We start from the raw sequence: 110,164 nt of genomic DNA, 5'->3' as shown, positions 1-110,164 counted from the left end.
GCCCTGCACGAACTTCGCCGCACGGGCCGCGACGGGGTGATCGGCGATGGCGGCGTCCTGAAAACTTGCCTGCGATTGGCTGGCCGGGGTTGCGCCCTTCATGATCTCGGCAATCTTGTCGGGGTCGCTGGTCGCATAGGCTGGCGATGAAAACGACAGCGCGCCGCCTGTGCCGCGGTAAACCCTGCCGCCGTCTTGCGTGGTGGCGACAACCTCCGGACCCTCCGGCGCCATCTGATCAGCCGCCGCGCGCATGGCCATGGCCGCAAGCCGCTTGGCCGCGCTCACATCGCCAGCGTTGTGCGCATTGCGCAGCGCGCGCATGATCTCTTCATAGGTCGCCATCTGTCAGGCTCCTTTCTGCTCGATGATGATTGCCGCGCCGGTGACCCAGCGCCGGGTACCGCGCGGCCTGCCGGGGTCTTGCGACGCGAAAGTGAGGAAGCGAGAGGCCGAGAAACCGATGCGTCGAGGGCTTCCGCCCGGCCAAAAATGCGTACGCCCGCCGCCGAATGGGCGGGTGCAACGCATAGGGGTATAAGGGGAGTGTGTCGCACCGGGGGTTGCACCCCGTTGCACGGGGGGGTGCACCGGGGGTTGAACGGGGGGTTGCACCCCCCAAAATTGGCGTTGCACCGGGGGTTGCACCCTACTCATCCGACCACCTCTTCGATGTGTTTTCGGGCCTTCGCGCCGCCGCCGTGCTCGGCAACTCGGATGCTTCCCTTCGCGAAAAGCCGCTCCATGGCCTCGCGCAGTCCGCGCGATGTGCAGCCCTCGACTCCATCCATCTTGGCGAAGAGAGACGGCGCAAAGGTGGGGCCGGGGTTGTGCGAAACATGCCGACCCTGTGCCGACGTTTCCCGCAGCAGCTTGAGAAAGACCCGCTCGGCCTTCGCTTTCGCAGCCATTCGGTCGAGAGAGCCCTCGGCCTTGGCATCGGTGACGAAGCGTCCGTCCTGCCAACGCATCGCGACAGAGAGGCCGGTTGCGCCGTAGTTGGCTTTCATCACTTCAAGGGTGCGGGCATTCGGATCCGGTTCTTCGCCATCACGTCTCACGCGCTGCAGATAGAGCCGGGAGCGAACCGAGTTGTTCCAGGCGGTCGAGCCGGAGGAGCCGCTGCCCGATGCCATCCCAGAAAGCGACGGATGAGCGAGCAAGACGATGGCCGTCTCGTATTCGATCGCCAGCCGCCTCAACATGCCGATGAACTGCCGCGCCTGAGCCCGGTTGATTTCGTCGCCGCCGAAAAGGTCGGCAAGGGTATCGAGCACGAGCAACGCGGGCCGGTCTGCGTCGAGAAAGCTTGCAAGCGCACCATAGAGGGCGGTTTCGCGAAGCTTGCGCGTCGTCGGGTCCAGATCCGCGAGCAGGGCATCACACCCGGCGAGAGACCGGAGCGACAATTGGTCGAGGTCGCAAAGTTCGAAGCTTTCCGTCTCGGCGATATTGGCGAGGCGGCGATGCAGCACCGCGCGCTCATCTTCGGCGGTGAGGAACAGCGCGCGGCCTCGCGGCACGGACAAGCCGAGCCATGGAGCGCCCAGCGCCGTTGCGATTGCCAGTTGAAGGGCGACAAGGCTCTTGCCCACGCCGCCATCGCCGTTGAGGATGGTGACGGTGTTTCCGGGCACGAACCCTTCGACGTGCCAGAGTTCTTCAGGCACAGGTTGCCCGTGCAACTCAGCGGCGCAGAAGAAGCCGCCATCGACCGGCGCCTCGGCATAGGGAATACCCTGTTGTGCCGTGATTACCTTCAAGCGGCCGTCCTCCCCTGCAACACATCGTTCCAATCGAGGCCGCGCGGCGCGGGCAACAAGGTCACCTGCCAGCCGCGGGCATAGGCGGCACCGGCAAGGGCGCGCCCAGCGCTGTCGCCTGCGTCGTCGCCATCCATCGCCACGATCAGGCGGCCGGGGCGCTCGGGCAGGCGCAACGCCTTCATGCCGGGGGCAGAGAGAGCGGCCCAGACCGTCGCAGGCTCGCCCAGAAGGCCGCTGGCGAGGCTCAGGCCGGTTTCGATGCCTTCGCACACCACAAGCGGCCCCGGCCCCATAGAGAGCGCCACCGCGCCGCCTGCGCAGGGGCCAAGCATCATCTTGGCGTTGCCGGGGATCCGCGCCCCGGTCTTCTCGAAGAAGGTGCGATGCACGGCCCCGGTGGAGACCTCGGCCACCATTGCCGACAACCACCGGCCGCTCGGCCCGTGATGCACATCTGAGGCCCAGCGCAGCGAGAGCGGCAACGGGCAGGTGATGCCACGGCCGCGGAGGTATGCCTCGCCCTTGGTGCCGGTGATCGGCCGCGCGCGGCCCCAAAGGGCGCGGGCCTTGTCGAGCTGCGCGCGTTCATAGTCGGCCCGCTTTGCATCCGCGTCGCGCTGGGCGGCCGGGTCGAGGGCGAGACGATCCGGGGGCAGGCCCGCGGCCTTGACGATTTCGCGGAAGTCGCAGCCGCCCTTGTGGCAGAAGGCCAGAAGCTTGCCGCCTTCGGAGCGCAGCGAGAGCGCGCGCTGATCCGGGCGGCGTTCGGGCTGACACACGGGGCAAGGCGCGTTGCCTTGGTGCCCGTGCCAGTCGCCCCCGAGGGCCAGGGTGATATCGCGCGCATCGATCATTCGCAGCCCTCCCCATAGGCAAGGCTTGCAAGGATGTCCGCGACCGGACCGGAGAGGCCGCACAGGCGGCGCAGGCGAGCGAGGCGCAGCGCGATCATGCGACGGCCTCCGGTTTGCGGAAGGGCAGCACGCGCGCCGAATGAAGCAGGTAGGGCGCTCCCGCCGAATAGGCGCGGGCGTAATCAATCGCTTCACGGCGGGTCGACAGCTCGGCCACGCAGTCGCCGCAGTCGGTCACCCAGAAAGTGCGCACGCCGTGGGCTTCCAGTTCCTCGATGGCGATCATGCGTCACCGCCTTTCCCGCGCGTGATGGCTTTCTGCAGCGCGGCCAGGATCTCGGGCAAAACGTCGAGGCGCAGAGCGAGGCCATGCTTGCCGGGGCGCATCTCGTCGCCGCTCAAATACCAGACGCGCAGGTTGCAAAGGCGGTGGCCCATGTACTCATCGATCGAAATCCGAATTTCCTCGCGGGAGTTCTTCCGGATCGTGGCAATCTCGGTCATGCCGCCACCTCTTGCGCGTCGAGGCGGGTCACTTGGCTGCGCAGGAAGTAAATCCCGAAGTCACCAGCGCCGTTGACCTTCTCGCCCGGGAAAAAGACGGTCTCCACTTCGAGCCCGCACTCATGCTTCAGGATGCAGACGATATCCGAGACCCGCACCAGCGAGGCGCAGAACACCGGCCCGCGCATCAACAGTTCGAGGATCTGACGGCGCCGCTTGTGCAGGATCACCGTCGAGGTTTCGCCGTTCTTGCGGGTGATCTGGTAGCGCGCGGCGCGGCGGTCTTTCGGCAAGTCCTCAACGCGGAAAATGCGCTGGGCGTTGCGCGGCGGGGTTTGGGAGCTTCTGCTCATGCTCGATCCTTTTTCTTGAAGGACCGGGGCCAAATGGCTATCTTGTCAGTGTCGCCAACAAGAATTCGCCCTCGCCCGGTCTGTGACTGAGCGGGGGTTTCTTATGCGGCGTCTCGCTTCGCGGCGGCAGTCGCAACCACGGCTTCGATTTCAGAGCGACGCCAGCGCGAGGTGCGACCGATGCGAATGGGTTGAGGGACGATGCCCTCGGCCACCCGGCGCCAGAAGGTTGCTTTCGAGCAGCCGAGGATGAATGCGCCATCGGTGTCTCGGATAAGGGGGTCTGTGCTCACCATTTCTCACCTCGCTCTTGTGACGGGATGCGCCGCCGTTCGATGAGGTGAGAATGAGTTAGGCGCCAAATTTTCGCATACGGGCAAATTCCAAGAATGGTCCGTACAAGCTTTCCTGGCTCTTTATACCGAGCGCAACCAGTTGAAGATCCTTCATAAAACGTTCCAAGGAGTCAGCCCTAAGCCTGAATTCCTCGTGCTTTGGGTGGGTACACCAATCTCGCAATCTGGTGAAGGGAACGCTGACGCCGTGCTTTGCCGCCACAAGTGAGACGGCATCACACGCGCTCATCGCCTTGGGGCCATCGTATCGTGTCAGGCTAAGGTCGAAAGCTTGATGAATGAAGATAGCCAACCCCCGCAAAAGCGCCCTCATGGCAAAGTCTTCCGATGCCTTCGGCCCGGTGCGCTGAGCGGCCTTGAAGGTGCCATGAATCAACTGGAAAGCAGCCCCCCGCAAAGTTCTCGGAACGGGACACCCCTCATAGACATTCGAACCGCAGATTTCCGCAATAATGCTTGCGGCGAAAGGCTCGCGCCCTGACATCCCGACCAGTTGATTACCAACGGCATCCTCAACGTCATAAGCCAATCCGCCGCTCGGCAATAAATGCGTCCGAATTCCGGGGCTCAATTCCACGATCCAACGCTCAAAGGTCTGGTTGCCGAGTTCAACCAAGCTCATCCCGGTGGTAGCGCAAAGCTCGCTGATGATCTCGTCAACAACCTCGGCGCCCTTGTCAAACCGTTCTTCAAGATCCTCGCTGATCATGCTGGCCGCTCCCATATAAAGGCCTCCGATCCGTCAAGATGCCGCCACTTCGCGCTCGAAGCTCAACACGTTGTCATCAAGCGCACCATCTCCCGTCACAACCTGCGCCCAGCGCGTCAGGATCTTCTTACGCTCCATCAAGAATTGAGCCCGGTTATAGACCCGCGCCACGGCGCTGGGCGCCGATCCAACCGCAGCATGGTTGAGGATGCGATCAACGATTGACTCGGGCGCGCCACGCTCCGCCATTTCAGTGGCGAAGGCGGTTCGAAAGTCGTGAAAGGTCCAGTGTGCGAAGTCTTTTGGCAACTCTCGATCGAGCGCCTTCTTGATGCTCACGAAACCTGATACCGGCGTTCTTCCTGTCGAAGAGAAAACGAAGTTACACGTCGACAGCCCCTGGCGAAGGCGCAACTCGTCGAGTGCTGCGGGCGCCAAATGGGTGATGTGCCCGTTGCCATTCTTCGTCCGCTTGCCTTCGAGGATCAGGCATGACGAGCCGAGATACACCTCGTCCCATTGAAGCCTCGCGATTTCATTGCGACGCTGCGCCGTGAGCATCAGCAGTCGGATCAACGGCCCGGTCAGGTTCGATAGCGAATAGGTAGCCTTCCAAATTTGGCGCAGCTCCTCCACGGAAAGCACGCGCTCTCGGGGCACCTCTTTGAACGCCTTCTCCAAGCCCAACCCGATATGCGACGCGGTGTAGCTTCGCGTGAAGCAGAACTTGGCAAACTTCGACAGATAGGCCTTGAGGCGGTTGGCATGCACTTTCGCCCCCGAGACCGCCTTCGCGTCTATCAAGGCCTGAAGATCCTTCCTCTCAAGCGTCGCAATGTCTTGGTCCATGTGAGCCATCAGCGCGAGATCCAGAGAGCGCCGAACAGACGCGCCGGTACGCAGATTGCTCAGGTGCATGGCGTCAAAGTTCTCTAGCGCCTGGCGCACCTTCATTGCGTTCAGAGCTGCCCGCTCCTTTTCCTCGGCGATCCGCACCGCGTCCCCGATACGGTCGACGCCCTTCATCGCTTCAATTTCGATTTCGAGGGCCATGGCGCGCGCTTCCTTGATCGAAAGCTCTGGATAGGTCCCGAAGGTGTGCTTTCGCTTGGCCCCGCCTTTGATGCGCTTTTCGAACATCCAGACGCGGCGCCCGTTCGAAGAGACGCGCAGCCGGAGGCCCGGCCGCACCGTGTCGGAAATCTCGATCCTGCCCTCGGCGGGCACGGCAACCGAGCGCACCAGAGCGTCAGTGATCTGCTTCTTCATACCAAACCTGCCTTCCCGTCACCCAAGCGATCAGAACGAGAACGAACCGCGCCGGGGGACAACTGGGGGACAAAACAAGCGCGACGGGGTGATGCGCGTTGAGACGAATATAGATTTGGCGATACGACGAGTCAACTATTTGTTTTTTATGCGAAAATCTATTTCGCAAACTGCCTTGAGACGGTCTGAAACGGGGAGAGACGTGATAAGTTCGGGGCGAGAAAGGAGACAGTCGTTGACTTTTAATCAGCGGGTCGCAGGTTCGAATCCTGCACGGCTCACCATCACTCTCCTTGCAGATCGTGAAAAGAAACAACCCCTTCGGGGGCTGGACTTTTTGCGCCCCCGGACCATCTGGGCCGCAGGAGGCCTAATGATGGACAAGAAATATCGCAAGACCCCCGAAGCGCTGTCCCGGCTGACGCCAGAGCAATTCCGCGTCACGCAGGAAAGCGGCACCGAGCGTGCCTTTACCGGGGAATTCTGGAACACCACCGCGCCCGGGCTTTATGTCGATGTGGTGTCGGGCGAGCCGCTGTTTTCCTCGCGCGACAAGTTCGAGAGTGGTTGCGGCTGGCCCTCGTTCACCCGACCGGTCGAAGACGCGCATGTGACCGAGCATCGCGATGTCAGTCATGGCATGATCCGGACCGAGGTGCGCTCAAGCCACGGTGACAGCCATCTCGGCCATGTCTTCCCCGACGGCCCGCGGGATCGCGGCGGGCTGCGCTATTGCATCAACTCGGCCAGCTTGCGGTTCATCCCGAAAGATCGCATGGAAGCCGAGGGTTACGGCGACTGGTTGGCCCAGCTTGAGGAGTGAGACGATGGAAAAGGCGATTCTGGCGGGTGGCTGCTTCTGGGGCATGCAGGATCTGATCCGCAAGCTGCCCGGCGTGATCTCGACCCGCGTCGGCTATTCGGGCGGCGATGTCGCGCAGGCCACCTACCGCAATCACGGCACCCATGCCGAAGCGATCGAGATCACCTTCGACCCGGCGCAAATCAGCTTCCGGCGGCTGCTCGAATTCTTCTTCCAGATCCACGATCCGACGACGCTGAACCGACAGGGCAATGACATCGGCCTGTCCTATCGCTCGGCGATCTTCTTCACCGACGCCGAGCAGGAACGCATCGCGCAGGACACGATCGCGGATGTCGATGCCTCGGGGCTTTGGCCGGGCAAGGTGGTGACCGAAATCGCCCCGGCCGGGCCGTTCTGGCAGGCCGAGCCGGAGCATCAGGATTATCTGGAGCGGATCCCGAACGGCTATACCTGCCACCGGATCCGCCCGAACTGGGTGCTGCCGAAGCGTCAGGAATAACTGCGCACCAAGGCACCGGACAGCAGAACCCAGCCGTTCGCCACCACGAAGAAGGCCAGCTTGAACGGCAGGGCCACGACGGCGGGCGGCACCATCATCATCCCCATCGACATCAGGATCGCCGAGACGACGAGGTCGATGATCAGGAACGGCAGGAAGACCAGAAAGCCGATCTCGAAGGCGCGGGTGATTTCCGACAGCATGAAGGACGGCACGAGGATCGACAGCGGCGCCTCGCGGGCGGTGCCGGTGTAGTTCGCGCCTTCGCGAATCGCGGCCAGCTGGGTGAAGGTCTCGGGATCGGTGCGGCCCGCCATGAAGATGCGGAACGGCTCGACGCCCTTTTCGAAGGCGGTGAGGATGTCGATCTTCTGCGCGATCAGCGGCTCGATCCCGGCGTGATAGCTGGCCATGAAGGTCGGCTCCATCACGAACCAGGTCAGGAACAGCGCCAGGCTGATGATCAGCATGTTCGGCGGCGACTGTTGCAGCCCCATCGCCTGACGCAGGATCGAGAGCACGGTGACGATGAAGGGAAAACACGTCACCATGATCGCCAGCCCCGGCGCGAGGCTCAGAAGCGTGATGCCCGCAATCAGGATCAGCGACGAATTCGTCAGGCTGCCGTTCCCGCCCATGTCGAGCGTGATCTCCTGCGCGCCCGCCGGCGCCGCAAGGATCATTAACGTTAATGCAAGGACGAGAACGCGCATGTCAGAGCCCGTTCTGCAAATCGACGACCTCGGTCAGGCGCACGGCCAGCTGGCCGTTCGAATCGCCTTCCATCTCGGTCAGCTCGCCGCGGGCGATGAGCTTGTCACCGACGTAAAGCTCGACCGGATCCTCGACCCGACGATCGAGCGGCAGGATCGAATCGCGCTTCATCCGCAACAGGTCGCGCACCAGCGGCCGCGCCTTGCCCACCGAAATGGTGATCTCGATCGGCACTTGCGAGAACGGGTTGCTGGACTGGGGGGTGTCATCCATGAGCGGCCTCCTGCTGGCTGGCGCTGAAATAGGTGTCGATCGCTTCCGCAATCAGGTGGATCACCCCGTCGAGGTCGATCCGGGTCTCGGATTCGGCGAACTTGAGATAGACCTGCCCCTCGCCAAGGGTCTGATCACCCACGAAAACAAGTGGCAGACTGGAGCGGTTGCCCAGAACCTCCTCGATCACCGGCAGGCTGAGCGGGCTCGCCAGAATGGTGATCGGCACCGTGGTCGCCGATTCGGCCAGCGGCTGCAGCTGCTCGGCCACCATCTGCGCAAGCGTGTGCCGGGCCATCGCCGGAAGCAGCTTTGCCGCGATGTCGACCAAGAGCGGCCGCAGCCCCATCAGGATCTCCTGCCGCGCCTCGTGATAGGTGAAGGACAGCTCCTGCAGGTTCTGCCCCAGATCCGAGCGCAGCTTCGTTCCCTCGGCCTCCTGCGCCGCCACCGCATCGTCCCAACCCGCGGTGTAGCCCTTTTCGAAAGCCGCCAGCCGCTCTTCTTCGAAGGCGCTCGGATCGATCTCGATCTGCGGCGGAGGCGGCGGGGCCGGTTCGGCCTCGAAGGATTCCAGCCTGATCTTGGTCCGGTTCATGCCCGTTCCTCCGCCTCATCCATCCAGCTGCGCAGGATCTCGACCGATTCGGCCTGACGTTCCTCGATAAGCTTCTTCAGACGCGCCACCGGATCGAGAGGCTGCTCCGAGCCACCGCCAGCGCCCCCGCCCATGCCCATGTCGCCGAAGTTGCCGGTGCCCATCGTCATCGGCATGTCGCCAAGGTCGAAGTCGGAGACCACGTTCATCGCCCCGATCGGCATGTCGCCATCGGCGATCTCGCCCGTCAGCGCGCGGCCCGTGCCCTCGTCGGACCCGATCATGCCGCCCGGCAGATTCATCGCCCGCTCCGCTTCCGCCGCCGCGGCGCGCTGCGCCAGGATCGGACGCATCACGAAGAGGCCAAGGATCAGCGCCACCACGGCCAGAACGCCGATCTTGATCAGCTGCATCGTATCGAGCGGCGCCGAGGCGAAGAGGCTGCTGGTGGCTTCGGTGCCGTTCTGAGCGAGCGGTTCGAAGGCCATCGAGCGGATCGTGATGACGTCGCCGCGCTTTTCGTCGAACCCCACGGCCGAGGCGACCAGTTCCTTCAGCGAGGCAAGTTCCTCGTCGGTGCGCGGAGTGATCGCCGTCACGCCATTGGCATCCTTGCCCTCGACCCCATCGACGAGCACGGCCACGGTCAGCCGCCGAATGTCGCCGGGATTGCGCACGACCTCGCGCGTTGTTTCCGACACTTCGAAATTGGTCTGCTCGCGTGTTTCCGAAGACTGGCTTTGCGATTTCCCGCCATTCGCGGCATCGCCCTGCGGCAGGTTCGACGCGACCGTCACCGGACCGGGCTTGGCATCGTCGGATTTCGCCGATTTTTCCTGCGTTTCGGTCGAGATCGCCACCCGGCTGTCCGGCTCGATCCGCTTCTCGGTGATCGCCTCGCGCTCGGTCACGGTCTGAACCGAAACCTCGACGACGGCATTGCCGTAACCGACCCGCGCCTCGAGCAGCCGCTCGACATTCTGGCGCAGTTCTTCGGCGCGATCGTTCGCGGCCGGATTGAAGGCATCATCCCCCGTCGAGATCAGCCCCGCGACGGAATCGATGATCGAGACATCATCCGGGGTCATCCCCTGAACCGCCGAAGACACAAGGAATTTCAGTGCTTTGGCATGTGTCGGGGAAAGCCCGCCCGAAGCCGTCACCACCGTGACCGAGGCGGTCGGATGGCTTTCCTTGCGGAAGGACTGGCCGGTCGGCGCCGCGATATGCACGCGGGCAGAGCGAATCATCGGGTTGGAGACGATGGTCCGCGCCAGCTCGCCTTCCTTCGCGCGCCAATAGGCGGCATCGAACATCTGCGAAGTCGTTCCGAACCCCGAAAGACCATCGAGCAGTTCATATCCCGCCCCCCCGGTCGCCGGCAGACCCTCGCCCGCCAGAGCCATGCGCAGCTCGTCGCGCCGCCCGGCCTCGACATAGATCGAATCGCCACGCACCTCATAAGGAACGTTGCGGGCTTCGAGCGCGGTCACCACTTCGCCCGCGCGCTGCCCTTCAAGCCCGGCATAAAGAAGCGCCATATCGGAGCGAGACGCGAAGCTCGATAGTGCCAAAATGGCCGCAAACATGAAAATCGTTGCACCGGCCACAAGCACGCGTCGCGTCGTGTCCAACCCCTGCCATAAGGCGATCAATTGCTGCAAGACGCACCTCCTTCGAGCGGACTTCTGCCCCGTCGTCCTGTGCATCTTTCTCCGATCGCCCTTAACAATCGGTTAGTGGGTGCAAGGGTATAGCTGGTTCCATCGAAGAAATCGGGGACCGCCATGGCAGAGCCTGCAACCGAAGGCGAAGAAGCGCCAAAGAAGAAATCCAAGCTGCCGATTCTCATCGGGCTGGTGCTGATGCTCCTGCTCGGAGGGGGCGCATTTTATGCGATGTACTCTGGCTTGATCTTCGGATCGTCGGAGCCCGCAGCCGAGGGTGAGGCGGCGGCCACTGCGGAAGGCGGTGGCGAGCACGGCGAAGGCGGTGAAGGCGGGGCGGGCTTGCCCGGCGTCGCTTTCGTGGCCCTCGATCCGATGGTGATCTCGCTCAACGACGCCAAGGCGCGGCACCTGCGCTTTTCCGCCCAGCTTGAGGTCGCACCGGCCCATCAGGCCGAGGTCGAAGCCCTGAAACCGCGGGTGATGGACGTGCTGAACGGCTTCCTGCGCGCGGTGGAAATGAAGGATCTGGAAGACCCCTCCGCCCTGCTGCGCCTGCGTGCGCAGATGCTGCGCCGGGTCCAGATCGTGGTTGGAGAGGGCAAGGTGAACGACCTTCTCATCGTCGAATTCGTGATGAACTAGGGAGAGCAAGATGCAGCTGATCGCAGATATTCTGATGGGGCTCGGCGCCTTCGGCGCAAGCATCTACTGCATGGTGCTCGCGCGAAGACTGAAGCGTTTCAACCAGCTTGAAAGCGGGATGGGGGGCGCGATTGCCGTTCTCTCCGCGCAGGTTGACGACATGACGAAGGCGCTGAACCGGGCCCAGGCCACGGCCAGCGCTTCGGCAGAGCAATTGCGCAGCCTGACGGAACGCGCCGAACAGGGAGCCCAACGGCTGGAGCTGATCCTCGCCGCGATGCAGGAAGCGCAAGGACGCGCCTCGGAGCCCGCGCCGATCCACGAACCGGAGCCGGAACCGCAGCGCCATCGCGTTCTGCGTCGTCGCGTCCGTCCCGCCTCGCTGGAGGCGGCGGAATGAAGACGCCGAAGCCTCCGGCTCAGGCCGTGAAAAAGCCCCGTCGCCGCTTCGGGCGCGGCTCGCTGATGTTGATCGCGGCGCTGTTCGCCGCCTCGGCGCTGGTGCGATTCGGCGCGGGAATTGCCGAGGCCGTTGCAGCAACCTCCAGCGCGGAAACCGCCTCTGCGGACAGCAAATCCGATTGCGTAACCGAACCCGGCCTGATGAACATGCTGTCGGAAGTTCAGGACCGCGAGAAAAAACTGGCCGAACGCGAAAAGGTCGTCTCGGACCGGTCACAGGCCCTTACCCTTGCCGAAAAGCGAATCGAGCAGCGTCTGGCCTCACTGGTCGAAGCCGAGAAGAACCTTTCACAAACTGTTGAAATCGCCGACAAGGGCGCGGACGAAGACGTCACCCGGCTGGTGACGGTCTACGAAAACATGAAGCCCAAGGAAGCGGCGCCGCTTTTTTCGACGATGGCGCCTGATTTCGCGGCCGGATTCCTGTCGCGGATGCGTCCCGAATCCTCTGCGGCGATCATGGCCGTGCTCGACCCGAAGGTCGCCTACACGATCAGTGTCATCATGGCTGGCCGCAATGCTGGCGCCCCCCAAAACTGATCCGAAGAGCATTTGTTAAGCGACCTCTGGCAGTATCGCCAGAAAATGGATGGAGAACACCCATGCTGGGGATTGTAGGTATCATCATCATCTTCGTCATGGTGTTCGGGGGCTTTGTCGCCGGCGGGGGCAACCTTACGCCAGTGATCGAAGCTACGCCCTTCGAGATGATCGTCATCGGCGGCGCCGCGGTGGGGTCCTTCGTGCTGGCGAACGACATGGGCGCCATCAAGCACACGGTCAAGGACATGGGTCTCGTGTTCAAGGGCGTAAAATGGAAACCCGCGGACTATCGCGATCTGCTGTGTCTGCTGTTCGAGCTGATCCGTCTCGCGCGACAAAACCCGGTGGCGATCGAAGAGCATATCGAAGCCCCTGAAAACTCATCGATTTTCGGCAAGTACCCGAAGATCATGAAGGACCATGCCGCGGTGGAGATGATCTGCGATACGATGCGATCGGCGTCGATGAACTATGACGATCCGCATCAGGTCGAAGAGGTGCTCGAAAAGCAGCTGGAGGCGAACTACCACCACGCGATCCATTCGAGCCATGCGATCCAGTCCGTCGCCGACGCGATGCCGGCCCTCGGGATCGTCGCCGCCGTGCTTGGCGTGATCAAGACCATGGGCTCGATCGACCAGCCGCCAGAGATTTTGGGAGAAATGATCGGGAGCGCGCTCGTTGGGACCTTCCTCGGCGTGTTCATCGCGTATGGGTTCGTCGCCCCCTTCGCCACCCGCATCAAAAGCGTGGTCGACGAGGATGCACATTTCTACAAGCTGATCCGCGAAGTTCTGGTGGCAAACCTGCACAATCACGCCACCAACATCTGCATCGAGGTCGGACGTCAGAATACGCCGCATCACATCCGTCCCAGTTTCTCGGAACTCGAAGAGGCGCTCAAGGCGGTGAAGTCGGAGGCGGCATGACCCGGTTGATCTTTGCGTTCGGGCTTTTCTTGCTCGCCGCGCTTCCGGTCGCGGCACAGCAGATCGAGGTCCGTTCGGGCGAGCACGACAATTTCTCCCGTCTGGTGTTCATGCTGCCTCCCGGCACCGCCTGGACGACCGAGCGCGTCGACGGGGGATATCGTCTGACCACCCCCGGCCGAGAGAGCCGCTTCGATCTTTCGAAGGTGTTTGACCTGATTCCGAAGACTCGCGTTCTTGCGGTCACGCCCGATGTCGATGCGCGCTCGGTTTTCATCGAAACGCCGCCATCGGTCCATCTGGAATCTTTCCCGCTGCCGATTGGTGCGGCGGTCGTCGACCTCGTCGACGGCGCCGAGCCCGAGAAACCGACCCCGGTCGCGCCGGTGACCCAAAGCTTTCGCCCCGCGCCCAACCGCGGCTATCTGGATCTTTACTGGTCGAAGCCTGAAACAACGCCCGCGCCGGAGCCGGAACCGCCCACGACGGCGGCAGCGGCTGCGAGTGAAAAGCCCGTGCAAGTCGCGTCGCCCCTCAGCTTGCCCGACGCCCGCGTTCAGGCCGCAGAGCGCGACCTGGTCGATGAACTCGGGCGTGCCGCTTCGCAAGGTCTGATCACGATGGAGCTGCCCAAACATGCTCCCGAAAAGCCCGCGGCTGTGCAACCGGACAAACCCGCGGAGACCAGTTCGGCCGAGGCTGCGCCGGAAGACGGCTCGTCCCTACCGCTGCAATCGGAAACGGTCATCGATCGCGATACGGCCGCGACATTTGCCCGGCATCAACTCTCCGACTCGGGTCACAGCTGCCCGCCCGATGAGGAATTCGACGTGCTCTCCTGGCAGACCGACAAGCCGGTCGTCGAGCAACTGACAGAGGCACGCAAGGACCTTGTCGGCGAATTTGATCGGCCCCGCCCGGAAGCCGTGATCCATCTGGCCCAAGTCTATATCGCGCACGGCTTCGGCCTCGAAGCAAAGGACGCCTTGCGTTCCTTCGACATCGCGCCGGAGGAAGCGGGCTTCCTGCCGATGATGGCGGAAATTGTCGATGGATTGCCGAGCCACGCCTCGGACAATGACCTGATCGGCCTGACCGCTTGCGACGGCAAGGTGGCGCTCTGGTCTGTTCTGGCAAGCCCCGAAACCCCGCGGAAGGAAGATGTGAATTTCGGCGCCGTGCTGCGCGCCTATTCTGCGCTTCCACCGAACATTCGCGCGCTCGTCGGGCCTTCGCTCAGTGCGAAGCTGATCGAGATGGGGGCACCCGATGTTGCGAGCACGGTTCGCTCGATGCTGGCCCGCGCCCCGAAGGCAGATCAGCAAGCGCTCGAGGAAATCGATGCTCAGATCGAACTCGATGCCGGTCGCAAGGACGAGGCGACCCGCCTGCTCGACGGGCTTGCACAATCGGATACGCCCGAAGCGGCAGAAGCTCTGGTCAAGTCGATCGAGGTCAAACTGTCCCAGGGCCTGGCCATCCCGGCTGCCGATGTCGACAATGCCGGCGCACTCGGGCTGCAGATGCGCGGGTCGGAAAGCGGCGCGCGACTGATCCGGGCGGAAGTGCTGGGCATGGGCTCGACGGGGCGCTTCGACGAGGCATTCCGCGCCCTGGCGAACTGGGATGCACCGCAATTCGACGATATCAAGCGAAAAACGTTGAACGATCTCGCCGCCCTTCTGGGCAAGGTGCCCACGGATGACATCTTCATCGAAAACGTCTTCCGGCATCGCGAACAGCTTGACGCCAATGTCCTTGACGAAGCGGTGCAGATCACGCTTGCGGATCGGCTTTCGAACACGGGTTTCGCGCAGTCGGCACGCGATATCCTGACACCGGAAACCCGGCGCAGTCCGGAGGGCAGGCTGGCCCTGGCACGGGCGGCTCTGGTCGGAAGAGATGCAGCGGCGGCCTATTCCTATCTGACCGACCTTCCCGGCGAAGAAGCCTCGCAACTGCGCGGCGAAGCGATGAGCATGATCGGGAATCACCGCACGGCCGAGGGGGAGTTTGCGCAGGCGGGCCAATCGCAGGCGCAGATCGAAGAGGCTTGGCGCGCCGGGAACTGGAACTTCGTCGCCAAGGAAGGCTCGGAGACCCAGAAGCGATTCGTAGAGCTGTTCGCGCCGGAGACCAAACCTCCCACGGATCCGCGCGATGTCGTCCCGCTTGGCCCCCTGGCGGAGGCGCAACAGCTGATCACGCAAAGCCAGTCGGAACGCGAGGCTTTTGCGAAATTGATGCAGGAATTGAAGACCCCCTGATCCGGGGAGGCAAGCGTGTCACGGATACGAATTGCCGCGCCTGACGTTCGGGGTGGTTCCCGACCTTTCGGCCGACGTCGCTCTGGGGTAGCACTTTGCGCGACCGATCGCCGATCAAAGGAAGCGCCACGATGGCCATGACCCCAGAGCAGATCCGCACCGCGCGCGCCAAGAAACCGCGGGTCTATGCCCGCGATTTCGCCGAAGACCTGGGCATTTCCGAAGCCGCGCTTTGCGCCGCTTTCGTCGGGGGGACGGCAACGCGGATCGCCGCCGATCCCGACAGGATCATGCCCGCTCTTGCGGCGCTTGGTCAGGTGATGGCCCTGACCCGCAACGACAGCTGCGTGCTGGAAAAGGTCGGTTGCTATGCCCGGTATCAGCCCGGAGACGCGCCTCGGATCATCAATCCACCGATCGAACTGCAGATGTTCCCGCCGCACTGGCAACATGCCTTTGCCTTTGACGAGGCCACGCCGAAGGGGCCGAAGCGCTCGATCCAGATCTTCGACGCGGCAGGCGAGGCGGTGCACAAGATCCACCTGCGCGACGAAACGAATGCCGAGGCCTGGGCGCCGCTGATCACGTCTCTGCGGATCGAGGATCAAAGCCAAGGCTTCGAACCTGCCCCGGCGGATCATTCGGTCGATGGTTGGGGGGATCTGAGCCGTCTTGCGGATCTGCGTCTGGGCAAAACCCCGGCGCACCGTCTGACCAAGGGATCGGTCGAGCGGTTGATGTATCAGGCGGCGGAACGCGCCGTTCCGGTGCAGTTCGCGGTCGGCAACCCCGGCTGCATCGAGCGGCATTCGGGTCTGATCGTGCGGGTGCTGGAGGCGGGCCCCTGGATCAACGTCCTTGATCCCGGGTTGGAACTGCACCTGCGCATGGATCACATGACCGAAGTCTGGGCCCATCCCGACGGGTCCGTCGACGCGTTCGGCGCTCAAGGGCAGTTGATCGTGCGGATGTCGGGGGCTGAAGGCTGGGCCGATCTGCTTGCGGCAGAGGGCGACCTGCAGCCCTGAGGCTCAGGGCATCAATTCCCGGATCACCGCATTGAGCACCGCGCGCCCCTGCGCGGTGGCGTGGACACGTCCCTCGCCACGCGCGATCATGCCCATGCTTTCCAGATCGGCCAAAGCCTGCGCAGGCAGCGCCTGACCGGAGAGCCGTTCATACCGAAGTGGGTCGATCCCCTCGGCCAACCGCAGACCAAACAGCAGGAATTCGGTCGCCTGCTCCTGCCGGTCCAGCGCCTCGCGCGGGAACTCGCCCGAACCTTGCCGTTCGACCCGGTCCAGCCAATCGGCGGGGGATTTCGGCGCCTCGGTCGCGTGACGGAGACCGCCAAGGGTCAGCCGCCCATGCGCGCCGGGGCCGATCCCGGCATAATCGCCATAGCGCCAGTAAACAAGGTTGTGCCGACACTCGGCGCCGGGCCGCGCGTGGTTCGACACCTCATAGGCGGGCAGCCCCGCCGCATCGCAGATTTCCTGCGTTTTCAGATACATGTCAGCGGCCAGATCATCCTCGGGCAGATCCCGCAGCTTGCCCGCCGCAAAGAGCCGCCCGAAGGCGGTGCCGTCTTCGATCGTGAGTTGGTAAAGTGAGAAGTGATCGACCGCCATCGCGAGCGCCCCGCGCAATTCGCGCGCCCAATCGTCCAGGCTTTGTCCTTGCCGCGCATAGATCAGATCGAAGCTGACGCGGGGAAAATGCGCGCGGGCGATGTCAAAGGCCGCCCGCCCCTCGGCCACGCTATGCATCCGGCCAAGACGACGAAGGCTCTCGTCATCCATCGCCTGCATGCCCATCGAAAGCCGGGTCACGCCGGCTTGCGCAAAAGCCCGAAACTTGCCCGCATCGATGCTGGTCGGATTAGCCTCGAGCGTGATTTCCAGATCATTCGCCATGGGCCAGGTGGCGCGCAGCCGCTCGATCACCGCCGCCACGGTTTCGGGCGCCATCAAGGACGGCGTGCCGCCGCCGAAGAACACCGTGTTCAGCACGCGACCGGGCGTTTCCGCGCCAATCCGGTCGATCTCTGACAGATAGGCGCGCAACCAGCGATCATGGTCGATGGTCGCCGCAACATGGCTATTGAAGTCGCAATAGGGGCATTTGGCGGCACAAAAGGGCCAATGGAGGTAAAGGCCAAAGCCCCCGTGCCGCCAGTCGTCGCTCATCCCTTGAATGCCGTGACTTCGATCTCGATCTTCATCGCCGGATTGACCAGCCCGGCCACGATCATCGTCGCCGCCGGACGGATCTCGCCGAAGCTGGCCGAGAGCGCCGGGATGATCTGTTCCATATAGGCAGCATCGGTGATGATGTAATTCGCCCGCACGACGTTTTCGAGCGAGAAGCCCGCGCCTTCCAGCACCGATTTGATCGTGGCGAGCGTGTTTTGCGCCTGCTCCAGCACCGAGTCGGGGAAGGTCTTCGTCACCGGATCAACGCCGGTCGTGCCCGCGACAAAGCACCAGTCGCCCTGCACGACGGCGCGGGAATAGCCAAGCTTCGGTTCATAGGGCGAGCCGCCCGAGATGTTTTGCCGAGTCATTTTGCCTCCATGACCTTGACGAATTTGCGGAACGCATCCGCGCGGTGGGAAATCTCGTTCTTTTGCGCGGGGTCCATTTCCGCGAAAGTCACCTCGAACCCCTCGGGCTGGAACATCGGGTCATAGCCGTGCCCCTGCGCGCCGCGCATCGGCCAGACGAGTTGCCCCTCGGCCTTGCCCTCGAAGACTTCGTCATGGCCATCGGGCCAGGCCAGAACCAGGGTCGAGCGGAACCGGGCCTTGCGCGGGAAGGGGGCGTTCTTCGCCTCGCATTCCGCCCAGGTCCGGGTCATCGCCAGCCCGAAATCGCGGCCATTCGGCGTTTCCGCCCAATCCGCGGTGTAGACGCCCGGGGCGCCGTCCAGAGCATCGACCTCGATCCCGCTGTCATCGGACAGCGCGGGCAATCCGGTCGCCTTGGCCGCCGCATGCGCCTTGATCCGGGCATTGCCGACAAAGGTGGTTTCCGTCTCGGCCGGTTCGGGCAGGTTCATCTCGCCCGCGCCGACGACCTCGACCCCGTAAGGGGCCAGAAGATCGCGCAACTCCGCCAGCTTCCCCTTGTTGTGGGTCGCCACCAGCAAACGCTTTTCGGTGAAAGCCCTCATGCAAGCGCCGCCTTTTGCGCCGCCACCAGTTGCGCCACCCCGGCTTCGGCCAGATCCATCAGCTGCCCCATCTGCTCGCGCGAGAAGGTCGAGCCCTCGGCGGTCATCTGCACTTCGACCAGACGGCCGCGGCCGGTCAGGATGAAGTTGCCATCCACCCCGGCCTCGCTGTCCTCGGCATAATCCAGATCGGCCACCGGCTGACCCGCATAGATGCCGCAAGAAATCGCCGCGACGTGGTCGATGATCGGGTCGGACACGATCAGCCCGGATTTTAGAAGCTTGTTCACCGCGATGCGCAGCGCCACCCAGCCGCCGGTGATCGAGGCGCAGCGGGTGCCGCCATCGGCCTGCAACACGTCGCAGTCGACGACGATCTGCCGCTCGCCCAGCGCCGAGCGGTCGATCCCCGCCCGCAGCGCCCGGCCGATCAGGCGCTGGATTTCCTGCGTGCGGCCCGATTGCTTGCCCGCCGCCGCTTCGCGCTTGTTGCGCGAATTCGTCGCGCGCGGCAGCATCCCGTATTCCGCCGTCACCCAGCCAAGGCCCGAGCCCTTGAGGAACGAGGGCGCCTTGTCCTCGATCGTCGCGGTGCACAGAACATGGGTGTCCCCCATCTTGATCAGCACCGAGCCTTCGGCATGTTTCGTCACGCCAGTTTCGATGGAAATGGAACGGATATCGGCAAGATTGCGGCCAGAGGGGCGCATGGGCTGTCCTTTCGCTGGATTTGACCCCATTTGAAACGGCAGAAGACCCGATGCAACCCCGAAGGCACGATTGACGGAAAAGCTTTCCCCGCAATAATGCGAAGCGTGGCCATGACAAACCAGAACCAGTTGATCTCCGACCTGAACGACCGCTCCCGCGAGGTGTTTCGCCGGGTGGTCGAGGGCTATCTTGAAACCGGCGATCCGGTCGGCTCGCGCTCGCTGACGCGGCTCATGAGCGAGAAGCTTTCGGCGGCGACGATCCGCAACGTGATGCAGGATCTGGAATATCTGGGCTTGCTCGGCAGCCCGCATGTCTCGGCGGGCCGGGTGCCGACGCAACTGGGGCTGCGGATGTTCGTCGATGGCTTCATGGAGGTGAGCGAGGTTCAGGCCACCGACCGTGCCGCGCTTGAGGCCACGGTGGGCGCGGCCGAGCCTGATGTCGGCTCGCTGCTCGATCGGGTCGGCTCGGCGCTGTCGGGCCTGACGCATGGGGCAAGCCTGGTTCTGGCGCCCAAGACCGAGTCGCCGATCCGCCATATCGAATTCGTCTCGCTCGCGCCCGACCGGGCGCTGGTGGTGCTGGTGATGGCCGATGGTCAGGTGGAAAACCGCGTCTTCACCCCGCCCGTGGGGCAGACGCCCTCCTCGATGCGCGAGGCGGCGAATTTTCTCAACGCACTCGCCGAGGGCAAGACACTCTCGGATCTGCGCCGGGAAATCGCCGTGGAAATCTCGGCGCGGCGGCAGGAACTGGATGCCTTGGCGGCCGAGATGGTCGAAAGCGGGCTCGCGCAATGGGCCGATCAGGGCGAGCCGTGGGAGCGGCTGATCGTGCGCGGCCGGTCGAATCTGCTGGAGCCCGAGGGGGATCTGGACCGGATCCGGACGCTTTTTGACGATCTGGAACGCAAACGCGACATCGCCGAGTTCCTCGATCTGACCGAGGAAGGCGAAGGCGTGCGCATTTTTATCGGGTCCGAGAACAAACTCTTCTCACTTTCGGGTTCCTCTTTGGTCGTCTCTCCCTATATGAACGCGGATCGAAAGATCATCGGCGCGGTGGGGGTCATCGGCCCCACCCGGCTCAACTACGGGCGGATCGTGCCGATCGTGGATTATACGGCGCAACTGGTCGGGCGGATGCTGACCGGCCGGGGCAAAGGGTGAAACGGATGACCGAGAAGAAGGACGAAATGGCAGAGGATCAGGCGCAGCTTGACGAGGCCCTTGCGGCAGCTCTGGGCGACGAGCACGATGAGCTGGAAATGCTGCGTGCCGAACGCGACGAGCTGCGTGACCGCTTCATGCGGGCCTTGGCCGATGCCGAGAATTCGCGCAAGCGCGCGGATCGTGACCGGCGCGAGGCGGAACAATACGGCGGCTCGAAACTGTCGCGCGACATGCTGCCGGTGTTCGATGCTTTGAAGCGCGCACTCGATGCGGCGGGCGACGAGGTCCGCGCGGCGGCCCCGGCGCTGATCGAAGGGGTGGAGCTGACGCAACGCGAGCTGCTCAATGTCTTCGCGCGGCACGGGATCGTGGCGATCCAGCCGAAGGTGGGCGAGAAGTTCGACCCGCTGCTGCATGAAGCGATGTTCGAAGCGCCGCTGCCGGGCACGGTTTCGGGCGACATCATTCAGGTGATGGACGACGGGTTCCTTTTGCACGACCGTCTGCTGCGACCGGCGAAAGTCGGCGTCAGCTCGATGCCGAAAGCGTAAGACAGGCCGGGGGCTTTGCCCCCGGACCCCCAGCGTATTTGCGCCAAGAAGAAATCAATCCTTCAGCAGAGCCCGCAGGGCGTAAAGCGCGTCCATCGCTTCGCGCGGGGTCATCTCGTCGGGGTGGAGAGCGCGCAGATGCGCTTCGACCGCTGAAGACGCGGGTTGCCCCTTGGGCGCGGGCGGCGGCGGGGCCGCCATCGCGAAAAGCGGCAGATCGTCGATGATCGCCTGTTTCTTGCCGCCTTCGCGTTCGCCCTTTTCCAGCGCATCCAGCACCACACGGGCGCGGGCGACGACGCTTTCGGGCAGGCCCGCCAGTTTCGCCACCTGCACGCCATAGGAGCGGTCGGCCGCGCCCTTTTTCACCTCGTGCAGGAAGATCACCTCGCCGTGCCATTCCTTGACCGAGACGGTGGCGTTTTCGACGCCCGCGAGCTTCGCCGACAGCGCCGTCATTTCATGGTAATGGGTGGCGAAGAGCGCGCGGCAGCGGTTCACCCCGTGCAGGTGCTCCATCACCGCCCAGGCGATCGAGAGCCCGTCATAGGTCGCCGTGCCGCGGCCGATTTCGTCAAGGATCACCAGCGCCCGGTCGTCGGCCTGATTGAGGATGGCGGCGGTTTCGACCATCTCGACCATGAAGGTGGAGCGGCCCCGCGCCAGATCATCGGCGGCGCCGACCCGGCTGAAGAGCTGGCTGACAAGGCCGATATGGGCGCGCCGCGCGGGGACGAAACTGCCCGCCTGCGCCAGAAGCGCGATCAGGGCGTTCTGCCGCAGGAAGGTCGATTTGCCCGCCATGTTCGGGCCGGTGAGCAGCCAGATCGCGGGCGTCTGCCCGGAGGTCAGGCCGCAATCGTTGGCGATGAAAGGCTCGCCCTGCCGTTTCAGCGCGGCTTCCACCACCGGATGACGGCCGCCCTCGATCTCGAAGGCATGGCTTTGATCGACGGTGGGTTCGACCCAATCCTCGGCGGCGGCCAGATCGGCAAAGGCTGCGGCAAGGTCGATTTCGGAAAGCGCCCGGGCGGTTTCGGAAATCGGTCCGGCAGCGGCCAGAATCGCGCCTTTCAGGCTGTCATAGAGCCGCTTTTCGATCTCAAGCGCGTGGTTGCCCGCGTTCAGAATCCGGGTCTCCAGCTCGCTCAATTCCAGTGTGGTGAAGCGGACCTGATTGGCCGTCATCTGCCGATGGATGAAGCGGGCCGAGAGCGGTGGGGCGAGCATCTTCTCGGCATGGGTCGAGGTCGTTTCGATGAAATAGCCCAGCACGTTGTTGTGCTTGATCTTCAGCGACGAAATCCCGGTTTCGCTGATGTAATCGGCCTGCATCCGGGCGATGACGCCGCGGCCCTCGTCGCGCAACTGCCGGGTCTCGTCCAGTTCCGGCTCGTAGCCCGTCGCGATGAAGCCGCCATCACGGGCCAGAAGCGGCGGTTCGGCGACCAAGGCGGCCTCGAGCAGCGCCACAAGGTCATCGTGACCCAGAAGCCGCTGCCCGGCCTCGGCCAGAAGCGAAGGGGCCTCGGTCGCGGCCAGTCGCTCCGCGATGCGGCCCGCCTGTTCCAAACCGTTTCGGATCGCGGCCAGATCGCGGGGGCCGCCGCGGTCGAGCGCAAGGCGGCTGAGGGCGCGGTCGATGTCGGGGCAGCGGCGCAAATCGGCGCGCAGGTCTTCGGAAAATCGACCCTGTTCCAGCAGGAATCGCACCGCATCATGGCGGGCGTGGATCAGCGCAAGGTCGCGCGAGGGCGCCGAAATCCGGCGCTCCAGAAGCCGCGCCCCCCCCGCCGTCACCGTGCGGTCGATGGTGGCCAGAAGCGAGCCTTCGCGTCCGCCCGACAAAGCCTGCGTCAGTTCCAGATTGCGCCGTGTGGCGGCGTCGATCTGCACAAGGCTGCCCGCCTCTTCCCGAAGCGGACGGGCGAGAAGCGGCAGTTTTCCCCGTTGCGTCAGGTCGAGATAATCGACCAAAGCGCCCATCGCGGACACTTCGGCACGCGAAAACGCCCCGAAGGCATCGAGCGAGCCCACGGCGAACAGATCGCAAAGCCGCTTTTCCGCCCCCTGACTGTCGAAACTTGACCGCGCCAAAGGCGTCAGTGAGGCCCGCAGATCAGAGACTATTCCAGCACAATCGGCCTCTTTCGTCTCGCTCACCAGCACTTCGCGGGGGGCAAGTCGGGCCAGTTCCGGACCCAGACGGGGAAGCGGACAGGGCATCACCCGGAACTCGCCCGTGGAAATATCGGCCCAGGCCAAAGCCCCCTCGTCACGCACCTCGGCCCAGGCGGCGAGATAGTTGTGCCGACGCGCTTCGAGCAGGCTTTCCTCGGTCAGCGTGCCCGGGGTGACAAGCCGCACCACATCGCGCTTCACCACCGATTTCGAGCCGCGCTTCTTCGCCTCGGCCGGATCTTCGAGCTGCTCGGCGATCGCCACCCGGAAGCCCTTGCGGATCAGGGTCAGCAGATAGCCCTCGGCGGCATGGATCGGCACACCGCACATCGGGATGTCCTCGCCCAGATGCAGGCCGCGTTTGGTCAGCGCGATATCCAGCGCCGCGGCGGCCGCCACCGCATCGTCGAAGAACATCTCGTAGAAGTCGCCCATCCGGTAGAACAGAAGCGCCCCCGGGTTTGCTTCCTTGATCGCCAGATATTGCGCCATCATCGGCGTCACGGTTTCGCTGCTCATCGCACCCCCCAAGTCGCGCCAACTTATTAAACGCCGCACCCCCGTGCAAACCGATTGAGGCAGGGCCGCAAGGGGGATAAGGAAAAAGCGCCCATTGGAGGAGTTTGGCCCATGTCCACCAAGAACCGCGTCACGCCCGAAGAGGCGCTGGCCTATCACCTCGACCCCGTGCCGGGGAAATTCGAGGTCGTCGCCACGAAGCCGATGACCACGCAGAGGGATCTGAGCCTGGCCTATTCCCCGGGTGTCGCGGTTCCCGTCGAGGCGATCGCCGAACGACCCGAGACCGCCTATGACTACACCAACAAGGGTAACATGGTGGCGGTGATTTCGAACGGCACGGCGATCCTTGGTCTGGGCAACCTTGGCGCGCTGGCCTCGAAGCCGGTGATGGAAGGCAAGGCGGTTCTGTTCAAGCGGTTCGCCGATGTGAACGCCATCGACATCGAACTGGCCACCGAAGACCCGGAAGAGATCATCAAGGCGGTAAGCCTGATGGGCCCGACCTTCGGCGGCATCAACCTTGAGGACATCAAGGCCCCCGAGTGCTTCATCATCGAGCAGCGGCTGAAAGAGATGATGGACATTCCGGTGTTCCATGACGACCAGCACGGCACGGCGGTGATCTGCGCGGCGGGGCTGCTGAATGCGCTCGAAATCTCGGGCAAGAAGATCGAGGACTGCAAGATCGTGCTGAACGGCGCGGGCGCGGCCGGGATCGCCTGCCTCGAGCTGATCAAGACGATGGGCGCGCAGCATGACAATTGCATCATGTGCGACACCAAGGGCGTGATCTATCAGGGCCGCACCGAGGGCATGAACCAGTGGAAATCGGCGCATGCGGCGAAGACCGAGGCCCGGACGCTCGAAGATGCGATGAAGGGGGCCGACGTGTTCCTGGGCGTCTCGGCCAAGGGCGCGGTGACGCCCGAGATGGTCGCCTCGATGGCCGACAATCCGGTGATCTTCGCGATGGCGAACCCGGACCCGGAAATCACCCCGGAAGAAGCGCATTCGGTCCGCCCCGATGCGATCGTCGCCACCGGGCGCTCGGACTATCCGAACCAGGTCAACAACGTGCTGGGCTTCCCTTATCTCTTCCGCGGCGCGCTCGACATTCATGCCCGCGCGATCAATGACGAGATGAAGATCGCCTGTGCCAAGGCGCTGGCGGCACTGGCGCGGGAAGACGTGCCCGACGAGGTCGCGATGGCCTATGGCCGCAAGCTGGCCTTCGGGCGCGATTACATCATTCCGACGCCCTTCGACCCGCGGCTGATCCACATCATCCCGCCTGCCGTCGCCAAGGCCGGGATGGATACCGGGGTGGCCCGCCGTCCGATCATCGACATGGAGGGCTATGCGCAAAGCCTGAAGGCGCGGATGGACCCGACGGCGGCGATCCTGCAGGGCATTCATGCCCGCGCCCGTCAGGCGCAGGCGCGGATGATCTTCGCCGAGGGCGACGATCCGCGCGTTCTGCGCGCCGCCGTTGCCTATCAACGCGGCGGCATGGGCACGGCGCTCGTGGTCGGACGCGAGTCGCATGTGAAGGAACAGCTGGAAGCCGCCGGGATCGGCGACGCTTTCCGCGAATTGCAGATCGTCAATTCGACGAATTGCAAGCACATGGATACCTACAAGGACTTCCTCTATCGCCGTCTGCAGCGGCAGGGGATGGACCGGGAAGATGCGCACAAGCTGGCCACCCGCGACCGGCATGTGTTCGCGGCGCTGATGCTGGTGCATGGGCATGGCGACGGCATGATCACCGGGGCCACCCGGAAATCGGCGCATGTGCTCGAACTGATCAACAAGGTGATCGACGCCAAGCCCTCGGACGGGGCGGTGGGGATCACCGCGCTTCTGCACAAGGGCAAGGTCGTCTTCATCGGCGATACGCTGGTGCATGAATGGCCCGACGAGAACGATCTGGCCGATATCGCGATGGCTGGCGCCCGCGTGGCCCGCGGTCTGGGCATCGATCCGCGCGTCGCTTTCGCCTCGTTCTCGACCTTCGGCTATCCGGTGTCCGAGCGCGCGATGAAGATGCACATCGCGCCGCAGGTGCTGGATGAACGCGGCGTCGACTTCGAATATGATGGCGAGATGGCCGTCGATGTCGCGCTGAACCCCGAGCAGATGAAGCACTATCCCTTCTGCCGTCTGACCGGCCCCGCGAACATCCTTGTGGTGCCCGCACGGCATTCGGCCTCGATCTCGGTGAAGCTGATGCAGGAAATGGCGGGGGCGACAGTGATCGGCCCGATCCTGACCGGCATCCAGCATTCGGTGCAGATCTGCTCGAACCGTGCGACGGTGAACGACATCCTGCATATGGCGGCCCTGTCGGCCAGCCGTCTGGGGCTGAAACGCTAAATACCCCTCCGGGCCGGGGCGTCTCGGCCCGGGTCAAGACCCCGGAGAAGACCCATGACCATCTTCAACCTCGGCTCGATCAATGCCGACCACTTCTATCGCCTGCCGCATCTGACCCTTCCGGGAGAGACGCTGGCCGCTACCTCCTACGACCGGGGGCTGGGCGGCAAGGGGGCGAACCAGTCGGTGGCGGCGGCACGGGCCGGGGCGGTCGTGCGCCATATCGGTGCGACCGGAGCCGATGGCGCCTGGATGCGGGCGGAACTGGCCGCCGATGGCGTCGATTGCGCCCATGTGGCGGAAGCCGAGGTGGCCTCGGGTCATGCGATCATCATGGTCGATGCCTCGGGCGAGAATTCGATCGTGCTCTTTCCCGGGGCGAACCGGGCGGTGCCGCTGACGGCGCTCGAGGCCGCGATGGCCACGGCCGCCGCGGGCGACTGGATGCTGATGCAGAACGAAACCTCGGCCCAGGTCGAGGCGGTCGCGTTGGCGAAGGCCCGCGGCGTCAAGGTCGCCTATTCCGCCGCGCCCTTCGAGGCCGAGGCGGTGCGCAAGGTTTTGGCCGATCTCGATCTTCTGCTTTTGAACGCGGTCGAGGCGGCGCAGCTGTGCGCGGAACTCGGCACGACGCTTGACGCCCTGCCGGTCAAGGCGGTCTGCGTGACCCATGGCGCGAAAGGCGCGGTCTGGCACGATCTGGCGGGCCAAACCGCGCAGGAGCAACCTGCCTTCAAGGTGACGCCCGTCGACACCACCGCCGCCGGAGATACCTTTGCGGGCTATCTTGTGGCCGGTCTGGCCGAGGGGATGACACCTCCGCAGGCCCTGCGTCTGGCCGCCGCCGCTTCGGCGCTGAAAGTGACGCGCGCGGGCACCGCCGCCGCGATTCCGACCCGGGCCGAGGTCGAGACCTTCCTGAAAGACCGCGCATGAGCGGCTTCGTCTTCGCCCCTCCTGCCCCGGTCAGCCTTGCCGTCGCGGGAACCGAGGCGCTGTTCCCCGTCCGCCGCATCTTCTGCGTCGGGCGCAACTACGCAGACCATGCCGCCGAAATGGGCGCCGAAGTCGACCGCGAGGCCCCGTTCTACTTCACCAAATCCGCCCATGCGGTCACCGCCTCGGGCGCCACCATCCCCTATCCGCCCGGCACCGCCGATTTCCACCACGAGGTCGAACTGGTGGTGGCACTTGGCGAGGGCGGCGGCATTTTCGGCTGCGCGGTCGGGCTCGACATGACCCGCCGTGACCTCCAGGCGGCGGCCAAGGACAAACGCCGCCCCTGGGATACCGGCAAGGATTTCGAAAACTCGGCCGTGATCGCGCCCCTCAGCCAAGACTTCGCGATTGCCGATCAGGCGATTGCGCTGAGCGTCAATGGCACCCCGCGGCAGCAGGCGAAACTGTCGGACATGGTCTGGTCGGTGCCCGAGATCCTCGCGCATCTGGGCACGCTTTACACGCTGCGAGCGGGCGACGTGATCTTCACCGGCACGCCTGCGGGCGTCGGCGCGGTGCGGCCGGGCGATGTGCTGGAAGGCCGGATCGAGGGACTGGCCCCGGTCCGGCTCACGATTCAGCCGAGGGAATAACCCGTGCCACGGACGGTGCGGACCGGGTCCGCGCCGCCATTCACCATCAGCGCCTTGCGCAGACGGCCGACATGCACATCGATGGTGCGGGTATCGACATAGATATCGCGCCCCCAGACCCGGTCGAGCAGCTGATCGCGGGTCCAGACCCGGCCGGGCTTTTCCATCAGCGTCGACAAGAGCCGGAACTCGGTCGGGCCGAGTTTCAAGGGCTGGCCGTCGCGGAAAACGCGGTGTTCGGCGGCATCGAGAATGATGTCGTCGAAGACCAGCCGCTCGCCCATCGTCGCGGGCCGGGTGCGGCGCAGCTGCGTGCGCAGACGCGCCATCAGCTCGACCACCGAATAGGGCTTCACCACATAATCATCGGCGCCGGTTTCCAGCCCCCGCACCCGGTCGCTTTCCTCGGACCGGGCCGAGAGCATGATGATCGGGATCGACCGGGTTTCGGGATTGGCCTTGACCCGGCGGCAGATCTCGATGCCCGAGACATTGGGCAGCATCCAGTCGAGCACGACCAGATCGGGCTTTTCCTCGCGCAGGAACAAAAGCGCTTCGTCGCCGTTGACCGCCATCACGACCCGAAAGCCTTCGGCTTCCAGGTTGTATTGCAGAACTTCGCGCTGCGCCGACTCGTCCTCGACCACCAAAACACAGGGCTGTTGCGCGGGGCTCATCGATCAGCTCTCCAGCGGCTTGACGGCCAGCACACTGTCGGATTTCGGCCGCGGCTCCTCGGGCATCTGGCCGGTGACGAGATAGGTCACCTGCTCGGCGATCGAGGTGCACAGATCCCCCATCCGCTCGATGTTCTTGGCGATGAAATGCAGATGCATGCAGGGCGTGATGTTGCGCGGATCTTCCATCATGTAGGTCAGGAATTCGCGGAACAGCGCGTTGTACATCTGGTCGATTTCCACGTCGCGGGCGCGCACGTCGGCAGCCAGCTTCGCATCGCGCTGGATGAAGCTGTCGATCGCATCCTTCAGCATGCCCTCGACTTCCGAGGCCATGCGCCGGATCGCCCCCGAAGAGCCGTTGATCGACGGCAGTTCGCCGATCACCTTCGAGCGCTTGGCCATGTTCTTGGCATAATCGCCGACCCGCTCCAGATGGCCGGAGATCTTGATCACCGTCAGCGCGATGCGCAGATCGCTGGCATGCGGCGCCCGCAGCGCAATCAATCGCGCGGCTTCGGTGTTGATCTGCTCTTCAAGCAGGTCCACCTGCTTGTCGCGCTGACGGACGGTTTCCGCCAGTTCCTCGTCGCGCTCTTCCAGCGCCTGTGCGGCGTCCAGAACCTGCGTCTCGACGAGTCCGCCCATCTTGACGACCATCGCCTGAACGGACTCGAGATCCCGGTCGAAGGATGAAACGATATGTTGAGCCATGATGCCCTTCCTCAACCGATGCGGCCGGTGATGTAGCTTTCCGTGCGGGGATCGCGCGGATTGGTGAAGATCTGCCCGGTCTCGCCGAACTCGACCAGATTGCCGAGGTGGAAGAAGGCGGTGCGTTGGCTGACCCGGGCAGCCTGCTGCATCGAGTGCGTGACGATGACGACCGAGAAATTCGCCCGCAACTCGTCGATCAGCTCCTCGACCTGCGCGGTGGCGATCGGGTCGAGCGCCGAGCAGGGTTCGTCCATCAGCAGAACCTCGGGCGAGGTGGCGACGGCGCGGGCGATGCACAGACGCTGCTGCTGCCCCCCCGACAGACCGGTGCCCGGCGCGTTCAGACGATCCTTGACCTCGTTCCAGAGCGCGGCCTTGCGCAGCGCGCTTTCGACAACCTCGTCCAGCTCGGCCTTGTTGCGCACCAGCCCGTGGATTTTCGGACCATAGGCGACGTTGTCATAGATCGACTTCGGGAAGGGGTTCGGCTTCTGGAACACCATGCCGACGCGGGCGCGCAGCTGCACCGGGTCCACCTTCTTGTCGTAGATATCCTCGCCATCAAGCAGGATCGCCCCCTCGACGCGGCAGATGGCGATCGTGTCGTTCATCCGGTTCAGACAGCGCAGGAAGGTCGATTTCCCGCAGCCCGACGGGCCGATGAAGGCGGTCACGGTCTTGTCGAGGATGTCGATGTCGACATCCTTGATCGCATGGGAGGCCCCGTAATGCACCTGAACCTTGCGGGCGGTGATCTTCGTATCGGTGGCTTGCACGGCTCTCTCCGTCAGTCGCATGTTGTTCATCTCTTACCACCGCCGTTCGAATTTGCGCCGCAAGATCACGGCCAGGGAGTTCATCACCAGAAGGAAGACCAGAAGCACGATGATCGCGCCGGAAGCCCGTTCGACGAAGGCCGGATCGGCGCGTTGCGTCCAGTTGTAGATCTGCACCGGAATGGCCGAGGCCGGATCAAGAACGCCCTCGGGCGGGGCCCCCGGGTAGTCTTTCACGAAGGCGACCATGCCGATCAGCAGCAGCGGCGCGGTTTCGCCCAGCGCCTGCGCCAGCCCGATGATCGCCCCGGTCAGGATGCCCGGCACCGCAAGCGGCAGGACGTGATGGAAGATCGTCTGCGTCTTCGAGGCACCAACGCCCAGCGCCGCTTCGCGGATCGAGGGCGGCACGGCATTCAACGCGGCCCGGGTCGGAATGATGATCCGCGGCAGCGTCATCAGCGTCAGCACCAGCGCGCCCACCAGCGGCGAGCTTTGCGGCATGCCGGCGAAGTTGATGAAGGCGGCAAGGCCAAGGATCCCGTAGACGATCGAGGGCACGGCGGCGAGGTTGGCCACGTTCACCTCGATCAGATCGGTGAAGCGGTTCTTCGGCGCGAATTCTTCCAGATAAATCGAGGCGGCAACCCCGATCGGCAGCGCGAGGCAGAGCACGATCACCATCATGTAGATCGAGCCGAGGATCGCGACGCCCAGACCCGCGGATTCGGGACGCAGCTCCGAGGCGTCGGGGTTGGTCAGGAAGCCCGGATTGAAGGCCAGTTTCAGCATGCCCTCGGCGCGCAGCTTGTCGGCCAGTTGCAGCTGCTCGGGCGAGATGTTGCTGTCGAGCGCAGCGCTTTCCATCGTCACCCGGCCTTTGAAGAAGCCGTCGACCCGGCCCGAGGCCAGAACGTCATAGGTGATCGTCGTGCCGACGAGGCTCGGATTGGCCAGAACCATGTCGCGCAGCCCGGCAGGAGCCTCCTTCGAGATCAGCTCGCCGATCTGTTTCGACTTCATGCCGGGGGCGAGGTTCTTTTCGATCACCACCGCTTCCAGCGCCTTGGTGATCAGCTTGCCATAGGTGACGGTTGTCGCCTTGGCCATTTCGGCGGGGTCGCGATGCCCCTTCGGATCAAGCGCCTTGGCATCAAGGGTGATCGGCAGGCTCAGCACGCTCTGCCGGAACGCGCCCAGCCCCGAGCCGAGTACCGAAGACAGCAGCACGACGAGCGCCAGCAGGCCGATCGCCACCGCGGCGATGCCATAGATGCGGAAACGCTTCTCGGCGGCGTTGCGGGCCTTGGTGCGGGCATCGGCGGTATAAAGCGACCGCGGCGCGGGGGTCTCGACCATGGTCATTCGTATTGCTCCCGGTATTTGCGCACGATCACCAGCGCGAGGACGTTCAGCACCAGCGTGAAGACAAAGAGCGTCAGGCCGAGCGCAAAGGCCACAAGGGTTTCAGGAGAGGCGAATTCGGTGTCGCCGGTCAGCTGGCTGACGATCTTCACCGTGACGGTGGTCATCGCCTCGAACGGGTTCATCGAGAGTTTCGCCGCCGCACCCGCGCCCAGCACCACGATCATCGTTTCGCCAATGGCGCGCGAGGCGGCCAGCAGGATCGCGCCGACGATGCCCGGAAGCGCGGCGGGCAGGATCACCTGTTTCACCGTCTCGGATTGCGTCGCGCCCATGGCGAACGAGCCATCGCGCAAGGATTGCGGCACGGCGTTGATGATGTCATCCGACAGCGACGAGACGAAGGGAATGATCATCACCCCCATCACGAGACCCGCCGTCATCACCGAGGACGACGAAGACCCCAGCCCCAGCGGCTGCGCAACCCAGTCGCGCAGAAGCGGGCCGACAGTGATCAGCGCGAACAGGCCGTAGACGATGGTCGGAATGCCCGCCAGCACCTCGAGCAGCGGCTTGGCGATGCCACGGACCTTTTTAGAGGCATATTCAGCGAGATAGATCGCCGCGAACAGGCCCACCGGCACCGCGACGGCCAGCGCGATTGCCGAGACGTAAAGCGTGCCCCAGACCAGCGGCCAGATCGACAGCTCGGACCCGCCGCCGAATTTCGGGTTCCAGGTCAGCGAGAAAAAGAACTCCTGCGCCGGATAAAGCTGGAAAAAATGCACGGTCTGGAAGACGAGCGACAGCACGATGCCGATCGTCGTGCCGATGGCGACGAGCGAGGCGGCGATGAGCAACCAGCGCAGGAAGGTTTCCGAGACGTTGCGGGCGCGGAACTCGGGGCGGATGCGGAAGGTCGCAAAGCCGAACCCCGCCAGGGCGACGGCAAGCGTCGCGGCGGTCATGCCGACGCGGGCAAGCCCGGTCGTGTGGCGCCAGGCTTTCGCGGCCTCGAAGACCGAGGGCTGCACATCGGCGCCCAGCGCAACGCCGACATCGGCCATGCGCGAGCGAATGTCGCTCAGATCGGCGCGCATCTCGCTCAGCGAGGCCTCGGACATGGCGCCGCGCGCGAGGATCGTGTCGAGCCCGTAGGCGATACGGCGCACGTCCGCCATCACCAGATCGCGGCTCGAGCCCTGGGGCAGATCGGCCTCCGGGATCATCGACGAGATCCGCGTCTCGATCACGATCGGCTGCACCAGCAGCCAGACCGCCATCAGCGCCAGCGCGGGCACGCCGGTGAACAGCGCCACCGTCTGACCGTAATAACCGGGAAGGGAATGCAGAAGCCGCAGGTCCTTGCCGACCATTTGCAGCGCCCGAAAGCGGCCCAGAAAAAAGCCGCCACAGGCAAGGGCGAGCACGATCAGCGCAAGAAGACCGGGGGTCATGTGTTCATCCGCAACAAGGGAAAGGAGGCGCCCTTGGGCGCCCCCCGAGATCAGCTTACTTCAGCGGCCCCATCGGGGTTTCCGCCTCGACCATCGCCTGGGTCGCGGCCAGTTCCGGGTCCGACACGAGGCCATAGGCCGCCAGCGGGCCTTCCGGGCCAGCCATTTCGTCCGAGACGAAGAAGGTGATGAATTCCTTCAGGCCCGGGATCACGCCGAGATGGGCTTTCTTGACGTAGAAGTAGAGCGGACGCGAGACCGGATAGTCGCCCGAGGCGATGGTCTCGGTCGAGGGGACGATGCCGTCGATGGTGGCGACGCGCAGCTTGTCGGTGTTGTTCTGGTAGAACGACAGGCCGAACACGCCGATGGCGTTCTTGTTCGCGTCGATGCGCGAGAGGGTCTCGGTGTAGTCGCCGTCGATGTCCACGGCCACGCCATCGGTGCGCAGCGCGCCACATTTCTTCGCGACGTCTTTTTTCTTCGCATCCTCGTCGGCGCCTTCGGCGGTCGCCATGTAGAGGTCATAGGCGCCGGTGGCCTTGCAGCCTTCTTCCAGAACCTTGGTGTCGAAGACTTCGCGGGTGCCATGCTTGGTGCCCGGGATGAAGGTCAGGATGTCCTGCGCCGGAAGTTTGCCGTTCACCTCGGCCCAGGTCTTGGCGGTGTTGTCGACAAGCGCGCCGTCTTTCACCACCTTGGCCGAGATCGCGCCGAAGATGTCGGCGGGGGTGAAGGCGAATTCCGGGCCCTTGATGTCGCTGGCGAAGACGATGCCGTCATAGCCGATGCGGACTTCCATGATTTCGTCGACGCCGTTCGCCTTGCAGGTGTCGATGTCCGACTGCTTGATGCGCGAGGACGAGTTGGCGATGTCGATGGTGTTTTCGCCGACGCCTTCGCAGAGCTTCTTGCGGCCCGCGCCCGAACCGCCACCTTCGACGACCGGGGTCTTGAAGTCGAAGTTTTCGCCGAAGGCTTCGGCGACGATCGTCGCATAGGGCAGGACGGTCGACGAGCCGGCAGCCTGGATCTGGTCACGCGCCGAAGCGGCGGTGGCCGAGGCGGCGACGAGAGCAAGCGCCGAAACGCCGAATTTCACGAAAGTCATGGATCACTCCTGAAGATCTGGAAGGGCCGTTAAGACCTTGGCAATCCCTCTAGGCTCGGGTCGTGACGCTTATGCAAAAGATATGTGACAGCTGTGTGACAAACCACAGTCATGCGCGGCGCAAGGCATCCGCGATCAGATCAGCCGCTTCCGGGCGCTCGCCGATGGCGGGCAGCAGCTGCCCGCGATAGCCCGCCTGCGCAAGGGCTTCGGGGATGTCGCGATCGACATGGCCTGCCCGCAGCGCAAAGAACGGCAGGCAGATCGCCTCGGGGTGCTGGGCCGCAATGTCGCGCAGATGCGGATCTTCTTCCAGAAAGGCCGGGGCAATGCGCCGTCCCGGCAGGCTGTGACTGATCCGCTCGGCCATTGCCATCGTCGCCATGCGCGAGCTGCGCGCGACCTGCGAACCGTGGGCACAAAGAATCAGATCGCCCGGACCGGCCTCGGTCACGGTCTTGATCACCAGCGCAGACAGGGCCGGATCGGCGCCAAAGGGCGACAGAATCGCGGCCCGACTGCCCAGATCGGCCAATCGGCGCGGCAATTGCCGCGAGGTGAACCAGCCTTCGGCCATGAAGAACGGATAGATTCGCGCCCGCGGCAGGGTCTCGAGCGCGCGGGCCAGCGCCCCCGGTTTCGCCAGCGTCGCCGAAATCACGCGCATCTCGGGCACATGCGCGGCAACCTGCGCGGCCAAAGCCGCCAGGGCGGCTTCTGCCGGGTCGGGGTTCGAGGGGAAACCGTGGGCGACGAGGATGAAATCAGACATTCTGAGAAAGCTAGTCCGAACGGCCAGCACGGCAAGTCGGCGGCAATCTGGTTAATCGAAGGTTTCCACTAAGCCTTTGGAGTTACGAAAGATTGTCTGAATTGTCCGGTTGCGGGGAATCACCCCGTCGCATAGAAATAGGTCAACGGCCAGGACGGCCAGGACCCGATTACAGTTTCACGTGTGGTGCGTAGGGGAGCACGTGGGGTGAAGGAGGGTCCTGGTAGGGGTGCCGGGACCCTCCGCTTATTTCGGGGGGCTTTTCTGTTTCCCGCGACGACAGTCGCAGCAGGATCGGCCCGAAAGCCGCAGCATGATCCGCTCAGGGATCGATGCCGCCAAGCGCGCAAACGATCTTCCACTCTTCATCCGTGACCGGCTGCACCGACAGGCGCATGCAGGTCACCAGCGCCATCTGCGACAGCCGCGGATCGGCCTTTACCGCCGCGAGCGTCACCGGCGTCTTCAGTGGCCGCACGGCGCGAATGTCGACGCAATCCCAGCGCGGATCATCGGTGGTCGAATCGGGGTGGCTGAGCGCGCAGACCTCGACGATGCCGACCACTTCCTTGCCGATGTTCGAATGGTAGAAGAACCCCTGATCACCGATCTGCATCGTTCGCATGTTGTTGCGCGCCAGATAGTTGCGCACCCCATGCCACTCTTCGCCGACCGCGCCCTTGGCCACCTGCATGTCCCAGGACCAGACGTTGGGCTCGGATTTGAAGAGCCACTTCGCCATCAGCCGATCACCTTTTTCCACTCGGTGACGCTGACGCTGTCAAAAAGCCCGGCTGCCGCATAGGGATCGCCCGCGGCCCAGGCCTGTGCGGCCTCAAGGCTGTCACATTCCACGATCACCAGCGAACCGCACATCTGTCCGGCTTCCAGAAACGGCCCGGCCATCTTCACGATGCCGGTCGACTCGATATAGGCCAGATGCGCGGCGCGGGTGTCGAGCCGGGTTTGCAGCGCCCCGGGTTTGTCCTTGCAGATCACGGCGTAAAGCATTCATTCCTCCTTCAGCGGGCGAGAGAGCAGCGCCGTAACGGCGTCGGAAACGGAAATCTCGCGCGCGCAGAGCGCGGCGATCATCGCGGCGATCGGCATGTCGATGCCGTGGCCTTGCGCCAGCCTGGTGACGGCCTTGGCGGTCGCAGCGCCCTCGACGGTCACGCCGGGATCGAAATCGGCACCACTGCCAAGCGCGATGCCATAGCGGAAGTTGCGCGATTGCAGCGAAGTGCAGGTCAGCACCAGATCGCCAAAGCCGGACAGGCCCATCAGCGTCTCGGGCCGGGCGCCCAGTTTCATCGCAAGCCGGTTCATCTCGGCAAAGCCGCGGGTCATCAGCGCGGCACGGGCGGAATCACCCAGGTTGGCGCCAATCACCACCCCGGCGGCGATGGCGATGACATTCTTCAGCGCCCCGCCCAGTTCCGCGCCAATCGTATCAGTCGTGCGGTAAAGCCGCAGCGTCGGAGTGGAGAGCCGCGCCTGCAGCCCGGGCGAATCCGTCCGGCAGGCCAGCGTCAGGGCGGTGGGCAGACCGCGGGCAATGTCGGCGGCAAAACTCGGGCCGGTCAGAACCGCGGCCCTGGCCCCGGGGCAGGCCGCCTCGATCAGTTCGACCGAGCCGCGCCCGGTCGCCAGATCGATCCCCTTCGAACAGGAGACCAGCACCTTGCCGTCGAGCAGCGCGGCGTTTTCGCTCAGGAACCTGCCCATCTTCTGCATCGGCACGCCGAGCAGAACCACCTCGCAGCCCGCGGCATCGGTGATCTCGGCGGTGACGGTCAGGCATTCGGGCAATACCGCCCCGGGCAGACGGCGGGTGTTGCGCCGGCTTTCCTGCATCTCGGCGACATGGGCGGCATCGCGCGCCCAGAGCAGCACCGGCCCGCGCTGGGCCAGCGAAATCGCCAGAGCCGTGCCGAAAGCCCCTGCCCCCAGAACCGCAATCGTCATGCCTTGGCCCCTTTCTTGCCCGATCCGAGCATCGCGGGCGCGGTTGCGTCAAGCGGCCAGCGCGGCCGGGCGATCAGATCGGCCTCGGTCGCGATGCCAAGCCGGAACCGCTCGATCCCCGCCCAGGCGATCATCGCCGCATTGTCGGTGCAAAGCCGCAGCGGCGGCGCGGTGAAGCGCACGCCCTGCGCCGCGCAAAGACGCTCAAGCGCCGTGCGGATCGCGGTATTCGCCGCCACCCCCCCGGCCACGGCCAAGGCGGGCTGTTCCGGTGCGGTGTCGAGATAAACCGCAAGCGCACGGCGGGTTTTCTCGGCCAGCACATCGGCGATCGCCTGCTGAAAGCCTGCACAAAGATCGGCACGGGTCTGCCGATAAAGCCCGCCATGCCCCGCAATCTCGGTATCGCGGGCGCGCAGAAGCGCGGTCTTCAACCCGGAAAATGACAGATCGCAGCCGGGACGATCCAGAAGCGGACGGGGAAACCGGAAGGCCTTCGGATTGCCCTTGGCGGCCTCGGCCTCGACCGAGGGGCCGCCAGGCTGCGGCAGGCCGAGAAGTTTCGCCGCCTTGTCGAAAGCCTCGCCCGGGGCATCGTCGATCGTGCCCCCCAGACGCGAAAAACTGTCCGGCCCGCGCACCAGCAAAAACTGGCAATGCCCGCCCGAGACGAGCAGCATCAGATAGGGAAAGGCCAGCCCATCGGTCAGCCGCGGCGTCAGCGCATGGCCCGCCAGATGGTTCACGCCGACAAGCGGCAACCCGGTCCCGGCCGCCAGCCCACGGGCGCACATCACCCCCGACATCACCCCGCCAATCAGCCCCGGCCCCGAGGTCACGGCGATGCCATCGAGATCAGAGAGCCGCAGCCCGGCCTCGGCCAAAGCCTCCTCGACGCAGGTATCAAGCTTTTCGGCATGCGCCCGCGCCGCGATCTCGGGAACGACGCCGCCAAAGGGCGCATGCAACGCGGTCTGCCCCGCCACGACCGAGGCCAGCACCGTGCCATCCGCACGCACCACCGCCGCGGCAGTGTCGTCGCAGCTCGATTCAAGACCTAGGAAAGTCAGGGGGCCAAGGAAAGTCAGGGGTCTGGTCATGCTCTGGTCGTTGCGCGGGGTCAGCCTTGCAGGTAACACCGGCTCAGGCATCGCACAACCCGAGGCGCCGATGAGCCCAGCTTCCCGACCGCCGCTATTATTGACCCGCCCGCGCGCGGGATCGGAGCGTTTCGCCGCGCAGTTCCGCGCCCGGATGGGGGCGGATTGGCCCGTGGTGATCGCGTCGCTTCTGGAAATCGAACCGACGGGGGCAGAGCTTCCCGCGGCAAATGCGCTCATCTTCACCTCGGAACAGGCGGTGAAACCGCTGGCCGACAGCGCTTTGGCGGGCAAACCCGCCTTCTGTGTCGGCGAACGCACGGCCGCCGTCGTGCGGCAAGCCGGGTTCCCGGTTCTGGCCACGGCCCCCGATGCCGAGCATCTGTTCGACGTGATCCTGACCGCCCCCGATCCGGGGCCGATCCTGCATGCGCGCGGCAACGAGAGCGCCTTTCCCTTGGCAGAGCGGCTCTCGGCCGCCGGGCGGCAGGTGGCCGAGGCGATCGTCTACGCGCAGCGTCCCCAGCCCCCCGCGCCCGAGATGCTCGCGCTGTTCGCCGCGCCCGGCCCGGTTCTGGTGCCGGTCTTTTCGCCCAACAGCGGCAAGTTGCTGGCCGCCGCCGCGCAAGGCGCCCGTGCCGAGTTGCGGCTGGTGGCGATTTCCGAAAAGGCGGCGCGATCTTGTACCGACCTGCCTGCGACAACGCTGCAGATTGCAGCACGCCCCGATGCCGAAGCGCTGCTGGACGCACTTGTCGCACTGACCTGAGAGCGGTTGAGGTTGAGCCGGGCCGAAGCGCTCAATAGACTGCCGCGAAATTGAAGAAATCGCGCCGCGTTGCGCGACTTGGAGGAGTGTCCATGGCGAACCCGGACGAGACGGAGCGTGACAGCACAGCAGAGATTGCTGCGCAAACCCCTGAAATGTCTGACAAAGACGCAGGCAGCCCGGGCGCGGACGTGACGGAGGCCAAGACCGAAGCCGCAGCGCCCGCCGCACCGGAACCGGCGTCGAAACCCGCAAGCGAATCAGCTCCGGCGAAACCGAAGCCGGTGCAACAACCGCCGCGGGGCGGCATGTCGGTCGTCTGGGGCGGCATCATTGCCGCAGTGATCGGCTCGGTCGGCACGCTGGTCGTGCTGCCGAAACTGCCGCCCGAACTGCGCGACAAGGTGCTGCCGGGCGCGCAAAGCGAGGTCGAAAAGACCCTTGCCGATCAGACCGCGAAGCTCGATGGCGTGATCAAGGCGATGGCCGAACTGCAGGCGGGCAATGCCGGCGTCGCGGCGCTGCAGACCGCGGTGGGCGATCTCACCAGCAAGGTGCAGACGCTGGAAGCGCAGGGCGGCACCGCCCCCGCCGCGCCGGTCGATCTGTCGGGCGTGCAGGGTCAGATCGACGCGCTGAAGGCGATGGTCGAAAAGAGCCCGGCTTTTGCGTCGCAGCAACAGCTGGAAGCGGCAACCGCTGCGGCCAAGGCGCAGATTGCCGCGGCCGAAGCCGAAACCGCGAAGATCCGCGCGGAATCGGAAGCCGCCGCGAAGAAGGCGATCGCGCAGGCCGCTGTCGCCCGTGTGGCGGCTGCCTTTGAAACCGATGCGCCGATCGACGGTGCGCTCGGTGATGTGGCCGCCGCGGGCGTCTCGGTTCCTGACGCGCTGAAGGGCGCCCTGCCCTCGATCGCCGCGATCAAGGCCGCCTTCCCCGAGGCCGCGCGCAAGGCGCTGACCACGGCGCGCAAGGCCACCGCGGGCGACACCATTCAGGACAAGCTTGGCTCGTTCCTGCTGGCACAAACCGGGGCTCGCTCGCTGACCGCGAAGGACGGCACCGGCCCGGATGCGGTGCTCTCGCGCGCGCAAACCGCGGTCGATGCGGCGCAATTCGACGCGGCACTGACCGAAATCGGCACGCTGCCCGAAGCGGCGCAGGCCGATCTGCAATCCTGGAAGGACATGGTGGCGCAGCGCGCGAGCGCGCAGGCCGCCATCGCCGACCTGACGCAATCCGTGCAATGAGGGGACGGCGATGATCTGGTCTTTCATTAAAATCTCGCTGTTCGTCGCCATCGTGGTCGGGCTCGCCTTCGGCGCCGCCTGGCTCTCGGATCTGGGCGAAACCATCCGCATCGTCGCCTTCGGGATCGAGCTGAACCTGGGCGCGCTGCAAGCGGTGATCCTGGTCGGGCTCCTCGTGATCGCGATCTGGCTGGCGCTGAAGGTGCTCGGCTTCGTCTTCGCCTTCATCCGCTTCGTGACCGGCGACGAAACCGCGATCAGCCGCTATTTCGACCGCAACCGCGAGCGCAAGGGCTACGAGGCTCTCGCCGAGGGGATGCTGGCCGTCGCCTCGGGCGAATCGAAGCTGGCGCTGTCCAAGGCCAACAAGGCCGAGCGCTACCTGCGCCGCCCCGAGCTGACCAACCTTCTGACCGCGCAGGCGGCGATGATGAACGGCGACAGCCGCAAGGCCGAAGAGGTCTATCGGAAGCTTCTGGCCGATCAGCGCACCCGCTTCGTCGGCGTGCAGGGCCTTTTGTCGCAGAAGCTGGCCGAGGGCGACACCGATACCGCGGTGAAGCTGGCGCAAAAGGCCTTTGCGCTGAACCCGAAGAACCTCGAGGTGCAGAACACGCTATTCAAGCTGCAGACCGAGGTGGGCGACTGGAAAGGCGCGCGTGACGTGCTGCTGGCGAAGATGCGTCAGGGGCAACTGCCGAAGGACGTGCACAAGCGTCGCGACGCTGTGCTGGCGCTGCAGGAGGCCAAGGCGGTTCTGGATGGCGGCACCTCGATCGAGGCGCAGGAAGCGGCCATTGCCGCGGCCAAGGCTTCGCCTGACCTCATTCCCGCGGCGGCGATGGCGGCCAAGGCGCATTACGACAAGGGCGATGCGAAATCGGCGACCCGCGTGCTGCTGAAGGCCTGGGAAGCGCAGCCGCATCCGGATCTGGCGGCGGTCTTTGCCTCGATGGTGCCGGGCGAATCAGCGACCGAGCGTCTGAAGCGCTTCGAAAAACTGCTGTCGCTGCGCCCCGATCACGAGGAAACGCGTCTGCTGCGCGCCGAGCTTTGCATCGCGGCCGAGGATTTCCCGGCGGCCCGTCGGGCATTGGGCAATCTGGTCGAAAGCAACCCGACCTCGCGCGTGCTGACGCTGATGGCGGCGATCGAGCGCGGCGAGGGCGAGGACGACGCGGTGGTCCGTGGCTGGCTGTCCAAGGCGCTGACGGCGCCGCGCGGCAAGCAATGGTGCTGCGACAAGTGCCAGAACATCCAGTCGCAGTGGGGCCCGGTTTGCGACAATTGCGGCGGCTTCGACACGCTGAGCTGGCGTGAACCGGCGCATAACAGCATGCCGTTGCCCAATGGCGCCGAGATGCTGCCGCTGATCGTGCCGAAAGGGACGAAAGCCGATGCGGGCGAAACACTTGAAGGAACAGCCCGCGCTGTGAGCGAACGCGAAAAATAGGGCTACACATCCCCGCAAGGGCGTGCTAACTGCGCGCCACAGTGCCGGTGTAGCTCAGCTGGTAGAGCACGTCATTCGTAATGATGGGGTCGGGGGTTCGAGTCCCTTCACCGGCACCACTGAACAAAAAGGCTGGCAACCACGGTTGCCAGCCTTTTTGCTTTGAAAGCCGTGGAAGCGGTTACTGCGAATCCTGCCGGGCGATATCCGAGATCAGCACGTTCAGCACCAGATCCCCCAGCACCCCCTGCGACGCCTCGGTCAAAGCGCGGCGCAGGTCGGTCATGTTGGCCGTATCGGTGAAGGAGCCTTCAAACCCGCCCGCATTGGCATGATCGAAAAGAACCTGCAGCAGCACGTCGCGCAGCTTCGGTTCGGCGGCATAGACCTTTTCGGTGCTGCCCACCGTCACCTCGAGGCTCAGCGAAAGCACCACCAGCGAGGCGACCGAGCCCTTCTTGATCACCGGAATTACGAACTGGTTGTTCAGCTTCACATATTCGATCGTCGGCGCGCCCTCTTCGCCCTCGGCGCCAGCTTCCCCCTCGCCACCGGCATGCTCTCCAGCGGCTTTCTCGGGCGCGGCATGCTCGCCCTTGGGCTTTTCCTTGCCTTCCGCCGGGGCCTTTTCGCCCTCGGCTCCGGCTTCGGCAGCCGCTTCCTCCGGCGGAGGTGGCGGCGGCCTCAGGAAGTAGCCCGCTGCCCCGCCTCCGGCGAGCCCGATCAACGCAAGCACAACGGGAAGAATGATCTTCAGCATGGAAACCTCAGAACGGAAGAAGGATGTCGGCGACCTGCTGGCCATAGCGCGGCTGCTGCACGTCGGTGATCTGACCACGGCCGCCATAGGAAATCCGCGCGCCGGCGATCTTGTCGTAAGTGATCTCGTTCTGGCGGCTGACGTCTTCGGGCCGCACGAAACCGGTCACGATCAGCTCGCGCACCTCGAAGTTCACCCGGACCTCCTGACTGCCCTGGATCCGCAGCACGCCATTCGGCAGCCGGTCGAGCACGGTGGCCGCCACGCGCAGGGTCAGCTTCTCTTTCCGCGCCACCGAGCCATCGCCCTTGTAAGACGAGGCGGAACTGGTCTCGTAGGCGCTGTCCATCGAGGCACCGCTCGGCAGTTGCGAATTCAGACGCTGCGGAATGCCGAACATCGAGGGCACCCCCATCGTGTCGGAGCTGGCCCGCGACCGGTCCGAGGTGTTCGAGATCTCGGCCTTGTCGTCGATCTCGATCACCACGGTCAGGATGTCGCCGCGCGTCGCCGCGCGACGATCACCCAGCAGCGAGCCGCGATTGCCCGACCAGAGCGAGGCCTCCTGCGCCTCGGTCTGCGGCGCGATATCGTCCGGCATCGGCGGGCTGTTCATGGCAAAGAACTCGTCGCTGCCTTCGACAGTCTTGAAGTCCGGAGCCTTGCCGACCTGCTCGAGCCGACCACAGGCGGCCAACGAAAGGGCCATGAGGACAAGAAGGATGGAGCGCATGGAACGGACTTTCAGTGAGGTTGGACATAAGCGACGCCATCGGCGCCAATCATCGCGAAAAGGGTTGCCTTGGAGGTGATGTTCATCACCCGGATCGTCTCGCCCACCGCACCGCGGTCGAGTGCGCGCCCCTCGGTCGTGATCGAAAGGCTGCCATCCTGATAGGCCAGCGGCACCATCTGGTTGCGTTCGACGACGGCAGGCGGCACCAGATCTGCGGCGCTGATCGGTTGTTGCGGATAGATCGCGATCCGGGTCTCGAGCCCGATCGCCGCCATCGGATCGGTCAGGGCACCCGGCACCTCGTCCTCGGCGAAGGCCAGATCGGATTCGGTGATCACGGTCTGCGCCCGCAGCGTGCGCGCGGCCACAACCGAACCGGCTTCGGCCAGGGCGGGAAGACCGCAAAGCAGAAGGGAAAGGGCCAACCGGATCATCAGCGCACCTGTGTCGTCGCTTGCAACATCTCGTCGACGGCGGTGATCACCTTGGCGTTCATCTCGTAGCCGCGCTGCGCCTTGATCAGTTCGGTGATCTCGCGCACCGCATCGACCGAGCTTTCCTCGAGATAGCCCTGCTTGATCACGCCCAGCCCGCTGGTGCCCGGCACCACCACGGTCGGCGCCCCGGAAGCCTCGGTTTCAAGGAACAGGTTCGAGCCGATCGCCTCGAGGCCCTTTTCGTTGGTGAAGCCCGCCAGCGTGATCTGGCCCAGCAGCTGCGGCTGCACCTGATTGTTGAAATAGGCATAGACCTCACCCGCGGCGTTGATCGAAATCGTCGTCGCGTCGGACGGCAAGGTGATGCCGGGCACCAGCGGATAGCCATCCGAGGTGACGATCTGACCATCGGCCGAGCGCTTGAACCCACCGTCGCGGGTATAGGCCGAAGCCCCCGAAGGCAGGGTCACTTCAAAGAAGCCATACCCGTCGATCGCCATGTCGAGATCGCCGCTGGTCTGGGTCAGCGAGCCCTGCGCCAGGTTGATGCTGACCGCGGTCGGGCGCACACCCAGACCGATCTGCACGCCGGCCGGCACGATGGTGCCATCGTTGGCGGTGATCGTGCCGGGACGGGTCGCCTGCTGATACATCAGATCGGCGAATTCCGCGCGCCGGGCGTTGTAGCCCGTGGTCGACATGTTGGCGAGGTTGTTCGAGATGACTTCGACCCGCATCTGCTGGGCGCTCATCCCGGTGGCGGCAATCTGCAGGGCGCGCATCGGGGATCTCCTTTACTTCAGCGTCGAGATGACGTTGCGAATGCGTTCATCCTCGCGGTCGAGGAAGTTCTGGCCCAATTCGTAGGCCCGCTGCACCTCGACCATCCGGGCGATCTCGGACACCGGATCGACGTTCGACTGCTCGACGAAGCCCTGCATGACACGGGCGTTTTCGGCAGGAACGGTACCCTCGGGCACAGCGAACCGGGTGCCCGCCTGAAGGCTGAGCGAGGTGGAATTCTGAGGATCGTAAAGACCAAGCTGTGCCAGCGGTTGCCCCTTGGCCGAAAGCGTTCCGTCTTCGGCGATGGCGATCGGCCCCTGATCAGCGGGCAGAAAGATCGGCGAGCCGCCGTTGTCCAGCACGCGGAAGCCCTCGGGGGTGACCAGCTCGCCCTCGGAGGAGCGCATGAAACTGCCCGCACGCGTCAGCTGATTGCCGTCGGGCGTTTCGATCATGAAGAAGCCCTTGCCCTGAATGGCAAAGTCGAGCGGGCTGCCGGTCGAGGCAAGCGGGCCCTCTTCGAAGTTGATCGTGCGTCCGTTGGCATAGCCCATCGAGAGCGAGGGCTCGTTGCCATCAAGCGAATCGACGTATTCGGAGAACACCACCCCTTCGCGACGGAACCCGGTGGTGGTGATATTCGCCATGTTGTTGGCGACCACCTGCATCTCGCGCATCAGGCCGGATTGGCGCGACAGGGCCGCATAGATCGTATTGTCCATGGCTCAGCTTCCGACAATGAGCGGGATGATCCCCGACTTGAAGAAATCGACGAGGGTTTCGGACATGAAGGACATCGACACCCAGAAGACGACGAGCATGGCGCCGACCTTCGGCACGAAGGTCAGCGTCATCTCCTGAACCGAGGTGAGCGCCTGAAAGAGGCCGATGGTAACCCCGGCGACGAGTGCCACGATCAGCATCGGCGCCGAGATCATCACCGCGATCCAGAGACCTTCCCGCATCGCGTCGAAGAAGACGGTGTCGGACATCTCACACCGGCATCCGGAGAATTTCCTGATAGGCCTCGACGACCTTGTTGCGCACCGTCACCGCGGTCTCGACCGCGAGTTCGGTCTGGGCGAGGGCTTGCACCAGCGTATGCGGATCGGCATTGCCGAGCATCGCGGATTTCGCCGTCTCCTCGCTGTGCTGCATCGTTTCGAGGAAGCTCGTGGCGACCTTGCCGAGTCCACCGCCCTGATCGGAAACGGTGCTGTCAGACAGGGGCGTTGCGGCTGAGCGGGCTCGTGCATAGCCTTGTGCCGCGACAGAAGTCTTGATGTCCATTCTGGACCTCCTTCGTCTTCAGGGTTTCAACGACGCAGCAGATCGAGCAGAGAGGCCGACATCTGTCGGGTCTGATCGAACATTCTGAGGTTCGCCTCGTAACTGCGCTGCGCTTCACGCGCGTCTGCGATTTCGACCACCAGATCGACATTCGAGCCGTCATAGTAGCCGTTCTTGTCGGCCAGGGGGCTGCCCGGATCATAGATGCGGGACAGGTCCTTCTGGTCGAGTTCGACGGGACCGAGTTGCACCCCGGTGGCCGCGCCGTCGTCCTGCGCCGCCACTTCCTCGAATTGAACGACCTTGCGGTGGTATCCGGGGGTGTCGGCGTTGGCGATATTCTCCGACACATGGCGCAGGCGCATCGATTGCGCCTTGAGGCCAGAGGCGGAAACGGAAAGCGTGGATGTGAAGTCGCCCATGATCAACCTTTCCCGAGACTGCTGCGCAGGACGTTGAGCGAGGACTTGTAGATCGCGAGCGCGAGATCGTGCTGACGCTTGACCTCGACCGCCTTCACCATCTCGTCCTCGATCGCGACCCCGTTGCCATCGGGCGAGGTGGAATCGGAGTCGGGATCTTCCCCGACAGAGACAGTGTAGGACCCATCCGACCCGATATGCCCGGGCCGGGTCGCCCGCATCGGCGCGACATGTTCGGTCTTGTAGGTGTCGGCGAAAGAGGAAACGTCACGGGCGCGATACCCGGGGGTATCGGCATTCGCGATATTGGTCGCAATCGCGCCTTCGCGCAGCGAGGCCTGCCGGGCCATGGACTGCGCCATCTGGAAAACTTCGAGTTTCTCGAACATCGGGGTTTCTCCTCCGAGCTATCAACCAAGGCTTAAGAGAGAATCGTTTAGAAAACGTTTCGAGAACACCGACTCGAAGACACCGACTCGAAGACACGGGGAGCCAGAATGGCGATGAACGGACTCGAACGATTGCAGGCTGAAATCGCGGACGTGGGGGCCGTGCATCCCGTCGGACGGGTCTTCGAAGTTGGAAAGGGCACGATCGAGGTCAGCGGCCTGACTTCGCGCGCGGCGCTGGGAGACCGGGCCCGTCTGCACACCCAATCCGGCGCCGTCTTCGGAGCCGAGGTGATTGCGCTGCGCCGCGGGGCGGTGACGCTTCTGGCCGATTGCGCGGTGGATGGCGTCGCGATCGGCGACAGGGTCGAGGTGCTGGGGCAAACCGGCATCGCCCCGGACGACAGCTGGATCGGTCGGATCGTTGACCCGTTCGGTCGCCCGCTCGATGGTCGGCCGCTGCTGCGTGGCGGGATCGAACGCAACATCCGCACCTCACCTCCCCCCGCCGCCTTCCGGCGTCGTCTGGGCGGCCGGGTTGAAACCGGGCTCGACGCCTTCAACACCATGCTGCCGCTCGTGCGCGGGCAGCGCATCGGCCTCTTTGCGGGCTCCGGTGTCGGCAAGTCGTCGCTCCTGGCAAAATTTGCGCGCGGGGTCGCCGCCGATGTCGTGGTGATCGCGCTGATCGGCGAACGCGGCCGGGAGCTGCGCGAGTTCGTCGAAAAGACACTGGGGCCGGAGGGCATGGCCCGTTCGGTCATCGTCGCGGCCACCTCCGACCAATCCCCGTTGGTACGTCGCCGCTGCGGCTGGTCGGCGATGACGGTCGCCGAGTATTTCCGCGATCAGGGCAAGCATGTTCTGTTTCTGGCCGACAGCGTGACGCGCTTTGCCGAAGCCCATCGCGAGGTCGCCCTGGCTGCGGGGGAACCCCCCAGCCTGCGCGGGTATCCACCCTCGACCTCGCACCAGATCATGTCACTTGCCGAACGCTCCGGCCCCGGGATGGAAGGGGCGGGCGACATCACCGCGGTCTTCTCGGTGCTGGTTGCCGGATCGGATATGGAAGAGCCGGTCGCAGACATCCTGCGCGGTACGCTCGATGGTCACGTCGTCCTGGACCGCGCGATTGCCGAACGCGGCCGGTTCCCTGCGATTGATCTGCTGCGCTCGGTCTCGCGGTCCTTGCCGGATGCGGCAACCCCGGCCGAAAACGACCTGATTGCGAAGGCGCGCAAGCTTCTGGGCGCTTACGACCGCGCGGAGATGATGATTCAAGCCGGTCTCTACGCCGCAGGAAGCGATCCCGTGATCGACGCCGCGATCAAGGTCTGGCCAGCGCTGGATGCGTTTTTGGCGCGCGATGCGGCGGATGGGACTCGGTCGAGCTTTTCGCGGCTCACGGCAGCGCTTACGCCAGCGGGTTGATCAGACGAGCTTCGACAGCAGAGAGGCGGTGGAGATTCCCGTGGAGCCTCCCTGCAGCAATTGCAGGGCGACATTGCCAGAGGTGGCGGTGGTGTTCGCCGCCATCTGCGAGCGAACGAGATAGAGCCGAATGGTCTTGTCCATCACGGCGCTGTCCGAGAAGGTCGCGAAATCCGAACTGCCCAGAACGGATTTCGCCTTCTGGGTGTAAATGACCAGCTGCTGATCGACATCCAGCGAGCCGACACTGCTGGGCAGACCGAGAGCCGTCTGCATGACGGTGCTGAGCGATTTCGACCCGATCACACTATACCATTTGGTGTTGTTGGAGCTCGACGCGGCCGCCAGATCGGCAAGTTCGCGTTGCGCCGACATCGCGAACCGGTAGGTCTCGTCGGAATCCCCCACGGCGGCTTCGAATTGCCGGGTCTCGTATTTCTGCAAGATCTCGTCAGCAAACCCGCTCAATTGCGTGCGCGGCGTATCCGAATCGCCAAAACCGAAGGCCGTCGCCAGTTTGAGATAGGTCTTGTCGGCAAGCTTGTTGGCCAGCGCCTTGGTGTCGGTCGTGCTGCCCTCAAGCACCTTGCGAACGAAGAACTTGTTGTTGATGTCCGAATCCAGCCCGAATGCGCCCAGAGCAACCTTCAGAAGACGACGATCGGCAACCAGATCTTCGGCGGTCGTGATCGTTCCGATCTTTGAGCGGAAATAGTCTTCGTCGCGCTTGACGTCAGCAGAGGCGACAAACGCCGCCTTCTGCTTTTCCATCGTACGGTTGAGCAGCTTCCAGCCCGCATAACCGCTGGCCGGTATGACCGGCGTGTAGCTCACGCGCTTCCGGCGGCGAGAAGCCGCTCCTCCCTTGGCAGAAGGGCGCGCAGCGACTTCAAGGCCTGATAATGCTGATCTTCCAGCACGGCCGCCGTGGCCTGGGTCAGATGAGACCGGCTGTCATGATCGGTCAGAACCTGGCTGAGTTGCTCGATGCCGCGCAAGAGTTGCATCCGCGCCTCGCCAGGCTCGGCATCCCCCGAGAGCACGAGTTGCGCGATATAGCAGACACGACGGACCGGGGTGTTGACTTCCTCGGGGTGGATCGCGTCGCGCAGACGCAGGATATGCGCATTCGGGGTCATGATCGCAAGGCGGGAACGACGGTCCCCATTTTCGATCACGGCGCCGTTGATCAGCACACGTTCTTTGGGGGCGAGTTTGAGAACCAGGCCGGTCATTCCGCACCACCCTCCCGACGCAGACCGCGCATGATCGCGGTGTTGATATCGATGAGGACGTCGACGGTGGCTTCGCCCTTGAGGACCTTGCCGCTGTGCGCCTGAGTGAATTGATTCAGGTAGAAGATACGCGCCCGCAGCGTATCGGGGAGTTCATTGTCGGGAAGGGCAACATCAACCGCCAGAGTCGTCCAGAGACGGCGGTTATCGTAAAGCGCACGCACAAGCGCGGGGAAATTCGACTTTTCCATACCGGCCGCCTGTTTGAGGCGATGGGTCACACGCGCGAATATTTCGTATTCGGTGCCGCGCAGGGTGCGGGTGGGCTGACCGGGGTTTGCGTAGGCCGTTTTGGCCAGAATCGTGGCGTTCACAGGAATACCTTCCAGTGGCGAGAGGGGTCAGATCGCGGCTTTGCCGCGGGCAGAGGGGGCGCCGCCAAGGCGCCCCCCGAAAGTCATCACTTGAACAGCGACAGGATCGACTGCGGTTGCTGGTTGGCGATCGACAGCGACTGGATACCCAGCTGCTGCTGGGTCTGCAGAGCTTGCAGACGGGCCGAAGCCTCTTCCATGTCAGCGTCGACCAGAGCGCCGATACCGTTCTTCAGCGCATCACCGAGGTCGCTGACGAAGCTCGCCTGGCTCTCGATCCGCGATTCGACGGCACCGAAGGCAGCGGCCGCGTCGATGGAGCCGTTGATCATCGATTCGATGTCGGCCACGGTGTTCGACGTGGTGAAGCCATCCAGACCCGCGAGCGGACCCGAACCCGCCGCGTTGATCGACACGCTCATGTTGACACCGAGCGTTGCAGTGGAGCCGACGTTGATCGTCAGATCAGCGCTGCCGGCGGTGTAGGTCGCGGTCACGCCAGTGATCCCGGCGTCCATCACCTGGCTGTAGAGGTTGGCGGTCGCAACTTCGTTCACGTCCGAGCCCGAGTCCACATCAGCCTGGCTGACCTGATAGCTGAACGACTTGTCGCCGATGGCCATGGTGACCGTTTCGCCGACTTCGAGACCAGAGAGCGCAAAACCCGCCGCGCCGCCGGCTTCGATCGCCGCCGAGCCCTTGTTGCCACCGGCCGGAGCAAAGTTGCCCGCCGTCGCGCCAGCAGCAACCGTCCCGGTCGCCAAGGCGCTCGCGGCAGTGCTCATGTCCTGGTGGGCGATGTCGATGGTGTTGGTCGTAACGGTACCGCCCGCGCGGTCGAGCGAACCGAGGATGGTTTCCGAGCCGGCCGAGCTGATCAGGTTGACGCCGTTGAACTGCGCGCCCGAGACTTTCGCCTTGATCATCTTGACCAGTTCGCCAATCTCATCGTTGAGCTTGCCAGTGTCCGCCGACGGATCCTGCGCTGCAACGATCTTTTGCTTGATCGTCTTGAGGTCGTCCGTGATCGATTCAACGGCGGTCCGAGCCACCGACACCATCGATTGACCGGTCGCAAGGCTGGTCGAAACCGACTCGAAGCCGCTCACGTCCGATTCCATCACTTTCGAGATGGCCCAGACCGCGGAATTGTCCTTGGCCGATGCGACGGTCTTGCCGGTCGAGATTTCCGACTGGGTCTTCGACAGGTTCGAGTTGATGCCCTTGAGGGTTTGCAGCGCAACCATGGCGCTGGTGTTCGTGAGAATGCTGGACATGTCAGGTCCTTCGTCTTTGGCGCTTTGCGCCGGGTTTCACTTGCCGTCGGTAAAACGGCGCCTACGGCTTTCTGACCCATGCGGCTGCATCGCTGCCCTGCCGCGCCACCCCTCTGGATGCAGGGGAACCTTGGCACGTGAAGACCTAACGAAGTGCTAAGGCCGCCCTTTCGGACGGCCCTGGATAGTTCGGATTTTCGAAGAATGGTTTACGCACGTCGTTCGATCGAGCCGCCCTCGGGGCTGATCTTGCGGGCCTTCCCGTTCTGATCATAGCTCATGTAGCTTTTCGACGCTTCGCGGATCTCGGCGAGCCGCGCTTGCACCGAACGCACGCCCTTGATCGCCGCGTCCAGAAGACGCTGGTTTTCAAGCGCCATTTCCTGCGCGCCAAGCAGCAGACGCGCGGGCGTGCCCTGCAACTCGTCAAGCAGCGCCTCCTTGCGCGTGATGAGATCCGGCAGCGCCGCGAATTCGGCATTGCGGATCACGTCCTTCTCGAGACGCAAGAGGTCGATCAGCCGGGCGATCCGGTCCTCGGTTTCATTCTGCATGCTCCGCTCCTTTCTGCAGCGACTTGAAGATGCTCTCGGCAAGACCGATGCCTCCGGCCTTGACCATCTTGTTGGCGTATTCGTCGACCAGGAACGAAGAGAACTGCTCTTCCCCCACGCCGCCGTCGAAACCGCCCTCGCTCTTTCCGAGACCGGTGTATTTCAGCATTTCCGCCAGAAAACTGGCTTCAAGGTCCTGCGCCTTGTGACGCAGGGCCGCTTCGTCTTTCGCCTTGCCATCCGACGCGGCAGAGGTGGCGGCGGCCGTGACAGCCCGAATGTCCATGGGAATCGCTCCAATTGAACCGATTTCGCTTTGTTCTCTCATAACGGGGTAAAGAAGCGGTAACCTCCTGCTGCCATTCTGAGCGGGTCACAGGCAGAAGTCGTGAGGTCATGAAAACACTCGCTCTCTCGGATCAGATCTCGTTTCTTTCCACCGTTTCTCCAGTGGAGGGAGGAGGTGCTGATGGCGCCGCTGAAACTGGTGCGGCGACCGGAAGGCATGATGCCTTCGCAACTATTCTTGCCGAATCGCCCATGTCTGCGGAGACGCGGAACGGAACCGAGCTGGATAAAGCAGCAACCAAGCTGACCGAGTTGGCAGCAGCTGACGCGGGCGCAGGCGCGCTCGACAGTGTCCTGACGGGCATTTCGGGCACGGTCGCGGCCGCGATGCAAAGCAATCTGCAACAGGCGACGCTCGGCGCGGCACAGGCGCCTGCCGCCGCTGATGGCGCGCTTTCTCCGGATCTTGCGGCCGCGGTTCACCTTCCGGGACAGGAAGCGGCCGCAGTCTCGTCCTTGCCGAAGGGAGCTGGACGCATCACGACGCGCGAGACCGCAGGGGCAGTGGCTCCGCAGGCCGCGTCGGCAACACCGGAAACGCAAAAGGGCGAGACCTCGGCGGCGAAAGCGCAGCCCCTGCCCGGCACGGAAAGCGCCGAAGCGGCGATTGTCGCGGCTGCCGTTTTCCCCTCAGGCGCGGCGCCGGTCGTGACAGATGGCTCCGCAGCCACTGAGGCCGAAACGACCGCGGCGACACTCGCCTCGGCGCGGATCGGCCGGGAGGCGCCGGTCGGGCGCGCGGGGGTCGCTGACGCCATCCCGAAGCTTCAGGAAACAGTGGGCGCGGCGTCGCAGGGCACACCCGTGGCGGCTGCCCTGGGTCTGCAGGACGGCATTCCCGAATCGCGCACCGAAGCGCCTCGCGCCTTGGAATCCACTGATCCGAAGTCGAAAGAACGAGCGGCTCCTGCCGTCGCAAGCGACGATTCGGCCGCGGAAAAGCTGCCAGCCGCCATGGCAACGGCCTTTGCGCAGACTGCACCGTCCCAAGCATCCCAGCCCGTGACGGCGAACGCCTCTTCGCAGGCGGCGCGACAGGTCTCTCAGCACGCGGAGCCGCCGCGGCAAGCTTCTACCGGACGCGCTCAGGCTTCGGCGCAGTCCGCGCAAGAGCCCGCAACGGCACGTGCCGCATCGACGTCGGCCGGCAGCGAACACAATCCGGCCGTGGCGGACGACGTGAGGGCGGAAACCGAAAAGCATTCCGCAACGGACACGTTTGCAAACGCGACGCCGACCACGGGACAAGCTGCGCCCTTTGGTTCGGCCTCTGCGGCAGGGCCCGTCCAGGCGGTCGCCTCGAGCGAAGTCGCTGCGGGGAACACGTCCGCGGCAACCCGCAATGTCGTCGATCGGCGTCCCGGGGCACGCGAAGGCACGGCGCAAACGGCCGCCGCAGGCAAAACACAAGACCAAACGCGGGCCTCGATGTCGCAGGACGTTTCGGTGCGGCTTGTCTCGCAATCGGAGCCCATGACCGCCTCTTCGTCCCGTGAAACTCTTGCCGAATCGCGGGTCATGGCAGCTCTGGCGTCGCAAGCTTCCGCCCCGCGGGCTGAAGAGGCACAATCGGCGCCCCCCCCGCAAACCGCTGACACGGCGGGCGTAGCCCTTGCGCAAGCGCGGGCCAGCAAGGTCGCGAACAGCGCCGAAGTCGCGGCGCCAAAAGCTGCGGCTGCGGAACCGAAAACCGCGACGGCAGCCGACGCGGACAGCGCGACGCCGACACAACCGAAGTCCGTTCCGGTCGCGCAAGCGGTCACGGACCAGGTTGCGTCCCCCCCGGTGACTGCATCTCAATCCACATCGACGGCAGGCCCGTCCACCGAACCGCAACCGCGCATGACACGGTTGCGCGAGTCGAAAGAGGTTGCCTCGGCCAAGGATCGCGGGGACGCGGGACCGCAAGGCGCTGGCGCGGCAGCAGATGCCAGCGTCAAGACGGCAGAGGCAACCGCCGCGCCTGCCACCGACAAGGTCGACAGCCTCTCCGGGACGTCCTCAGGCGGTGCCCTGTCTTTCGGCACCACCGGCACGGCCACAACCGCCGAGCGCAGCGCATCGTTGTTTGGTGGCGATGCGGGCGCCGCAACCGGCACACACCGGGCAGCAAGCCCGCATGCCATCGCGCATCAGATGTCGCAAGCCCTGGCCGATGCCGGGAATCGGACCGTCGAACTGACGCTGTCGCCCGAGGAACTCGGCAAGGTGCGGATGACCCTGCACAGCAGCGATGGCACCATCACCGTCGCCGTTCAGGCCGAGCGGCCGGAAACGCTGGATCTGATGCGGCGCAACATCGACAGCCTTGCCCGCGATTTCCGCGAGATGGGCTATTCGAACGTCGGCTTCGAGTTCGGCCAACAGTCCGATCAGCGCTCTTCGGCGCAACAACAGGCGGAAACGGACTCGATTCTGGCTCAAGCCGCGCCAGAGCGCGAGCCCGTTGCCCGCTTCGAGACCACCTCCATCGCCCTTCAATCCTCGCCTCGCAGCGCTTCGGGCGGGCTTGACCTGAGAATCTGAAAGAGAGCCCCATGACCAGTGTAACCTCCTCCACCTCGACCAACGGCTCGAACTCGTCGAGTTCGTCCTCATCCTCGACCGCGGCCAGCGTCAGTTCCGATTACCAGATGTTCCTGAAGCTGCTGACGACGCAGATGACCAATCAGGACCCGACCAGCCCGATGGACAGCGCCGATTACGCAGTTCAGCTGGCGACCTTTTCGCAGGTCGAACAGCAGGTGAAGACGAATAACCTGCTCACCGGCCTTGCCACGCAGATGGGCGTGATGGGGATGAGCGAATATGCCAACTGGGTGGGCATGGAAGCCCGCTCGGACTCGCCCGGCTATTTTGACGGCACCAATTCGGTGACGATTTCGCCCAATCCGGTCAAGGGCGCGACCGATACCACGGTGGTCGTCAGTGATGCCAGCGGCAACGAAGTCTCACGCTTCACCACGCCGGTCTCGAGCGATGCGATCGCGTGGAACGGCACCGATGCCGATGGCAATGCGCTTCCGGCCGGAAGTTACACGTTCGAGCTGGAAAGCTACAACAACGGCACGCTGCTTTCGACCGACCCGATCGAGACTTACAACCGGGTCGTCGAAGCACAGGGGACCAGCGACGGTGCCGTTCTGGTCTTGGCCGGGGGCAGCACCATCTCGACAGGGTCAATCTCGGCGCTGCGCGATCCCGACTGATCAGATCAGAAGACCCAGCGCCACACCGGCCGCAAGGATCAACACGGCGCTGACCGCCCCCAGAGCCTGAGCCGATTTCGGCTCGGGCTTTTCTTCGGGTTGAACCTGCCGCTCGAGCGCCTTCTGCATCAGCTCCGGCAGTTGCGGCCCGAACCGCCCCAACACCCGCGCGGTGCGGGTCAGATCGCGCAGGATGCCGCGCGGACCGACATTCTCGCGGATGTAGCTTTCGACGACGGGCTTTGCGGTTTCCCACATGTTGATCCCGGGGTTGAGCGACCGCGCGACCCCTTCAACCACCACCATCGTGCGTTGCAGCAAGATCAGCTCGGTCCGCGTCGCCATCCCGAAGCGCTCGGTCACCTCGAAAAGATAGGCCAGAAGCCGCGCCATCGAGATCTGCTTGGCGTTCATCCCGAAGATCGGCTCGCCCACCGCCCGCAGCGCCAGCGCGAATTGCACCACATCCTGCTCGGGCGGGATGTAACCGGCTTCGAAATGCACCTCGGCCACGCGACGGTAATCGCGATGGATGAAGCCCATCAGGATTTCCGCATAGACATGCCGGGTATATTGGTCGATCTGGCCCATGATGCCGAAATCGAAGGCGATGATATCGCCATTCTCGGCCACCTTCAGGTTGCCCTGGTGCATGTCGCCGTGGAAATAGCCGTCGCGCAGCGCATGGCTCAGGAACAGCTGCAACACCCGGGTGCCGATCGCGGTCACATCATGACCCGCGGCCTTCAGCGCCTCCGGGTCGCCCATCGGCAGGCCCTCGGCCCAGTCGATCACCATCACCCGGCGGCTCGACAGCGACCAGACCGGCAGCGGCACCCGGAAATGTTCGTCTTTCTCGGTATTGGCGGCAAATTGCGAGGCCGCCGCCGCTTCCAGCCGGAGGTCAAGCTCGCCCGCAACCAGATCCGCGAAATGCTTGATCACGTCCGACGGCCGCAGCCGCCGCGAGGCAGGAGACAGCCGCTCGATCATGTCCGCGGCGAAATGGAAGGCGTCGATGTCGCGCTGAAAGGCCTTTTCGATGCCGGGCCGCAGCACCTTGACCGCCACCCGCTCGCCGGTTTCGATCAGCCGCGCCGAATGCACCTGCGCGATCGAGGCCGCCGCGACGGGCTCGGAAAACTCGGAAAAGATTTCTTCGACCGGACGGCCGTATTCCTCGGCCAAGGTCGCCTTGGCCAGCGCCAGATCAAACGGCGGCAGACGGTCCTGCAACACCCGCAGCTGATTGGCCAGCTCCTCGCCCACCACGTCGGGTCGCGTCGAGAGCACCTGCCCCAGCTTGATGTAGGCCGGGCCGAGCGCGGTGATCGCCCGCGTCACCGGCGGCAGCGCGGGATCGCCCGCATAGCCCAGCCATTTGAACGGCCAGCCCATGATGCGCGCGACAAGGCGCAGCCGCGGCGGCGCCTCCATCGCTTCCAGCGCCACGCGCATGGCGCCGGTCCGCTCGAAGGTTGCCCCCGTGCGGATCAGCCGCCACAGATTGTGCGGGCCGCGCATATTACACCTTCCAGCCCGAGTGCAGCGCGGCGATGCCCATGGAAAGGTTACGATATTTGACCTGGCTGAAGCCCGCTTCGCGGATCATCGAGGCGAAAAGCTCCTGGTTCGGGAACTTGCGGATCGATTCGACCAGATATTGGTAGCTGTCGCGGTCATTCGCCACGACCTGCCCCATCACCGGGATCACGTTGAAGGAATAGGCGTCGTAGACCGCCTGCATCAGATCGTTCGGGATCTGGCTGAATTCGAGCACCATCAGCCGCCCGCCCGGTTTCAGCACGCGGTAGGCTTCTTTCAGCGCATCGGGAATGCGGGTGACGTTCCGGATCCCGAACGAGATCGTGTAGACGTCGAAGCTGTTACTTTCGAACGGCAGGTCCATCGCATCGCCGACGACCCAGTTCAGCCGCGAGGCCATGTTCTCGGCATCGGCGCGTTTCTGGCCCTCGATCAGCATCGATTCCGTCATGTCGCAGACGGTCGCGGTCGAGCCCTTGGCGCGTTTCAGGAAGCGGAAAGCGATGTCGCCGGTGCCGCCTGCCACATCGAGCAGCTTCTGCTCGGGGCGCGGCGCCAGCCAGTCCATCATCGCATTCTTCCAGATCCGATGGATGCCCATGCTCATCAGATCGTTCATGATGTCGTATTTCGAGGCCACGCGCGAAAAGACCCCATGGACCATCCCGGCCTTGGCCTCTTCGTTCACCGTCTGGAACCCGAAATGAGTCGTCTTGGTCTGATCCGTGCTCATCTGCCCTTGCCGATCTTGAACTGTCCCCCTCCTTATAGGGTCGGTTTCAGCGGTGACAATGCGACAGGAGCGAAAATGCCCGAACTGCCCGAGGTCGAGACGGTCCGACGGGGGCTTGCCCCCGCGATGGAGGGGCGGGTGATCGACCGGGCCGAGGTGAACCGCCCCGACCTGCGCTGGCCACTGCCCGAGGCCATGGCCGACCGGCTGACCGGGGCGCGGGTGGAGCGGCTGCGGCGGCGCTCGAAATACATCCTGGCCGACCTTTCGACCGGGGAAAGCCTGCTCATTCATCTGGGCATGTCGGGGCGGATGCTGGTCTCGGGCGTGATGCTGGGCGATTTTCATCTCGATCATCCGGCGGCGCAAAAGCACGACCATGTGGTGCTGCATATGGAGGGGGGCGCCCGCGTCACCTTCAACGATGCGCGGCGGTTCGGGGCGATGGATCTGGTCCGCACCGATCGCGAGGCGGCGCATTGGCTGCTGGCCGGGATCGGGCCCGAGCCTTTCGGCAATGACTTCAACGAAGCCTATCTGGTCGACGCGCTGAAGACCCGCAAAAGCCCGATCAAGACCGTGTTGCTGGATCAGCATGTCGTGGCCGGGCTTGGCAATATCTATGTGTCGGAAGTGCTCTTTCGCGCCGGCATCGATCCGCGTCGAGCGGCGAACCGGATTTCGGCGGCGCGGCTGGCGACGCTGGTGCCGCTGATCCGCGAGGTTCTGACCGAGGCGATCGAGGCGGGCGGATCGTCCTTGCGCGATCATCGGCAGGCGGATGGGGAGCTTGGATATTTCCAGCACAGCTTCCGCGTCTATGACCGCGAGGACGAGCCCTGCCCCGGCTGCGGCACGCCGATCAAGCGCATCGTGCAATCGGGCCGCTCCAGCTATTTCTGCCCCGCCTGCCAGAAGTGACGCAGCGGCAATCCCGCCGCGCCCGGTTGAGTTTCGCCCTCTGACTGTTACCTCTGGCTCATCACCAGCAAAGGGAACCCCATGTCTTATCAGACCCTGATCGTGGAAATCGAAGATGGCGTAGCGCTGATCCGCCTCAATCGGCCCGAGGCGCTGAATGCGCTGAATTCCCAACTGCTGGGCGAATTGGCCGAGGCGCTGAAGACTCTCGATGCCGATCCGGCCGTGCGCTGCTTCGTGCTGACCGGCTCGGACAAGGCCTTTGCCGCGGGCGCCGACATCAAGGAAATGGCCGACAAGAGCTTCACCGACATGTTCTTGCAGGATTTCTTCGGCACAGAGGGCGACGCGATCCTGCGCACGCGCAAACCGATCATCGCGGCGGTGGCGGGCTATGCTTTGGGCGGCGGCTGCGAACTGGCGATGATGTGCGACTTCATCCTCTGTGCGGAAAATGCGAAATTCGGCCAGCCCGAAATCAATCTGGGCGTCGTCGCGGGCATCGGCGGCACGCAAAGGCTGACCCGTTTCGTCGGCAAGTCGAAGTCGATGGAAATGCATCTGACCGGCCGCTTCATGGATGCGGCCGAGGCGGAACGGTCGGGTCTCGTCAGCCGCGTGCTGCCCTTGGCCGACCTTGTGCCCGAGGCTTTGACCACCGCGCGCAAGATCGCCGCGAAATCGGCGATCGCGACGATGGTGGCCAAGGATTGCGTCAACCGCGCCTATGAGACCACCCTGCGCGAAGGCGTGCTCTATGAACGTCGGGTGTTCCATGCGCTTTTCGCCACCGAGGATCAGAAGGAAGGCATGGCCGCCTTCACCGAGAAACGCCCGGCGAAGTTCACCGACAAATAAGGGCGAAAAGGACTTCCCTTTCTGCGGCTTTTGCCCTAACAGCCACCGTCACATGCGCGTGGAGCCCGCTCAGGCTAGAATCATCCGGTTCGCTGGGACAACCGGGCTTTGCGCTATACATATTCGCTTCAGCCCGGGAATAGGGAAACATGGCCAACACGCCCCAGTCCAAGAAACGCGCTCGTCAGAACGAGCGTCGCAACGACATCAACAAAGCTCGCCGTTCGCGCATCCGCACCTTCCTGCGCAAGGTCGAAGAAGCGATCGCCTCGGGCGACGCTGGCGTTGCCAAGGCCGCTCTTGAGGCAGCTCAGCCGGAACTGGCGCGCGGCATCACCAAAGGCGTGCTGCACAAGAACACCGTGGCCCGCAAGATGTCGCGTCTCTCGTCGCGCGTGAAGGCTCTGAACAACTGATTTTCCGATCTCGGAAGTTAATCTTCGCAAACGGCGCCCCATCTTTGGGGCGCCGTTTTATTTCTTTAATTTCAATGCCTTGATAATAGTGTTGCGGCCCTGCAAGGGGGTCGCAGATTCGATTTGGGGAAAGTGGGCGTCAAGCGCGAAGTTCGGTTGCAGAAGCCCTCGCCCGCTTGCTAGCGTCATCAGGCGATTCACGTCGTCTTGGGGGACAAGACGCATCCGAAAGGTCGAAGCGGGGCCAAGTTGCTGCCGCACCATAAGAAGCCGCAAGCTTCGACGCCGAGGATGTGATCCGTTTCAAATGGGAGCAGATGCTCCGGTTTGGCAGGTGATGCCGCCACCGGGTTCGCCGGGTGGTTCGGCATGTCTTCATTCCCGCCCTCCGCAAGGAGGGGAGTGTGTCGGTGACGAGTGTCGGTATGAAAAGCGATGGAAAAAGACATGACGAACGAACTCTGGGGGCAGGTGTGCAATGAGTTACAAAGGACGGTCGGCCGGACCAACTTCAACACCTGGATTGCACCCCTTCAGCTGATCGACCTGTCGGACGGCATCGTCTCTTTCGAAGCGCCCACGAAATTCATGTGCGACTGGGTGTCGCGCAATTACGGTGAACCGATTCTGCGCGAGCTGCGCAATTCCGGCGTTGCCGCCGAGCGCGTTGCGATCCGCGTGCCGGAAGGCCGCCCTCTCGCACCGCCGCCGGTCGAAGCCCGCCCCGTCGTGGAAAAGGCCCCCGTCGCCCCGCGTCGCCCCCTGCGCGCGATCGAGGAGCAGGAGCTTCCCGGGGCGCCGCTCGACGCCCGTTTCACCTTCGACAGCTTCGTCGTCGGCAAGCCGAACGAGCTTGCCCATGCCGCCGCGCGGCGCGTGGCCGAAGGCGGTCCGGTCAGCTTCAACCCGCTCTTCCTGTATGGTGGCGTCGGTCTCGGCAAGACGCACCTGATGCATGCGATCGCGCATGAGCTGCAAACCCAGCATGGCGAGCTGCGCGTGCTGTATCTCTCGGCCGAGCAGTTCATGTACCGCTTCGTGCAGGCGCTGCGCGATCGGCAGATCATGGATTTCAAGGAGCTGTTCCGCTCGGTCGACGTGCTGATGGTCGATGACGTGCAGTTCATCGCCGGCAAGGACAGCACGCAGGAAGAATTCTTCCATACCTTCAACGCGCTGGTCGATCAGGGCAAGCAGATCGTGATTTCCGCCGACCGCGCGCCGGGCGAGATCAAGGATCTCGAGGAACGGATCAAGAGCCGCCTGCAATGCGGGCTCGTCGTCGATCTGCATCCGACCGATTACGAACTGCGTCTGGGCATCCTGCAAACCAAGACCGAGGCCTATGCTGCCCGCAACCCGGGGGTCATCGTGGCCTCGGGCGTGCTGGAATTCCTCGCGCACCGGATCACCACCAACGTCCGCGTGCTCGAAGGCGCGCTGACGCGGCTGTTCGCCTTTGCCTCGCTCGTCGGTCGGGAAATCACCCTTGATCTGGCCCAGGAATGTCTGGCCGATATCCTGCGCGCCTCGGACCGGCGCGTGACGATCGAGGAGATCCAGCGCAAGGTGGCCGAGCATTACAACGTCCGCCTGTCGGACATGATCGGGCCGAAGCGTTTGCGCACCATCGCCCGTCCGCGGCAGGTGGCGATGTATCTCGCCAAGCATCTGACCACCCGCTCGCTGCCCGAGATCGGGCGCCGCTTTGGTGGCCGCGATCACACCACGATCATGCACGGCATCCGCAAGATCGACGAGCTGATGGCGACCGATCGGCAACTGGCCGAGGATATCGGGCTTCTGAAGCGGCTGATGGAATCCTGAACCCTTGACGCCCCGCGCAAAGCGGCGGAATGTCCGGAAAAATCTTGTTCCGGCGCGGCGGCATGTTACCTTGCCGCCCCCGGGAACCGGTGAGGAATGGATATGAAGATCAGCATCGAACGCGCCGCCCTTCTCAAGGCGGTGTCTCAGGCCCAGTCGGTTGTCGAGCGGCGCAACACCATTCCGATCCTGGCGAACGTGTTGATCGAGGCCGAAGGTTCGACCGTGTCCTTCCGCGCCACCGACCTTGATATCGAGGTGGTGGACAAGGCACCCGCCCATGTCGAGCGCGCAGGCGCGACGACGGTTTCGGCGGTGATGCTGCATGAGATCGTGCGCAAGCTGCCCGACGGGTCGCTGGTGCAGCTCTCGGATGATGCGGCGGCGGGGCGGCTGTCCGTCATGGCCGGGCGTTCGAGCTTCAACCTTGCGACGCTGCCGCGCGAGGATTTCCCGGTGATGGCCTCGTCGGAATATACTGCGAATTTCGCCGCCAAGGCGGGCGTGCTGAAGCGGCTTTTCGACAAGTCGAAATTCGCGATCTCGACCGAGGAGACGCGGTATTATCTGAACGGCGTCTACATGCATGTGGCGACGGGCGAAGATGGCCCTGCGCTGCGCTGCGTCGCGACCGACGGGCACCGGCTGGCGCGGATCGACGCCGCCCTGCCCGAAGGGGCGAACGGCATGCCGGGCGTGATCGTGCCGCGCAAGACGGTGAACGAGCTGCGCAAGCTGCTCGATGATGACGAGGCGCAGATTGCAGTCTCGGTCTCGGAAACCAAGGTGCGCTTTGCGACGCCGGAAATCACGCTCACCTCGAAGGTGATCGACGGGACGTTCCCCGATTACACCCGCGTCATTCCGATGGGGAACACCCGTCGTCTGGAAGTCGATGCGGCGGAATTCGCCAAGGCCGTGGACCGTGTGGCCACCGTGTCTTCGGAACGTTCGCGCGCGGTGAAACTGAGCCTCGACGAAGACCGGCTGGTGCTGTCGGTCAATGCCCCCGATGCGGGCGCGGCCGAGGAAGAGCTGGCAGTGGCCTACGGCGACGAGCGGCTGGAGATCGGGTTCAACGCGAAATACCTGCTCGAGATCGCCTCGCAGGTGGATCGGGAAAACGCGGTGTTCCTGTTCAATTCCTCGGGCGATCCGACGCTGATGCGCGAGGGCAATGACACCTCGGCGGTCTATGTCGTGATGCCGATGCGCGTGTGACGCGGGCGGCAAGGGCGTATTTGGACCAAGAAGAAGCAGGGCCGCGATGCTGCGGGATCTGACCTTGTTTCAGTTCCGCTCGCATCGGCGTGCGGTTCTGTCGGTCGATACAAGGCCGGTGGCGCTTTACGGGCCGAACGGGGCGGGCAAGACCTCGGTGCTGGAGGCGGTCTCGTTGCTGTCGCCCGGGCGGGGGCTGCGCCGCGCCTCGGCCGAGGAATTGATCCGGCGGCAGGAGCAGGTCGGCTGGAAAATCCGCGCGACACTTTCGGACTATGAAATCGAGACATCGGCCCTGCCCGGCTCCTCGCGCGAGGTGCTGATCGATGGCAAGGCCGCGGCGCAGGTCGCCTTGGGGCGGCTTTTGCGCGTTCTGTGGCTGGTGCCCGCGATGGACCGGCTGTGGATCGAGGCGGCCGAGGGGCGCCGGCGGTTTCTGGACCGCATGACGCTGTCGTTCTTTCCGACCCATGCGGAAGCCGTGCTTGCCTATGAAAAGGCGATGCGGGAGCGCAACCGGCTTTTGAAGGACGAGGTCCGTGATGCGGCCTGGTATGGGGCGCTGGAGGCGCGGATGGCCGAGGCCGGGGCCTTGATGACCGCGCATCGGCGCCAGGCCTTGGCGCAACTCGCCGCGGCGCAGGCCGGGGCGGCGACGGCCTTTCCGGCGGCGGATCTGGGTCTGACGGCCGAGGGGCCGGAGGATCTGGCCGCCGCACTTGCCGAGGGGCGGCGCCGCGACATGGCGGCGGGGCGGACGCTGGAAGGCCCGCATCGGGTCGATCTGACCGCCCTTTATGCGGAAAAGGCGATCCCGGCCGATCAATGTTCGACCGGCGAGCAGAAGGCGCTCTTGATTTCGCTGCTTCTGGCCAATGCGCGGGCCTTGGCGGGCGAGAACACGGTGCTTTTGCTGGATGAAGTGGCGGCGCATCTGGATGCCGGGCGGCGGGCGGCCCTTTATGATGAAATCTGCGCCCTGCCCGCCCAGGTGCTGATGACCGGCACCGGGCCCGAGCTTTTCGACAGCTTGGGAGACCGGGGGCGGTATTGGCAAGTGACCGAGGTCGCGGGAACCTCGGAATTGGTGGAAAGCCCGGCCCAAAACCGCTGAATATTGTGGCCAAGGCGTGACATTGCCTGCCCGAAACTCTATAAGTCCGCAACGATCAGCAGGATAGGCGCGGATGACCGAAACCCCGAAGAACAAAGCCGAATATGGCGCGGAGTCGATCAAGGTCCTGAAAGGCCTCGAAGCGGTGCGCAAACGCCCCGGCATGTATATCGGCGACACCGACGACGGCTCGGGCCTGCATCACATGGTCTATGAAGTCGTCGACAACGGCATCGACGAGGCCCTCGCGGGCCACGCAAACTATGTCGCGGTCAAGATCCACGCCGACAGCTCGGTGTCCGTGCGCGACAACGGCCGCGGCATCCCGGTCGACATCCACCCCGAAGAGGGCGTCTCGGCGGCCGAGGTCATCATGACCCAGCTGCACGCGGGCGGCAAATTCAACAACACCGACGAGGGCGGCAACGCCTACAAGGTCTCGGGCGGTCTGCACGGCGTCGGCGTGTCCGTGGTGAACGCGCTCTCGGACTGGCTGGAACTCAAGGTCTGGCGGAACGACAAGGTCTATTTCGCCCGCTTCGAGCGGGGCGATTGCGTGGTCCATGTCCATGAAATCGGCGATGCCCCCGGCGAAAAGGGCACCGAGGTCCGGTTCATGGCCTCGTCGAAGACCAACGATCCCGAGGGAACGTTTTCGAACCTCGATTACGTCTTCAAGACGCTCGAAACCCGGCTGCGGGAACTGGCCTTCCTGAACTCGGGCGTGCGGATCATTCTGGAAGACGAGCGCCCCGCAGAACCGCTGCGCAGCGAGCTGCATTACGACGGTGGCGTGCGCGAATTCGTCAAATACCTCGACCGGTCGAAAACCGCGGTGATGCCCGAGCCGATCTACATGGTCGGCGAGGTCCGCGGCATCGGCGTCGAAGTGGCCATGTGGTGGAATGACAGCTACCACGAGACCGTGCTGCCCTTCACCAACAACATCCCGCAGCGCGACGGCGGCACCCACCTTGCGGGCTTCCGCGGCGCGCTGACCCGCACGATCACGAAATACGCGCAAGACAGCGGCATCGCGAAAAAGGAAAAGGTCGATTTCACCGGCGATGATGCCCGCGAAGGCCTGACCTGCGTTTTGTCGGTGAAAGTGCCTGATCCGAAATTTTCCAGCCAGACCAAGGACAAGCTGGTGTCCTCGGAAGTCCGTCCGGCGGTCGAGAATCTGGTGAACGAAAAGCTGTCCGAGTGGTTCGAGGAGCACCCGAGCGAAGCCAAGGGCATCGTCGGCAAGATCATCGAAGCCGCGTTGGCGCGCGAAGCTGCCCGCAAGGCCCGCGAACTGACCCGGCGCAAGACCGCGATGGATGTGGCAAGCCTGCCCGGCAAGCTCGCCGATTGTCAGGAGAAAGACCCGGCGCTGAGTGAGGTTTTCCTCGTCGAAGGGGACTCGGCCGGTGGCTCGGCCAAGCAGGGGCGCGAGCGGAAAAATCAGGCCGTGCTGCCGCTGCGGGGCAAGATCCTGAACGTGGAACGGGCGCGGTTCGACCGGATGCTGTCCTCGGATCAGATCGGCACGCTGATCACGGCGCTGGGCACCGGGATCGGGCGCGACGAGTTCAACATCGCGAAGCTGCGCTACCACAAGATCGTCATCATGACCGATGCCGACGTCGATGGCGCGCACATCCGCACGCTGCTGTTGACCTTCTTCTTCCGGCAGATGCCGGAGCTGATCGAGCACGGCTATCTGTATATCGCGCAGCCGCCGCTCTACAAAGTCGCCCGTGGCAAGTCCGAGGTCTACCTCAAGGATCAGGCCGCGCTGGAAGATTACCTTGTTCATCAAGGGGTTGAAGGGGCGATCCTGCGGCTGGGCGACGGCACCGACATCATCGGCGCCGACCTGACCCGTCTCGTCGAGGAAGCCCGGCAGATCCGCCGCATCCTGCAAGCCTTCCCGACGCATTACCCGCAGCGCATCCTGGAACAGGCGGCGATCGCCGGGGCGCTGCTGCCCGGGCGGATCGACGCCGATGCGCAGGGCGTGGCCGACGAACTTTCGGCACGGCTCGACCTGATCGCGCTTGAATATGAACGCGGCTGGATGGGACGGCCGACGCAGGACCACGGCCTGCGGATGTCGCGCATCCTGCGGGGCGTCGAAGAGGTGCGCACGCTTGATGGCCCGGTGCTGCGCTCGGGCGAGGCACGGCGGCTGTCGCAATTCACCACGAGCCTGCAGGAAAGCTACCGCGCCCCGGCCCGGCTGGTCCGCAAGGACCGCGAGCAATTTATCTACGGGCCGCTCGATCTGCTGGCGGCGATCCTGCAGGAGGGCGAAAAAGGCCTGACGCTGCAACGCTACAAGGGTCTGGGCGAGATGAACCCGGAGCAACTGTGGGAGACCACGCTCGATCCGGCGGCGCGGACGCTGTTGCAGGTGCGCGTCGATGATGTGGCCGAGGCCGAAGACATCTTCTCGAAGTTGATGGGCGATGTGGTGGAACCGCGGCGCGAATTCATCCAGCAAAACGCGCTGAGCGTGGAAAACCTCGATTTCTGAGGCCTGTTCGGGCCGGGACGAAAGGGGAAGATCATGAGCGAGAGCGACAGGATCGACGCTGCGATCCGCACGGCCGAAGATCTGGCCAAAGGCCACCTGCCCGATCCGGCAGACCCGCGGCTTTTGCGCGATGCGCTTGGCCGCTTTGCGACCGGGGTGGCGCTGGTCACCGCCTGCGATGTCGATGATGGCAGCCCGATCGCCATCGTCGTCAATTCCTTTGCCTCGGTCTCGCTCGATCCGCCGCTGGTGCTCTGGTCGGCGGCGCGCAGCTCGATGCGGCATCGCCATTTCACCTCGGCGCCCGCCTTCGCCATTCACATTCTGGCCGAGGGGCAACGCGATCTGACCTCGCGATTCTCGCGCTCGGGACCGGGGTTCGAGGGGCTGACGCTCGCCCGCAACGGCGAGGGCGTGCCGGTGCTGCCCGAGGCATTGGCCAGATTCGACTGCGTGACCGAGGCCCTGCACGAAGGCGGCGATCACACCATCATCATCGGCCGCGTCACCCGCTTCGATCTGCAGCGCGAGGGCGGGCCTTTATGCTTCTTCGGCGGCGGCTTCGGCGGGTTCGCCCCCGGCAGCTGACCCGGAACCCCTCATGATTGCTTGCGATTTTAGCCGTTAAGTCCGCTTTAAGTGGCGACTGCTATCTCTTGTCGCGGGTGAAATAGAGGTGGTGGGAATGGGCGCACACGATGGTGTCGCACCAGTCATCATCAAGCGCAAGAAGGTTGTCGGGGGCGGCGGGCACCACGGTGGGGCGTGGAAAGTTGCCTATGCCGACTTCGTCACTGCCATGATGGCCTTCTTTCTGCTGATGTGGCTGCTGAACGCGACAACAGAAAAGCAACGCAAGGGGATCGCGGATTACTTCAACCCGACGATTCCGATCAACCGGATCTCCGGCGGCGGCGAAGGCGCCTTTGGCGGCGATTCCGTGTTTTCCGAGGATCAGGTCGCGCAGAACGGAACCGGGGCATCGGGACAGGCGCCGACCGAGGAACGGCAGGCGCGGGGCGACAGCGGCACCGTCAAGGAGCAGCAAAAGCCCGATCAGGCCGAGTTTGACCGGATGGCGAAGGAAATCGAAAAGGCGCTTTCCGCCACCTCGGGCGAATCGATGGTCAGCGAGCAGATGGCCCGCCACATCGTCACGAAGGTGACGGATGAAGGGCTGATCGTCGAATTCTTCGATCTTGAAGACGAGCCGCTCTTCACGCCCGAAACCGCCGATCCGGAGCCGATTCTGGGCGAGATTGCCGGCATGTTGAACCGCGTGTTCGGGCTCGCCAAGAATGACATCGCGATCAATGGACACACGCGCTCCTACCCGTCGATGCTGCGCGCGAATCCGGTCTGGGACCTGTCCTCGGCGCGGGCTCAGAAGATGCGCGAACTGATGGAAAAGGCCGGTTTAGATCCGGCACGGGTCGAGCGAATCTCGGGCTTTGCCGACCGCAAGCACGCCGTCGATACGCCGATGTCGGTGCGCAACAACAGGCTTGAGCTGATCTTGCTGCGCAACGGACGCTGAACCGAACGAAGAAGAAATCGGACGTATTTTAAGCGTTAGGCCGATCTTAACGGCGACTGCGGCACTGTGGGCTTCGATCGAGGACGCAGCAGCAGAAAGGCGCTCATATGTCCATTTCTTCTTCGCTCAACGCGGGTGTGGCGGGCCTTTCGGCCAACGCAACGCGCTTGGCAACGATTTCCGACAACATCGCCAACTCGGGCACATACGGCTACAAGCGGGCGACGGCGGATTTCGAAAGCATGGTCCTGACGCAGGCGCGCAGCGCAGGAACCTATTCGGCGGGCGGCGTTCGGGCGTCATCGGGACGACTGATCGACGAACGCGGGTCGCTGGTTTCGACCTCGAACGCGATGGACATTGCGATCTCCGGCCGGGGCTTCCTGCCGGTGGCAACGACGTCGTCGCTCGCGAACGGGCTTGGGAATCAGCCGCTGACCATGACCCCGACCGGCTCCTTCCACACCGACAAGGATGGGGTGCTGCGCACCGATTCCGGCCTTGTTCTGCTCGGCTGGCCGGCGCTGGCCGATGGCACGATCCCCGTCAACGCGCGCGATACGGTGACCGGCCTGGAGCCTGTGGTGATCAACGCCAACCAGACCGCGGGCGATCCGACGATGGTGATGAACTGGGGGATCAACCTGCCCGCCGACGAAACCGCCTTTGACGCGGGCGGCGAGACCCTGACCTCCACCATCGAGTATTTCGGCAACCTCGGGAATTCGAACACGCTGACGGTCAGCTTCACCCCCTTGCGTCCTGCGAATGACGGTGACCCGAATACCAACACCTGGACGATGCAGGTGATCGACTCGGGCACGACGGGCAACCCCACGGGCCTCGGCGCCGGGATCGTCGGGGAATATACGCTCGAATTCGACAACACGGGGTCGAACGGCGGGACGCTGAGCAATGTCACCACTGTGGCGGGGCCGACCTGGGACTCGACCGAAGGCACGCTCGCCTTCACCGATGCCGCGGGCTTTGCCCTGGCCGACGGGCTGCAGGATATCACCATCACCATCGGGAAGCAGGGCGATACCAACGGGCTGACCCAGCTGGCCACCGATTTCGCACCGACCTCGATCAGCAAGGACGGCTCTCCGGTCGGCAACCTGACCTCGGTCGAAATCGACGAAAACGGCTACATCAAGGCGACCTATGACACCGGCTTCATCCGCACCGTCTATCAGGTGCCGTTGGTCGATGTTGCAAACATCAACGGCCTGAATGCGCTCGACAACCAGACCTTCCAGGTCTCGTCCACGTCGGGCTCGTTCTATCTGTGGGATGCCGGCGATGGCCCGACCGGGGCGGTCAAGGGCTATGCCCGTGAAGGCTCGGCCGTCGACGTCGCGCAGGAACTGACGAACCTGATCCAGACCCAACGCGCCTATTCGTCGAACGCCAAGGTGATCCAGACCGTCGACGAAATGCTGCAGGAGACGACGAACATCAAGCGCTGAGCCTGATGGACGCCCAAGGAGGAGATGACCCATGAGCATCGCAAGTGCCTTCAACTTTGCCCTATCGGGCCTGACGGCATCATCCCGGATGGCCGAGGTCGTCTCTTCCAACATCGCCAATGCGATGACCGAGGGCTATGCCCGCCGGGAACTGTCGATCTCTTCGCAAACTCTGGGGGGAACGGGCGGCGGCGTGCGCATAGTCGGCGTCAATCGCATCGTGAACCAGGTGGTGGCGCAAGATCTGATGCTCGCCGATGCGGCCTCCGCCAATACGACGGCCAAGACCGATTTCTATAGCCGCCTCGAATCGCAGATCGGCGACCCGGAAACAGCCGGGTCGCTCTCTGCCACGATGTCGGATTTCGAAAATGCCTTGCTGACCGCTGGCAGCATGCCCGACAGTACCGCGCGTCTGGCGGCAACCGTCAGGTCCGCGTCGGCGGTCGCCAACAAGCTCAACAGCATTTCCGATGACCTTCAGGCGGCGCGCCTGACGGCAGACAAATCGATCACCAAGCAGGTCCGGACCCTGAACGAGACGCTGTCGCAACTTGAGGAAATGAACCGGACGATCACGACGCAGATTTCCATCGGCAATGATGCCGCCGGGCTGATGGATGAGCGTCAATCGCTGGTGAACCAGATTTCCGAAATCGTTCCGATCCGGGTCGTTCAGCGCGACAACAACCAGATCTCGCTTTTCACCTCCGGCGGGGCGATCTTGCTTGATGGCACCGCCGCCCATCTTGAGTTTGAAGGCGCGGGGGTGATGCAGGCGGGCTACAGTCTGGCCACGGGAGAGTTGAAGGGAATCTCGATCAATGGGGTTGCCGTCTCCACTGCAGATGATGGCCCGCTGGGCGGCGGGACGCTGGGCGCCGCTTTCGCAGTGCGCGACGAACTCGCCCCAGAAGCGCAGAGCCAGCTTGATGCCTTTGCGATGGATCTCGTGAGCAGGCTCCAGGATCCCTCGGTCGATACGACCCTGAGTTCGACCGACGCCGGCTTGTTTACCGATCGGGGAGCTGCCTTCGAATTCGCGGCAGACGGAAGCGCGCTTGATCCCGCCGCAGAAATCGGTCTGGCAGGCCGTCTGAAGCTGAACGCGATCGTCGACCCGGAACAAGGCGGCGAAGTCTGGCATCTGAGGGACGGTCTCATGGCCGGATCGCAGGGCGCGATCGGCAACGGCACCATCCTGAATGCGCTTTCGGCAGCGCTGACCAAGGAGGCGGCCCCGGCCTCGGGCGACTACGGACCGGCGTTGCGCACCTCCTCCGGTCTTGCCTCAGATCTCCTGTCTTACGCATCATCCGGTCGGCAATCTTCCGAACTCACGCAGGGATATGCCACCGCGCGTCAGGAAACGCTGAAGGAGATGTCGCTCGCTGATGGCGTCGACACGGACCACGAAATGCAGACCCTTCTCGTCGTCGAGAAGGCCTATGCCGCCAATGCGAAGGTCATTCAGACCATCGATGCGATGCTGCAGGAACTTCTGGATATCTGACATGAAATACATCTCTGTCGGCGACATGTCGCAAACCTATCTGATGCGACGTCACAATGTGCAGCTGAAGTCGACGATCTCTCGCCTTTCGGACGAGATGATCAGTGGGATCAGTCAGGATCTCGGCACCGCCGTCGGAGGCGATTTCACGGCTCTTGCCGCTATCGACCGCTCAATCGCTCGCGGCGATGCGTACAAGCAGGTTGCGACGGAAACAGATCTGATGGCTGGGACCCAGCAGGACGCGCTGGAGATGATCCAGGGTCACGCCGAGGCCATCGGGTCGACGCTCGTTTCTGCCTCCTTCACCGCATCCTACAGCATGATCGACTCCGGCGCCCAGAATGCCGCCGCACGTTTTTCCGCCGTCGTGGATGCACTGAATGTCAACGTCGCGGGTCGCTACGTCTTTTCGGGTACGACCACCGACACGAAACCCGTGGCATCGACGGATACGATCATTTCGGGACTCGAGGCTGCCATAGGCGGGCTGAACGCCGCCGAGGACATCGTCAATGCCGTCGACGACTGGTTCGACGCCGCCGTGGGCGACAACGGGTATCTCGATCAGGCCTATATCGGCAGCGCCGACAGCTTGGCCCCGGTGCGACTGTCCGAAACCGACACGACGCAACTGACCATCACCGCGGCCGACCCGACGATCCGCAACATGTTGAAAGGGTTTGCCATGGCCACGCTGGTCGCGCGTGATCTGGTGCCAAGCAACACTGAAACCCGTGCCCTGGTGATCCGCGCGGCGGGTGAGCGGATCACCGCAGGCCAGAGTGAACTTACCAACCTGAGTTCGGAATTGGGGACGGTCGAGGGCATCATCTCCGACGCGCAGACGCGGAACTCGGCGCAGCAGACCGCGCTGGGGCTCGCCCGCAAGGACCTGATCGGCGTTGATGATTACGAAAGCGCCACTGCGCTCGAAGCCGCGCAATCGCAGATGCAAACGCTTTACACGCTGACTTCACGGCTGACGAAACTCTCCCTGACGGATTATCTCTGATGAAAATCGCCGCCTTCCTGCTGATGCTTCTGCTTCCGACGATGTGTGTTGCATCACCGATCCGGATCAAGGATCTCGTCGAGTTCGATGGTGTCCGCGGCAACGATCTCGTGGGCTATGGGCTCGTCGTCGGTCTGAACGGAACCGGAGACGGGATCCGCAACGCGCCTTTCACCGAAGAAATCATGTCCAATATCTTGGAACGGCTGGGCGTTAACGTTACCGGCGAGCAATTCCGCCCGAAGAACGTCGCCGCGGTCATGGTGACGGCCTCTCTGCCGGCCTTCGCGCGAGCCGGGGCGAAGATCGATGTCACGGTTTCCGCGATCGGCGATGCGAAGAGCCTGCTTGGCGGAACGCTGATCATGACCCCCCTCAACGCGGCCGATGGCGAGATTTACGCCGTGGCACAAGGCGCCGTGATCGCGGGCGGGGTCTCGGCGCAGGGCGCCGCGGCCTCGGTCGTGCAAGGGGTTCCGACATCGGGCACGATCCCCTCCGGGGCGCATGTCGAACGCGAGATCGGCTTCAAGCTTGACAGCCTCTCGGATGTGCGACTGGCGCTTCGGACGCCCGATTTCACCACGGCCGCACGGATCGAAAAAGCCATCAACCAGGAATTCGGGGCCCGTATCGCTGCGATGGAGGATTCCGGCACCGTTTCGGTCAGCATCGCCAATGCCAACATGCGCTCGGCGGCGCATGTGCTGGAGCGGCTGGAAAACCTGACCGTCGAACCCGAGCAACGCGCCCGTGTCGTCGTTGATCAGCGCTCCGGGACGATCGTCATGGGCGAGGACGTGCGGATTTCGCGCGTCGCGGTCAGCCAGGGGAACCTGACGCTGCGGGTGCAGGAAAAACCCCTGGCCATTCAACCGAACCCGTTTGCCCGCGGCGAAAGCGTCGTCGTTCCCCGGACCGAAGCGTCGATTCAGCAAGGTGCAGGGCTGAAGATGGCCGAAGTCGGCGAAACAAGCTCGCTCTCCGATGTTGTGGCCGGGCTGAATGCCTTGGGTGTCAGCCCGCGCGACATGATCGATATCCTGAAAAGCATCAATTCCGCTGGCGCGCTTCATGCTGAATTCTTGGTGAACTGAGCAACGTACCTGGTCTTTCTTGGGACGCGCCTTCCGGGCACGTCCTTTCCCACTGCTCCGAATGTTTTCCTCACGAAATTTCGCATTTGACCTTTCAAACGTTTGATTGAATTCTGGAGGCATGGGCGAGGAACGCGACAAAACCGACTCGGGACCCAGACCTGAGAGCACCGCCGGCGCATTGATCGCCGCGGCGCTCGAAATTTTCGGGCGCAAGGGCTTTGATTCCACCTCAACCCGAGAAATCGCCGCTGTAGCAAAGACCAACATCGCGTCGATCTCTTACCATTTTGGCGGCAAGGCCGGATTGCGCATCGCCTGCGCCGAGGCTTTCGCCGCGCATATCGGGGCGTTGATCAACAGCCTGACCGCGCACGAACCCACGAGCCCGACCGAGGCGGAAGACCTGCTTCTGACCCTGATCGACCGCCTTGCCAGCCATCTGATCGGCTCGGCCGAGATGAGGCCGCTCGTCGCATTCGTGCTGCGCGAAATTTCCGACGGCGGCCCGGGCATCGACATCATTTACAAGGCAATGATCGGCCCCTCGCATCAAAGGCTGTGCCGGATCTGGGCGCTGGCGACGGGCGAAGATCCTGATGCCGAAGCCGTAAAGATATTTGTTTTCAGCATCATCGGCCAGATCGTCTATTTCCGCATCGGCACCGCCATCGTCACCCGCCGCATGGGCTGGACCGACATCGGCCCTGGAGAAGCGGCGAAGATCGTGCAGGTGCTGAAAGCCAATCTCAGAGACCTGATCGCGGCCAGACGGAGGCTCCCGAAATGACCCTGTGCGCGCTTCCCCTGATCGCCGCACTGCTCGGCAGCTGCGCCGCGCCCGCCCCGCTTGCAACCGGATATGTGGAGGGCGAGCATGTGCTGATCGCGCCGGTCTCGGCGGCGGAACTGGCCCACCTTTCTGTCACGCGCGGGCAACGTGTGCGGGCGGGGGAGCCGCTGGCCGAGCAGGACGACCGCGACGCGCGGATTGCCGTCGAACAGGCGACGGCGGCCTTGGCGCAGGCGGAAAGCCAACTGCAAAACCTGCGTGAAGGCAAACGGCCCGAGGAAATCCGGGTGATCGAAGCCTCGTTGGCTTCGGCCAAGGCGCAGGCGACCGAGTCCGAACGCACAGCGCTGCGGCTTGCGGCACTGGAAGCGCGCGGCGCGGCGACCTCTGCCCAGCGCGAGGATGCGCAAACCGCGCTGACCGTCGCACAGGCGAAGGTGGCCGAGATCGAGGCCAATCTGGCCGTCGCCCGTCTGCCTGCCCGCCAGGCCGAAATCACCGCCGCCGAGGCGGCGGCCCGAGCCGGTCATGCGGCGCTAGACCAGGCGAAATGGGTGCTGGAGAAACGCAGGCTGACCGCGCCGAGCGACGGCGTGATCTCGGATCTGCTGCGACGCCCGGGCGAGATTTCGGGGCCAACCGCGCCGGTGCTGACGATGCTTCCCGATGGTGCGGTGAAGCTGCGGCTTTACGTGCCCGAAGCGCAGGTGGCGCAGGTGCAGGCCGGAACCCGGCTCGCGGTGCATTGCGACGGCTGCGACCCGGGGCTGAGCGCCACCGTGTCCTATGTGTCCGACGGGCCGGAATTCACGCCGCCGGTGATCTATTCGCTGCAAAATCGGCAGAAGCTCGTCTTCATGGTCGAGGCCCGCCCGGAGGGCGACACCGGGCTGAAACCCGGTCAGATCGTCGATGTCAGTCTGGCCGAGGTCGGCAAATGACCTCGCCCGCCATTGCCGTGACCGAGCTGACGAAGCGGTTCGGCAGTCGAACGGTGGTGGATCGGGTCTCGATCACCGTGCAACCGGGCGAGATCGTCGGCTTTCTGGGGCCGAACGGCTCGGGCAAGACCACGACGATCCGGATGATGTGCGGCTTGCTGACCCCAGATGCAGGATCGGGCCGCGTCCTTGGCCACGACATCTTGCGCAACCAATCCGCGATCAAGCGTGAGGTCGGCTACATGACCCAGCGTTTCAGCTTTTACGAAGACCTGACCATCGCCGAAAACCTGAGCTTCGTCGCCGGGGTCTATGGCCTGCCTGCCGATGCCGTTTCCGAGACGTTGGAGGATCTCGGCCTGACCAGCCGCCGCGCGCAACTGGCCGGATCGCTCTCGGGCGGCTGGAAGCAACGCCTGGCGCTGGCCGCCTGCATCATGCACCGCCCGAAACTGCTGATGCTCGACGAACCCACCGCCGGCGTCGATCCGAAGGCCCGGCGCGAATTCTGGGACGAAATCCATGCCCGCGCCGCCACCGGCCTCACCGTACTCGTCTCGACCCATTACATGGACGAGGCCGAACGCTGCCATCGCATCAACTACATCTCTTACGGCAAGCTGATCTCGCAGGGCACGGTGGCCGAGGTGATCGCGGCGGCCGGTCTTGTCACCGTGATCCTGCGCGGCGGCCGCACCGCCGAGGCGCAAGAGCGGCTGACCGGGCAACCGGGCGTCGATCAGGTGGCGCATTGGGGATCGGATCTGCATGTGATCGGCCGCGACGGCCCAGCGCTCCGCCGCGCCGCAACCGCGGTCGCAATCGCCACCGGCGCCCGCGTGATCGAGGCCGAAACCAGCCTTGAAGACGTGTTCATCCAGCTCATGGGCGCTTCGACGGACAACATGCCATGACGAACTTCCTGTCTCTCCGCCGCCTTCTGACGATCATCCGCAAGGAAGCGGTGCAGATGCGCCGCGACCGCATCACCTTCGCGATGATGCTGGGCGTGCCCTTGATGCAGCTGTTGCTGTTCGGGTTCGCGATCAACAACGACCCGAAGGGCCTGCCCGCCGCCCTGGTCGCCCCGGCGCAGGACCGCTATTCCCGGGCGCTCGTCAGCGCGCTGGAACTGACCGGCTATTACCGCTTCACCCATCCGCAGGTCACTGCCGCCGAGGGTGAGCGGTTGATCGCCACCGGGCAGGTCAGTTTCGTCGTCACCGTGCCCTCGGATTTCGGCCGCAAGGTCATGCGCGGCGAGCACCCGCAAATCCTGATCGAGGCCGATGCCACCGATCCCGCCGTCGCCTCGGGCGCCATCGGCACACTTGGCACCGTCGCCGCGCAAGCTTTGCTGCGCGAAAGCGGCACCGAGGCCGAGGCCGAGGCCAGCGCGGCGCAAAAGCTCGATGTCGTCGTGCACCGCCGCTACAACCCCGAGGGCATCACCCAATACAACATCGTCCCCGGCCTGCTGGGCGTGATCTTGCAGATGACGATGGTGATGATGACCGCGATGGCGCTGACCCGGGAAATCGAGCGCGGAACGATGGAAAACCTGCTTTCCATGCCCGTCACACCGATCGAGGTGATGCTGGGCAAGGTGCTGCCGTTTTTCGTCGTCGGCGCGGTGCAGGTCATGGTGGTGCTGACGGCGGCCAAGACGATCTTCGGCGTGCCCTTCGTCGGCAGCCTGTGGCTGTTGATGCTCGGCGTGCTCGTTTTCGTGATGGCGCTGGTGGTGCTGGGCTATGTCTTCTCGACGCTCGCACGCACGCAGATGCAGGCGATGCAGCTGACCTTCTTCTACTTTCTGCCCTCGATCCTGCTCTCGGGCTTCATGTTCCCGTTTCGCGGCATGCCGACCTGGGCGCAATGGATCGGCGAGACCCTGCCGCTGACGCATTTCCTGCGGCTCATTCGCGGGGTGATGCTGAAGGGGGCGACTCTGGCCGATATCGCGCAGCCGCTGCTGACGCTGACGGGCTTTGCCGTCTTCTTTTCGCTTCTGGCGCTGAGCCGGTTTCGCCAGACGCTGGATTGAAAAGGGCCGCTGAAGCGGCCCTTCCAAGGTTCAGACGAACCGGTTCCAGAGATTTTCGAGCCGCTCCTGCCGCCCGGATTTCGGCTGCGGGTTGATGCCCTTTGCCCGCACAAGCGCCTCGATGCTGGCCAGATCCGAGCCGAGCATCGCTTTCGCCTCGGCCGTATCCCAGCCCGCATAGCGCGCGTTGCGATGCGCCTCGAGCCCGCCGTCTTCCAAAAGCGCGGCGGCAGCCTTCAGCGCCCGGGCGCAAACGTCCATCGCGCCGACATGGCCCAGGATCAGATCCTCGGGGTCGATCGACTGACGGCGGATCTTCGCGTCGAAGTTGGTGCCGCCGGTGGTGAACCCGCCCGCTTTCAGCACCTCGTAATAGGCCCGCGCCATTTCCGGCACCGAATCCGGGAATTGGTCGGTATCCCAGCCCGACTGGTAATCGTTGCGGTTCATGTCGATCGAGCCAAGGATGCCGAGGCTCGCGGCAAGCGCCAGTTCGTGCTCGAAGCTGTGCCCGGCCAGGATCGCGTGACCCTGTTCGATGTTCAGCTTCACCTCGTTCTCAAGACCGAAACGCTTCAGGAAACCGTAAACGGTGGCCACATCATAGTCGTATTGGTGCTTCGACGGCTCCTGCGGTTTCGGCTCGATCAGGATCGTGCCCTTGAAGCCGATCTTGTGCTTGTAGTCGACGACCATCTGCAGGAAGCGCCCGGCCTGTTCCGCCTCGCGGGTCAGGTCGGTGTTCAGAAGCGTCTCGTAGCCTTCGCGACCGCCCCACAGCACATAGTTCTGCCCGCCCAACTTGTGGGTGGCGTCCATGCAGGTCTTCACCGTCGCCGCCGACCAGGCAAACACCTCGGGGTCGGGGTTGGTGGCGGCGCCCGACATGAAACGACGGTGGCTGAACAGGTTCGCCGTGCCCCACAGCAGTTTGGTGTTCGAGCCCTGCATCTTCTCGCCGATGTAATCGACGATGGTTTCAAGGTTGCGGGTGTTCTCGGCGAAATCCTTGCCCTCGGGGCGGATGTCGGCGTCGTGGAAGCAGAAGAACGGCGCGCCCAAGATGTCGAACATCTCGAAGGCAACATCGGTTTTCAGTTTCGCCAGATCGAGCGTGTCGCCGAACCACGGACGCTCGAAGGTCTGGCCACCGAAGGGGTCGCCGCCCGGCCAAGCGAAGCTGTGCCACCAGGCGATGGCAAAGCGCAGATGCTCGGCCATCGTCTTGCCCATCACCACTTCCGTGGGGTTGTAGTGCCGGAAGGCGAATTCGTTGGTCGAATTCGGGCCTTCGTAGCGGATTTGCGGAATACCCTTGAAGAAGTCGGTCATGTCAGTCCCCGGATTGCGGCCTGCGCCGCGCGGTAGCGGGCATGGCCTTCGTCGAATGCCGATGACAGCGCCGAAACAGGCTCTATCACGGCTGAAATCACCGGTTGCGAGGCCACTTCGGCCCCTGCCCCGGTCGCGGCCATCAAGGCCAGTCGCGCGGCGCCAAAGGCCCCGCCGAAATCCCCCGCCACCGGCAGGGAAACAGGGGTGTCCAGCGCGGTTGCGATCGCCTGACACCAATAGGTCGATTTCGAACCGCCACCGACGGCGAGCAGGCTGTCGATTTTGGTTCCCGTCGCGGCCAAGGCATCGCGGCAATCGCGAATGGCAAAGGTCACGCCTTCCAGAACCGCCCGCGTCGCGGCCTCGCGGTCGGTCGCATGCTCAAGCCCGATGAAGGCGCCCCGGATCGCGGCATCGTTCAAAGGCGTGCGCTCGCCACCGAGATAGGGCAGGAATCGGGTCTTTCCGGGCGCCTGAAGCGCACCAAGACCCGCGGTCAGGTCCTTGGGCGAGGCCCCCGCGATACGCGAAAACCAGTTCAGCGCATCGGTGGCGGCAAGGATCACCCCCATCTGATGCCAGGTTCCCGGCAGCGCGTGGCAGAAGGTGTGCACGGCCGTCGCGGCATCGGGCTGATAGCCGTCATTCGCGGCGAAAAGCACGCCCGAGGTGCCAAGCGAGACAAACGCCTGCCCAGCCTTCACCACACCGACGCCGATGCCCGAGGCAGCGTTATCGCCCCCGCCCCCGGCCACGACGACACCCGCGGGCATCCCGAACCGTTCGGCCAATTCGGCTCTGATCTGGCCCGAAACCTCGGAGCCCTCGACCAGACGCGGCATCTGATCGCGCCGCATCCCCGAGGCTTTCAGCAACTCCTCGGACCAGTCGCGCTTGCCGACATCGAGCCAGCTTGTGCCAGCGGCATCGGACATTTCCGCCACATGCTCGCCGGTCAGCCAGAGCCGCAGATAGTCCTTCGGCAACAGCACCTTCGCCACGCGGGCGAAGATCTCGGGTTCATGCCGGGCGACCCAGCACAGCTTCGGCGCGGTGAAGCCCGGAAAGACGATATTGCCCGACAGCGCCCGGAAGATCGGGTTCGCATCGAGGTCCGCCGCCTCGACATGACTGCGGGTGTCGTTCCAAAGGATGCAGGGCCGCAGCACGTCATCGGAGGCATCGAGCAGTGTCGCCCCGTGCATCTGCCCCGACAGGCCGATGCCGCGCAGCTGACCAAGGCCGAAGCCCGAAAGCTCGGCCAGCACCTTTTCCGCGGCACCAATCCAGTCGGCAGGCGCCTGTTCCGACCAGCCCTCATGCGGGCGCGACACCGTCAAAGGCGCTGTCGCCTCGGCCAATACTTTCTGATCGTCGTCGATCAGGATGCCCTTGAGCCCCGAAGTGCCCAGATCAAGTCCCACATACATCAGCAGGCCACCCCCTCGGGCTTCTTGCCAAGAATGATCATGCCAAGGATGTCTTCATCGGTGACATCCTTGACGTTGACGGTGCCGACCAGTTGGCCGTTCTTCATCACCGAAGCGCGGTCGCACAGCCGCATGACGTTGTGAATGTCATGCTCGATCAGGAAGATGCCCAGCCCCTGCGCCTTCAGCTCTTCGATCAGCTCCGCCACCATCTGCGTTTCATGCGGGCCCAGCGCGGCGGTGGGTTCGTCCATGATCAGGATCTTGGCGTTGAAATAGACCGCCCGGGCGATGGCCACCGACTGCCGCTGACCGCCAGACAGCGCCTTCACCGGCTCCTTGAACTTGCGGAAGTTCGGATTGAGCCGCCCCATGATCTTGCGGGTCTCGGCCTCCATCTGCGCGTCATCGACAAAGCCGAAAGGCGTCACCAGCTCGCGGCCCAGGAACAGGTTCGAGGCCGCATCAAGGTTATCGGCCAGCGCCAGCGTCTGATAGATCGTCTCGATGTTATAGGCGCGGGCATCGCGCGGATTGCGGATCTCGGCCTTTTCGCCGTTGATGTAGATGGCGCCGCTGTCCATTTGGTAAGCGCCCGACAGGCACTTGATCAGGGTCGACTTGCCGGCCCCATTATGGCCCAGCAGACCGACGACCTCGCCCGGATAAAGGTCGATGGTCACATGATCCACCGCCTTGATGCCGCCAAAGGCGATCGAGATGTCGCGCATCTCGACCAGAGGGGTTCCGCGATGGCTCATACCTTTTCCCCCGTGCGCTTGCGGTATTGGATGTCGATCCAGACGGCCAGAACCAGCACGCCACCGACGACGATGTTCTGGAACGGTGCATCGACGCCGACCATCGCCATGCCCGATTGCAGCGACTGCATGATCACCGCGCCCAGAACCGCGCCGTAAATCGTGCCGATGCCACCGGCCAAGGCCGTGCCGCCGATCACCGCCGCGGCGATGACGCGCAACTCATCCAGCGAACCGATGTCGTTGGTGTGGTTGGCCAGACGCGCCTGCGCCACCATCGCCGAGATCGCGCAGAGCACGCCCATCAGTGTGAAGATCTTCACCGTCAGCATGCGGGTGTTGATGCCCGAGAGTTCCGCCGCATCGGGGTTGCCCCCGGCGGCAAAGATGTAACGACCAAGGCGGGTCTTGCGGGCCACCAGCGTCATCACGACGACGATGACGACCAGCATCAGCACCGAGATCGGCAGGCCGAAGTAATCGACATAGCCCTCGGGCATCACCTCGCCGCGCGACTCGAATTCGCGTTTCAGACGGCCGACCGGGATCGCATAGCTGTTCAGGATCGCCACGAAACCAAGGATCGCCGCCACCGACGTTGCCATCAGGGCCCCTTCGGCCCAGAGCGGCTTGACCGGAAATTCATGGTGGATCTTTGCCTGACGCGCGCGCCAAAGCCCGAAAACAGCCAGAACAGAGAAGACAATCGCCAGTCCCCACGAAAGGGCCGAGCCCACCGTGCCCTCGACGCCGCCAAACAGCATGAAGGTCTGATCAAGCGGACCGACCGTCTGACCATCGGTCAGATACCAGCCGACGTTGCGCCAAATGAGCAGGCCGCCCAAGGTGACGATGAAGGCCGGGATGCGCTGATAGCCCACCAGCCAGCCGTTCAGGGCGCCGATGGCCGCGCCGGTCAGCAGCCCGGCCAGCACGGTCAGCGGCATCACCAGCGGATGGCCGATGCCGAAAAGCTGCGGCAAGAGCTGCACCTGCATCACCCCCATCACCGAGGAGCAGATGGCCAGCACCGCGCCGACCGACAGGTCAATATGCCGGGTGACGATGACGAAGACCATGCCCGTCGCCATGATCGCCACGGAAACGGTCTGGATCGACAGGTTGAAGATGTTGCGCGGCGTCAGGAAGCGCCCGTCGGTGATCACGTTGAAGACAAGGCAGATCACGACGAAAGCGCCGATCATGCCCAGAAGCCGTGTGTCCAACTCGAGCGACTGCAAAAGCGTACGCTTCTGCCCGCCGTCCTGCGGGGTCGGGGTGTTCATGGGGTGTCCGATCGAAAAAGGGCGCCGCGGCGCTCTTTGGAAGGGGGGCGGCCCTTGCGGCCGCCCCGGTTCAGATCATCTCAGATCAGTTGCACGGCGCCGGACCGGCACTCACGCCCTGACACAGCGCGTCCTTGGTGATCCAGCCGGCATCGACGACGGTCGCAAGGTTGTCCTTGGTGATCGGCATCGGGGTCAGGAACTTGGCGGTCATCTTGGTCCCCGCGGGCGAGGTCCATTCCGTCGCACCATCGATCGACTTCATGTCGCCACCCTTGGCCAGAGCCACGGCGATTTCGGCGGCGTTCTTGCCAAGCTCGCGCGCGTCTTTCCAGACCGAGACGGTCTGCGTGCCCAGCGCCACACGGTTCAGCGCGGCGTGATCGCCATCCTGACCCGAAACCGGAACCACCAGACCCTGCGCCGAGAGCGCGGCCACGGCGCCACCGGCGGTGCCGTCGTTCGAGGCCACGACCGCATCGACCTTGTTGTCGTTCGCGGTCAGGATCTGTTCCATGTTGCGTTGCGCGTTCGCGGGCAGCCAGCCGTCGGTATAGGCTTCGCCGACGATCTTGATATCGCCCTTGTCGATCGCGGCTTGCAGGACCTCTTGCTGACCGCCCCGCAGGAAGTCGGCGTTCGGGTCGGTCGGGGAGCCCTTGATCATCACGTAGTTGCCCTTCGGCGCCGCAGCCAGAACGGCCCGCGCCTGCATCCGGCCCACTTCGGCGTTGTCGAAGGTCAGATAGAAGGCGCGCGGATCCTCGATCAGGCGGTCATAGGCGATGACCGGAATGCCTTCGTCGGCGGCAGCTTGAACGGCCGGGCCGATGGCCTCGGTGTCCTGCGCCAGCACGATCAGCGCGTTGACCCCCTGCGCCATCAGCGATTCGATATCGGACAGCTGCTTGGCCGAGGACGATTGCGCATCAGCCGAAACATATTTCGCACCGGCAGCTTCCAGCGCAGCCTTGATCGCGGCCTCATCGGTCTTCCAGCGCTCCTCCTGGAAGTTCGACCAGGACACGCCCACGGTCATTTCCGCAAAAGCCGTGGTGGCAAGGCCGGCCGTCAGCGCGACGGCGGCGAAAAGGGTTTTATACATGTTCTCCTCCCGAGATTTGGCCCGACGGGCCGCCCGACAGATTCGCCGGGATGGCAAGAGGATGAGTCTAATAATTTTAGTTGTCAAAATAAAAATGGGGCGCAAGAATGAAACCGACCAACAAAACGGCAAGAAAACGCTGCGTCGCGGCAATACAGGTCGCTGCATCGCGTTGACGCCGCGTCGTTTTGTTAATCCATTGAACGAAAGATGCCGCGATGAAGAAGATCTCCCAGATCGGAAAGGCCTCTCTCGGCTGCGGCCCTCTGATTCAGCCCTTGTCGGAAACCGCCCGCTCGCTGCGGCAGCAGATCTTCGAGCGCGTGCGCGCAGCCGGTCAGATCGCCCGGGTGCAGCTGGCCAAGGAGCTCTGCATCAGCCCCGCCTCGGTCACCACCATCACCTCGGAACTGATCGAGGCCGGGCTGCTTGAAGAAGTGCAGACGACCCGTGACGGCGAAGGCGGTCGCGGTCGCCCTGCCGTGGCCTTGCGGGTCAGCCCGAACACCCGCCATGTGGTGGGGATCAAGCTTTCCGATCGCGAACACACGGCAGTTCTGGTCGATTTCGCGGGCAATCTGATCGCGGGCGAGGCGATCCCGCGCAGCCCCGGCGCGATGGGGATCGACGGGATTTTGGAAGCGGCCGAGCGGCTTTTGAACCGCGTCTGCGCCAAGGGCGGCGTCGAGCGCGAGGCAATTCTGGCGCTCGGCCTTGGCGTTCCGGGCTTCGTCGATTCCGAGGCCGGGGTGGTGCATTGGTCGCCCGTCCTCTCCGATCGTCATGTCGGGCTGCAGACGGCCCTGCGCGAAAAGCTCGGCCTGACCGTCTTCATCGACAACGACGCCAATCTGGTGACGCTGGCCGAGCTGTGGTTCGGCGCCGGGCGCAAACTGTCGGATTTCGCCGTCGTCACCATCGAACACGGTCTGGGCATGGGCTTTGTGATCAACCACCGCATCTATCGCGGCTCGCGCGGCATGGGGATGGAGTTGGGCCATACCAAGGTGCAGCTTGATGGCGCGCTGTGCCGCTGCGGGCAGCGCGGTTGCCTCGAGGCTTACGTCGCCGACTATGCGCTGGTGCGCGAGGCAAGGACGGCGTTGAACCTGCCGCTTGGGGAAACCCAGCCGGTCGGCGTGATGCTGGAAAGCCTGTTCGATCATGCCAAGGCGGGCAATGCCGCCGCGCGCTCGATCTTTCGCCGGGCGGGTCGGTATCTGGCGGTGGGGCTGTCGAACATCGTCAATCTGTTCGATCCGGCGCTGATCATCCTCTCGGGCCAGCGGATGCGCTATGACTACCTTTATGCCACCGAAACCCTGGCCGAGATGCACGAGATGATGCTCGACACCGGCCGCGACGGGCCGCGGATCGAGACCCATGCCTGGGGCGATCTGCTCTGGGCGCATGGGGCGGCGGCTTTGGCGCTGCATGAACTGACCGAGCAACTCTTGGGCACAACGCGGGAGATGGCCGCGCAATGAAACGGGTTCTGCTCTGCCTGATCGCCTTTCCTGCCAACGCCTTTCCCGCCGGTGCAGAGCCGCTTTTTGTCGATGACGCCGCAGGCCTGCCGCACAGCCAGATCTATGCGGGCGGGTGGGAGCATTTCGTTGGCGGAGGGGTTGCGGTCCTTGACTGCAACGGTGACCGGCGGCCGGATCTGTTTGCCGCAGGGGGCGAAAACCCGGCGGCGCTGTTCGTGAATGCCTCGGACAAGGGTGGTGCGCTTCGGTTCGACGCGGGGGCCTTGGCCGATCTGCGCCATGTGACCGGGGCCTATCCCCTCGACATCGATTCGGACGGGCAGATGGACCTCGCGGTGCTGCGGGCCGGTCCGAATCTGCTTCTGCGCGGTCTGGGTGATTGCCGGTTCGAGGACGCGACAGCAGAATGGGGCCTGCCGACACGGGATGACTGGACCACCTCCTTCACCGCGACCTGGGAAAAGGGGCAGGCGTTCCCGACCCTCTTCTTTGGCAATTATGTCGATCGGCAGAACCCGGATGGCCCTTTCATGGCCTGCGATTATAGCGCGCTCTTCCGTCCGAAGGGCCGGGTTTATGCTGAAACAGAGACGATTTCACCCGGCTATTGCACGCTCTCCGCACTGATCTCCGACTGGCAACGCAAGGGCACACCGGAGCTGCGGCTGTCGAACGACCGGCATTATTACGTCCGCGGCGGCTATGAACAGATGTTCCGCCTGAACCCGCTGGCCGAGCGCGCGGATTGGGAGCATGTCTCGCTTTGGGGCATGGGAATCGCCAGCCGTGACATCACCGGCGACGGCTTGCCCGAGGTGATGATGACCTCGATGGGCGATCAGCTGTTGCAGATCAACAAGGGCGACCATTTCGAGGATGCGCCCTACAGTCTTGGAACCTTCGCGCAGCGGCCTTTCATCGGTGATGACGGTCGCCCCTCGACCGGATGGCACCCGGAATTCGGCGATATCGATAACGATGGGCGGGATGATCTGTTCATCTCCAAGGGCAATGTCGATCAGATGCCGGGGCTGGCCTCGCATGATCCGAACAACCTGCTGATGCAGGGGGCGGATGGCAAATTCCACGAGGCGGCGGACAAGGCCGGGATGGCAACACGGGAACGCTCGCGCGGTGCGGCCCTGGCCGATCTGAATGGCGACGGGCGTCTCGATCTGGTGGTGATGAACCGTCGCGCGCCGATGGAGCTTTTGCGCAATGCGACGGTGCAGACCGGGAATTGGGCTGAAATAGAGCCTGTTCAGACTGCGCCAAACCTGCATGCCGTCGGCGCCTGGGTCGAGGTGAAAACCGCTGCGGGCGTGAAATCACAGGAGATCACCGTGGGCGGTGGCCATGCCGGGGGCAAGGCAGGGCCGCTGCATTTCGGGCTGGGGTCCGAGACGTCGGCACAGGTGCGGGTGATCTGGCCCGACGGCACGGCGGGGGATTGGCAGCCCGTCACGGTCAACGGGCTGACCGAGATCCGCCGTTAACGATCAACCGGCAGACCGCTTGGGACGGTGTCGGGCACGCCCAACCGCCCCTTCAGCGCGACGGGATCAGAGAGCGTGTTCAGAAACGCCACAATCTGCGTGACCTGATCGGGCGTCAGCGCAACGGGGGCAACGGCCGCCGCCTTGATCGCCGCCACTTCCTCGGGATTGTCGAGGATCTTCCAGTCCGGTTTCGTCTTCGGCAACGCAGGTAGCACTGCTTCGGCCCGGTCATAGCTTGCCAGTTGATCGCCGCGACGGGCATGATCGGTGACGAAAGCCGCCAGATCCTTGTGGCTGCCCGCATGGCCCCAGGGCCCGGTCTGCGCGACATTCCGCAGGCTTGGCGTGCGGAAAGCGAAAATATCGGTCGGGTTGTTCGTCACCCGATACCGGCCTTCGTCGCGCGAATGGCGCTCGAACCGTTCCGCCTTGCCGGGGCCGAGCTGCGGCTCGCCCATCGCATGGAAAGCATGATCGGTCAGAAGCGGCCCGGAATGGCAGGTAGAACAGCCCGCCGACCCATAGAAAAGATCCGCCCCATTCGCCGCTTCCGGCTGAAACAGAGCCTGTTTTCGCAAGACAGCATCGAAGGGACTGTCGTCCGAGCGCCACTCGAAGGCGACGAATTGCGCGATCGCGTTCGAGATGTCGGTGAAGGCGATCGGCCGCCCGGCGGCAATCTCGGGATAGGCTTTCTCGAACGCGGCCTGATAGGCCGGGATGCCCGCCACCCGCGCCGAGATCCGCGCCCAGGCGCCATCCGGCCCGGTGATGAAGCCTTCCCGTACCGCCTTGGAAATCTCGTTCTCGTTGTAATGCCCGGCCATCTCGTCGGGCGAGAGCACCGGAAACATCGTCTGCGCCGACAGGATCGAGGCGAAACCGCTCACCATCTCGTCTTCCATCGGCGTGCGCAGACCCGAGGGGCGACTGGGATCGACCTCGATCCTTCCGTCATGGAACAGAACCTTGACCTGCTTCGCGCCGAGATTGAAGATCGCGGGGGCGTTGCGGGGAATGCGCTGTTCGGGCACGTTCGTTTCGGTGATGTGCCGATCCGGCCCAAGACCCACCGCGCCTTCGCCCAGACCAAGGCTCAGCCCGTCGCCCGTGCCAAAGCGCGGATGGTGACAGGTGGCGCAAGAGGTGTTGCGATTGCCCGAAAGGATCGGATCGTAGAACAGATCCCGGCCAAGCGTGACCTCGGCCATGTTGACCGGGGTGTAATCGGCATCGCTCAGCGGCGCAGGCAGGTCGGCGGCCAGCGCCGCCCCCCCCGAAAGCAGCCAGAACAGAGCCTGTTTCAGCGGTTCTCTGACGATCTTGCCCATAGGTTGATGGCCTCGTCCTGTGCGTGAAGGTCAATCTCGGTCAATTCTTCGGGGCTGAAGGACAGATTGCCCAGCGCGGCCACGCAATCCACCACCTGTTCGGGTTTCGAGGCCCCGATCAGCGCCGAGGTGATGCCGCCGCGCAGCACCCAGGCCACAGCCATCTGCGCCAAGGTCTGCCCGCGCCGCTCGGCAATCGCGTTCAGCGCGCGGATCTTGTCGAGCGCCTGCGGCGTCAGCGTGCCGGGATCCAGCGACTTGCCCTGCCCCGCGCGTGCCCCTTCGGGAATGCCCTTGAGGTATTTCGAGCTCAGCAGACCCTGCGCCAGCGGCGTGAAGGCGATCGAGCCGACACCCAGATCGGCAAGCGTCTCGACCAGACCGTCGCGCTCGATCCAGCGGTTGAGCATGTTGTAGCTCGGCTGATGGATCAGCAACGGCACGCCCATCGCGCGCAGGATCGCCGCGGCCTCGCGGGTGCGCTCGGAATTGTACGACGAAATCCCCACATAAAGCGCCTTGCCCGAGCGCCAGATCTGCTCGAGCGCGCCCATGGTTTCCTCGAGCGGCGTTTCGGGGTCGAAGCGGTGCGAATAGAAGATGTCGACATAGTCGAGCCCCATCCGCTTCAGCGACTGGTCGCAGGAGGCGATCAGATATTTCCGGCTGCCCCATTCGCCATAGGGCCCCGGCCACATGTCATAACCGGCTTTCGAGGAGATGATCAGTTCGTCCCGCAGCCCGGCGAAATCGGTTTTCAGGATCTGCCCGAAGGCCTCCTCGGCGGAGCCGGGGGGCGGGCCATAGTTGTTCGCCAGATCGAAATGGGTGATGCCAAGATCAAAGGCGGTCCGGCAGATCGCCTGCTTCACCGAATGCGGCGTGTCGTGGCCGAAGTTGTGCCACAGGCCCAGCGAGATCGCGGGCAGTTTCAGCCCCGAGGCCCCGCATTTGCGGTAAATCATTCGGGAATAGCGGTTTTCGGCGGGGGTATAGGTCATCATGTCCTCCAGACTGCGTCAGAAGACCACAGCCCGGATCGTCGCGCAAGTTGTGCCCCGCGTCGCAATCGGCGATGGTAAAGCCGGAGGCACCATGCGGTTCATCTTTGGCTTGCGGGACAGGCTGTCCCAGACCAACATTTTCCTGATCTCGGCCGGGGTGGCGTTCTATGCCATGCTGGCGGTCTTTCCGGGCCTGACCGCGACGATCTCGATCTGGAGCACGGTCGCCGATCCGGTGGTGATCCGCACCTATCTGGAGGTGGCGCAGAATTTCATCCCGCCCGAGGCCTATGCGATATTGGATGCGCAGGTCAGCATGCTGCTGGCCGGTCCGCGCGGGGTGATCGGCTGGGGGACGCTGGTGTCGGTGCTTTTCGCGCTGTTTTCCGCCCGCGCCGGGGTCGATGCGCTGGTGCAGGGTCTGAACGTGATCCACGGATCGGTGCCGCGCAACACGATCTTCGGCTTCCTCTTCGGCTATCTGATGACGGTGGCGCTGGTCGGCGTGATGCTGGCGGCGATGGCCACGATCGTCGCGATTCCGATCGTGGCGAATTTTCTGCCCTTTCACGCGGTGACAACCGTCCTGCTCTCGGGCCTGCCCTGGATCGCGATGGTGCTGTTGATGCTGACGGTGCTGGGCGTGCTGTACCGCTTCGCCCCCTATCGCCCGGTGCGCCGCGATCCGATGTTTTCGCTGGGCGCGGTGGTGGCGACACTGGTCTGGGGCGGGGCCTCGATCGGCCTCACCACCTATCTTGCGAATTTCGGCACCTACAACAAGGTTTACGGCTCGCTGGGGGCGGTGATCGCGCTTCTGATGTGGCTCTATCTCGGCGCATTTTCGGTTTTGTTCGGCGCTGCGATGAACGCCGAACTGGCCGAACGGCACCGGATTCAGAAGAACGCCTGAAGCCCGGTCACGGCGCGCCCAAGGATCAGCGCATGCACATCATGCGTGCCCTCGTAGGTGTTCACCGTTTCAAGGTTCACCATGTGGCGGATCACCTGGAACGATTCCGAAATCCCGTTGCCGCCATGCATGTCGCGCGCATGACGGGCCGCCTCCAGTGCCTTGCCGCAGTTGTTGCGCTTGATCAGCGAGATCATCTCGGGCGCGGCATTGGCGTCATCCATCAGCCGCCCGACCTGCAAACAGGCCTGCAGACCCAGCGTGATGTCGGTCAGCATATTGGCCAGTTTCAGCTGGTAAAGCTGCGTCTGCGCCAACGGCTTGTTGAACTGCTTGCGATCGAGCCCGTATTGCCGCGCCGCATGGAAGCAGAACTCGGCCGCGCCCATCACGCCCCAGGCAATGCCGTACCGCGCCCGGTTCAGACAGCCAAACGGCCCCTTCAGCCCCTCGACGCCCGGCAGAAGCGCGTCCTCGCCAACCTCGACCCCGTCCATCACGATCTCGCCGGTGATCGAAGCCCGCAGCGACAGCTTGCCCGCGATCTTCGGCGCCGAGAGCCCTTTCAGACCCTTTTCCAGCACAAAACCCTTGATCTTGCCGCCATGCGCCTCGGATTTCGCCCAGACGACAAAGACATCCGCGATCGGCGCGTTCGAGATCCACATCTTCGAGCCGGTCAGCACATAGCCATTGGCTGTCTTCTTCGCGACGGTCTTCAGGCTGGCCGGGTCCGAACCGGCGTCAGGCTCGGTCAGACCGAAACAGCCGATCCATTCGCCCGAGGCAAGCTTCGGCAGATATTTCCGCCGCTGCTCCTCGGTGCCATAGGCATAGATCGGATACATGACGAGCGAAGATTGCACCGACATCATCGAGCGATAGCCGCTATCGACCCGTTCGATTTCCCGCGCCACCAGACCATAGGCCACATAAGAGGCGCCAAGCCCGCCGTATTCCTCGGGGATGGTCACGCCCAGAAGGCCCATCTCGCCCATCTCGCGGAAGATGGCGGGATCGGTTTCTTCCTCGGCAAAGGCGCGGATCACCCGCGGTTGCAGCTTTTCCTGCGCATAGGCCCGGGCCGCATCGCGCAGCATCCGTTCCTCTTCGGTCAGCTGGCCGTTCAGGCGCAGCGGGTCATCCCAGTCAAACCGGGCAAGATCGGGGGCATCCTTGGGTTTCAGGGCCATCTGGTCCTCCATGCGTTCGATGCTTTATGCGCGAGGAAAATACGCTAATCTACCGCTATTCCGGCTTATGTCGATGCACGGAGCACATACATGACCCTGCCCAGACGCTACATTCCCTCGGTCTCGCTGCTGGCCGCCTTCGAGGCGGTCTGTCGGCTCGGCTCGACCGCCGCCGCCGCGCGGGAGTTGTCGCTGACGCAAGGGGCGGTCAGTCGTCTGGTGCAGAACCTTGAAGGGCAGCTGGGCGTGCAACTTTTCCGACGCGAGGGGCGGCGGCTGATGCCGACCGAGGCCGCGCAGGCCTATGCCCGCGACGTGCGCAAGGCGCTGGAGCTGATCGCGCGGGCCTCGCTGGGGCTGCGCGCCAATCCGGGTGGCGGGGTCTTGAACCTTGCGATTCTGCCGACCTTCGGCACGCGCTGGCTGGCGCCGCGGCTGGCAAGCTTTCTGGCGGAAAACCCCGGCGTGACGCTGAACCTGGGCACGCGGCTGCGGCCCTTCGATTTCGCGACCGAGACCTTTGACGCCGCGATCCATTTCGGCGTGCGGCACTGGCCCGATGCCGAACACATGCTGCTGTTCGAGGAACGCATCATCGCCGCCTGTTCCGAAGATTTCGCCTGCGCCCATCCGATGCGAAGCCCCGAGGATCTGCTCGACCAGTCTCTGTTGCAGCTGGAATCGCGTCCGAATGCCTGGACGGCCTGGTTCGCCCATCATGGGCTGCAGGCGCCCGCCACGCGCGGGATCATGTTCGACCAATTCGCCCCGATGATGCAGGCGGCCGCGCATGGCGTCGGCATCGCGCTTTTGCCCGAGTTTCTGGCGCTGCCCGAAATCGCCGAGGGGCGGTTGATCCGCACCCCGGGCGAGCCGGTCTCGGGCGTCGGCGCCTATTATCTGGTCTGGCCGGAGGGCGTCACCCCCTCGCCCGCGCTGGTGGCATTCCGAGACTGGATCGCCCGCACCGCAGCTCAATAGTCCTTTTCGTAAAAGACCCCAAGCGAGCTGTCCCCCGCCGAGCCGACCGAGGCCTTGGCGGTGATCTGCTTGGTGATATCAAGGTTCAGCGTCACCTCGGCCTGACCGGAACTGTCCACCGACACGTCGGAATAGACGTTCTTTGCCAGATATTTGCCCGCTTTCACCGTGGCATTGCCGCTGTCGTCGGTGCCGACATCGAGATCATCAAGACCAAAGCCCTGCCGCAGCTTCGAGACGATGCCATCGCCGCCCTTGCCGGCCAGGGTCGCCACCGCCGAAGCCAGCTGCGCCGCCTGCAGGGGCGAGAGGTTCGTCAGCCCCTTGTCGAACAGAAGCCGCGCCAGAACCTCTTCTTCGGGCAGTTCGGGCGAGGAGGCGATGGTGAGCGTCGGCTCGGTCGCCTCGCCCTCCAGCGTCAGGCTGATGTCAAGATCGTCTTGCGAGGTCGTCGCCTTGAACATCACCCAGGGCACCAACGCGCCTTGCAGCGCGACTTGGCCATCGGTCAGATCGAAGCGCTTGCCCAGCACGTCAAGCCGACCCCGGATCAGGCTGAACTGACCGACCGGAACGATGTTGGCGGTGGTGCCGGTGACGCGCAGCTGCCCGCCCAGCTCGGCATCCAGCCCACGGCCACGGACGAAAATCTGCTGCGGCGCCGAGACTGTCACATCGAGCCCGATCGCGCTGCTGCCGCCTTTCGCCGCCTTGGCCGTCTCGATCAGCCCGGCCCGCACGCGGGTCTGATGCACCTTCGCAGGCTCGCCCAGATGCGTGATCGCGGGAATCGATCCGGCCCCGCCAAGACCGCCAGCCGGAATCCGCAACTCGGTTTCCTCAAGCGTCAGGGCGCCGCCAATCCGCAACGCGCCGGTCAGCCCGCCATTGATCGCCAGCTTGCCGCTGACGCGGGTGTCGTAAAGCTCGGGGTCGCGCAGACGGGCGCGGTCCAACACCAGCGCCAGTTTCGCCGGGAAAGGCCCTGTCAGCCCGACCGGCCCCGAAAGATCCAGCGTGCCGCCACCCGCGAAACTCGCCTGACCCGAAAGTTGCGCCGTGCCATTCGCCAGCTTCGCCTGCAGATCGACATCGCTCAGCGCCTGCCCCAAAGTGGGCGCGGCAAGGCGCAGGTTCGAGGCCATGATCTGCCCGGACAGCGCCGAAAGCCCCGGCGCCCCCTTCAGCGCCAGATCGAAGGTCAGCGGGCCGCGGATCGATTGCGGCTCGAGGAAACTGTTCGCAAGCGCCGTCTCGGCCCGACCGGAAATCGCCAGATCGACTGTCGATCCATCGACGGCCACACTGCCCTTGACCGTCGCCTGCGTGCCGCCCGGCCCGGTGCCGCGCAGATCCAGCCCGTAGCGATTGCCCTGATCGGTCAGACTGCCCGACACCGCGAGCGGTCCCGGGAAACCGGGCGCCAGCAGGGCAACGTTCGAAAGTTTGGTGGACAGATCGAAAACCTTCGGCTGATCCTTGCGCGGCTTCGCCGGGGCGGAAAGCTGCGGCGTCGACAGGGTCAGATCGGCCAGATGGAAGCTGCCATTCGCTTGCCGCAGCGTGAGGGCAAATTGGCTCTGTCCTGCCAGAATCCGGTTCAGATCGGACTGTGGCAAGGCCATGTTCTTGCCACTGCCGGTGACCGACAGCGCCCGCGCATTGAGGGGCCCGGTCAGCTTCGCATCAAACCCGAGGGCGCCACCATAGCCCGCGCCAAGACGCCCGAGATTTTGCGCCTCAAGCCGGGCCGAGAGCGTGCTTTCTGCGCTGTTCAGAACGCCCGAAGCCCGCAGCGACGCCCCTCCGGCATCGGCGGAAAGGTCGCGCAGGGTGAAGCCCTTGTCATCGCGCTTGGCCGACAGACTGATCTGCGCCTGCCCGGCCAAAAGCGCATCGGCCTGCGCCTGATCAAGATGCAGATCGGTGGCATCAACCTTGGCCGCCGCATCGAAGGCGCCGCTCGACAGCACGTAGGTTCCGTCAAGATCGGCCGAAACAGAGCCAGAAAGCGCCCGACCGGCCAGCGTGGAGAGGCTCGCAAGCTTGCGGTGGTCAGCCTCGAAATGCCCCGAAACCGCCAGATCATCGCCGAGCGTAAAGCGACCGCGCGTGGTGAAGTCGCGCGTGCCAAGGGTCAGGTTGGGCACCGTCAGATTGTGCCCCTTTTGCCAGAAGAACTGCAACTTGCCCGAGGCAAAGGGTCCCAGCGCCTCGGCCAGCGCCTTGTCGGAGGGCGCAAGCCCGGTCGCGATCAGGTTCAGCGCCCCGCCCACCGTCTGCGGCCCGATCCGGCCCGAGCCCGACAGGCTGAGCCGGTAGAGCGTATCGGCTTCGCGGCTCAACCCCGAAAGATCGGCGACAAGGCTCCAGCCCTCGCTTTTTGCGCGGTCATAGCCGAGCTTCAGCTGCCCGCTGCGCAGGCTGACCGGTGCGCCGGAGAGCGGCAAAATCACCGGCTCGCCGCTTTCGAGCCCAAGTTTTGCAGACAGATCGAAGCGGTCCGGCAGGCCATCGGGGCGCAGATCAAGCGCACCGTTCAAACTGACCGCCTGCCCCTGCAGATCGAGCTTGCTCAGCCGCAGCATGCCGGTTGCACTGCGCGCCCCCGCCAGATCAAGCCGCGCCGCGGGGCCGAAGAAACTGCGATATTCCGGCGGCAGCAGATCCGCGACATCGCCGCCAAGGCTTGCCTCGAAACCCTGCGTGCCGTCCTTGCCCTTCAGCGCCACCGTCCCGGTGATCCGCGACACCCCGGCCGTGCCCAGAAGCACATCGGCCTTGAAATCCTCGACCGTGCCCAGCCCGCTCATCGACAGCGTCAGCGAGGGCCGCCCCGGCAGGCCGATCAGCCCCGAGGCGATGCCGTCCTGCGCCTCGGTCACGAGCAGATCCAGAAGCAGCGCACCGCTGTCTTCGGCATAACTGGCCTTCAGCGCCAGCCGTCCTTTCGGGCCATCGGTGCGGGTCGCGGTGAGGTCGGTTTCGCCTTCCCCCCCCGACAGCCGCAACGAACCATCGAGCTGAAACTCGGCCGCCTGCCCCAGAACGGCTTCGCCCAGAACCACCTTTTGCGCCTTCACAGAGCCGATATCGACCGAGACCGGCAGCTTCGGCAAAGCAAAGGGTTTCGCCTCGGGCGCGGTTTCCTGCGGCGGCGTGACGGGCAGGCGCGGCAGGTCGATCTCGGCCGCCGAAAGCTCCTCGACCGAGACCTTGCCCAGAAGCAGCGCCGCGCGATCCCAGCTCATCGCACCATTGCGCAGGGTCAGCCAGACGCCCTGGTCATCGGCGATCGTCAGCATGTCGAAACTGGCGCGCGAGGACAGCGCGCCTTTGAACCCCTCGAGCCGGATCTCGCGCCCGGCCCCGGAGAGGTTGTCCTCGATCAGACCGGTCAGATAGGAGCGGTCACGCTCGGTCTGGGCTTGATCGGCCTCCTGCGCCAAAGCGGGAAGCGGAAGCAGGACCAGGGGAAGAAGCAACCACCGCATCAGAACGCCTGCCCTATGCCAAGGTAAAGTTGCGGGCCGTCGCCCGTGTCGCCATCGACCGGGGCGGCGATATCAAGCCGGATCGGGCCAATCGGCGTCTTGTAGCGCACGCCAAGGCCCGCGCCGGAATGCCAGTCGCCGCCGCGACCGAAGAAATCCGAGGCGCTGATGTAGCCCGCATCGTAGAAGGCCACGACACCGATCTTTTCGGTGACGCCCGCGCGCAATTCCGCGGAAAGGCCGACGAAGCGGGTGCCGCCCGTATGCAACGTGCCGCCCTCCAGCTCGGTCACGCCAAGCGCCTGATAGGGCTGGCCGCGCACGGTGCCGCCGCCGCCCGAATAGAACAGGTAATCGCGCGGCGTTTCCGCCAGATCAGAGCCGAAAACGCCGCCGATCTGCGCCCGCCCGGCGAGCACGAAGCGGTCGTTCGCGCCAAAGCCGCGATAGGCGCGCAGGTCGCCCTGCAGCCGCGCGCCGGAGCCGGTGGTGCCAAGCCCGTAGAAAGGCATCAGATCGATCTTGGCATAGGTGCCGCGAGTCGGATCGGTCGGCACGTTGCGGTTTTCCCAGGTGGCCGACATCGGGAAGGTCATCTGCCGATAGATCAGCTCGCCGGCGTCATCCTCGATCTTCGCCCATTCATAGCCGATCCCGGCCTCGGCCGAGAGTTTCGCGTTGAAGATATGGCTCAGCCCGAAGCTGAGCCCATAGCCGCTCAGGGTGTAATCATCTTCATGCGCGCGGGCGATTTCGGTCTTCAGATAGGCGGCGGTATCAGGCGAGAAAGTGGCAGGGCGATCAAGCCTTGCGCCGAAACTGTAGTCGGTGCCGCCACTGTTCATCCCTATGCCCGAGACCTCGGCATCAAGCCGCAGTTTCTCGCCACCGCCCATCAGGTTGCGATGCAGCCAATAGCCCGAGATCGTGGCCCCGTCCGAGGTCGACACCTCGGCGCCGAACCCGAGCCGACGCAGCTTTGCCTCGACCACGGTCAGCTCGCCATCGAGAAGCTTGCCGTCGCGCAGGGTCTCTGCCTCGGTCAGGGTCACGGCGCTGAAGATGCCGGTGCGGCGCAGACGGTTGCGAACCTCTTCCAGCGCGGCAGGCGAAAAGACTTCGCCCGTGGGATAGCCCGCGATCTTGGCCAGACGCGCGTTACGCAGCCGCTCGTTCCCGGTCATGTGCAGCGTGCCGAACCAGGTCAGGGGACCGGGATCCAGCGCGATATCGGCGGCCAGCTCCTGCTTGCGGTGATCGGCGCTGATCGACTGCCGGGCGACCGAGGCCTTGGCATGGCCGGCATCGCGCCAGGCGGAAACGCCGTTCCCGGCCGCTTCGATGATGACCGACGACCGCGCCACCTCGGACAGACGGAAGGTTGCGGGCAGTTTCGTCGCCGGATCGAGCGGCCCAATCGCGGCTTGCGAAAACCGGAACACCGGGCCGGGATCGACCGTGATCTCGATCCGATCGATGCGCTCGGGAGCATCCATCGGCGCGATGCCCGCCGCCTCACGCCCGTCGATCAGGATCGAGACCGAGCCGCCATAGCGCCCCTCGTCATAAAGCGCGCTGACCAGCCGGGCGTAATCCGCCCGGGCGGCGCCGAACAGACCCTGCGCATCCGACTCCTTGTTGCTCGCGGTGCTGCGCGAGAGCGAGGCCTGTTCCAGCGTCTTCGCCAGCGCCGGGTCGGGTGCGGAAAGCTGCAGCTGAAATTGCGTTTCGGCCGACGCCACGGAGGCGCAGGCGGCGACAAGAACGAACACGCTCGCAGAAAGACGCAAAGACACTTTCACCCCCCGGTCAATAGGGTGAATGATGCAGCTTTGCGCGCAGAATGCCAGAGCCGGGATCGGGGATGGGTGCGTTTTCGCCGGTTTTGGGGGCAAGCGCGTGGCTTTGACCGTCACCCGCGCAGGAGCGAGCCGAAAATCCGGTCGAGATGGCTCGACAGATAGATGTTGAGCCATTTCGAGAACCGCTCGGGGTGGCGACCGGCTTCGGCCGCGAGATCGTAAAGCCCGATCCAGCGCACCTCGGCCACCTCATGCGGATCGGGGTCGATGCGCATATGCGGTTTGGCATAGGCCAGATAGATATCGACCACCTCATGCTCGATCATCCCGCCGCCCACATCGGCGCGATATTCAAGGCGGTCGGCATGGGCGGGATAAAGCCCGGTGATCCCCATCTCTTCGCGCAGGCGACGCACCGCGCATTCCTCGGGGCGTTCATTCCAGCCCGGATGCGTGCAGCAGGTGTTCGCCCAGAGACCGGGGGAATGGTATTTTTCTTCTGAGCGCCGTTGGATCAGCACGTTTTCGCCATCCATGACGAAAACCGACACCGCCTTGTGGCGGAGCCCTTTCAAATGCACCTCCAACTTGTCCACCGGGGTCAATCTGTCGCCAACCCAGGCGGGTATAAGCTCACTCATGTGACCGACCCGAAAGCAAAAGCCATCGCATTTTGAATGCGATGGCTTCCGAAGTCAGCAGGTCACCTTGTCCCTGAGGCAGGTTGACGCGTTCGCAAAATCAACCTTGGGGCGATCAGTTGACGATCGCCTCACTTGCCTTTTGCGCCTCATTCCGGCGGGCGAGTTCAGCGCGATAAAGCGCCACGAAGTCGACCGGATCGAGGTTGAAGGGCGGGAAGCCGCCGTCGCGGGTCACGTCCGAGACGATGCGCCGCACATAGGGGAAAAGCTGGCGCGGGCATTCGATCAGCAGGAAGGGGTGCATCTGATCTTCCGGCACGCCCTCGATGTGGAAGATCCCGCCGTAATCGACTTCCAGCAGGTAAAGCGGCGAGTTGGTCGCCTTGTTGGTCGAGGTGATCTTGAACTTGGTGATCACTTCATATTGATGATCCGCAGGACGCTTGCGCGCATCAAGGCTGACCTGCACCTGCATTTCGGGCTGCACTTCGGGGCTTTGCAGCCCGTTCAGCGCCACCGCGTTTTCAAAGGACATGTCGCGCACGAACTGCGCGAGAATGCTCATCTTCATCTGCGGCTGAGCCGCCCCGTTCATGGCTTCGGTCATGGGTCACTCCAAAAATCGTTGCGACTTTCTAGCATCCCGGAGGCCTTGCCTCAATGGCGAGTCCAGCCCGAATTTCCCTTGAGCGCAGGGTTTTTCGCGTCGATTTCCTGAAAGTCACCGTCGATGACCTGCCCGCCCTCGGGCTCGGGACGGACGGTCTGGGACATGGTGCCGAAGCTTTGAACGACAACGCGTTTCGAAAGCCGGGCAATCAGCAGCGCCCGGACCGGCGGAAGCAGAAGCAGCAGCCCCGCAAGATCGGTGAAGAACCCGGGCAGGATCAGCAGGCCCCCGGCAACAAGGATCAGCGCCTCCTGCGCCAGCGGCACGGCAGGATTGCCAAAGCCCTGCATCGCCTGCCGCAATCCGGCCTGCGCCCGATCGCCTTGCGCGCGCAGCACCGCAATGCCCAGCGCCGCCGTGCCCAGAACCAGCCCCAGCGTCGGCCAGAGCCCCAACCGCCCGCCGATCTCGACGAAAAGGCCGATCTCGATCAGCGGCCATGCCATCAGAAGCATCAGAAACCACATTCTAACCTCCGGGGGGTGGGACAAGGGCGTCGGTGGACTTGAATGCACCGCTCCCTTACATAAGTGGGAGAAGCACCGGTTCCAATCGTCAACATCGCCGCGGAAAATCCCATGAGCCCAGCCATCTTCCAATTGATCGTTCTTGCCGCTATCGCGATCTTCCTGATCCTGAAGCTCAAGAGCGTTCTGGGGACGCGCGACGGCTACGAAGACGACTTCGCGCCGATCGAACGTCCGAGCCCGCGCGGCCCCGAGACCTTCGAGGTGATCGAGGGCGGACCGGATCACGACATCATCGACCATGTGACCGAGGGATCGGATGCCGCCGTCGCGCTGGCGCAGATGAAGCGCGTCGAACCGTCCTTCAATGTCGCCGCCTTCCTGCAAGGCTCGAAAGCCGCCTATGAAATGATCCTCATGGCCTTCGAGCGCGGCGATCTGTCCACGGTGCGCCGCTTCCTCGCGCCCGAGGTGCTGGAGGCGTTCGAGAGCGCCGTGGCCGACCGGCAGCAGCAGGGCCTGACGGTCGAGGCGGATTTCCTTGGTCTGCGCGAACTGGTGCTGACCGAGGCGAGCTTCGACGAACGCACCCGCGAGGCCGAGGTGACCGTGCGCTTTGGCGGCGAGCTGATCTCGGTCGCCCGCGATGCGAATGGTCAGGTGGTCGAGGGCGATCCGAAGTCCCCGCGCAAGCAACGCGACAGCTGGACCTTTGCCCGCGTCATGGGCAGCCCCGATCCGAACTGGCAGCTTGTCGCCACCGGCGGCTGAGCCATGCTCTGGTCCGACCTGCCCGGTTGGGCCAACGAGGACCACGCGGCGGCCTGGGCCGTCTTTGCGACGACCGCCGATCTGATCGGGCTTTCCGGTTCAGATCTGGCAGAACTGCAGCCCCGCGCGCGATTCGAAACTCTGTTCGAGCCGGTCGAGATCGTGCCCCCGGGCACCGCCCATTTCACTGCCTATTACGAACCGGAACTGCTCGCCGCGCGTGCTTGCAGCGACCGCTTTCCCGCCCCGCTGCATCGCCCGCCCCCGGATTTTCAGCCGGGTCACCTATGGCACGGCCGGGCCGAGATCAGCCGGGGCAACCTGTTGACTGGCCACGAAATCGCCTTTGTCGAAAGCGCGATCGAGGCCTTTCTGGCGCAGGTGCAGGGCTCGGTCCGGTTGCGGTTCGAGGGTGGCAGCACGCTGCGGCTGGGCTTTGCCGGCAAGAACGGGCACCCTTATCGCTCGATCGGGGCAGAGCTGATCCGGCGCGGAATCGTCTCTGATCCGGCCCAAATGACGCCCGAGGTGATCCGCCGCTGGTGTGCCGAAAATCCCGAAGCCGTCGCAGACCTGCTGGAGACGAACCCCTCCTATGTGTTCTTCCGCCCGCTTGATCTGCCCGAGGGAAGCGGCCCGCTTGGTGCCACCGGGCGGCCGGTCACGGCGGAACGCTCGCTCGCCGTCGACCCCGAGGTGATCGCGCTTGGCACGCCGGTCTGGATCGACTGCCCGGGTCTTGGCACGCGATTGTTGGTGGCGCAGGATATTGGTTCGGCGATAAAGGGACCGGGACGCGGGGATATCTTCCTTGGCTCGGGGCCCGGAGCGGGCGCGCGGGCCGGGGCGGTGAACACCCGCGGGCGAATGGTGATGCTGCGGAGGCGGTCATGAAACGGCGTCGGCTGCTGTCGGCAGAGGATCGCGAGCTGTGGGAAAAGGTCGCCTCGACCACCCATGCGATGCACCGTCACGCCCCGATTTCGGCCGAAACAGAGCCTGAAAACGCGCATCCGCACCCGCATCATCCGCCAAAGAAGCCGCGCTTCGAGATGAAGGATTTCCGCGTCGGTCAGCAGTCAGCGGACCTTTCCTGGCGGCTGGATCTGGCGCCCTCGATTTCCGAGCAACTGCACCGCCAACCGATCGTGATGGACCGCAAGACCCATCGCGAGATGAGCCGCGGCAAGCTGGACCCCGAGGCGAAGATCGACCTGCATGGCATGACGCTGTCGCAGGCGCATCCCGAGCTGATCCATTTTCTGCTCTCGGCGCAGGAACGCGGCTGTCGCCTCGCGCTGGTGATCACCGGCAAGGGCAAACGCGGCCTGGATGATGGCCCGATTCCGCAGCGTCAGGGCGTGCTGCGCCATCAGGTGCCGCAATGGCTGCGCCTGCCGCCCTTGGGCGCCGTGGTGATGCAGGTGACCGAGGCGCATCTGAAGCACGGCGGCTCGGGCGCCTATTACGTCTATCTGCGCCGGATGCGTTAATTCGTGCCGCCGCCCAGCGCGGTGATCGGCGAGAGCACGATCCGCGTCGCATCCTGCACCGAAAGCACGACGCCCGTCGCAAGGTTGCCCTTGCCGCTTTGCTCGCCTTCAAGGATCTTCGCCAACTGCCCGGTGCGGCCGAGCATCCGGATCAGCGCCGGGTTGCTGGCGACGTTGAAATGCCCGTCATCGGTCGAGAAAGCCGCGGTGTCGATCATCGTCACTTTCAGATCGGCAACGCGGCTGATGTCTTGCAACGTGCCCAGCCGATCCCGCTCGCCCGCGATGCGCGACGAAAGCCGCAGCGCCTTGTCCTTTTGCGAGGTGAAAATCACGAAGGGCTGCGGCAGATGCCCGATGGTGCGCGCCTGTTCGCGGAACATGTCGACGTCGATATCGGGCGAGATCAGCATCACCCCGGCCAGATGCGACAGGATCTCAGTTTCATCCGAAAGCGTGATGTCGCGCAGGGTTTCCATCGTCACCGACGACCCCATCGAATGCCCGACGAGCAGGATCCGCTTCGCCCCGGCCCGGTCAAGCTCGCGCAGCGTCTCGCGCAGACCGTCGCGGGCAAAGATCGCGGAATCGCGGTCATAGGCATAGCCCAGCACATGCCCGCGCGACGGCCAGGCGTAATAGACGAGCGTCTTCGGCAGATCGAAATCCTCGCCCATCTGCGCCAGACGATAGAGCCCCTCGGCAAAGGTGTTGTTGAACCCGTGCACGAAAACGACGGCCTCGCCGCCGCTTTCCTTCAGACTGCGGCGCAGTTCGGTCTGAAAGGCGGTGGCATCCGGGTATTTCTGCGACCCGGCGACCAGAAAATCCTTCTGCGGATCGACCTTGCGCCCCTCGAGCGGGTAATGCAGTTGCCCGGCCGTATGGTTGGGCGGCACCGAAACGTCAAACCGCGCCCGCTGCAGCGTCTCGCTGCGGGTGATGCCGAACGCGGCCCCGGTTTCGGGATCAAGCCCGCGGGTCGAGCCGACGAAAACCTGCCGGATATGTGTCGTGTGGTCCGGCGCATAGACAAGCTCCCCCCGGGGGGAGCAACTGATGACACCAACGAAAACGGCAACGAGTAGAAAACGCATCTGCATGCCGGGGAGGATAGCACATGCCTCCCCGACTGCCAGTGCTCAGAGCACGTAGCGGCTCAGATCGGCGGATTGCGCCAGACTGCCCAGGTGCCGCTCGACAAAGCCCGCATCCACCGTGACCTGATCGCCGGAGCGGTCTGGCGCGGTGAAGGACAGTTCCTCGAAGACCCGCTCCATCACCGTGTAAAGCCGCCGCGCGCCGATGTTTTCGACCGAGCGGTTCACCTCGGCGGCGATCCGGGCCAAGGCCGCGATGCCGTCGGGGGTGAAGGTCACCGTGACCTCCTCTGTCGCCATCAGCGCGGTGTATTGGCGCGTCAGGGCATTGTCGGTCTCGGTCAGGATGCGGACGAAATCTTCCTCGGTCAACGGCCGCAATTCGACGCGGATCGGCAGACGGCCCTGCAGTTCCGGCAACAGGTCCGAGGGTTTGGCGATATGGAACGCCCCCGAGGCGATGAACAGGATGTGATCCGTCTTCACCGGCCCGTATTTCGTCGAAACCGTCGTACCCTCGATCAGCGGCAGCAGATCGCGCTGCACGCCTTCGCGGCTGACATCGGCGCCGCGGGTTTCGGCCCGCGCAGCGACCTTGTCGATCTCGTCTAGGAAGACGATGCCGGATTGGCTGACCGCCTCGATCGCAGCGGTTTTCACCGCCTCGTCGTCCAGAAGCTTGTCGGCTTCCTCGGAAATCAGCACCTCGTAGCTTTCCGCGACACTCATCTTGCGCCGGGTCTTGCGATTGGCACCGAAGGCCTTGAACAGATCCTGCAAGCCCTGCATCTGCATTTCCATGCCGGGATTGCCCGCCATCATCTGCGGCGCAGAGGCGGCATCGGCCACCTCGATCTCGATCTGCTTGTCGTCGAGTTCACCATCGCGCAGTTTGCGGCGGAACATCTCCCGCGTCGCCTCGCGGGCATCGGTCCCGGCCAGAACCTCGATCACCCGGTCTTCGGCCGCCTTGTGGGCGCGGGCCTTGACCTCCTCGCGCATCCGCTCGCGGGTTTCGACCATCGCCACATCGACCAGATCGCGGATGATCTGTTCCACATCCCGGCCGACATACCCCACTTCGGTGAATTTCGTCGCTTCCACCTTCAGGAACGGGGCTTTTGCAAGCTTGGCAAGCCGCCGGCTGATCTCGGTCTTGCCGACGCCGGTCGGCCCGATCATCAGGATGTTTTTCGGATAGACCTCTTCGCGCATCTCGGGCGAGAGGCGTTGGCGCCGCCAGCGATTGCGCAGGGCCACGGCGACGGCGCGTTTCGCCTCGGCCTGGCCGATGATGAAGCGATCAAGTTCCGACACGATCTCGCGCGGGGTAAGGCTCGTCATTTCGAGATGCTCTCCACGGTCAGGTTGCCGTTCGTGTAAACGCAGATGTCGGCGGCAATCGCCATCGCCTTGCGGGCAATCGTTTCGGCGTCATGTTCGCTGTCCATCAGCGCCCGCGCCGCAGCCAGGGCATAGTTCCCGCCCGAGCCGATCGCGGTCACGTCATGTTCGGGCTCCAGCACGTCGCCCGCGCCGGTGATGACGTAAAGATCGGCGCCATCGGTGACGATCAGCATCGCTTCGAGATTGCGCAGATATTTGTCCATGCGCCAGTCTTTCGCGAGTTCCACACAGGCGCGCGCCAGTTGACCGGGTGCCGCCTCCAGCTTTTTCTCGAGCCGTTCGAGCAGCGTGAACGCATCCGCCGTCGATCCGGCAAAGCCCGCCACCACCTCGCGCCCGCCGGGGCTGAGCCTGCGCACCTTGCGCGCCGTGCCCTTGATCACCGTCTGACCAAGGCTCACCTGCCCGTCCCCTGCCACCACCACGCGGCCGCCCTTGCGCACGCCGATGATCGTCGTGCCGTGCCAGCCGGGAAATTTCTCGTCGGTCATGTTGCCCTCCGTTTGCGCAGATATGTGCGGGAGGCGCGCGGCTTGCAAGATGACCGATGGCGCGCATGCAAAAGGGCGCCCGAAGGCGCCCCCGAAGTCGATGTCGCTGCGATCAGAGCGAGGCTTCGATCCAGGCCTGCAGCGCGGCTTTCGGCGCAGCGCCGACCTTGTTCGACACGACCTGACCGTTCTTGAACAGGAACAGCGCCGGAATGCCGCGCACACCCAGCGTGGCCGGGCTGTCGGGGTTTTCATCGACGTTGACCTTGACGATCTTCACCTTGCCGGCCAGCTCGGTCGACAGGTCTTCCAGCGACGGGCCGATCATCTTGCAGGGGCCACACCATTCCGCCCAGAAGTCGACGACAACGGGCAGGTCGGATTGGCGCACTTCGGCGTCAAAGGTGGCATCGGTGACGGCGACGGTAGCCATGGGATTCTCCAGATTGAGGGTTGTGGGAAGCTAGGTCTGGCCCGGCCTCGCGTCAAGATGCTGTGGCCAACCGCAGGGCATCCTCCAACAGGGTGTCACCCAACGGCATGATCTCGCCCGTCGCGGTCCACAGCAGAAAACTGTCGATCGCGCGGCCCGGATAAATCTGTCGCAGCGCGGAGCGATAGGCTGCCATCTGCCGCAAGAGCCCGAGCGGCACCTGATCGGCGGTTTTCGGCACGACCGCATTCGACTTGTAATCGAGCACGCGGATCCGGTCGGGCGAGACCTGCAGCCGGTCGATGATGCCATGCAGCCGTTGCCCGCCCAGTTCCGGCAGCTCGGCCGTCAGCTCCACCTCGGCCAAGGTATCAGGGCCAAGGAACCCCGCCTTTTCGACCGCTTGCAGCACCGCGCGGGCTTGGGCCAGGAGGGCGTCGATCTCCTCCGGAAAGGCTCTGTCACTGCCGAAACCGAGCAGAGACTGCGCCAGATCGGGCCAGGTTTCGGCCGGGGATTGCGGCAGATGCTCCAGAAGCAGGTGCAACTGCCGCCCGCGCAACATCGCGGCTTCGGTGGAGAGTTCCGCGGTTTCCCCGGGCAGTGCCTTCGGCCCGCCCAGATCCGAGGCCGACAGCACCTTTGCCGCTTGCATCGCAGGCGGAACCCGCTCGCGCGCCCAGTCCGGCAGCGTGATCCGCGCCGTCTCGGCCTTGCGGCTCGGAGTGCCATTTTCCGGCCAGTCGCCATGCGAAAAGCGCTGCACGGAACCAAGCGCCTGCAAGGGCGCGGAAAGCGCCGAAACCGTCTCTGTTCCGGCAGCTTTCATGCCATCGGAAATCAGCGCATGCCAGCTTTCGCCGCTCTCGTCTTCGTCGCCCGTCGTGGCAACGATCAGCCATTTCTCGGCCCGGGTCATCGCCACGTAAAGCAGCCGCAACCGCTCGTGCTTTTGTCGCTCCAGCATTTCCTCTTGAGCTTCGGACAGCGCGGGCGGCATCGTCGCCGCGGCGGATTTCCAGAACGGAAGCCCCTCGGCCAACAGCACCTCGCCGCGCTGCGAATTGCGCAACTTGGCCGTGTCGGGCAGGATCACGATCGGCGCCTCGAGCCCTTTCGAACCATGCACCGTCATCACCCGCAGCGCGGTTCCGGCACTGTCCGATTGGCGCTTGATCTCGATTTCATCGGCACCAAGCCAGACCAGAAAGCCCGTCAGGCTGGGCACTTCGGTCTGTTCATAAGCCAAGGCCTGCGCGATCAGCGCGTCGATCCCCTCCTCGGCCTCGGCGCCAAGCCGGGCCACCAGACGCTTGCGGCCTTCGTGGCGGGTCAAAAGCCGTTCGATCAGATCATAGGGCCGCAGGAAGTCCGCCTGATCAAGAAGATCGCGCAACAGCGTCAGCGTTGCTTCGTCGCTTCCCTCACGCAGCGCCGCCCAGAGATAGCCCTTGCGCGGCTGGGCAAGACGGAAAAGCCGATCCTCGCTCCAGCCGAAAAGCGGCGAGCGCAGCGCCTCGGCCAGCGACAGATCGTCCTCGGGCGTGGCCAAAAAGGCCAGAACAGAGACGATATCCTTGACGGCAAGCTCGCCGCCAAGCTTGAGCCGATCCGCCCCCGCAACCTCAAGCCCGACGGCCTTGCAGGCTCGGATGATCTCGTAAAAGAGCCCCGAGCGGCGTTGCACCAGGATCAGAAAATCCCCCGCCGTTACCGGCCGGGGGCCATCGCGGCCCGGAAGCTGCACCCCGGCATCGACCATCGCCCGGATCTCGGCGGCAATCGCCCGCGCCAGCACCACGGGGGCGGTATCGGCGCCTGGCTGATCGACGGGGTCATCCCAGTCCTCGGGCTCGGTCTTGTCGGGTTTCGGCACGGCGGGCCAAAGATCGACGCGCCCGGGAAGCGTTTCATGGAAGGCCAGATGTTCGGGAGCACCGCCCAGCGCCAGCGCCGGATCGCCGCGAAAGGTCAGATCGACCAGCCGCAGGATCGCCAGCGACGAGCGGAAGGAATGCAGAAGCGCAGCATCCTGCAGCGGCCGCGAGATCGCCGCGAACTTTGCCGAAAACAGGCTCTTCATCGCCTCGAAATGGGTCAGATCGGCACCCTGAAAGGAATAGATCGACTGCTTGCGGTCCCCCACCACAAAGATCGTGCGACGGTTATCCCGCGCCCCATCGCCCGAGGTGAATTCATCCGCCAGCCGCTCGATCACCCGCCATTGCCCGGGCGAGGTGTCCTGCGCCTCGTCCACCAGAATGTGATCGATGCCGCCATCAAGCCGGAACAGAACCCATTGCGCCACGGACGGATCAGAAAGCAGCGCCCCCGCCCGTTCGATCAGATCGTCGAAATCAAGCCAGCCGCCCTGCGCCTTCTTGCGCTTGAGCGTGGGCAGAAACACATGGGCAAAATCATGCAGCGCCCGCGTCCGGGCGAGCGTTGCAAGGGCGTTTTCCTGTTCCCGCGCCCAGCGCACCCGCTCGGCCAAGTCGAGGAATTCCTCGGCAAGATCGGGGCCAAAGGCCTCGACGGCGCCCTTGGTCAGGAGCTTGGCCGAGACGCGACTGCCATCCTTGACGAGGCAAAGATCGGAGAGACGGGCCAGATCCACCGGCCCCGGCGCAACAAGATCGAGCAGCGACAGCTCCGCCGCCAGTGTCTTCATCGTGGCCGATTGCGTTTTCAAAAGCGGGATCGCATCGGCGATCACCCGATCCGTGCCGGGCAGAAAGACCGCGCCGGGCAAGCTGTCTGACCGCAGATCCGGGGCAAGGCCCAGAACCTTGCGCAGATCCGCCTCGGTCACCGGACGCAAAAAAGCGTCTCTGTCATGGCTGATTTCGCCGATCATGCCAGCCAGATCGGCGCCGGTGAACGATTGCAGGAAGCGGTCGAAAATCGGCCGATCCGGCCCCGAGGCGATATCTTCCAGAACTTCCTCGCGCATCCGCGCGGCGGTGCGGTCATCGATTTCGGCAAACCCGTGCGAGACCCCGGCCTCGAGCGGGAAGCGCCGCAGCAGCGCACCGCAGAAGGCATGGATGGTCTGAATTTTCAAGCCGCCGGGCGTCTCGATCGCCTGCGCGAAAAGTCGCCGCGCACGAGCCAAAGACTCGGCATCGAGCGCCCCGGCTTCACCCAGCGCGCCCAATTGCGCCCGCAACTCGGCATCCGGCAGCATCGCCCAGTCTCCCAGGCGCTTCAAAAGCCGGTTCTGCATCTCGGCGGCAGCAGCCTTGGTGTAGGTCAGGCACAAAACCTTTTGTGGCTCTGTTCCAGCCAAAAGCAGCCGCGCCACGCGGTCGGTCAGCACCTTTGTCTTGCCCGATCCGGCATTCGCGGCAAGCCAGGTCGAGGCGGCAGGATCGGCGGCCTGAACCTGCCGTTCGGTGGCGGGGTTGCGCGGGTTCATCCAACATCCTCCGGGACCGGCAGATCGGTAATGTCCCATTCGCCGAACCGGGACAGATGATCATAATCGCTGATATCGCGGCTCATCTGCATCGCGCGGCGGGCGGCAAAGCCCTGCGATGGCGACAGATAGCGCGCGATGAGCCCCTGAAGCCGGGTCCAGGTCTCCTCGACATCCTCGCGGCCCAGCGCGAGCATCCGGCAGTCGCCATTTCCCCCCAGATGCACGTAGCTCATCGCCGCAACATGCCGCGGGCCGATCTCGGCAAAAGCCCCGCGCTCGATCATCGCAGCCTCAAGCAGCAATTGCTTGTCGAAATGCCGGACCTCGGCTTCCTTGGGCGGCGTGCCGGACTTGTAGTCGTAGACAAGCGCCGTGCCATCGTCGTGCAGATCAATCCGATCCGGCCGCGCCATCAGGGTGAAGCCCTGAACCCCAAGGTCGATCGTGGCCGAGGTTTCGATCACCGCGGGCACCGCCTCCACCCGTCGCTGTGCTTCCTGCGCCACCAGCTGCGGCGCGATCTTCAAAAGCCGGTAAAGCCAGAGCCGCTGCGTCGAGGGCCAAGGGATCATCTCTTGCAAGACGGTCTCGGCGATCTCGGACAAGCGTTTTTGGCTTGTATCGAGACTGATCGACGGATCGAAACCCTTGACGAAAAGCTCGACGATACGGTGCAGCGCCTCGCCGCGCAGACGCGGATCGGGGCCGGGCTTGAGCGGATCAAGCGGCCGCAAGCGCAGGATCCGCCCGGCATAGACAGCATAAGGATCGCGGATCAGCGTCTTGATCGCCGTCACCGGAAGCTGCCGCGGACGGGCCTCGGCGGGCGGGCGCGGCGCGGGACGCGGTGCAGGGGAAGGGAGTTGCTCGGGCAGATCGAGCGCAGCGGCCATGTCAAGGAACCGCGCTCCGCGCGCGCGCATCTCGGCGACCGCCTCGGGCCCTTGCGCATGAGTCAGACCGCCCGCGAGGTTGAGAAGCCGGTTCAGCCAGCGCGACGGCACCGTTTCGGCTTCGCTGTCGCGACGGGCGCGTGAAAGCACGACCTCGGGCGCGGCAATCGCCTGCTGAAAGTCATGCGCGGAAAGGCCAATCTGCCGTTCGGGCAACAACAGACCCGCATCCAGACGCATCTTGCGGCTGAGCCAGGGATCGGGCGACGGGATCTCGGGCCAGCTTTTCTCGTTCAGACCAGCCAGAATGACGAGCTCGGCCCCATGCGAACGGGCCTCCAGCGTACCGAGGAAAGACACCAGCGGATGCGCGACAAGGGTCGAGCGCACCTGCCCCTCCTGCAGAAGCGAATCGATCAGATCGGCGAAATTGGCGGCACTGATCTGAAGCCCGGTTTCCTCCTGCGCGGCGAGGTCGGCAAGGGTTCGAAAGGCCGCCTGACCGGCCTCGGCCAACCAGAGTTCGCTGGCCGCAACCGTTCCCCCGGGACCGGCCGCGAGTCCCTCAAGCAGCGCCAAAAGCGTCTCTAACCAGGCTGAAATGGAAGATTGAGCGTCCGTTTCAAGCAGATCGAGCAGCGCGGCAAGCCACTCCGACCAGTGCTGACGCTCGGCGTCCTCGGTTCCGCCCCAATCGCGCAGGGCGATGGCATCGGGAAAGGCCGGTCCCTTGCGGCGCAGCGACAGTTCAAATTCACGCGTCAGCCGCAGGTGCGCCCCGCGCAGGGTCGAGCCGGTCGCGACCAGCGGATGCTTGAGCACGACAAGCAGGTTTTCCATCGACAGCTTGCGGCCACAAAGCCGGGCAAGATGCCGGATCAGACGACCGGGCGCGGTCAGCGGCAGCGGTTGACCGGCAGAATCGTCGGGCACGATGCCCCAGCGGTCGAGCGCGGCCGCGACGCGACGGGTCAGCATCCGATCGGGACTGATCAGCGCCGCCTTTTTCCCCTGCGCGACCGCCTCGCGCAGGATCAAAGCGATGGCCAGCGCCTCCTGCCGCGGATCGCTGGCTTCGATCAGGGTCATCTGCGAGGCCGCGGCGGGCAGGTCGGTGAAGGCCCGGCCCTCCTGCATCCATTGGTCGGTCACCGGCGCGGGACGCAACGCCAGCGAGACAAGCGCGTTGCGTTGGGGCGACGGCGGCGGCGTTTCGGTCCAGCGTTCCACCTGTTGCGGGCGGAGGTCGAGCGCGTCGAGGATGGGAAGATAGCGATATTGCGGGTGGTCTTCGATCGGAATTGGGCCAGAACAGAGACTGTTCCAGGCCATCTGCGGCATGTCGAAGTCGAAGCCGGGCAGAACCAGGATGCCCCGCGGCAACCGCGCGACCGCCTGCATCAGAAGCCGCGTTGCCCCCCGCGAGCCGGTCGACCCGGCGATGATGATCCGATCCTCGGTGGGCGTCTCGGCCCAAGTGTGAGCCATCATCTCGGCCACCCGACGCTGCCGGGCTTCGGCATCCAGCGCGGACCCGGCCTCGAAATAGCGCGCGACGATGCGGATGAAGACCAGGCTCTGCCGCCAATGTTCGGCATGCGAGGCCTGAATGTCGAGATGTTCGAAGACGTCGGGATGCACGCCCTCGCTTTGCATCTCGGCCATCAGGGTCAGCAGGCTGTCGGTCAGGCTGAAGATGCCGGAGCCGGTTTCGAATGCCGGAAGGCCGCGAGCAAGGCGATCGACCAGACAGGCGAGGTCAAGCTTGCGCCGCAGCGGCGGCACCGGCGCGGGCAGGCCCGGCATCGGCACGCGAGCCAGATCCGAAACCAGCTCGATCCGGGGCAGGAAGCGGGTGCCGAGACGGTCGAATTCCTCGCGCACGCGGCGGCTCATTCGCCCGGCGTTGAGGATCAGGCGCAGCCGCGCCATCGCCTCGGGCGGTTCGTCCTGCATTCGGGCAACGAGGCCCTGCACCAGTTCCCGGGCGAAATCGACGCCGGGCGGCAGGGCGAAGACATGCGGCTCAGCGGGCGGCATCGGAGAGAAGCCCTTCGGCCAAGGGGAGGCATTCGGGGCGACCGACATCGCACCAGCCGCCGCGATGGATCACGCCATAGGCACGCCCCTCGGCGATCATCCGGTTCCAGAGCAGATTGAGCGAGAAGACAGGGTCCGAAATCGTCTCTATTCCGGCTGGATCGAGGATCTGAGCGCCAGTATAGACGTAGCCTTCGCCGCGGCTGATCCGACCATCCAGCGCCAGCGAAAAGTCGCCCGCGCCGCTGTAGCCAACAGCCGCCTCGCGCGGAACAAGCGCCAGAAGGGCTGACATGCGATCACCATCCCATGCCGCCTTCAGCGTCGAGATCACATTCGGCCCGGTCCAGATCGCATCGGTGTTCAGGGTGAAAACCGGACCGGGACCCAGCAGCGGCAGTGCCTTGCGCAGGCCGCCGCCAGTTTCCAGAACGACATCGCGCTCGTCGGAAACAAGCACCTCGCTGCGCGCCAGATGTGCGGTGATCTGATCGGCAAGGTAATGTGCATTGGCAACGATCCGGCTGGCACCGCCCTCGCGCGCCAGATCAAGCGCGTGGTCAAGGAGCGGCTTTCCGGCCACTTCGATCAGCGGTTTCGGCCGGGTTCGGGTCAATTCCTTCATCCGCGTGCCAAGACCGGCCGCGAAAAGCATCAGCGCATCGGGTGTTGACCGCATTGCTGTCTCATCCTTTCAAGCAGCGCCGCATCGGGCGGAAGCAGGGCTTGTGTCACCCCCTCGCGCAGCGGCACAAGGGCGTCATGCGCCAGATTGTGCTGCATCTGGGTCCAGACCCGGGGGATCAGATCGACGTACCCGGGCTTGCCCATGCAAAGACAAAGCCGCGCGAAAATGCCAAGGATCCGCAGCCCGCGTTGCGCCCCGATCAGGGCAAAGGCGTGGTCGATCGCGTGCGGATCCAGATCACGGGCGGCCGCGTAGCGGGCCTTTTCCGCCGC

109 protein-coding genes and 2 tRNA genes (2 of these 111 cut by a window edge) are annotated in these 110,164 nt (G+C 64.3%); 45 read left to right on the top strand and 66 right to left on the bottom strand.

Going from position 1 to position 110,164, the window contains the following annotated elements; translation table 11 throughout:
* The 8 genes from C8J30_RS04890 to C8J30_RS04850 form a co-directional block, all read right to left on the bottom strand.
* Window positions 1-345: the start of a hypothetical protein gene (locus C8J30_RS04890; RefSeq protein ID WP_110804598.1), read on the bottom strand. 1,851 nt of this gene lie to the left of the window's left edge; the window shows 345 of its 2,196 coding nt (coding positions 1-345); it begins with the start codon at window positions 343-345; its stop codon lies beyond the left edge, outside the window.
* 308 nt (window positions 346-653) lie between these two features.
* Complete coding sequence (locus tag C8J30_RS04885) at window positions 654-1,763, bottom strand: AAA family ATPase (RefSeq protein WP_110804597.1); 1,110 nt, start codon at window positions 1,761-1,763, stop codon at window positions 654-656.
* Window positions 1,760-2,620, bottom strand: a complete 861-nt coding sequence (locus C8J30_RS04880; RefSeq protein WP_110804596.1) for a DUF7146 domain-containing protein — start codon at window positions 2,618-2,620, stop codon at window positions 1,760-1,762. The genes C8J30_RS04885 and C8J30_RS04880 overlap by 4 nt, the downstream gene beginning before the upstream one ends.
* 94 nt (window positions 2,621-2,714) lie before the next feature.
* Complete coding sequence (locus tag C8J30_RS04875; protein ID WP_110804595.1) at window positions 2,715-2,906, bottom strand: hypothetical protein; 192 nt, start codon at window positions 2,904-2,906, stop codon at window positions 2,715-2,717.
* Window positions 2,903-3,124: a transcriptional coactivator p15/PC4 family protein gene (locus tag C8J30_RS04870; protein WP_110804594.1), complete on the bottom strand. Its 222-nt coding sequence runs from the start codon at window positions 3,122-3,124 to the stop codon at window positions 2,903-2,905. The genes C8J30_RS04875 and C8J30_RS04870 overlap by 4 nt, the downstream gene beginning before the upstream one ends.
* A complete protein-coding gene (locus C8J30_RS04865; RefSeq protein ID WP_110804593.1) occupies window positions 3,121-3,477 on the bottom strand; it encodes a hypothetical protein in 357 nt (118 codons plus the stop codon). Before C8J30_RS04865 ends, C8J30_RS04870 begins: the two co-directional genes overlap by 4 nt.
* A gap of 351 nt (window positions 3,478-3,828) precedes the next feature.
* Window positions 3,829-4,542 carry a hypothetical protein gene (locus C8J30_RS04855; protein ID WP_146227863.1) on the bottom strand — a complete coding sequence of 238 codons (714 nt, stop codon included), beginning with the start codon at window positions 4,540-4,542 and terminating at the stop codon, window positions 3,829-3,831.
* A 33-nt stretch (window positions 4,543-4,575) separates the two neighbouring features.
* Entirely contained in the window at window positions 4,576-5,811 is a 1,236-nt protein-coding gene (locus tag C8J30_RS04850; protein WP_110804590.1) for a tyrosine-type recombinase/integrase, read from the bottom strand.
* A gap of 218 nt (window positions 5,812-6,029) precedes the next feature.
* Between C8J30_RS04850 and C8J30_RS18530 the strand changes: the two genes are divergently transcribed.
* The 3 genes from C8J30_RS18530 to msrA all read left to right on the top strand — a co-directional run bounded on the left by C8J30_RS18530 (window position 6,030) and on the right by msrA (window position 7,136).
* Window positions 6,030-6,095, top strand: a tRNA-Ser gene (locus tag C8J30_RS18530).
* Between the two features lie 92 nt (window positions 6,096-6,187).
* The gene (msrB, locus tag C8J30_RS04845) at window positions 6,188-6,634 is read left to right on the top strand and encodes a peptide-methionine (R)-S-oxide reductase MsrB (protein ID WP_110804717.1); all 447 of its coding nucleotides are present in this window, start codon (window positions 6,188-6,190) and stop codon (window positions 6,632-6,634) included.
* A gap of 4 nt (window positions 6,635-6,638) precedes the next feature.
* A complete protein-coding gene (gene msrA / locus C8J30_RS04840) occupies window positions 6,639-7,136 on the top strand; it encodes a peptide-methionine (S)-S-oxide reductase MsrA (RefSeq protein ID WP_110804589.1) in 498 nt (165 codons plus the stop codon).
* On the opposite strand, the gene fliP is transcribed toward msrA, so the two are convergent.
* From fliP to fliF, 4 genes are read right to left on the bottom strand one after another with little or no spacing between them, the layout of a single operon-like run.
* Window positions 7,127-7,819: a flagellar type III secretion system pore protein FliP gene (fliP, locus tag C8J30_RS04835; RefSeq protein ID WP_394341908.1), complete on the bottom strand. Its 693-nt coding sequence runs from the start codon at window positions 7,817-7,819 to the stop codon at window positions 7,127-7,129. The genes msrA and fliP overlap by 10 nt on opposite strands.
* 31 nt (window positions 7,820-7,850) lie before the next feature.
* Window positions 7,851-8,123 carry a FliM/FliN family flagellar motor switch protein gene (locus C8J30_RS04830; protein ID WP_110804587.1) on the bottom strand — a complete coding sequence of 91 codons (273 nt, stop codon included), beginning with the start codon at window positions 8,121-8,123 and terminating at the stop codon, window positions 7,851-7,853.
* The gene (locus C8J30_RS04825; protein WP_110804586.1) at window positions 8,116-8,721 is read right to left on the bottom strand and encodes a FliH/SctL family protein; all 606 of its coding nucleotides are present in this window, start codon (window positions 8,719-8,721) and stop codon (window positions 8,116-8,118) included. Before C8J30_RS04825 ends, C8J30_RS04830 begins: the two co-directional genes overlap by 8 nt.
* Window positions 8,718-10,430, bottom strand: a complete 1,713-nt coding sequence (gene fliF / locus C8J30_RS04820; RefSeq protein WP_181420774.1) for a flagellar basal-body MS-ring/collar protein FliF — start codon at window positions 10,428-10,430, stop codon at window positions 8,718-8,720. The genes C8J30_RS04825 and fliF overlap by 4 nt, the downstream gene beginning before the upstream one ends.
* 78 nt (window positions 10,431-10,508) lie before the next feature.
* Here fliF and C8J30_RS04815 point away from each other — a divergent pair, with 78 nt between their 5' ends.
* From C8J30_RS04815 to C8J30_RS04790, 6 genes are all read left to right on the top strand, one after another.
* Window positions 10,509-11,033, top strand: coding sequence for a flagellar basal body-associated FliL family protein (locus tag C8J30_RS04815; protein WP_110804584.1), 525 nt, complete (start codon window positions 10,509-10,511; stop codon window positions 11,031-11,033).
* A gap of 10 nt (window positions 11,034-11,043) precedes the next feature.
* Window positions 11,044-11,433 (top strand): hypothetical protein, encoded by a 390-nt coding sequence (locus C8J30_RS04810; protein WP_110804583.1) that lies wholly within the window; start codon window positions 11,044-11,046, stop codon window positions 11,431-11,433.
* A gap of 65 nt (window positions 11,434-11,498) precedes the next feature.
* Entirely contained in the window at window positions 11,499-12,035 is a 537-nt protein-coding gene (locus C8J30_RS04805; RefSeq protein ID WP_245909711.1) for a MotE family protein, read from the top strand.
* Window positions 12,036-12,097: 62 nt separating this feature from the next.
* Window positions 12,098-12,967, top strand: a complete 870-nt coding sequence (gene motA / locus C8J30_RS04800; RefSeq protein ID WP_110804581.1) for a flagellar motor stator protein MotA — start codon at window positions 12,098-12,100, stop codon at window positions 12,965-12,967.
* Window positions 12,964-15,234 carry a hypothetical protein gene (locus tag C8J30_RS04795; RefSeq protein ID WP_110804580.1) on the top strand — a complete coding sequence of 757 codons (2,271 nt, stop codon included), beginning with the start codon at window positions 12,964-12,966 and terminating at the stop codon, window positions 15,232-15,234. The genes motA and C8J30_RS04795 overlap by 4 nt, the downstream gene beginning before the upstream one ends.
* Window positions 15,235-15,365: 131 nt before the next feature.
* Entirely contained in the window at window positions 15,366-16,262 is an 897-nt protein-coding gene (locus tag C8J30_RS04790) for a ChuX/HutX family heme-like substrate-binding protein (RefSeq protein ID WP_110804579.1), read from the top strand.
* 3 nt (window positions 16,263-16,265) lie between these two features.
* Here C8J30_RS04790 and hemW read toward each other — a convergent pair whose 3' ends face one another.
* Genes hemW through rph form a run of 4 tightly spaced genes read right to left on the bottom strand, consistent with a single transcriptional unit; the run spans window position 16,266 to window position 19,118 of the window.
* Entirely contained in the window at window positions 16,266-17,423 is a 1,158-nt protein-coding gene (gene hemW, locus C8J30_RS04785) for a radical SAM family heme chaperone HemW (RefSeq protein WP_110804578.1), read from the bottom strand.
* Window positions 17,420-17,800: a RidA family protein gene (locus C8J30_RS04780; protein ID WP_110804577.1), complete on the bottom strand. Its 381-nt coding sequence runs from the start codon at window positions 17,798-17,800 to the stop codon at window positions 17,420-17,422. The genes hemW and C8J30_RS04780 overlap by 4 nt, the downstream gene beginning before the upstream one ends.
* Window positions 17,797-18,408: an RdgB/HAM1 family non-canonical purine NTP pyrophosphatase gene (gene rdgB / locus C8J30_RS04775; protein WP_110804576.1), complete on the bottom strand. Its 612-nt coding sequence runs from the start codon at window positions 18,406-18,408 to the stop codon at window positions 17,797-17,799. The genes C8J30_RS04780 and rdgB overlap by 4 nt, the downstream gene beginning before the upstream one ends.
* Window positions 18,405-19,118, bottom strand: a complete 714-nt coding sequence (gene rph / locus C8J30_RS04770) for a ribonuclease PH (protein WP_110804575.1) — start codon at window positions 19,116-19,118, stop codon at window positions 18,405-18,407. Before rph ends, rdgB begins: the two co-directional genes overlap by 4 nt.
* Window positions 19,119-19,229: 111 nt before the next feature.
* On the opposite strand from rph, the gene hrcA reads away from it, so the two are divergent.
* Complete coding sequence (gene hrcA, locus C8J30_RS04765) at window positions 19,230-20,291, top strand: heat-inducible transcriptional repressor HrcA (RefSeq protein ID WP_110804574.1); 1,062 nt, start codon at window positions 19,230-19,232, stop codon at window positions 20,289-20,291.
* A gap of 5 nt (window positions 20,292-20,296) precedes the next feature.
* Window positions 20,297-20,845, top strand: coding sequence for a nucleotide exchange factor GrpE (locus C8J30_RS04760; protein WP_110804573.1), 549 nt, complete (start codon window positions 20,297-20,299; stop codon window positions 20,843-20,845).
* Between the two features lie 54 nt (window positions 20,846-20,899).
* Here C8J30_RS04760 and mutS read toward each other — a convergent pair whose 3' ends face one another.
* Complete coding sequence (mutS, locus tag C8J30_RS04755) at window positions 20,900-23,545, bottom strand: DNA mismatch repair protein MutS (protein ID WP_110804572.1); 2,646 nt, start codon at window positions 23,543-23,545, stop codon at window positions 20,900-20,902.
* A 111-nt stretch (window positions 23,546-23,656) separates the two neighbouring features.
* On the opposite strand from mutS, the gene C8J30_RS04750 reads away from it, so the two are divergent.
* The 3 genes from C8J30_RS04750 to C8J30_RS04740 are packed head-to-tail and all read left to right on the top strand — an operon-like array spanning window position 23,657 to window position 27,516.
* Entirely contained in the window at window positions 23,657-25,924 is a 2,268-nt protein-coding gene (locus tag C8J30_RS04750) for an NADP-dependent malic enzyme (protein ID WP_110804571.1), read from the top strand.
* A gap of 54 nt (window positions 25,925-25,978) precedes the next feature.
* Entirely contained in the window at window positions 25,979-26,860 is an 882-nt protein-coding gene (locus tag C8J30_RS04745) for a PfkB family carbohydrate kinase (RefSeq protein WP_110804570.1), read from the top strand.
* A complete protein-coding gene (locus C8J30_RS04740) occupies window positions 26,857-27,516 on the top strand; it encodes a fumarylacetoacetate hydrolase family protein (protein WP_110804569.1) in 660 nt (219 codons plus the stop codon). The genes C8J30_RS04745 and C8J30_RS04740 overlap by 4 nt, the downstream gene beginning before the upstream one ends.
* On the opposite strand, the gene phoB is transcribed toward C8J30_RS04740, so the two are convergent.
* From phoB to tsaD, 11 genes are all read right to left on the bottom strand, one after another.
* Complete coding sequence (gene phoB, locus C8J30_RS04735; protein WP_013069194.1) at window positions 27,501-28,193, bottom strand: phosphate regulon transcriptional regulator PhoB; 693 nt, start codon at window positions 28,191-28,193, stop codon at window positions 27,501-27,503. The two genes, C8J30_RS04740 and phoB, sit on opposite strands and share 16 nt — an antisense overlap.
* Before the next feature lie 3 nt (window positions 28,194-28,196).
* Window positions 28,197-28,907, bottom strand: coding sequence for a phosphate signaling complex protein PhoU (gene phoU / locus C8J30_RS04730; protein ID WP_110804568.1), 711 nt, complete (start codon window positions 28,905-28,907; stop codon window positions 28,197-28,199).
* Window positions 28,908-28,918: 11 nt separating this feature from the next.
* A complete protein-coding gene (gene pstB / locus C8J30_RS04725) occupies window positions 28,919-29,716 on the bottom strand; it encodes a phosphate ABC transporter ATP-binding protein PstB (protein WP_110804567.1) in 798 nt (265 codons plus the stop codon).
* A gap of 3 nt (window positions 29,717-29,719) precedes the next feature.
* Window positions 29,720-31,051 (bottom strand): phosphate ABC transporter permease PstA, encoded by a 1,332-nt coding sequence (gene pstA, locus C8J30_RS04720; protein WP_110804566.1) that lies wholly within the window; start codon window positions 31,049-31,051, stop codon window positions 29,720-29,722.
* Window positions 31,048-32,508: a phosphate ABC transporter permease subunit PstC gene (gene pstC / locus C8J30_RS04715; protein WP_110804565.1), complete on the bottom strand. Its 1,461-nt coding sequence runs from the start codon at window positions 32,506-32,508 to the stop codon at window positions 31,048-31,050. The genes pstA and pstC overlap by 4 nt, the downstream gene beginning before the upstream one ends.
* Before the next feature lie 55 nt (window positions 32,509-32,563).
* Entirely contained in the window at window positions 32,564-33,619 is a 1,056-nt protein-coding gene (locus C8J30_RS04710; RefSeq protein WP_110804564.1) for a substrate-binding domain-containing protein, read from the bottom strand.
* A 109-nt stretch (window positions 33,620-33,728) separates the two neighbouring features.
* Window positions 33,729-34,391 carry a CbiX/SirB N-terminal domain-containing protein gene (locus C8J30_RS04705; protein ID WP_110804563.1) on the bottom strand — a complete coding sequence of 221 codons (663 nt, stop codon included), beginning with the start codon at window positions 34,389-34,391 and terminating at the stop codon, window positions 33,729-33,731.
* A 322-nt stretch (window positions 34,392-34,713) separates the two neighbouring features.
* The gene (locus C8J30_RS04700; RefSeq protein WP_110804562.1) at window positions 34,714-35,133 is read right to left on the bottom strand and encodes an EVE domain-containing protein; all 420 of its coding nucleotides are present in this window, start codon (window positions 35,131-35,133) and stop codon (window positions 34,714-34,716) included.
* Window positions 35,133-35,402 (bottom strand): YciI family protein, encoded by a 270-nt coding sequence (locus C8J30_RS04695; protein ID WP_110804561.1) that lies wholly within the window; start codon window positions 35,400-35,402, stop codon window positions 35,133-35,135. Before C8J30_RS04695 ends, C8J30_RS04700 begins: the two co-directional genes overlap by 1 nt.
* Window positions 35,403-36,359: an NAD(P)H-dependent glycerol-3-phosphate dehydrogenase gene (locus tag C8J30_RS04690; protein WP_110804560.1), complete on the bottom strand. Its 957-nt coding sequence runs from the start codon at window positions 36,357-36,359 to the stop codon at window positions 35,403-35,405.
* The gene (gene tsaD, locus C8J30_RS04685; protein ID WP_110804559.1) at window positions 36,356-37,459 is read right to left on the bottom strand and encodes a tRNA (adenosine(37)-N6)-threonylcarbamoyltransferase complex transferase subunit TsaD; all 1,104 of its coding nucleotides are present in this window, start codon (window positions 37,457-37,459) and stop codon (window positions 36,356-36,358) included. Before tsaD ends, C8J30_RS04690 begins: the two co-directional genes overlap by 4 nt.
* 100 nt (window positions 37,460-37,559) lie before the next feature.
* On the opposite strand from tsaD, the gene C8J30_RS04680 reads away from it, so the two are divergent.
* The 4 genes from C8J30_RS04680 (at window position 37,560) to C8J30_RS04665 (ending at window position 41,050) form a co-directional block, all read left to right on the top strand.
* Window positions 37,560-38,228, top strand: coding sequence for a uroporphyrinogen-III synthase (locus C8J30_RS04680; RefSeq protein WP_220033696.1), 669 nt, complete (start codon window positions 37,560-37,562; stop codon window positions 38,226-38,228).
* Between the two features lie 155 nt (window positions 38,229-38,383).
* Window positions 38,384-39,478, top strand: a complete 1,095-nt coding sequence (locus C8J30_RS04675; protein ID WP_110804557.1) for a COG4223 family protein — start codon at window positions 38,384-38,386, stop codon at window positions 39,476-39,478.
* Between the two features lie 10 nt (window positions 39,479-39,488).
* Entirely contained in the window at window positions 39,489-40,931 is a 1,443-nt protein-coding gene (locus C8J30_RS04670; RefSeq protein ID WP_110804556.1) for a heme biosynthesis protein HemY, read from the top strand.
* Window positions 40,932-40,974: 43 nt separating this feature from the next.
* Window positions 40,975-41,050: transfer RNA gene (locus C8J30_RS04665), tRNA-Thr, on the top strand.
* 62 nt (window positions 41,051-41,112) lie between these two features.
* On the opposite strand, the gene C8J30_RS04660 is transcribed toward C8J30_RS04665, so the two are convergent.
* From C8J30_RS04660 to C8J30_RS04620, 9 genes are read right to left on the bottom strand one after another with little or no spacing between them, the layout of a single operon-like run.
* Window positions 41,113-41,691 (bottom strand): flagellar basal body-associated FliL family protein, encoded by a 579-nt coding sequence (locus tag C8J30_RS04660; protein WP_110804555.1) that lies wholly within the window; start codon window positions 41,689-41,691, stop codon window positions 41,113-41,115.
* A 7-nt stretch (window positions 41,692-41,698) separates the two neighbouring features.
* Window positions 41,699-42,424: a flagellar basal body L-ring protein FlgH gene (gene flgH / locus C8J30_RS04655; RefSeq protein WP_110804554.1), complete on the bottom strand. Its 726-nt coding sequence runs from the start codon at window positions 42,422-42,424 to the stop codon at window positions 41,699-41,701.
* Between the two features lie 11 nt (window positions 42,425-42,435).
* Window positions 42,436-42,861 carry a flagellar basal body P-ring formation chaperone FlgA gene (gene flgA, locus C8J30_RS04650; RefSeq protein ID WP_110804553.1) on the bottom strand — a complete coding sequence of 142 codons (426 nt, stop codon included), beginning with the start codon at window positions 42,859-42,861 and terminating at the stop codon, window positions 42,436-42,438.
* Window positions 42,861-43,646, bottom strand: coding sequence for a flagellar basal-body rod protein FlgG (gene flgG, locus C8J30_RS04645; protein ID WP_110804552.1), 786 nt, complete (start codon window positions 43,644-43,646; stop codon window positions 42,861-42,863). The genes flgA and flgG overlap by 1 nt, the downstream gene beginning before the upstream one ends.
* Before the next feature lie 12 nt (window positions 43,647-43,658).
* Window positions 43,659-44,372, bottom strand: coding sequence for a flagellar hook-basal body complex protein (locus C8J30_RS04640; protein ID WP_110804551.1), 714 nt, complete (start codon window positions 44,370-44,372; stop codon window positions 43,659-43,661).
* 3 nt (window positions 44,373-44,375) lie between these two features.
* On the bottom strand, window positions 44,376-44,642 hold the full coding sequence (locus C8J30_RS04635; RefSeq protein WP_110804550.1) for a flagellar biosynthetic protein FliQ: 267 nt from the start codon (window positions 44,640-44,642) through the stop codon (window positions 44,376-44,378).
* Window position 44,643: 1 nt separating this feature from the next.
* The gene (gene fliE / locus C8J30_RS04630) at window positions 44,644-44,940 is read right to left on the bottom strand and encodes a flagellar hook-basal body complex protein FliE (protein WP_110804549.1); all 297 of its coding nucleotides are present in this window, start codon (window positions 44,938-44,940) and stop codon (window positions 44,644-44,646) included.
* Window positions 44,941-44,966: 26 nt separating this feature from the next.
* A complete protein-coding gene (gene flgC, locus C8J30_RS04625) occupies window positions 44,967-45,362 on the bottom strand; it encodes a flagellar basal body rod protein FlgC (RefSeq protein WP_110804548.1) in 396 nt (131 codons plus the stop codon).
* Window positions 45,363-45,364: 2 nt separating this feature from the next.
* Window positions 45,365-45,751 carry a FlgB family protein gene (locus tag C8J30_RS04620; RefSeq protein WP_110804547.1) on the bottom strand — a complete coding sequence of 129 codons (387 nt, stop codon included), beginning with the start codon at window positions 45,749-45,751 and terminating at the stop codon, window positions 45,365-45,367.
* Between the two features lie 108 nt (window positions 45,752-45,859).
* Here C8J30_RS04620 and C8J30_RS04615 point away from each other — a divergent pair, with 108 nt between their 5' ends.
* Entirely contained in the window at window positions 45,860-47,182 is a 1,323-nt protein-coding gene (locus C8J30_RS04615) for a FliI/YscN family ATPase (RefSeq protein ID WP_394341907.1), read from the top strand.
* Here the strand turns inward: C8J30_RS04615 and C8J30_RS04610 are convergent, their stop codons facing one another.
* The 6 genes from C8J30_RS04610 to C8J30_RS04585 all read right to left on the bottom strand — a co-directional run bounded on the left by C8J30_RS04610 (window position 47,183) and on the right by C8J30_RS04585 (window position 50,950).
* Window positions 47,183-48,016 (bottom strand): DUF1217 domain-containing protein, encoded by an 834-nt coding sequence (locus tag C8J30_RS04610; RefSeq protein ID WP_110804546.1) that lies wholly within the window; start codon window positions 48,014-48,016, stop codon window positions 47,183-47,185.
* The gene (gene flbT / locus C8J30_RS04605; protein ID WP_110804545.1) at window positions 48,013-48,417 is read right to left on the bottom strand and encodes a flagellar biosynthesis repressor FlbT; all 405 of its coding nucleotides are present in this window, start codon (window positions 48,415-48,417) and stop codon (window positions 48,013-48,015) included. Before flbT ends, C8J30_RS04610 begins: the two co-directional genes overlap by 4 nt.
* Entirely contained in the window at window positions 48,414-48,791 is a 378-nt protein-coding gene (gene flaF, locus C8J30_RS04600) for a flagellar biosynthesis regulator FlaF (protein ID WP_110804544.1), read from the bottom strand. Before flaF ends, flbT begins: the two co-directional genes overlap by 4 nt.
* Window positions 48,792-48,877: 86 nt before the next feature.
* Window positions 48,878-50,068 carry a flagellin N-terminal helical domain-containing protein gene (locus C8J30_RS04595; protein ID WP_110804543.1) on the bottom strand — a complete coding sequence of 397 codons (1,191 nt, stop codon included), beginning with the start codon at window positions 50,066-50,068 and terminating at the stop codon, window positions 48,878-48,880.
* A gap of 209 nt (window positions 50,069-50,277) precedes the next feature.
* Window positions 50,278-50,622, bottom strand: a complete 345-nt coding sequence (locus C8J30_RS04590; RefSeq protein ID WP_110804542.1) for a hypothetical protein — start codon at window positions 50,620-50,622, stop codon at window positions 50,278-50,280.
* Window positions 50,612-50,950 carry a rod-binding protein gene (locus C8J30_RS04585; protein ID WP_394341906.1) on the bottom strand — a complete coding sequence of 113 codons (339 nt, stop codon included), beginning with the start codon at window positions 50,948-50,950 and terminating at the stop codon, window positions 50,612-50,614. Before C8J30_RS04585 ends, C8J30_RS04590 begins: the two co-directional genes overlap by 11 nt.
* Before the next feature lie 68 nt (window positions 50,951-51,018).
* Here C8J30_RS04585 and C8J30_RS04580 point away from each other — a divergent pair, with 68 nt between their 5' ends.
* Together C8J30_RS04580 and C8J30_RS04575 are read left to right on the top strand one after the other, a co-directional pair.
* A complete protein-coding gene (locus tag C8J30_RS04580) occupies window positions 51,019-53,496 on the top strand; it encodes a flagellar hook-length control protein FliK (RefSeq protein ID WP_110804540.1) in 2,478 nt (825 codons plus the stop codon).
* An 11-nt stretch (window positions 53,497-53,507) separates the two neighbouring features.
* A complete protein-coding gene (locus C8J30_RS04575) occupies window positions 53,508-54,179 on the top strand; it encodes a flagellar hook capping FlgD N-terminal domain-containing protein (protein ID WP_110804539.1) in 672 nt (223 codons plus the stop codon).
* On the opposite strand, the gene ubiB is transcribed toward C8J30_RS04575, so the two are convergent.
* Window positions 54,180-55,703: a 2-polyprenylphenol 6-hydroxylase gene (gene ubiB, locus C8J30_RS04570; RefSeq protein WP_110804538.1), complete on the bottom strand. Its 1,524-nt coding sequence runs from the start codon at window positions 55,701-55,703 to the stop codon at window positions 54,180-54,182. It lies immediately after the preceding gene.
* Window position 55,704: 1 nt separating this feature from the next.
* Window positions 55,705-56,457, bottom strand: coding sequence for a bifunctional demethylmenaquinone methyltransferase/2-methoxy-6-polyprenyl-1,4-benzoquinol methylase UbiE (ubiE, locus tag C8J30_RS04565; RefSeq protein ID WP_013069227.1), 753 nt, complete (start codon window positions 56,455-56,457; stop codon window positions 55,705-55,707).
* Between the two features lie 75 nt (window positions 56,458-56,532).
* On the opposite strand from ubiE, the gene mutM reads away from it, so the two are divergent.
* The 17 genes from mutM to C8J30_RS04475 all read left to right on the top strand — a co-directional run bounded on the left by mutM (window position 56,533) and on the right by C8J30_RS04475 (window position 75,750).
* Window positions 56,533-57,378: a bifunctional DNA-formamidopyrimidine glycosylase/DNA-(apurinic or apyrimidinic site) lyase gene (mutM, locus tag C8J30_RS04560; protein ID WP_110804537.1), complete on the top strand. Its 846-nt coding sequence runs from the start codon at window positions 56,533-56,535 to the stop codon at window positions 57,376-57,378.
* Window positions 57,379-57,459: 81 nt separating this feature from the next.
* On the top strand, window positions 57,460-58,236 hold the full coding sequence (locus C8J30_RS04555; RefSeq protein WP_110804536.1) for an enoyl-CoA hydratase: 777 nt from the start codon (window positions 57,460-57,462) through the stop codon (window positions 58,234-58,236).
* A 149-nt stretch (window positions 58,237-58,385) separates the two neighbouring features.
* A complete protein-coding gene (rpsT, locus tag C8J30_RS04550) occupies window positions 58,386-58,652 on the top strand; it encodes a 30S ribosomal protein S20 (protein ID WP_110804535.1) in 267 nt (88 codons plus the stop codon).
* 447 nt (window positions 58,653-59,099) lie between these two features.
* Entirely contained in the window at window positions 59,100-60,479 is a 1,380-nt protein-coding gene (gene dnaA / locus C8J30_RS04540; RefSeq protein WP_110804715.1) for a chromosomal replication initiator protein DnaA, read from the top strand.
* A gap of 102 nt (window positions 60,480-60,581) precedes the next feature.
* Window positions 60,582-61,700 carry a DNA polymerase III subunit beta gene (gene dnaN, locus C8J30_RS04535; RefSeq protein ID WP_110804714.1) on the top strand — a complete coding sequence of 373 codons (1,119 nt, stop codon included), beginning with the start codon at window positions 60,582-60,584 and terminating at the stop codon, window positions 61,698-61,700.
* A gap of 46 nt (window positions 61,701-61,746) precedes the next feature.
* Window positions 61,747-62,814, top strand: coding sequence for a DNA replication/repair protein RecF (recF, locus tag C8J30_RS04530; protein WP_110804533.1), 1,068 nt, complete (start codon window positions 61,747-61,749; stop codon window positions 62,812-62,814).
* 73 nt (window positions 62,815-62,887) lie between these two features.
* On the top strand, window positions 62,888-65,338 hold the full coding sequence (gene gyrB, locus C8J30_RS04525; protein ID WP_110804532.1) for a DNA topoisomerase (ATP-hydrolyzing) subunit B: 2,451 nt from the start codon (window positions 62,888-62,890) through the stop codon (window positions 65,336-65,338).
* 33 nt (window positions 65,339-65,371) lie between these two features.
* A complete protein-coding gene (locus C8J30_RS04520; RefSeq protein ID WP_110804531.1) occupies window positions 65,372-65,926 on the top strand; it encodes a flavin reductase family protein in 555 nt (184 codons plus the stop codon).
* 97 nt (window positions 65,927-66,023) lie between these two features.
* Entirely contained in the window at window positions 66,024-66,875 is an 852-nt protein-coding gene (locus C8J30_RS04515) for a flagellar motor protein MotB (protein ID WP_110804530.1), read from the top strand.
* 107 nt (window positions 66,876-66,982) lie between these two features.
* A complete protein-coding gene (locus tag C8J30_RS04510) occupies window positions 66,983-68,344 on the top strand; it encodes a flagellar hook protein FlgE (RefSeq protein WP_110804529.1) in 1,362 nt (453 codons plus the stop codon).
* Window positions 68,345-68,375: 31 nt separating this feature from the next.
* Window positions 68,376-69,857 (top strand): flagellar hook-associated protein FlgK, encoded by a 1,482-nt coding sequence (gene flgK, locus C8J30_RS04505; protein WP_110804528.1) that lies wholly within the window; start codon window positions 68,376-68,378, stop codon window positions 69,855-69,857.
* A gap of 1 nt (window position 69,858) precedes the next feature.
* Window positions 69,859-70,872 (top strand): flagellin, encoded by a 1,014-nt coding sequence (locus tag C8J30_RS04500; protein ID WP_181420772.1) that lies wholly within the window; start codon window positions 69,859-69,861, stop codon window positions 70,870-70,872.
* Entirely contained in the window at window positions 70,872-71,969 is a 1,098-nt protein-coding gene (locus C8J30_RS04495) for a flagellar basal body P-ring protein FlgI (protein ID WP_181420771.1), read from the top strand. Before C8J30_RS04500 ends, C8J30_RS04495 begins: the two co-directional genes overlap by 1 nt.
* A gap of 121 nt (window positions 71,970-72,090) precedes the next feature.
* Entirely contained in the window at window positions 72,091-72,759 is a 669-nt protein-coding gene (locus C8J30_RS04490) for a CerR family C-terminal domain-containing protein (protein WP_110804525.1), read from the top strand.
* A complete protein-coding gene (locus C8J30_RS04485; RefSeq protein ID WP_110804524.1) occupies window positions 72,756-73,703 on the top strand; it encodes an HlyD family secretion protein in 948 nt (315 codons plus the stop codon). Before C8J30_RS04490 ends, C8J30_RS04485 begins: the two co-directional genes overlap by 4 nt.
* Entirely contained in the window at window positions 73,700-74,617 is a 918-nt protein-coding gene (locus C8J30_RS04480) for an ABC transporter ATP-binding protein (protein WP_110804523.1), read from the top strand. The genes C8J30_RS04485 and C8J30_RS04480 overlap by 4 nt, the downstream gene beginning before the upstream one ends.
* Window positions 74,614-75,750 (top strand): ABC transporter permease, encoded by a 1,137-nt coding sequence (locus tag C8J30_RS04475; protein ID WP_110804522.1) that lies wholly within the window; start codon window positions 74,614-74,616, stop codon window positions 75,748-75,750. The genes C8J30_RS04480 and C8J30_RS04475 overlap by 4 nt, the downstream gene beginning before the upstream one ends.
* 30 nt (window positions 75,751-75,780) lie before the next feature.
* Here the strand turns inward: C8J30_RS04475 and xylA are convergent, their stop codons facing one another.
* From xylA to xylF, 5 genes are all read right to left on the bottom strand, one after another.
* Complete coding sequence (gene xylA / locus C8J30_RS04470) at window positions 75,781-77,082, bottom strand: xylose isomerase (protein ID WP_110804521.1); 1,302 nt, start codon at window positions 77,080-77,082, stop codon at window positions 75,781-75,783.
* The gene (gene xylB / locus C8J30_RS04465; protein WP_110804520.1) at window positions 77,079-78,515 is read right to left on the bottom strand and encodes a xylulokinase; all 1,437 of its coding nucleotides are present in this window, start codon (window positions 78,513-78,515) and stop codon (window positions 77,079-77,081) included. Before xylB ends, xylA begins: the two co-directional genes overlap by 4 nt.
* A complete protein-coding gene (locus C8J30_RS04460) occupies window positions 78,515-79,276 on the bottom strand; it encodes an ATP-binding cassette domain-containing protein (RefSeq protein ID WP_110804519.1) in 762 nt (253 codons plus the stop codon). The genes xylB and C8J30_RS04460 overlap by 1 nt, the downstream gene beginning before the upstream one ends.
* A complete protein-coding gene (locus C8J30_RS04455) occupies window positions 79,273-80,562 on the bottom strand; it encodes a sugar ABC transporter permease (protein ID WP_110804518.1) in 1,290 nt (429 codons plus the stop codon). Before C8J30_RS04455 ends, C8J30_RS04460 begins: the two co-directional genes overlap by 4 nt.
* An 85-nt stretch (window positions 80,563-80,647) precedes the next feature.
* Window positions 80,648-81,667 (bottom strand): D-xylose ABC transporter substrate-binding protein, encoded by a 1,020-nt coding sequence (xylF, locus tag C8J30_RS04450; RefSeq protein ID WP_110804517.1) that lies wholly within the window; start codon window positions 81,665-81,667, stop codon window positions 80,648-80,650.
* Window positions 81,668-81,885: 218 nt separating this feature from the next.
* On the opposite strand from xylF, the gene C8J30_RS04445 reads away from it, so the two are divergent.
* Together C8J30_RS04445 and C8J30_RS04440 are read left to right on the top strand one after the other, a co-directional pair.
* On the top strand, window positions 81,886-83,154 hold the full coding sequence (locus C8J30_RS04445; RefSeq protein ID WP_110804516.1) for an ROK family transcriptional regulator: 1,269 nt from the start codon (window positions 81,886-81,888) through the stop codon (window positions 83,152-83,154).
* Window positions 83,151-84,653 (top strand): CRTAC1 family protein, encoded by a 1,503-nt coding sequence (locus C8J30_RS04440; RefSeq protein ID WP_110804515.1) that lies wholly within the window; start codon window positions 83,151-83,153, stop codon window positions 84,651-84,653. Before C8J30_RS04445 ends, C8J30_RS04440 begins: the two co-directional genes overlap by 4 nt.
* On the opposite strand, the gene C8J30_RS04435 is transcribed toward C8J30_RS04440, so the two are convergent.
* Window positions 84,650-85,987, bottom strand: coding sequence for a cytochrome-c peroxidase (locus C8J30_RS04435; RefSeq protein ID WP_110804514.1), 1,338 nt, complete (start codon window positions 85,985-85,987; stop codon window positions 84,650-84,652). The genes C8J30_RS04440 and C8J30_RS04435 overlap by 4 nt on opposite strands.
* Window positions 85,960-86,988 carry an L-glyceraldehyde 3-phosphate reductase gene (gene mgrA / locus C8J30_RS04430; RefSeq protein WP_110804713.1) on the bottom strand — a complete coding sequence of 343 codons (1,029 nt, stop codon included), beginning with the start codon at window positions 86,986-86,988 and terminating at the stop codon, window positions 85,960-85,962. The genes C8J30_RS04435 and mgrA overlap by 28 nt, the downstream gene beginning before the upstream one ends.
* A 94-nt stretch (window positions 86,989-87,082) precedes the next feature.
* Here mgrA and C8J30_RS04425 point away from each other — a divergent pair, with 94 nt between their 5' ends.
* A complete protein-coding gene (locus C8J30_RS04425) occupies window positions 87,083-87,904 on the top strand; it encodes a YihY/virulence factor BrkB family protein (protein ID WP_181420770.1) in 822 nt (273 codons plus the stop codon).
* Here C8J30_RS04425 and C8J30_RS04420 read toward each other — a convergent pair.
* Complete coding sequence (locus C8J30_RS04420) at window positions 87,889-89,109, bottom strand: acyl-CoA dehydrogenase (protein ID WP_110804512.1); 1,221 nt, start codon at window positions 89,107-89,109, stop codon at window positions 87,889-87,891. The two genes, C8J30_RS04425 and C8J30_RS04420, sit on opposite strands and share 16 nt — an antisense overlap.
* 78 nt (window positions 89,110-89,187) lie before the next feature.
* On the opposite strand from C8J30_RS04420, the gene C8J30_RS04415 reads away from it, so the two are divergent.
* Window positions 89,188-90,078, top strand: coding sequence for a LysR family transcriptional regulator (locus C8J30_RS04415; protein ID WP_110804511.1), 891 nt, complete (start codon window positions 89,188-89,190; stop codon window positions 90,076-90,078).
* Here C8J30_RS04415 and C8J30_RS04410 read toward each other — a convergent pair.
* The 5 genes from C8J30_RS04410 to C8J30_RS04390 form a co-directional block, all read right to left on the bottom strand.
* Window positions 90,072-93,572 (bottom strand): translocation/assembly module TamB domain-containing protein, encoded by a 3,501-nt coding sequence (locus C8J30_RS04410; RefSeq protein ID WP_110804510.1) that lies wholly within the window; start codon window positions 93,570-93,572, stop codon window positions 90,072-90,074. The two genes, C8J30_RS04415 and C8J30_RS04410, sit on opposite strands and share 7 nt — an antisense overlap.
* Entirely contained in the window at window positions 93,572-95,344 is a 1,773-nt protein-coding gene (locus tag C8J30_RS04405; RefSeq protein WP_245909707.1) for an autotransporter assembly complex protein TamA, read from the bottom strand. The genes C8J30_RS04410 and C8J30_RS04405 overlap by 1 nt, the downstream gene beginning before the upstream one ends.
* Before the next feature lie 140 nt (window positions 95,345-95,484).
* A complete protein-coding gene (locus C8J30_RS04400; protein WP_110804509.1) occupies window positions 95,485-96,015 on the bottom strand; it encodes an isopentenyl-diphosphate Delta-isomerase in 531 nt (176 codons plus the stop codon).
* Between the two features lie 115 nt (window positions 96,016-96,130).
* A complete protein-coding gene (secB, locus tag C8J30_RS04395) occupies window positions 96,131-96,625 on the bottom strand; it encodes a protein-export chaperone SecB (RefSeq protein WP_110804508.1) in 495 nt (164 codons plus the stop codon).
* A gap of 50 nt (window positions 96,626-96,675) precedes the next feature.
* Entirely contained in the window at window positions 96,676-97,155 is a 480-nt protein-coding gene (locus tag C8J30_RS04390; RefSeq protein WP_110804507.1) for an FxsA family protein, read from the bottom strand.
* Window positions 97,156-97,266: 111 nt separating this feature from the next.
* Here C8J30_RS04390 and C8J30_RS04385 point away from each other — a divergent pair, with 111 nt between their 5' ends.
* The 3 genes from C8J30_RS04385 to C8J30_RS04375 are packed head-to-tail and all read left to right on the top strand — an operon-like array spanning window position 97,267 to window position 99,419.
* The gene (locus C8J30_RS04385; RefSeq protein WP_110804506.1) at window positions 97,267-97,926 is read left to right on the top strand and encodes a Tim44/TimA family putative adaptor protein; all 660 of its coding nucleotides are present in this window, start codon (window positions 97,267-97,269) and stop codon (window positions 97,924-97,926) included.
* 3 nt (window positions 97,927-97,929) lie between these two features.
* The gene (locus C8J30_RS04380; RefSeq protein WP_110804505.1) at window positions 97,930-98,820 is read left to right on the top strand and encodes an MltA domain-containing protein; all 891 of its coding nucleotides are present in this window, start codon (window positions 97,930-97,932) and stop codon (window positions 98,818-98,820) included.
* Window positions 98,817-99,419: a Smr/MutS family protein gene (locus tag C8J30_RS04375; RefSeq protein WP_110804504.1), complete on the top strand. Its 603-nt coding sequence runs from the start codon at window positions 98,817-98,819 to the stop codon at window positions 99,417-99,419. The genes C8J30_RS04380 and C8J30_RS04375 overlap by 4 nt, the downstream gene beginning before the upstream one ends.
* On the opposite strand, the gene C8J30_RS04370 is transcribed toward C8J30_RS04375, so the two are convergent.
* From C8J30_RS04370 to C8J30_RS04335, 8 genes are all read right to left on the bottom strand, one after another.
* Window positions 99,416-100,522, bottom strand: coding sequence for an alpha/beta hydrolase (locus tag C8J30_RS04370; RefSeq protein ID WP_110804503.1), 1,107 nt, complete (start codon window positions 100,520-100,522; stop codon window positions 99,416-99,418). The two genes, C8J30_RS04375 and C8J30_RS04370, sit on opposite strands and share 4 nt — an antisense overlap.
* A gap of 39 nt (window positions 100,523-100,561) precedes the next feature.
* Complete coding sequence (hslU, locus tag C8J30_RS04365) at window positions 100,562-101,863, bottom strand: ATP-dependent protease ATPase subunit HslU (RefSeq protein ID WP_110804502.1); 1,302 nt, start codon at window positions 101,861-101,863, stop codon at window positions 100,562-100,564.
* Window positions 101,860-102,417, bottom strand: a complete 558-nt coding sequence (gene hslV, locus C8J30_RS04360) for an ATP-dependent protease subunit HslV (protein ID WP_110804501.1) — start codon at window positions 102,415-102,417, stop codon at window positions 101,860-101,862. The genes hslU and hslV overlap by 4 nt, the downstream gene beginning before the upstream one ends.
* 112 nt (window positions 102,418-102,529) lie before the next feature.
* Window positions 102,530-102,850 (bottom strand): thioredoxin, encoded by a 321-nt coding sequence (gene trxA / locus C8J30_RS04355; RefSeq protein ID WP_110804500.1) that lies wholly within the window; start codon window positions 102,848-102,850, stop codon window positions 102,530-102,532.
* Between the two features lie 52 nt (window positions 102,851-102,902).
* The gene (gene addA, locus C8J30_RS04350; RefSeq protein WP_110804499.1) at window positions 102,903-106,268 is read right to left on the bottom strand and encodes a double-strand break repair helicase AddA; all 3,366 of its coding nucleotides are present in this window, start codon (window positions 106,266-106,268) and stop codon (window positions 102,903-102,905) included.
* The gene (addB, locus tag C8J30_RS04345) at window positions 106,265-109,204 is read right to left on the bottom strand and encodes a double-strand break repair protein AddB (RefSeq protein WP_110804498.1); all 2,940 of its coding nucleotides are present in this window, start codon (window positions 109,202-109,204) and stop codon (window positions 106,265-106,267) included. Before addB ends, addA begins: the two co-directional genes overlap by 4 nt.
* Entirely contained in the window at window positions 109,191-109,883 is a 693-nt protein-coding gene (locus tag C8J30_RS04340) for a nucleotidyltransferase family protein (protein ID WP_110804497.1), read from the bottom strand. Before C8J30_RS04340 ends, addB begins: the two co-directional genes overlap by 14 nt.
* Window positions 109,859-110,164, bottom strand: the final stretch of a protein-coding gene (locus C8J30_RS04335) for an aminoglycoside phosphotransferase family protein (RefSeq protein WP_110804496.1). The gene runs 696 nt beyond the window's last position; only the last 306 of its 1,002 coding nucleotides appear in the window; the start codon falls outside the window, past its right edge; it ends in the stop codon at window positions 109,859-109,861. The genes C8J30_RS04340 and C8J30_RS04335 overlap by 25 nt, the downstream gene beginning before the upstream one ends.

This window comes from Rhodobacter viridis (assembly GCF_003217355.1).
In the GTDB taxonomy this organism is placed as follows: Bacteria; Pseudomonadota; Alphaproteobacteria; order Rhodobacterales; family Rhodobacteraceae; genus Rhodobacter; species Rhodobacter viridis.
The sequence above is the reverse complement of the archived record's forward strand: the minus strand, read 5'-3'. Positions and strand labels throughout refer to the sequence as shown.

Coding starts and splice junctions, on each gene's coding strand:
- C8J30_RS04880 (WP_110804596.1), bottom strand. CDS start 2,620: ATGATCGATGCGCGCGATATCACCCTGGCCCTCGGGGGCGACTGGCAC.
- C8J30_RS04875 (WP_110804595.1), bottom strand. CDS start 2,906: ATGATCGCCATCGAGGAACTGGAAGCCCACGGCGTGCGCACTTTCTGG.
- C8J30_RS04870 (WP_110804594.1), bottom strand. CDS start 3,124: ATGACCGAGATTGCCACGATCCGGAAGAACTCCCGCGAGGAAATTCGG.
- C8J30_RS04865 (WP_110804593.1), bottom strand. CDS start 3,477: ATGAGCAGAAGCTCCCAAACCCCGCCGCGCAACGCCCAGCGCATTTTC.
- C8J30_RS04855 (WP_146227863.1), bottom strand. CDS start 4,542: ATGATCAGCGAGGATCTTGAAGAACGGTTTGACAAGGGCGCCGAGGTT.
- C8J30_RS04850 (WP_110804590.1), bottom strand. CDS start 5,811: ATGAAGAAGCAGATCACTGACGCTCTGGTGCGCTCGGTTGCCGTGCCC.
- msrB (WP_110804717.1), top strand. CDS start 6,188: ATGGACAAGAAATATCGCAAGACCCCCGAAGCGCTGTCCCGGCTGACG.
- msrA (WP_110804589.1), top strand. CDS start 6,639: ATGGAAAAGGCGATTCTGGCGGGTGGCTGCTTCTGGGGCATGCAGGAT.
- fliP (WP_394341908.1), bottom strand. CDS start 7,819: ATGATCCTTGCGGCGCCGGCGGGCGCGCAGGAGATCACGCTCGACATG.
- C8J30_RS04830 (WP_110804587.1), bottom strand. CDS start 8,123: ATGGATGACACCCCCCAGTCCAGCAACCCGTTCTCGCAAGTGCCGATC.
- C8J30_RS04825 (WP_110804586.1), bottom strand. CDS start 8,721: ATGAACCGGACCAAGATCAGGCTGGAATCCTTCGAGGCCGAACCGGCC.
- fliF (WP_181420774.1), bottom strand. CDS start 10,430: ATGCACAGGACGACGGGGCAGAAGTCCGCTCGAAGGAGGTGCGTCTTG.
- C8J30_RS04815 (WP_110804584.1), top strand. CDS start 10,509: ATGGCAGAGCCTGCAACCGAAGGCGAAGAAGCGCCAAAGAAGAAATCC.
- C8J30_RS04810 (WP_110804583.1), top strand. CDS start 11,044: ATGCAGCTGATCGCAGATATTCTGATGGGGCTCGGCGCCTTCGGCGCA.
- C8J30_RS04805 (WP_245909711.1), top strand. CDS start 11,499: ATGTTGATCGCGGCGCTGTTCGCCGCCTCGGCGCTGGTGCGATTCGGC.
- motA (WP_110804581.1), top strand. CDS start 12,098: ATGCTGGGGATTGTAGGTATCATCATCATCTTCGTCATGGTGTTCGGG.
- C8J30_RS04795 (WP_110804580.1), top strand. CDS start 12,964: ATGACCCGGTTGATCTTTGCGTTCGGGCTTTTCTTGCTCGCCGCGCTT.
- C8J30_RS04790 (WP_110804579.1), top strand. CDS start 15,366: ATGGCCATGACCCCAGAGCAGATCCGCACCGCGCGCGCCAAGAAACCG.
- hemW (WP_110804578.1), bottom strand. CDS start 17,423: ATGAGCGACGACTGGCGGCACGGGGGCTTTGGCCTTTACCTCCATTGG.
- C8J30_RS04780 (WP_110804577.1), bottom strand. CDS start 17,800: ATGACTCGGCAAAACATCTCGGGCGGCTCGCCCTATGAACCGAAGCTT.
- rdgB (WP_110804576.1), bottom strand. CDS start 18,408: ATGAGGGCTTTCACCGAAAAGCGTTTGCTGGTGGCGACCCACAACAAG.
- rph (WP_110804575.1), bottom strand. CDS start 19,118: ATGCGCCCCTCTGGCCGCAATCTTGCCGATATCCGTTCCATTTCCATC.
- hrcA (WP_110804574.1), top strand. CDS start 19,230: ATGACAAACCAGAACCAGTTGATCTCCGACCTGAACGACCGCTCCCGC.
- C8J30_RS04760 (WP_110804573.1), top strand. CDS start 20,297: ATGACCGAGAAGAAGGACGAAATGGCAGAGGATCAGGCGCAGCTTGAC.
- mutS (WP_110804572.1), bottom strand. CDS start 23,545: ATGAGCAGCGAAACCGTGACGCCGATGATGGCGCAATATCTGGCGATC.
- C8J30_RS04750 (WP_110804571.1), top strand. CDS start 23,657: ATGTCCACCAAGAACCGCGTCACGCCCGAAGAGGCGCTGGCCTATCAC.
- C8J30_RS04745 (WP_110804570.1), top strand. CDS start 25,979: ATGACCATCTTCAACCTCGGCTCGATCAATGCCGACCACTTCTATCGC.
- C8J30_RS04740 (WP_110804569.1), top strand. CDS start 26,857: ATGAGCGGCTTCGTCTTCGCCCCTCCTGCCCCGGTCAGCCTTGCCGTC.
- phoB (WP_013069194.1), bottom strand. CDS start 28,193: ATGAGCCCCGCGCAACAGCCCTGTGTTTTGGTGGTCGAGGACGAGTCG.
- phoU (WP_110804568.1), bottom strand. CDS start 28,907: ATGGCTCAACATATCGTTTCATCCTTCGACCGGGATCTCGAGTCCGTT.
- pstB (WP_110804567.1), bottom strand. CDS start 29,716: ATGAACAACATGCGACTGACGGAGAGAGCCGTGCAAGCCACCGATACG.
- pstA (WP_110804566.1), bottom strand. CDS start 31,051: ATGACCATGGTCGAGACCCCCGCGCCGCGGTCGCTTTATACCGCCGAT.
- pstC (WP_110804565.1), bottom strand. CDS start 32,508: ATGACCCCCGGTCTTCTTGCGCTGATCGTGCTCGCCCTTGCCTGTGGC.
- C8J30_RS04710 (WP_110804564.1), bottom strand. CDS start 33,619: ATGACTTTCGTGAAATTCGGCGTTTCGGCGCTTGCTCTCGTCGCCGCC.
- C8J30_RS04705 (WP_110804563.1), bottom strand. CDS start 34,391: ATGTCTGATTTCATCCTCGTCGCCCACGGTTTCCCCTCGAACCCCGAC.
- C8J30_RS04700 (WP_110804562.1), bottom strand. CDS start 35,133: ATGGCGAAGTGGCTCTTCAAATCCGAGCCCAACGTCTGGTCCTGGGAC.
- C8J30_RS04695 (WP_110804561.1), bottom strand. CDS start 35,402: ATGCTTTACGCCGTGATCTGCAAGGACAAACCCGGGGCGCTGCAAACC.
- C8J30_RS04690 (WP_110804560.1), bottom strand. CDS start 36,359: ATGACGATTGCGGTTCTGGGGGCAGGGGCTTTCGGCACGGCTCTGGCG.
- tsaD (WP_110804559.1), bottom strand. CDS start 37,459: ATGACCAGACCCCTGACTTTCCTTGGCCCCCTGACTTTCCTAGGTCTT.
- C8J30_RS04675 (WP_110804557.1), top strand. CDS start 38,384: ATGTCTGACAAAGACGCAGGCAGCCCGGGCGCGGACGTGACGGAGGCC.
- C8J30_RS04670 (WP_110804556.1), top strand. CDS start 39,489: ATGATCTGGTCTTTCATTAAAATCTCGCTGTTCGTCGCCATCGTGGTC.
- C8J30_RS04660 (WP_110804555.1), bottom strand. CDS start 41,691: ATGCTGAAGATCATTCTTCCCGTTGTGCTTGCGTTGATCGGGCTCGCC.
- flgH (WP_110804554.1), bottom strand. CDS start 42,424: ATGCGCTCCATCCTTCTTGTCCTCATGGCCCTTTCGTTGGCCGCCTGT.
- flgA (WP_110804553.1), bottom strand. CDS start 42,861: ATGATCCGGTTGGCCCTTTCCCTTCTGCTTTGCGGTCTTCCCGCCCTG.
- flgG (WP_110804552.1), bottom strand. CDS start 43,646: ATGCGCGCCCTGCAGATTGCCGCCACCGGGATGAGCGCCCAGCAGATG.
- C8J30_RS04640 (WP_110804551.1), bottom strand. CDS start 44,372: ATGGACAATACGATCTATGCGGCCCTGTCGCGCCAATCCGGCCTGATG.
- C8J30_RS04635 (WP_110804550.1), bottom strand. CDS start 44,642: ATGTCCGACACCGTCTTCTTCGACGCGATGCGGGAAGGTCTCTGGATC.
- fliE (WP_110804549.1), bottom strand. CDS start 44,940: ATGGACATCAAGACTTCTGTCGCGGCACAAGGCTATGCACGAGCCCGC.
- flgC (WP_110804548.1), bottom strand. CDS start 45,362: ATGGGCGACTTCACATCCACGCTTTCCGTTTCCGCCTCTGGCCTCAAG.
- C8J30_RS04620 (WP_110804547.1), bottom strand. CDS start 45,751: ATGTTCGAGAAACTCGAAGTTTTCCAGATGGCGCAGTCCATGGCCCGG.
- C8J30_RS04615 (WP_394341907.1), top strand. CDS start 45,860: ATGGCGATGAACGGACTCGAACGATTGCAGGCTGAAATCGCGGACGTG.
- flbT (WP_110804545.1), bottom strand. CDS start 48,417: ATGACCGGCCTGGTTCTCAAACTCGCCCCCAAAGAACGTGTGCTGATC.
- C8J30_RS04595 (WP_110804543.1), bottom strand. CDS start 50,068: ATGTCCAGCATTCTCACGAACACCAGCGCCATGGTTGCGCTGCAAACC.
- C8J30_RS04590 (WP_110804542.1), bottom strand. CDS start 50,622: ATGCAGAATGAAACCGAGGACCGGATCGCCCGGCTGATCGACCTCTTG.
- C8J30_RS04585 (WP_394341906.1), bottom strand. CDS start 50,950: ATGAGAGAACAAAGCGAAATCGGTTCAATTGGAGCGATTCCCATGGAC.
- C8J30_RS04580 (WP_110804540.1), top strand. CDS start 51,019: ATGAAAACACTCGCTCTCTCGGATCAGATCTCGTTTCTTTCCACCGTT.
- C8J30_RS04575 (WP_110804539.1), top strand. CDS start 53,508: ATGACCAGTGTAACCTCCTCCACCTCGACCAACGGCTCGAACTCGTCG.
- ubiB (WP_110804538.1), bottom strand. CDS start 55,703: ATGCGCGGCCCGCACAATCTGTGGCGGCTGATCCGCACGGGGGCAACC.
- ubiE (WP_013069227.1), bottom strand. CDS start 56,457: ATGAGCACGGATCAGACCAAGACGACTCATTTCGGGTTCCAGACGGTG.
- mutM (WP_110804537.1), top strand. CDS start 56,533: ATGCCCGAACTGCCCGAGGTCGAGACGGTCCGACGGGGGCTTGCCCCC.
- C8J30_RS04555 (WP_110804536.1), top strand. CDS start 57,460: ATGTCTTATCAGACCCTGATCGTGGAAATCGAAGATGGCGTAGCGCTG.
- rpsT (WP_110804535.1), top strand. CDS start 58,386: ATGGCCAACACGCCCCAGTCCAAGAAACGCGCTCGTCAGAACGAGCGT.
- dnaA (WP_110804715.1), top strand. CDS start 59,100: ATGACGAACGAACTCTGGGGGCAGGTGTGCAATGAGTTACAAAGGACG.
- dnaN (WP_110804714.1), top strand. CDS start 60,582: ATGAAGATCAGCATCGAACGCGCCGCCCTTCTCAAGGCGGTGTCTCAG.
- recF (WP_110804533.1), top strand. CDS start 61,747: ATGCTGCGGGATCTGACCTTGTTTCAGTTCCGCTCGCATCGGCGTGCG.
- gyrB (WP_110804532.1), top strand. CDS start 62,888: ATGACCGAAACCCCGAAGAACAAAGCCGAATATGGCGCGGAGTCGATC.
- C8J30_RS04520 (WP_110804531.1), top strand. CDS start 65,372: ATGAGCGAGAGCGACAGGATCGACGCTGCGATCCGCACGGCCGAAGAT.
- C8J30_RS04515 (WP_110804530.1), top strand. CDS start 66,024: ATGGGCGCACACGATGGTGTCGCACCAGTCATCATCAAGCGCAAGAAG.
- C8J30_RS04510 (WP_110804529.1), top strand. CDS start 66,983: ATGTCCATTTCTTCTTCGCTCAACGCGGGTGTGGCGGGCCTTTCGGCC.
- flgK (WP_110804528.1), top strand. CDS start 68,376: ATGAGCATCGCAAGTGCCTTCAACTTTGCCCTATCGGGCCTGACGGCA.
- C8J30_RS04500 (WP_181420772.1), top strand. CDS start 69,859: ATGAAATACATCTCTGTCGGCGACATGTCGCAAACCTATCTGATGCGA.
- C8J30_RS04495 (WP_181420771.1), top strand. CDS start 70,872: ATGAAAATCGCCGCCTTCCTGCTGATGCTTCTGCTTCCGACGATGTGT.
- C8J30_RS04490 (WP_110804525.1), top strand. CDS start 72,091: ATGGGCGAGGAACGCGACAAAACCGACTCGGGACCCAGACCTGAGAGC.
- C8J30_RS04485 (WP_110804524.1), top strand. CDS start 72,756: ATGACCCTGTGCGCGCTTCCCCTGATCGCCGCACTGCTCGGCAGCTGC.
- C8J30_RS04480 (WP_110804523.1), top strand. CDS start 73,700: ATGACCTCGCCCGCCATTGCCGTGACCGAGCTGACGAAGCGGTTCGGC.
- C8J30_RS04475 (WP_110804522.1), top strand. CDS start 74,614: ATGACGAACTTCCTGTCTCTCCGCCGCCTTCTGACGATCATCCGCAAG.
- xylA (WP_110804521.1), bottom strand. CDS start 77,082: ATGACCGACTTCTTCAAGGGTATTCCGCAAATCCGCTACGAAGGCCCG.
- xylB (WP_110804520.1), bottom strand. CDS start 78,515: ATGTATGTGGGACTTGATCTGGGCACTTCGGGGCTCAAGGGCATCCTG.
- C8J30_RS04460 (WP_110804519.1), bottom strand. CDS start 79,276: ATGAGCCATCGCGGAACCCCTCTGGTCGAGATGCGCGACATCTCGATC.
- C8J30_RS04455 (WP_110804518.1), bottom strand. CDS start 80,562: ATGAACACCCCGACCCCGCAGGACGGCGGGCAGAAGCGTACGCTTTTG.
- xylF (WP_110804517.1), bottom strand. CDS start 81,667: ATGTATAAAACCCTTTTCGCCGCCGTCGCGCTGACGGCCGGCCTTGCC.
- C8J30_RS04445 (WP_110804516.1), top strand. CDS start 81,886: ATGAAGAAGATCTCCCAGATCGGAAAGGCCTCTCTCGGCTGCGGCCCT.
- C8J30_RS04440 (WP_110804515.1), top strand. CDS start 83,151: ATGAAACGGGTTCTGCTCTGCCTGATCGCCTTTCCTGCCAACGCCTTT.
- C8J30_RS04435 (WP_110804514.1), bottom strand. CDS start 85,987: ATGGGCAAGATCGTCAGAGAACCGCTGAAACAGGCTCTGTTCTGGCTG.
- mgrA (WP_110804713.1), bottom strand. CDS start 86,988: ATGACCTATACCCCCGCCGAAAACCGCTATTCCCGAATGATTTACCGC.
- C8J30_RS04425 (WP_181420770.1), top strand. CDS start 87,083: ATGCGGTTCATCTTTGGCTTGCGGGACAGGCTGTCCCAGACCAACATT.
- C8J30_RS04420 (WP_110804512.1), bottom strand. CDS start 89,109: ATGGAGGACCAGATGGCCCTGAAACCCAAGGATGCCCCCGATCTTGCC.
- C8J30_RS04415 (WP_110804511.1), top strand. CDS start 89,188: ATGACCCTGCCCAGACGCTACATTCCCTCGGTCTCGCTGCTGGCCGCC.
- C8J30_RS04410 (WP_110804510.1), bottom strand. CDS start 93,572: ATGCGGTGGTTGCTTCTTCCCCTGGTCCTGCTTCCGCTTCCCGCTTTG.
- C8J30_RS04400 (WP_110804509.1), bottom strand. CDS start 96,015: ATGAGTGAGCTTATACCCGCCTGGGTTGGCGACAGATTGACCCCGGTG.
- secB (WP_110804508.1), bottom strand. CDS start 96,625: ATGACCGAAGCCATGAACGGGGCGGCTCAGCCGCAGATGAAGATGAGC.
- C8J30_RS04390 (WP_110804507.1), bottom strand. CDS start 97,155: ATGTGGTTTCTGATGCTTCTGATGGCATGGCCGCTGATCGAGATCGGC.
- C8J30_RS04385 (WP_110804506.1), top strand. CDS start 97,267: ATGAGCCCAGCCATCTTCCAATTGATCGTTCTTGCCGCTATCGCGATC.
- C8J30_RS04380 (WP_110804505.1), top strand. CDS start 97,930: ATGCTCTGGTCCGACCTGCCCGGTTGGGCCAACGAGGACCACGCGGCG.
- C8J30_RS04375 (WP_110804504.1), top strand. CDS start 98,817: ATGAAACGGCGTCGGCTGCTGTCGGCAGAGGATCGCGAGCTGTGGGAA.
- C8J30_RS04370 (WP_110804503.1), bottom strand. CDS start 100,522: ATGCAGATGCGTTTTCTACTCGTTGCCGTTTTCGTTGGTGTCATCAGT.
- hslU (WP_110804502.1), bottom strand. CDS start 101,863: ATGACGAGCCTTACCCCGCGCGAGATCGTGTCGGAACTTGATCGCTTC.
- hslV (WP_110804501.1), bottom strand. CDS start 102,417: ATGACCGACGAGAAATTTCCCGGCTGGCACGGCACGACGATCATCGGC.
- trxA (WP_110804500.1), bottom strand. CDS start 102,850: ATGGCTACCGTCGCCGTCACCGATGCCACCTTTGACGCCGAAGTGCGC.
- addA (WP_110804499.1), bottom strand. CDS start 106,268: ATGAACCCGCGCAACCCCGCCACCGAACGGCAGGTTCAGGCCGCCGAT.
- addB (WP_110804498.1), bottom strand. CDS start 109,204: ATGCCGCCCGCTGAGCCGCATGTCTTCGCCCTGCCGCCCGGCGTCGAT.
- C8J30_RS04340 (WP_110804497.1), bottom strand. CDS start 109,883: ATGCGGTCAACACCCGATGCGCTGATGCTTTTCGCGGCCGGTCTTGGC.